Origin of the sequence: Geojedonia litorea (genome assembly GCF_042654525.1) — a bacterium.
GTDB classification, from domain to species: domain Bacteria; phylum Bacteroidota; class Bacteroidia; order Flavobacteriales; family Flavobacteriaceae; genus Geojedonia; species Geojedonia litorea.
This window is the reverse complement of the sequence record NZ_JBHSGP010000005.1, coordinates 230,685-333,957: the sequence shown is the minus strand read 5'-3', so window position 1 is coordinate 333,957 and position 103,273 is coordinate 230,685. Positions and strand designations below refer to the sequence as shown.

The following is a 103,273-nucleotide window of genomic DNA, read 5'->3' as shown; positions in this document are numbered from 1 at the left end:
ACCCCTTAAGCGGGTGCAAATATAAAACCCTTTTTTTATTCCCACAATACTTTACCAATCTTTTTTGAAAAAGTTTTTTCAAACCTATTATAACAACCAATAAAATATCACAATGAACTTTTACCAACACAGCATCTAACCGTTTTAGCGGCTGCAAATATACAACCCTTTTTTTCTTCCAAACAAAACTTTTTATCCCTTTTTTTAAAGTATTTTTTTGAATACTGAATTACAGCATTTTATACGTCTCATTTAATTCATTAAGCGTCATTAAAACCAAAATTAAATGATTGTTGAATTCGTACATATATATATTGTAGGAGTGTTATTATCGTACTATCTTTGTCAACTGAAATTTAGTACATAATATAAATGATTAATATTACCTTACCAGACGGAGCTGTTAAAACCTTTGACAAAGGAGTGACTCCAATGGATGTTGCAAAGCAAATAAGTGAAGGGTTTGCCAGAAATGTTATCTCCGCAAACTTTAACAATACTACTATTGAAACTTCAACACCATTAGTTAAAGATGGTTCTTTAATATTATACACTTGGAATGATGATGACGGCAAAAAAGCATTTTGGCATTCATCAGCCCATATTTTAGCTCAAGCTTTAGAAGAACTATATCCGGGAATTAAGCTATGGGTTGGACCAGCCATCGAAAATGGATTTTATTACGATGTAGACATGGGCGAGCATACCATATCTGAAAAAGATTTTAAAGCCATAGAGGATAAAATGTTGGAGATCGCTAGAGGAAAACATGATTTTAATATGAGATCTGTTTCTAAAGCAGAAGCGTTGTCCTATTATAATGGAGTAAATAATTATAAAGTAGATCTCATTGAAAATTTAGAAGACGGTACCATTACGTTTTGCGATCATTCTGCTTTTACTGATTTATGTAGAGGTGGCCATATCCCAAATACTAGCTTGGTAAAAGCTGTGAAGATAATGAGTGTGGCTGGAGCTTATTGGAAGGGGGATGAAAAAAATAAGCAACTTACAAGAGTTTATGGTATTTCTTTTCCGAAACAGAAAGAATTAACCGAGTATTTAGAACTATTAGAAGAAGCTAAAAAACGTGATCATCGTAAATTAGGCAAAGAGTTAGAATTATTTACATTCTCAACTAAAGTTGGACAAGGATTACCACTATGGCTGCCAAAAGGTGCTGCGTTAAGAGAACGATTAGAAAATTTTCTTAAGCAAGCGCAAAAAAAGGCGGGCTATGAAATGGTAGTAACTCCTCATATAGGTCAAAAAGAATTATATGTCACCTCTGGACATTATGCCAAATATGGAGCCGATAGTTTTCAGCCCATTTCTACACCAGCAGAGGGAGAAGAGTTTCTTCTAAAGCCAATGAACTGTCCGCATCACTGTGAAATTTATAATACCCGTCCATTTTCGTATAAAGAATTACCTAAACGCTACGCCGAATTTGGCACAGTTTATAGATACGAGCAAAGTGGTGAGCTTCATGGTTTAACTCGCGTTAGAGGATTTACTCAAGATGATGCGCATATTTTCTGTACTCCGGATCAACTAGACGCCGAATTTAAAAATGTTATTGATTTGGTTCTTTATGTATTTGGTTCACTAGGTTTTGAGAACTTCAAAACACAAGTATCAGTAAGAGATCCTGAAAATCCAGATAAATATATAGGAAGTGTTGAAAACTGGGAAAAAGCCGAGCAAGCAATTTTAAATGCGGCAATTGACAAAGGACTTGACTATGAAGTTGTAGAAGGTGAAGCAGCCTTTTATGGTCCAAAACTAGACTTCATGGTTAAAGATGCATTAGGAAGAAACTGGCAATTGGGTACTATTCAGGTTGATTATAATTTACCAGAGCGTTTTGAACTCACCTATAAAGGTAGTGACAATGAATTACATAGACCAGTAATGATTCACAGGGCACCATTTGGAAGTATGGAACGTTTTGTAGCTATTTTATTAGAACATACAGGTGGTAATTTCCCTTTATGGTTAATGCCCGAACAGGTCATTATTCTCTCAATTAGCGAGAAATATGAAAAATACGCCGAAAAAGTTTTAAATTTGTTAGAAAATAACGAAATTCGCGCCCTCGTTGACAACCGTAATGAAACTATTGGGAAGAAAATCCGTGAAGCGGAGATGAATAAAATCCCATATATGATTATAGTTGGGGAAAACGAGGAAAAGGATCAAAAAATAACTGTACGCCAACATGGTGGTGAAGATTTAGGGCTTTTAAGTGTTGAAGAATTCACAACAATTGTTGACCAACAGATTAAAAAAACATTGAAAACCTTTAAAAATTAAGTTTAACTAAAATATATAAGCCATAGCAATACGTAGAAACAGAAACTATTCTAAGCGAGTAGAAAAAGAGGATCAACACAAAATTAATTCGAAAATTAGAGCCGAAAAGGTCCGCCTTGTTGGTGATAATGTTGAAATGGGTGTATACCCAACTAAACAGGCTTTAGCCATTGCAGACGAGCAAGGGTTAGATCTTGTTGAGATTTCACCAAACGCAGAACCTCCTGTTTGTAAGGTAATGGATTATAAAAAGTTTCTTTATGAACAAAAGAAACGAGATAAAGCTTTAAAGGCAAAAGCTACTAAAGTAATTGTAAAAGAGATACGATTTGGCCCACAAACCGATGATCACGATTACGAATTTAAAAAGAAGCACGCCGAAAAGTTTTTAAAAGATGGAGCAAAGCTTAAAGCTTTTGTATTTTTTAAAGGTCGCTCTATTGTATTTAAAGAGCAAGGACAAATTTTATTATTAAAATTAGCTCAAGATCTTGAAGAATTTGGCAAAGTAGAACAAATGCCACGATTGGAAGGTAAACGTATGACCATGTTTATTGCTCCAAAAAAAGGAAAATAATTAAAAGCTGAAATAATTTCAGTTTAAAGATAATAAGCGAAACGTAAATTAAAACTAGGAGAAAATGCCTAAAATGAAAACTAAATCGAGTGCTAAAAAACGTTTTAAACTAACGGGCACTGGTAAGATTAAGAGAAAGCACGCTTTTAAGAGTCATATTTTGACTAAAAAATCTAAAAAGCGTAAGCTTGCTTTGACTCATGATACTTTAGTACATAAGTCAGACGAAGATAACGTTAAAACCATGTTACGTTTAAAGTAATATAAGTTTTAACCGGTTAAAACAAATTATAAACCCTGGAGTTAGGCAAAACAATTTAGCAAGTATCAAACTATTTGATCGCCTACTACAAAAAAACAATTTAAGAAATGCCAAGATCAGTAAATTCAGTTGCGAAAAGAGCCAGAAGAAAAAAGGTTCTTAAGCAAGCCAAAGGTTACTTCGGAAGACGTAAAAACGTCTGGACAGTAGCAAAAAATGCGGTTGAAAAAGCGATGCAATATTCGTACAGAGACCGTAGAAACAAAAAAAGAACATTTCGTGCTTTATGGATAATGCGTATTAACGCAGGTGCCAGACAACATGGAATGAGCTACTCAAAGTTAATGGGTAAATTAAAAGCTAACAATATCGAATTGAACCGTAAAGTTCTTGCCGATTTAGCGATGAACAACCCAGAAGCTTTTGAAGCTATTATAAACAAAGTAAAATAAGGCGTTGGCCTAAATAATAACAACAATTCGCTTATAAAAATCCGATTCTAATGAATCGGATTTTTTTTATGCGCATCTTTCAATTAATATATTTATCTTTCTTCTCAAATTTAAAAAACCTCCAATAATGAATCGTTTTTCTATTCTTTTGCCCCTATTCCTTTTTATTACTTTTAATTCATTCAGCCAAGATAAAGAAGCCAAGTGGGATGTTTCAAATCCAAGTGGCGATTGGGACTTTAAAACATTAGAGCTATCAACTACTGAAGGAACATGGATGAATTTGGATGTAAGTCCTGACGGAAAATCTATCGTTTTCGATATGCTTGGCGATATTTACAAATTAGACATCTCTGGCGGAAAAGCTCAAGTGTTACGAGAGGGTTTGCCCTTTGAAGTACAACCGCGTTTTAGTCCAGACGGTAAACAAATATCGTTTACAAGTGATGCCGGTGGTGGTGATAACATATGGGTTATGAATGCTGATGGCAGTGATGCCAAACAAGTTACAAAGGAAGATTTTAGGTTATTGAATAATGCAGTTTGGACGCCTGATGGTAATTACCTCATTGCTCGCAAACATTTTACTTCAGGACGATCTCTAGGTGCTGGTGAATTATGGATGTATCATAAAACTGGAGGCACTGGAATACAACTCACCAAAAAGAAAAACGACCAGCAGGACGTTAATGAACCAAGTCTTTCACCTGATGGCAAGTATCTCTATTACAGTGAAGATGTATATCCAGGTGGCTATTTTCAATACAATAAAGATCCTAACAGTCAAATTTATGTTATTAATAGGTATGACATGGTTACAGGTGACATAGAGCGATTAACCGGAGGTCCTGGAGGAGCTGCAAGACCACAGATTTCTCGTGATGGTAAGAAATTAGCCTTTGTAAAACGTGTAAGGGAAAAATCGGTTCTATATCTACATGACTTGGAAACAGGTGAAGAATGGCCAATTTATGATGAGTTGAATAAGGACCAACAAGAAGCATGGGCAATTTTTGGTGTCTATACTAACTTTAACTGGATGCCAAATAATGAAGAAATTGTGATTTGGACTGGCGGAAAAATCAACAAAATAAATATCAATTCTTCAAAAGTTACTAATATTCCATTTCAGGTGGACGCTAAAATTAAAATTGCAAAAGCCGTTGAGTTTGACACTCCTGTCGCTCCTGATACTTTCGAAGCAAAGGTAATTCGGCATGCTGTGACATCTCCAGATGAAAAAACCTTGGTCTTCAATGCGCTGGGTTATTTATACACTCAAAAACTGCCTAACGGAACGCCTAAACGCTTAACCAACGGCACCGATTTTGAATTTGAACCTGCATTCGCTCCTAATGGCAATGAAATTGTATATGTCACATGGAACGATGAAAACTTAGGAGCTATTTATAAAGTTTCAGTAAACGGAGGCACACCAACAAAGATTTCATCCAAAAAAGGAATTTATAGAAATCCTTCATTTGCCAATGATGGCCAGCAAATTGTTTATGTCAAAGAAAACGGAAATAACGAGCAAGGGAGAACGTTCGACAAAAAACCTGGAATCTACACCATGAACACCAACGGTTCAAACGTTAAGTTTGTCTCCAATGAAGGAGACTACCCTATTTATAGTGCCGATAATTCTCGAATCCTTTATCAAACTGGTGGAACGTTTTTTGGTAATTTAACTAAAGAATTAGTGAGCGTTGATTTAAATGGATTTGATGAACGAACATTGGTTAGCTCAAAATATGGAAACAGATTAGTGCCTAGCCCAGACGGTACGTGGTTAGCATTTGTGCATTTACATAAAGTATATATTGCTCCAATGCCTAAATCTGGACAAACTTTGGACATGACTGATAAAACTAAATTTGTTCCAGTATCTCAATTATCAAAAGATGCTGGTATTAATTTACACTGGTCGAAGGATAGCAAAACATTACATTGGACTTTGGGTAATACTTATTTTTCAGCTGAAGCAAAAGAAGACGCTAAAATTGTTGAGGAAGGAATCAAAATAAAATTAGAAGCAAAAACTGATAAGCCTGATGGTGTGATTGCCTTTAAAGGAGCACGACTTATAACCATGGAAGGCGATCAGGTTATAGAACAAGGAACAATTATTGTAAAAAATAATAGAATTGAAGCCATTGGAGCCACAGGAGATATTACTATTCCTTCCAATGCAAAAGTTTATGATGTCACTGGTAAAACCATTATGCCCGGAATTATCGATGCACATGCACATATTGGAGGTTTTCGTTATGGATTAACAACCCAAAAACACTGGCAATTTTACGCTAATCTAGCATATGGAGTTACTACAGCTCATGATCCATCTGCACACACTGAAACTGTTTTTGCATTGTCAGAATTATTAAAAAGCGGTGGTTTGGTAGGACCTCGACTCTACTCTACCGGATTTATTTTATATGGTGCTGATGGCGACTTTAAAGCTGTTATCAATAATTTGGACGATGCACGTTCATCAATTCGTCGTACAAAAGCTTTTGGTGCACTATCTGTTAAAAGTTACAATCAACCAAGGCGTGAGCAACGTCAGCAAGTTTTACAGGCTGCAAGGGAAGAAGGCATTTTTGTTGTTCCCGAAGGCGGTTCAACATTTTACCACAACCTAACCATGGTTATTGATGGTCATACTGGAGTTGAGCATAATATACCTGTTGCACCAGTTTATAAGGATGTTTTGGAACTTTGGGGAAGTAGTAACACTGGATATACACCAACGCTCATCGTTAATTATGGAGGCTTAAATGGCGAATATTATTTTTATCAAAACACCAATGTCTGGGAAAATGAAAAGCTACTAAAATACACGCCAAGAGGGATCATCGATTCTCGTTCAAGACATCGCACTATGGTTCCTGATGAAGAATATAAAAATGGACATATTCTTGTTTCTGAAACAACAAAAGCATTGAGTGATGCTGGTGTAAAAGTCAATTTAGGCGCTCATGGTCAATTACAAGGTCTAGGTGCACATTGGGAACTTTGGATGTTTCAGCAGGGTGGAATGACCAATCATGAAGCTCTAAAAACTGCAACCATTAATCCTGCCAATTATATAGGTGCTGGAAATGACATTGGTTCATTAAAAGCTGGAAAGTTAGCTGATTTAATTGTTATGGATAAAAATCCTTTGGAGGATATAAGAAACACCGAAAGTATTATTTATACCATGGTTAACGGACGTTTATACGATACTGAAACCATGAATGAAATAGGTAATCGACCTAAAGCACGCAGTAAGTTTTATTGGGAAAACAAAAAATATAATGAAGCATTCCCTTGGCATGAAGAAAGTCAAAGCTTTACAAGAGAAGCTTGTGGTTGTCATGTTGGTTCACATTAATTAATTCTTAAAATCACCATCCAAAATTAATATCTTGAGTGGTGAAATTTCATCTTTAGTTTATGGAATATGTCATCATTTGTCTAGTAGCGCTTTTAACCTCCATTCTAACCTTTTTTTCTGGTTTTGGTTTGGGTACTATATTGTTACCGGTATTTGCACTTTTTTTTCCTATAGAATTAGCCATTGCTCTCACAGGAGTCGTTCACTTCTTCAATAATATTTTCAAGCTAATATTAGTTGGGAAAAATGCGAGTAAATCGGTGTTAATTCGATTTGGGATTCCTGCTGTTCTTGCAGCATTTATAGGAGCAAATCTTCTTATAAATATTACTGAATTACAGCCTTTATTCACTTACACGCTAGGTTCAAAAACCTTTGAAGTTACACCGGTTAAATTAGTTATTGGAATTTTGCTGATAGTTTTCGCCATAATGGAATTAACACCATTTTTCAATAAGTTGAAATTTGGTAAAAAACAATTGCCAATTGGCGGTTTGTTAAGTGGATTTTTTGGTGGCTTATCCGGTCATCAGGGGGCTTTAAGGAGTGCCTTTTTAATTAACGCCGGTTTAACAAAGGAAACATTTATAGGCTCGGCGGTTGTGATTTCCTGTTTTGTAGATTTTTCAAGATTATCGGTTTATTCTACACAAATTTTTGAATCTGGTTTAGACCAAAATATAAGTTTAATATTGGCAGCTACATTATCTGCGATACTAGGTGCAATTATTGGAAATAAATTACTTAAAAAAGTAACTCTCAAATTTATACAGAAGTTAATTGCAATATTATTAATTGGAATTGCATTAACCTTGAGTTTAGGAATTATTTAAAACAAAATTATGTTTTTTGTTTTTTCTTTTTAGCAGCAGGAAATAAAACATTATTTAAAATAAGTCGATATCCAGGTGACCTTGGATGCAGGTCCAACTCGGTTTTTGGGTCTCCTACCTTATGTGTATAATCTTCAGGATCATGACCTCCATAAAATGTAAAAAATCCTTTACCGTTGATGCCATGTATATATTTAGCTTCACCATTGGTCTTATTTTCGCCCATCACCAGCACATTGGCTTTTATTTCATCACGTGCAAATGAGGTGGTTTGCCCCATAAATCCTTTAACCAAAGCAGTATGATTCTGTGTTAACATCGTGGGAATCGGATCCCATTTGGCTGAATACTCCATCAACGTAAAATAATCAGTTGTTTTAGGAATACGACGTCTTTGTGTCATATCAATTGAAGAGAATTCATAAACATTTGGATTACGCTCTAAAATAAAATCCTTAAAAGCGAAGGTTTTACTATAGTCAATTTTATTCTGATAACCAGGATCACTACCATCGCCATCAAACATAGGCTCGCATATATCAACTCCTTCAGCCGATAATGCAATGTCAAAACTATCTGTTGCGCTACACATGGCAAACATAAACCCACCTCCTACTACGTATTCCTTAATTTTTTTTGCAACTGCTAATTTTTCTTCAGACACCTTACTGTAACCCAATTTTTTAGCTAATGCTTCGGCAGATTTCTTTTCTTCTATATACCAATTTGCGGCTCTATACGCTCTATAAAATTTGCCGTATTGTCCAGTAAAATCTTCATGATGCAAGTGTAACCAATCATACAGTAACAGCGCATCATTCAAGACTTCTTCGTCATAGATAGTTTCGTAAGGTATTTCGGCATAAGTTAATACCATAGTTACGGCATCATCCCAAGGCTGTAGTCCATATGGTGTATATACAGCAATTTTAGGTGCTTTTTCTAATACCACAGCTTCCATATTTTGCGATGGACTACTAATGAGTTCTAATATTTCCTCGGCTTTGGAATTAGACAGCACTTCAAATGAAACACCTCGAATTTGGCATTCACGACGAATATCTTCGGCATCTGGTAATAAAAACGATCCGCCTCGATAATTAAGTAGCCATTTAACTTTAAGTTGTTTTTCCAAGGTCCAATAGGTTACTCCATAGGCTTTTAAATGATTCTGCTGGCCTTCAGCATCCATAGGAATTAAGATATAGGATGCAAAGGAATTAATTGATATAAATAGGAAACCAATAAGTAGTAGGACCTTCTTCATAGTTGAAAGATACTTAAAAATTATTCCCATTGAAATTGTTTTAAGGGAATTTTAAGGAATGTTTTTAATCACATTCCCACTCTACCCTTTTCCTGAAAGCAAACTTGCAATATTCTTAGTGCTAGGGAACTGCTCTAAAATAATTTTGATAAAAACCGTTATTGGAATCGCCATGATGAGCCCTGGTATGCCCCATAAAAAGCCCCAAAACATGAGCATCACCAATACGGTAATGATGTTTATGGAAAATGATTTCCCCATGAATATAGGTTCTAAAATGGCGCCGAATAGCACTTGAACTCCTGTTATCGAGAGCATAAACACCAATAAAGTACTGGTCGTTTCCATTTCAACAAAAGCAAATATAGAAAGTAAGATTACGGCAATAAATGATCCTACCATTTGAACAAAATTAATCACGAATGCAAAAAGACCCCAAAAAATCGGGAAGCTGACGTCAAAAAATACGCAAGCTAGTCCTGTTCCAATTCCTGTAAGTAAACTCACAAAAAACTTAACTTTTATAAAGGTGATCAAATCCTTCTCAATCTTCATAAAGGTTTTGATGGAAGCATGCTTTTGCTTTAAAATGGTAGTGTTTAATACTTTTTGAACATTAATGGATTCAGCTAACCATAGTACAACAAAGAAAGCGGTCATTAGAATAGTGGTTAAAAACTTTCTTATAAAATCTAAAACAGAACCTATGTTCTCTTTTCCCAATAGTTCAGAAATCAATTGACCGTCTTTTTTGATTTCCATGCCAAAGGTATCTTGTAAATACAGTTTTAAAGCATTTAGTTTTACTTGGGCTTCATCAAAAAATACGGTGTCAGAGTTTACAATTTGTCTACTCGCCAATTGTATCAATTCAATCCCTAAAAATAGTCCAAGCGCAATTAAAAGTATAACAATTATAATGCTAAAAACTCTTGGGACCTTACGTTTACCTAGCCAACGCATCAGGGGTAAAAATAAAAGCGCAATGAACATTGAAAATATTAAGGGAATGAAAATAAAGGATAATATTTTCAATAAATAGAATACCAAAGGTATCACTAGTATGAGTAGTAAAATGTTGGTAGTTCGCCTTTGATCTAACATAAAGAGTTCTTTTAAATAGCGATCAAAGTTAATGTAAAATGTATGATCATTTTGTTAAAAGCAACTTAAGATTTCAATTAGAACGGAACATCATTGTCCTCATCCTCTGGCACATCAAAAGCGTCAGTTGCTGATGGGAAGTTGTCAGGCTTAAATGTATCATCATTTGCTGCTGCATTCATTTTAGAATGGAACTCGTTTCCAAATGGGGTATCAAAATCATCTAGGTTATCAAACTTACCTAGATGACCAATGAATTTCAACCTAATATTATCTAATCCACCATTTCTATGTTTGGCAACAATAAACTCCGCCTGACCTTCGGTAGGCGAACGGTCTTCATCATCCCATTCTTCTATTTTGTAATACTCAGGTCTGTAAATAAAGCTCACAATATCGGCATCCTGCTCAATTGCTCCAGATTCACGTAAGTCAGATAATAACGGGCGTTTACTCCCGCCTCGCGTTTCAACAGCACGAGATAACTGCGATAATGCAATTACAGGAACACTAAGTTCCTTTGCCAAGGCTTTAAGATTACGAGAGATGGTTGAAATTTCCTGCTCACGATTTCCACCTTTTTGGCTTCCACCAGCCGTCATTAACTGTAAGTAGTCAATCACAATTAGTTTAATACCATATTGAGATGCTAAACGCCTTGCTTTTGCACGTAAGTCAAAAATGGAAAGTGATGGCGTGTCATCTATAAATAAGGGTGCTTTTTCTAGAGTCTTCACCTTCACGTTTAATTGTTCCCATTCGTGTTTTTCAAGCCTTCCTGTTCTCAATTTTTCAGAAGACAATCCTGTTTCACTAGAGATTAAACGTGTAATTAGTTGCACCGAAGACATCTCTAAAGAAAAGAACGCTACTGGTATATCTTGATTCACAGCTATGTTTCTAGCCATAGACAAGGTTAATGCCGTTTTACCCATACCCGGACGTGCAGCCACAATAATGAGGTCACTTTCTTGCCATCCAGAAGTCAATCGATCTAATTTTGTAAATCCGGAAGGAATACCACTCAAGCCTTCTTTATTGGATATATCTTCAATTTTCTTTTTTGCTTGAATTACCAAACTTTGAGCGGTCTCGGTAGATTTTTTGATATTACCTTGTGTGACTTCATATAATTTAGCCTCGGCATTATCTAATAAATCGAAAACATCTTTAGTTTCATCGTACGAATCTTCAATAATTTCATTAGAAATTTTAATCAAACTTCGTTGAATATACTTTTGTAAAATGATACGCGCATGAAACTCAATATGTGCAGATGAAGACACTCTTTGTGTCAAAGAAATAAGATAAAAATCACCTCCAACTAATTCTAGCTTGCTCTCTTTCTTTAATTGACTCGAAACCGTTAATAAGTCGACTGGTTCACTATTTTCGAATAATTTGAAAATGGCTTCAAAAATATGTTTATGGGCATCTTTGTAAAATGCATCAGGACTTAAAATGTCGATGACTTCATCAACACCTTTTTTATCTATCATCATCGCGCCCAATACAACTTCCTCTAAATCAATAGCTTGTGGAGGTATCTTGCCTTTTTCTAGGCTTATAATGGTACTCTTATCGACTTTATAGCCTTGTATTTGGTTGGGTTGCTTCATATCTGCGAATGTAAAAAAATTGTTAAGACGATTCGTCGATTTACAAATTTCAATCTTAACAAGTCTTCAACAATTTAACTGTTAATAACTTAAATATATTGTTAATAGTGATAAAAAAAACCGAAGTTATACACTTCAGTTTTTTTTAAAGCTTGATTCAATAAGGGCTAACCTTTATATACACCCATATGGGCATATTTATCCATACGTTTATTTACCAAATCTTTTGGTGATAAGTTTTTTAATTCGTCATAACTTTTTACAATAGCATCTCTAACAGTTGCAAAGGTCGTTTCACGATCAGAATGGGCTCCGCCTAGTGGTTCTTTTATAATATCATCAACTAATTTTAACTTCTTCATGTCTGGAGCAGTTAGCTTTAATGCCTCGGCAGCCTGCTCTTTATATTCCCAGCTTCGCCATAATATGGATGAACACGATTCTGGTGAAATAACCGAATACCATGTATTTTCAAGCATTAGAACTCTATCTCCTACGCCTATACCTAAAGCACCTCCAGATGCGCCTTCACCAATAATAACACAAATAATAGGCACTTTAAGGCGAGTCATTTCTAAAATATTTCTTGCAATGGCTTCTCCTTGTCCTCGTTCTTCAGCTTCAAGTCCAGGGTATGCGCCTGGAGTATCAATTAAAGTGACTACAGGGATGCCAAATTTTTCAGCCGACTTCATTAAGCGCAAGGCTTTACGATAGCCTTCTGGATTTGACATACCGAAATTTCTATATTGTCTGGTTTTGGTGTTATATCCTTTTTGCTGCCCAATAAACATATAGCTTTGGTCACCTATTTTTCCTAGACCACCAATCATGGCTTTATCATCCTTGACATTTCTATCACCATGGAGCTCCAGAAAAGAATCACCACAAATGGCTCTAATATGATCTAAAGTATAAGGTCTGTTTGGATGTCTGGACAACTGGACGCGCTGCCATGCTGTAAGGTTTTTGTAAATGCTTTTTTTGGTTTCAATTAGTTTTTTCTCGATCTTCTTACAGGTTTCGGTAACATCAACGTCACTTTCTTTACCTATAACTTGACATTTTTCTAATTGTTCCTGAAGTTCTTTAATTGGAAGTTCAAAATCTAAATATTCCATCGAAACTTAAGTTTAATTTTAGTTAGTGTACAAACCTACATATTTTTTTTCTTATAAAAAGCTGAATTAAGAATGAAAAATAAAATAAGTGAACCTTCAAATACGGGGTATCAAATTTACTATTTTATCTATAAACTATAAAACTTTGGGAGTGTTAGTTTTAGACACTACTTTACCTCCCCTTTTAGAATTTTTTAAAATGCCATCTAATAACACAGTAGATAAAATGAGTATCGCGCCAAGGTAAAATTGAACGCTCATCGTTTCAGTTTCTGGAAAAAGTATAAGGGCTAATAAAATACCATACACAGGTTCTAAATTATAGGATAATACCACAGTATAAGGACTCAAATAACGCATTACATTCACTGCACCAATAAAAGCATATGCAGTACATATGGATGCTAAAATAAAGAGATAAATCCAATCATTTAATGACAGCACAAAAAAGGAAGCATTAAAACCGTCCTTAAATATCAACAAGAAGATACTAATAAAAATTACACCGCTGAAAAACTCATAAAAAGAGATAACTGAAGCTCTGTAAGTTCTAACAAACATCCCATTTAAAACAGCAAAAAATGAAGAAAATAATGCTGATGCAATGCCTAGCAAGATTCCGTTAATATATTTAATTTCGCTTTGGGTAATTAGAAAAACACCTAGTATGACAATAATTCCAAAAATGATTTCATACCAAACAATGCGTCTTTTAAAAATCATAGGTTCTATAAATGAAGCGAAAAAAGCGCCAGTTGAAAACATCGCCAAGGTAATGGACACATTTGATTGATTAATGGCCTCAAAAAATGTAATCCAATGTAGAGCAATAATTATTCCCGCTACAAAGAATTTGAACTTGGTTTTCAAACTGATTTTGTAATCAATCTTGACTAGTTTAAGATAGAAGAACATTAGTATTCCTGCCATGAGCATTCTATACCAAACTAATGGGATTGAACCAATTGAAATGAGTTCACCTAAAATAGCTGTAAAACCTGCAATAAATACTAAAAGGTGAAGATGTAAATAGTTGTTGAGTTTAGCGTTTGGCATTGTATAGCAGATATATGGCTAAAATACCAAAAACTACATTAGGAAACCACACGGCAATTAGTGGTGAAAAATCGGATTGTTCTGCCATCACTCCAAAGACCTTGTCAAAAAACACATATATCATAGCAATAGTAATCCCAAAAGCAAGGTTGATTCCCATCCCTCCTCTTCGTTTTATAGAAGACACCGCTACTGCAATAATGGTTAATATATATACCGCAATTGGTAAACTCCACTTTTTATATTTAACCACTTCATAACGTCCAATATTTGATGAGCCTCTTTTCTTTTCCTTTTCTATAAAATTGTTGAGTTCCTTATACTGAAGAGTTTCAGCAATGTATTCAACAGGGGTAAGATCATCCAAATCAAATGCAAATGTGGTATCAATACGTCTTTGAATATCCAAAACATCACCGTCCTCACCAATTGTACGTTTTACATAGGTGGTTAATCTATAGGTTGAATCCTCTTCAATATATCTTATATTATTGGCCGATATTTTATATTTAAGCACATTGTCTTCAAAATGCTCTAAAGTGAAGTAATTCCCATTTTTGTTTTTGACATCAAAATTACTTACATAGATATAATCGTTTTCATTCAGCTGTCTAAAAACATCAGTGGTTTGGTTTATTTCTTTTTTGTTGCTTAAATATTTATATACAAATTGGTTAAACCCTTTACTGGCCATGGGTGCCAAATAAAGTCCCATCACTAAAGCGAGTGCAGCTATTATAGTAGCACCAATCATATAAGGTCTTAAGAAACGTGAAAATGAAACACCTGAACTTAAAAAAGCAACGATTTCAGTATTATTAGCTAGTTTGGATGTAAACCATATTACCGATAAAAACAAAAATATTGGAAACAGTAGATTGGCGAAATATATTGTGAAGTCTAAATAGTAGAGTGCAACTGCAGAGAAAGGCACTTCTTTTTCAAGGATACGTCCTATTTTTTCCGCCAAATTAACTGTAATTCCTATAGGAATAAACAGTAAAAGCATCATCAAAAATGTAAATAGATATCGCTTTAGTATGTACCAGTCTAATATTTTCATGTATTACAAACGCTTATCCATTTGTTTGACCATTTTGTCTTTCCAAGTCCTGAAATCTCCTGCTAATATATGTTTTCTTGCTTCTCTAACCAACCACAAATAAAACCCAAGATTATGTATGGTTGCTATCTGTGCACCTAGGCGTTCATTAACACTAAACAAATGACGTAAATAGGCTTTGGAATAATCGGTGTCTACCCAAGTCATATTAGATTCGTCTATTGGGGAAAAATCAGCTTCCCATTTTTTGTTTTTAATGTTTATAGTTCCATGAGCTGTGAACAGCATTCCATTTCTGGCATTTCTAGTTGGCATTACGCAATCAAACATATCAATCCCTAACGCAATATTTTCAAGAATATTGATTGGTGTACCTACACCCATGAGGTATCTCGGCTTATCTTCTGGTAAAATTTGACATACCACGTCGGTCATGGCGTACATTTCCTCTGCGGGTTCCCCAACCGACAAACCACCAATGGCATTTCCTTCTGCACCAGCATTGGCTATATATTCAGCCGATTCTTTTCTTAAATCTTTATACGTACTACCCTGAACTATTGGAAAAAAAGTTTGACTATAACCATATTTAAAAGGAAGCTTTTCTAAATGATTAATACATCTGTCTAACCAACGATGTGTCATGTGCATAGAACGTTTGGCATAATGATAATCGCACGGATAAGGGGTACATTCATCAAAAGCCATGATAATATCGGCGCCTATACTGCGCTGAATTTCCATAACATTTTCTGGGGTAAAGGTGTGATAACTTCCATCAATATGGGATTTGAATTTTACACCTTCTTCCTTTATTTTTCGATTAGCCGATAGTGAATACACTTGATAACCTCCAGAATCGGTCAAAATATTACGATCCCAATTCATAAATTTATGTAAGCCTCCTGCCTGTTCTAAAATTTGGGTTTGAGGTCTTAAATATAAATGGTAGGTGTTTCCTAATATGATATCAGGATTAATATCATCTTTAAGTTCGCGTTGATGTACACCTTTAACCGATCCTACAGTTCCTACAGGCATAAAAATTGGAGTTTCGATCGTACCGTGATCGGTAGTAATCGCTCCTGCCCTGGCTTTACTTTGAGAATCTTTTCCTTTTAATTCAAATTGCATAATCAAAAAATCATCAGTCGGCAAAGATAATTAACTAAACTGCATTGGATCTTAATAAATTCAAAATTGTTAGCAAAACATTATAAATCGTTGATAAATGAACCAAAAGTCTTTTTTTAAATCTATTTAAAACTCTACTTTTGTGGCTGAAAAAAATAATAGTCAACGCATGTCAAACACACAACAATTAGAAGCATTAGTTACACAGGTTCGTAGAGACATTTTACGAATGGTGCATAAAGTAAATTCTGGTCATCCGGGAGGTTCATTAGGTTGCACCGAATTTTTTGTGGCCCTATTTCAAGAAATAATGGATCGTAAAGAAGGATTTACAATGGATGGTATAAATGAAGATATCTTCTTTTTGTCTAACGGACACATCTCACCAGTTTTCTACAGTGTTTTGGCGCGTTCAGGTTACTTTTCGGTAGATGAGTTAAACACATTTCGATTAATAGATTCTAGACTTCAAGGTCATCCAACCACACATGAAGGTCTGCCTGGTGTTAGAGTGGCTTCTGGCTCACTTGGTCAGGGATTGTCGGTTGCTTTGGGAGCTGCACAAACTAAAAAATTAAATGGTGATTCACATTTAGTTTACAGTTTACATGGTGATGGTGAGTTGCAAGAAGGTCAAAACTGGGAAGCCATTATGTATGCTTCAGCTAAAAAAGTTGACAACATTATTGCTACGGTAGATTTAAACGGACAACAAATTGATGGTGCTACTGACGATGTATTACCTATGGGCAGTTTAAAAGCTAAATTTGAAGCTTTTGGATGGATTGTACTGGAAATAAATGAAGGCAATAACTTGGAAGCAATTTTAAAAGGAATGGCCGAAGCAAAATCTAAAACAGGTCAAGGAAAACCAGTTTGTGTGTTGTTAAAAACAGTGATGGGCAATGGTGTAGATTTTATGATGCATACGCATGCTTGGCATGGAAAAGCTCCAAACGACGAGCAATTGGCCGTTGGATTAGCTCAAAACGTTGAAACTTTAGGAGATTATTAATACTGCAATACAAAGAGATGAAAACATATACAAATACAGGAAATAAAGACACGCGATCAGGATTTGGAGCTGGTTTAACTGAATTAGGTAAAACCAATGAAAATGTTGTTGCGCTTTGTGCAGACTTAATAGGTTCTTTAAAAATGGATGATTTTAAAAAAAATCACCCAGAACGATTTTTTCAAGTAGGAATTGCCGAGGCGAATATGATTGGTATTGCAGCTGGAATGACCATAGGTGGAAAAATACCATTTACAGGAACATTTGCCAACTTTTCAACAGGCCGTGTTTATGACCAGATACGTCAAAGTGTAGCCTATTCTGATAAAAATGTAAAAATTTGTGCTTCACATGCAGGTTTAACACTTGGAGAAGACGGTGCTACCCACCAAATCCTGGAAGATATTGGTTTAATGAAAATGTTACCTGGTATGACGGTAATCAATACCTGTGATTATAACCAAACCAAAGCGGCAACTATCGCTATTGCTGATCATCACGGTCCTGTATATTTACGCTTCGGACGCCCTAGTGTTCCTAATTTTACTCCAGAAGATCAAACCTTTGAAATAGGCAAAGCAATTCAGCTCACTGAAGGAAACGATGTTACCATTGTAGCCACAGGACATTTAGTATGGGAAGCACTTGAAGCTGCCAAAGCACTAAATGATAAAGGAATTTCAGCTGAAGTGATTAATATTCACACCATTAAGCCTTTAGATGATAAAGCTATTTTAGATTCAGTAGCAAAAACAAAATGTATCGTTACTGCCGAAGAACACAATTATTTAGGAGGCCTAGGTGAAAGCGTGGCGCGTGTTCTTGCACAACATCAACCAACGCCTCAAGAGTTTGTCGCTACCAATGACACCTTTGGTGAATCTGGTACTCCAGCACAACTCATGGATAAATACGGTTTAAATAGTAATGCTATCATAAATGCAGTAGAAACTGTCTTAAAAAGAAAATAATATTAGTTTGGCAACGTTTTTGATTTAACAACTCAAATCTTAAAAAACTATTATTATGAAAAAATTGATTTTTAGCACTGTATTAATTGCAGTATTCAGCCTTACGGCAGTAGCACAAGACGGTACAGGTTTTGGTATTAAGGGCGGTTTAAACTATAACGCCAATGGTGATTATTTCGAATCGATAAGTGAAAATGCACAACATCCAGATCGAAATATTGGCTACCATTTAGGGGTCTTCGGAAAATTTGGAGACCGCTTCTATTTTAGACCAGAATTAGTTTATACAAGTACCAAGAGCGACTACAACAGTGATGATTTTAAAATGAAAAAGTTAGATGCCCCTATGTTAATTGGCATCAAAGTACTAGGACCTATTAATGTATTTGGCGGTCCAGCTTTTCAATATATTTTAGATACTGAATTTGATGGCGTCACAATCGACGATGTTGAAAACGAATTCACCGTTGGTCTTAATTTCGGAATTGGGCTTGACCTTAATAAGCTTGGCATTGATTTACGCTACGAACGTGGTTTTAATGATAATGAAGCTACCTTTATTAACAATAATATAGGTGGATCGTCAAGTAGGATAGACACTAGACCAGATCAACTTATATTAAGTTTCTCATTGAAATTGTAAAATTAATAAGCATTTAACACAAAAGCCCAACATATGTTGGGCTTTTGTGTTTTTAGCCGTTGATAACTTGTTAATACTCCGACACTTAAAACCACCATTAAATGGCTATAAATTGTTAATTTTCAAAAGCTATTATTCATTCTTTTATTTAAAACTTTTTTGATGATTTTAAAATTACCAACCAAATTCAATCCCAAATCTTTATTTTGCTCTTTACTTTTTTTTTCTACTCTATTTTCGTTTAGTCAAGGAACACTTGAAGTAACAGGTAATGGTAACATTATCCCAAGCGGTTCTTCGAACACAAGTACCTCCAATTTTACTAATTTTGGCAGTGTTGAAGTAGGCTCCAACAAAAGTAATGTCTTCGTACTTGACAATACTGCAGGAGGGGGAAGCCCAAACAGACGACTAAATAATATTCAAGTTACAATTTCAGGTTCGTTAGACTTTGCTCCGGTTAGTACTGGTCTTGGCACCTTAAAAGGAAGCGATACACCTGTCAATCATATTATAACGTTTACACCTACCTCTAGTGGTTTGAAATCTGCTACGGTTACAATTTCATTTTCGAATGGCACAAATTCTCCTTACACATTTGTGGTTCAGGGAACTGGAACAGAGCAACAACCGGAAATCAATGTGACGGGATTAGGAAATACAATTCCTGACAACGATACTACTCCTAGTGTGTCAGATGATACCTCTTTTGGTTCGGTTCCTGTTGGCTCATTGACCAACCATATTTTTACGATTGCAAATATTGGTAATACCTCAACGAACTTAATCGTTAGTAATAACGGGGCTGGAATTTCTATTTCTGGAGGTTCTGGATATTTCAGCATTAATTCTGAACCCGCTCAAAATAGCATCATTACGGGTGGAAATAGCCTTACATTTTCAATTGATTACAATCCTTTAGCTATAGGAACTCATACGGCAACCATAAGTATTGATAACAATGATAGCAATGAAAATCCATACAATTTTACGATTTCAGGAACCGCTTTTAACCCTACACCCGAAATACAGGTAATAGGCAATGGCATAGAGATTGTAAATGGTGATACAACTCCTTCAACTACTGATGACACCAATTTTGGCATTGTGAATATGGGTTCACAGCTTTCCAAAACTTTTACCATTAATAACACTGGAACCGAATTGTTAAACATTTCGGATATTTCTTTATCCAATACATTGGACTTTTCGTTTTCAGGAGCTCCATATAGCACTCCTATAGCGGGAGGATTTAGCACTACATTTACTATTGCTTATTCTGCAACATCAATAGGAACGCAAACTTCAACAGTAACAATTATCAATGATGATGCAAATGAAGATCCATATACGTTTACTATACAAGGAACTGGTGCCAATGTGACTTATACGCCTGTAACCAGTGGTCCTGATTGGACCGTCACCAACTTGACTCCAAATTTTGAACTGAACAATCCAAATACCATTATCTATGGACCTGACAATTACCTATGGATTACAGAACGAGTCGGTAAAAGAGTTGTAAAAATCGATCCCCTAGTTGGAGGCTCAAAAACCGCCATATTAGACCTTTCAGGCCTTGTTTATCAAACTGGAGGGCAAGATGGTCTCATGGGTATGGCAGTTCATCCCGATTTATATGCCAATATTAATACGACTACTAACAATTATGTCTATTTGGCCTATACCTATAATTCAAGTGGAAGAAAATTAAGAATTGCTCGATACACCTACAATTATAATAGTGGCAATGGTTTTCTTGATAGCGGAAGTGCCACCACTATACTTGAAGGCTTTGATGCTAGCAACGATCACAATTCCGGTAAGCTTCAGATTGGTCCTGACATGAAATTGTATTATACAGCAGGTGATCAAGGTTATAATCAATTTTCAAATGCATGTTTAGAAATTAGAGCACAGTACTTGCCTACAAGTGATGGGCAAACTCAAACTTCTATTGCAAATAAAGCTGAATATAAGGGAAAGATTTTGAGAATGAACCTTGATGGAAGTATCCCTTCAGACAATCCTGTTCTTGCAGGATTTAGAACCCATATTTATACTTATGGACATAGAAACCCGCAGGGTTTGGTTTTTGGAAATGACGGAAAATTATATTCTTCAGAGCATGGCCCAAAAGTAGATGATGAGTTGAATGTCATTATTGCTGGTAAAAATTATGGATGGCCAAATATTGCTGGATATTACGATAACCAAGCTTATGCTTACTGTAATTGGTCAAGTTCTTCAAATTGTAATTCAAGTAATTTTAGCGACCATAATTGTCCTAACGATGTAACTCCAATTAGCGAATTTGATGCTATAAATAACGCCTTACTTTCAAATTTTCAACCACCAATTGGAACGTATAACAGTTCGGCAAGTGTTGAACCATCAGGCGGATTTTTAGAGTGGCCAACAGTTGCACCGGCTAGTTTGGCCATTTATGAATCTGGACAGATTCCTGGTTGGGACAAATCTCTATTGATACCAACACTTAAACGAGGGACTATTTTTAGAGCAAAATTGAATTCATCAGGCGATGGACTTGAAAGTCAAGTTTATGAAGAATTTCACTCGTCAAACGATCGTTATAGAGACATAGCGGTTGGTCCTGATGGCATTACCTTTTATGTTATTACCGATTCTAGCGGAAGTACGTCTGGACCATCAGGTACAAATCCACAATCATTGCAAAACCCTGGTGTAGTTATGCGGATTCAATATAAGTGTTTAATTGGTACTTCATGTGATGATGGCAATGATTGCACGATTAACGATGAGTATGATTCGTTTTGCGATTGTGTTGGTGAACTTCAACCAGATACAGATAATGATGGTGTTTGTGATCCAATAGACCAATGTCCTGAATTTGATGATACATTAATTGGCACAGCCTGTGACGATGGAAATGATTGTACAATTAATGATGTTTATACTGTTGAATGTGATTGTGTAGGAACTTACATCGATAGCGATGGAGATGGCGTATGTGATGCCGATGATATCTGTCCTGGATTTGATGACACCATTGACGAAAATTTGAATGGAATACCAGATGGATGCGAATCTGAGTGTGACCCTTCTGTGGTTGGTTTTAACATCAATCCATTAACACATTCAGGTTCAGGTACAAGCAACACATCCTTAAACTTACCAGATTACAGTCAAGATGTTTCATTTACAATTACTGGGATCGACCAAGTGACTGGAGGAAAACCAAGCAAAAGATTTATTGACTTTGTAAATGTTACTTATGTAGATGGAAATAATGTGACACAATCTGCTGGCACATTTAGTGGTGCTAATGTAAACTCTGCAAATATTAGCATAACGGGTGTTGTAAAATCGATTACTGTCAATCTTTCTGATGCCTACGATAGTAACGCTTCAGTCAATATGAGTGTGAACCTTGGAATTGTATCCTATTGTGTACTCAATAATCCGCCTTCATCGAGTGCTAGAAGTAGTATAAAAGCAACTTCATCGTTTGGTGATGTATTTAGAGTTTATCCTAACCCCACATCTTCTCAATTATTTGTTGAACGAATAAATTCAGATTCTAAAGTAACTATTTCAATGTTCAGTATTGTTGGTCAATTAGTCAAGAAAGTTCAAATGCTAACTAACAGGCAAACAATTAGTGTTCAAGAATTTTCAAAAGGACTATATATACTTCAAATTACAGATGAAAATGGTGTAACAATGAAAACTGAACGAATAATCATAAAATAAGTATTATATATTAGTGGAGGCGCAATCACACAGCGCCTCTATTTAAAAAAAACAAGAATTAATCTTTAACGCTCTAATTACTATTATGACTACAAAATTACTCGTGATTCTAAACTCCAAAATAATAACTAATATCTGCATTTTACTTTTTGGAGTATCCGTTTTAGCGCAAGGCACTCTTGAGGTCACAGGTAACGGAAACAGCGTTTTAACTGGATCTACAAACTCTCCTGCGGTCAACAACAATACCGATTTTGGCGATGTGGAAATTGGCAGTAACAAACCCAGTACCTTTGTGATTGACAATACAGCCAGTGGTGGTAGTGCTGGCAACCAACTTAATGGTATCACCGTTACTATTACTGGCTCTTCAGATTTTACACCTTCAAACTCAAACCTCGGCAATCTTAAAGGAAATGACACTCCAATAAATCACATCATTACATTTACACCGAGCTCATCAGGTATAAAATCGGCAACTGTAACTATAACATTTACAAATGGAACAAATTCCCCTTTTACATTTACACTTCAAGGAAATGGCGTTGTAGCTACTCCCGAAATTGAAATTACCGATAATGGGAATACTATTATTAGCAATGGGGGGAATTTTAATTTTGGAACTATTCCCCCAAGCTCCATGTCATCCGAAACATTCACAATTAAAAATGTCTCTAATGCAACCACAACTTTAAACCTAACTGGGACCCCGATCGTTGACATTTCGGGTGACAGCGAATTTTCGGTTACCACACAACCCAGTGGAACTTCAATAATAGGGGGCAATAGTTTAACATTTATCGTAAAATATGATCCAACTTCTGTTGGAGGGCCTCACAACGCAGTTATTAGTATCGCCAATGATGATCCTGACGGTTCTGAAAATCCATATCTCATCAACTTACAAGGTTTATCAGATAATATCACTTATACACCAACCACAGATGGACCAGATTGGACGGTTACAAATCTTACTTCAAATTTAGAGCTTAATAATCCAAATACTATAATTTACGGACCCGATGGTCAACTATGGATTACCGAGCGTGTTGGGGAAAGAGTGGTAAAAATAGACCCACTTACCGGCGGTAGTAAGACCACAATGTTGGATTTAAATAGTGCTGTATACCGAACCGGTGGCCAAGACGGATTAATGGGAATGGCGGTGCACCCCGATTTATATACCGATGTGACTACCACAACCAACAATTATGTGTATCTGGCCTATACGTATTCAATTGACGGAACAAATAGTGGAAGACGTTTACGGATTGCACGTTATACCTACAACTATAATAGTGGCAATGGTTTTCTTGATAGCGGAAGTGCTGTAACCATTCTTGAAGGCTTTGAAGCCAGTAATGACCATAACTCAGGAAAATTAATTTTTGGACCTGATTTAAAACTCTATTATACTGTTGGAGATCAAGGACATAATCAATTCTCTAATGCCTGTTTCGAAATTAGAGCTCAATACCTTCCTACCAGTGGAGGGCAAACAACTTCAACTGGAGACAAATCTGAATATAAAGGAAAGATTTTACGGATGAACCTTGATGGAAGTATTCCTACCGACAATCCTGTGCTAGGCGGATTCCAAACCCATATTTATACCTATGGTCATAGAAATCCACAGGGCATTGTTTTTGGATCTAATGGTAAATTGTACTCGTCAGAGCATGGTGCAAAAGTTGACGATGAACTCAACATTATTGAAAGCGGCAAAAATTATGGTTGGCCACATATTGCTGGATATTATGACAATCAAGCTTATGGGTATTGCAACTGGTCTAGCTCTGGTGTATGTGGTTCTACAACCTTTAATGATCACAACTGTCCGCCAGATGTGACACCTATTCCAGAGTTTGATGCTTCCAACGATGCCCTTGTTGCTAGTTTTCAACCACCAATAGGTACTTATAACAGTACTGTAAGTACAGATCCTTCAGGAGGTTTTTTGACCTGGCCAACCGTTGCCCCATCGAGCATTGCTATTTATGAAGGCGGTCAAATTCCAGATTGGGGTGAATCACTTTTAATTCCGACATTGAAACGTGGCACTATATATAGGGCCAAATTGAATGTAGTAGGTGATGCTCTTGAAAGTCAAACCTATGAAGAGTTCCATTCCTCAAACGACCGCTATAGGGATGTTGTCATGGATCCAGATGGCATAACCATGTACGCTATTACAGACTCCAGCGGAAGCACATCTGGACCGTCTGGGACCAATCCACAAACATTGCAAAACCCGGGCGTGGTGATGAAAATTCAATATATTGGGGTAACATTGAACAACAAAACTCTGGCAATTACAAAATTAAATTTTTCATTAATTCCAAACCCAGCATCTAGTAGCTTTAAGTTGCACTTTAGCAACAACTCAAACCTTACTACTGTAAATGTTCAAATTATTGATGTACAGGGAAGGCTGGTAAAACAGTTAAATTCTGTATCAAGTAATGACCTGATATCTACTTCTTCACTAAATAACGGTTTGTACTTTGTTAAAATTGAAGACAAAAACCTTAATGCTATAGGTGTTAAAAAGCTTATCATCAAGCATTAATCCTTTTTATACGGTATAATATTTATTAAGAAACCCTGATTTTTAACAATAAAAATCAGGGCTTTTATCCTATTGTTCTAACTAACACCGTGCATTTCGTCGATTTTTTTTGCATTTCATAGATATTTGTTTTATGTTTGCTCTGCTATTATTAACAAGATTGCCCTCAATCTATATTTAACCGCTTATGAGGACTACAGCTCTTAAGAAGTATGTCGTATGCTTGGGATTCACCCTGTTGGCAAGTCTAAATCTTTCCGCACAGGAAATAGCTATTTTAGGTAATGGCATTTCTATTCCGGATAATGACACAACCCCTCAAACAGCAGATTTTACCGATTTTGGCAATACAACTTCAAGAATATTTGAAATTGATAATGTTGCATCAAGTGGGAATCCAACCTTAAACGTTTCATCAATCATCCTGTCAAATACTACAAATTTTTCAATAACAAGTAATCCTACACCTGTTGGATTCAAAAAAAATGATGCAAACGTACCTTTTACAATAACCCTAAACACATTAACAGCAGGCACTTATACCTCTACAGTAACTATTTCAAGCGATGCAACCAATGATGGTGCCGACAATAAATGGATTTTCACTATTAGAGCCGTTAGAGGTCCAGAAATCAACATTCAAAGCAACGCTACTACAATTGTAGATGGCGATACAACCCCATCCACTACTGACAATACCGATTTTGGCTCTACATTTATAGGAACTCCGGTAACAAAAACTTTTACCATACAAAATACAGGAAATGCCGCATTAAATTTAACTGGAGCATCACCTTATGTAGTGATATCAGGTGCAAATGCTTCAGATTTTTCGGTAACTGTAATCCCATCGTCATCCATAGCCGCATCAGGAAGTACAACATTTAATATTAGGTTTAATCCTGCAACGGCCGGTGTAAAAAACGCCACATTAAGTATTGCCAATAACGACAGTGATGAAAACCCTTATGATTTTAGTATAAGAGGTACTGCCGTGACTCCAGCTCCTGAAATAAAAATCATGGGTGGTACGGTGTTGACAGAAATAGTAGATGGTGATACTACTCCAGATAATATTGATGGTACAGACTACGGTTCAATTAGTGTCGGAACTACTCTTCAAAGAACGTTTACAATCGATAATACCGCTGGAACTGGTGCCTTAAACATTTCTAGTATTACCTTATCAAATACAACAGACTTTGCCATTACAGGAACTGCATATAGTACTCCAGTGAGTGCTGGGGGTACTACCACATTTAGCATTACATATACAGCTTCTGTAGGTTCACAAACCTGTACGGTTACTGTCAACAATGACGACTCTAATGAGGGCACTTATGATTTTGTAATTCAAGGTACTGGAGTACAACTGTTTTATGATAGTGATAACGATGGTATTTTTGACAATATTGATATTGATGATGATAACGATGGTATATTAGATTCAGTAGAAGAATCTGATTGTAGAAATTCACCAATATCCTATTCTGTAAACTACAAATTTTTAGAAGAAACCTTTGGAACAGGAAATAGAACAACTATAAATACATCTTATGATGCTACAACAACATACTGTTACGAAAACGGAACGGTAGGAACAAATACAGGTAGTTGCCCTTCATTAAGCTCTATTGACTTAAATGATGGTGAATACACGGTTTATCACAGAGCCGCCAATGGTGATGGGATTAATCAAACACCAAATAACGAAGTAGCAAGTTGGGCTGATGCTTACTGGTATACTGGTGGAGACCATACTGGAGATACCAACGGTAGAATGGCCATGTTTAACGCTTCTTACGATCCGGGTGTCTTTTATACAGCACATATTACTGGCGCCCTTCCTAATGTACCTATTACCTATAGTTTTTGGGTAATCAATTTAGATAGATCAGACGCCCCAGGAATTAACACTAGATTACGACCAGACATTCGTGTTGAGTTTCAAGATATGAGCGGTAATGTTTTAGCTTCTATAACCACAGGACCAATTGCGCCTACTACAGCCGGAAATGCTGCTGGTGATTGGTATCAATTTACTGCTGATCTTAATCTAGGTGTCAACGAGTTTCAAGTAATATTTATCAATAATGAAACTGGAGGTTTAGGAAATGATTTAGCATTAGATGATATTGAAATTAAACAAACCTTATGTGATTTTGACAACGATGGAATTGCTGATATTTTTGATTTAGACGACGACAATGATGGCATACCAGATATTGTTGAAATTGGACTTGGACATTTAAGCAATGGTACGGGTAAAATGGATGTAGCATGGGTTGATGCCAATGGAAATGGCATGCATGATAGTGCTGAAGGTCATACACCATTAGATTCTGATGGTGATGGTGTACCTAATTACCATGATTTGGATAGTGATAACGACAGTATTTTTGACGTTGACGAATCTGGTGCTGGAAATTCTGGCGACCCAAATTTTCAAAATGGAGATGGTGATATTAATGGTGACGGCGTTGGCGATGGAGTAGATTCAGAAGCTTTCCGTGAAAAAGATGTTTATGGTACTGGAATACCAGAATATTTTGGAGACGGTATTTTGGATATTTACGATTTTCATAGCGTTGCCAATACCTTTACTGATGCGTACGGCAACAATAGTCAAGGTACAGTTACAGGAACCGTTTATTATGTAAAAGATACCGATGGTGATGGTATCCCCGATTATATTGATTTGGATTCAAATAATGATGGAATTTACGATATTGCTGGAACTCTTTATGCCAGCCTAGATGCTAATAATGATGGTATAATAGACGACACAAACGATGCTGATGGTGATGGAATCGTTGACTTATTTGACACTAATGATGCCCAATTTGGCTCTCCTCGTGATTTAGAGCGCAAATTGCATTTATATTTTGATGGTCGCAACGATTATGCTGATGACCTACCTGTAATTAATGCTTGGGGTGAAGGAACTTTGATGTCTTGGATAAAAATCGATCCGACAGCGTCAGGAATTCAAACCATCGTCGGACAAGATGGTTTCTACATTCAACTTAATTCCGATAAAAGCATTACGGCTTATGCTAATGGATATTCACTTACTAATGGAGCGGCATTAACAACAAATCAATGGATTCATGTGGGAGCAACTTACAAAAACGGAAGCTTTGTACTCTATATTAATGGATTGGAAGCTTCAAGCAATACCTCCGTTAGTGGAGGATTACCTGCCGATACTTCAAGTTTCACTTTAGGTAGAAAGCCCGATACCAATAGTAACTATTTTAAAGGTTATCTAGATGAAGTTCGTGTGTTTAACAAATCACTATCTGCCAATGAATTTCAGAAAATGATATATCAAGAAATTGAATCTAATTCAGGTATTACTAGAGGTGCCATTATTCCTAGAAATGTAACAGATTTCGTTAATGAAACCACAATTACACCTTTGCCTTGGACAAATTTACAAAGGTATTTTAGAATGGATAATTACAAGGATGATATCATAGACGATTTGACCACTCCAACAATTGATGTAGGTTCAGGTGCTAAAATATATAACACAAAAATAATTGGTGTTCAATCTGCACCGCTACCTTTCGTAACGCAGCAAAGCGGTGACTTGGCTACCGCAGTTACTATAGCTGCCGATGGCGTAAATGGAAATGATGCAGTGACTTATGATTGGTCTATAGTCAAGGTTGAACATGATGGTGTATATTACGGTGCGAATCAAAAGCATATAGGTTTAATAATTAATGAATTGGATGCAGGCTCTAACCCTATTGAGTTTGGAGTTCAAAATAATTCTGAATTAAACGTAAGCTGGTATTTAAAGCTTGATGGATTTATTGATCTCGACTCTGAATCACAATTGGTACAAGGTCCTGAAAGTGTTCTAGATGTGACGAGTAAAGGGCGTATTGAAAAAGACCAGCAAGGCACAAGAGATCTTTATACTTATAATTATTGGTCATCACCAGTGGGAGTAATTAGTACAACTTCTAATAACACAAGTTATACTCTTCCTAATGTTTTTAAGGATGGCACAAATCCTGGATCGCCTGCAACCATTAACTTTTTAACTTCTGGTTATAATGGAGCTGCTGGACCTCCTATTTCAATTGCAGATTATTGGATTTGGAAATATGCCAATTCAGGATCTAACAGTTATTCGTCATGGCAACATGTTAGAAGTACAGGCTCTATTTTACCAGGTGAAGGATTTACGATGAAGGGTGTTGCAAATACAAGTGGAAACGTTAACCTAAAGCAAAATTATATCATCAACGGAAAACCCAATAATGGCAATATTAACCTTACGATAGCCGCAAATAACGATTATTTGGTTGGAAATCCATATCCATCGGCATTGGATGCCAATGAATTCATTTTGGATAATACAGGTACTTTAGATGGCGGTAGAAATGCCAGTGGTAATGTAATAAACGGTGCCTTATATTTCTGGGATCACTTTGGTGGAGGATCACATACACTCTCTGAATATGAAGGGGGTTATGCAACATACACCCTTATGGGAGGTGCAGCCGCGATAGCTAATGATGCCAGAATTAATGCCACTGGTAGTGTTGGTACCAAAATACCAGAACGCTATATACCTGTTGGGCAAGGGTTCTTTGTATCTGCAGTTTTAAATGCTAGTCTTGTTGGCTTAACCCAGCCCGTTGTTGGTGGCACTATTCAGTTTAAAAATAGTCAGCGTATCTTTAAAACAGAGGGAGCGACTGGGTCGAATACTGGGTCTGTATTTTTGAGATCAAATGGATCAGGAGATTCTAAATCTAAATCTTCAGCACAAAAAACATCTCAACAAGACATAGATCATCGCCCAAAAATATGGTTAATGTATGATTCTCCTAAAGGCTATCATAGACAGTTGCTAGTTGGAATGGATGAAAACGCCTCTAATGATTTTGATATGGGTTATGAAGCCCAATTGATTGAAAATAACAAAGAAGATATGTTTTGGGAATTCAATAGTAACAAATTTACTATACAAGCTGTAAATAACTTCGATGCAACTCAAGTTTTGCCACTCGGTATTAAAACCAGTAAAGTTGGAATTTCAAGAATAAAAATTGATCAATTAAAGAATATTCCTGATGTATCACAAATTTATATTCATGATAAACACACTAATTTATATCACAATTTAAGAACGTCAGATTTTGAAATTAACTTACCTATTGGAAATCACAGCAACCGTTTTGAAATTACGTTCAATAATGGAACCCCACCAGGTGAATCATTAGGTGTAGATGAACATGATCTTAATGGTGTTTCATTATATTATGCTAATGAATCTGAAAGTATCGTTTTACTTAATCCTGAATTGGAAAACATTAAGTCTATTGAATTGTTGAATATACTTGGTCAATCTATAAAATCATTCAAAATCCCACAGCAAAAGAAGTTTTCTGAATATAAAGTAAAACACTTAAGCCCTGGCACTTATGTTTTAAAAATACATACTGTAAGCGGTTCAGTATCTAAAAAGGTTTTAGTTAAATAGTATTAGCCCTAAATCTTAATCTTAACTAAAATGCAGTCCCGGAAAATTTTCCGGGACTTTTTTATTTGAAAATAGTAGCAACAAAATGTTTTATAGGGATTGATTATAAGTAAATTGATGCCTTTAACCTATATAAAACAGTTGAAATTAGTCTAATTTTTACACTTTATCGATTTTATTTGTATTTCGTGGATTTTTTATTCACTTTTGTTCAAACCTTTAGCCCCAACTAAATTTAACCCATTTATGAATTCTACACGACTTTCTTTAATGAATGGCAACCCTAGCCTAACAGCTATAGAACTTGCTGCCCTCAACGAATAAAGTTTTGAGTATTTATAAATACCAAAAACCTTAACCTTATGAACCTGGAAATTGAATTACTCAAAATTAAAATCGAATTTAAGATGTTTTTATTAACTGTTGAATATTATATCATTCAAGCGGAAATGTATATTCTCAAAAAATGGATGAAATCAGAACAAGAAGTCAAATCCATAGATTCTGAAACCTATGCATTAAAAATTCAAAGTGTAGATGAAGCAGTAACTAACAAAATTTAGACCTTATAAAAGCCTTTAACTTTAAATTAGTAAAACCTCGTCCTGAACAATCAGGACGTTTTTTATTGAAGGAGTTTATACAGATCTTCAAAAACAACATTGATTTGTTCCCCAGTAACCATATTTTTAAGGGTGAAGGTGTTCGATTTTAATTCGGCTTCACCAACCAAAACCACAAAATCTATGTTACGTTTATTAGCGTAATTAAGTTGTTTTTTCATTTTAGCGGCATCAGGGTACAATTCAACATTAATGCCTTCAGATCGCAATTGCTTAATAGCTTTCATACAACCCAATGCTTCAAATTCACCAAAATTAATGAACAAGGCTTTTACAGTAGTTGTTACCGTTTCTGGAAATAAATACAATTGCTCAAGAACCAAATAAATTCTATCCAATCCAAAGCTTATTCCTACACCACTAACATCTTTAAGCCCAAAAATACCTGTTAGATCATCATAACGGCCTCCGCCACCTATAGAACCCATATCCACTCCTTTTGGAGCAGATACTTCAAAAATGGCACCGGTATAGTAGTTTAAGCCACGTGCTAAAGTAACATCAAGTTGGAGTGTGGCCGTTTTTAATTGTAATTCGGAAATGGTTTTATCTATGAAATTTAATTCTTCAATCCCTTTTTTGCCCTCGCCAGAATCTGCCAAAATAGTTTTTAGCTGTTCTATTTGTGATTCGAAACTTCCTGAAAGATTAAACAAAGGTTGTAATTTATCAATACCGGTTTGTGTGATACCTTTACTTAACATTTCCGCTTTAACCTTCTCCTCACCTATTTTATCTAATTTGTCAAGTGCTACAGTGAAATCAATCAACTTGTCTTGCGCCCCAATAACTTCGGCAATACCTGATAGAATTTTTCTGTTATTAATTTTTATAGTGACGCCTTTTAAATTAAGTGCTGTAAAAACAGCATCGTACAATTGTACAAACTCCACTTCCTGCCACAGTGACTGACTTCCAACAACATCGGCATCACACTGGTAAAATTCCCTAAAACGACCTTTTTGAGGACGATCAGCGCGCCAAACAGGTTGAATTTGGTAGCGTTTAAAAGGAAATTCAATCTCATTTTGATGTTGAACCACGTACCGTGCAAAAGGCACCGTTAAGTCATATCGAAGTGCTTTTTCTGAAATAGATGACCCTAAACTGTTAGAATCTTTTTGTGAATACAAAGTATCATCTACTTTAGATAAAAAATCTCCAGAATTTAAAATTTTAAAAATCAAGCGGTCACCTTCGTCACCATACTTCCCCATTAAGGTTTCGGAGTTTTCAAAACTAGGTGTTTCAATAGGTTGAAATCCAAACAACTCGAACTGCTGTTTAATAGTATTAACTATATAATTTCGCTTTGCAACGTCTTGCGGATTAAAATCTCGTGTCCCTTTAGGAATGCTTGGTTTTTGTGCCATAGTTATTCCTCATGCATATGAGGATCATTTAGTGTTACATTGTAATTCATCACAAAAATATTATAATTTTTAGAGGCAGGCCTAAGATATTTTAAAATTATAGTAACTTTATTAGGCTTTGATAGTCTTATAGTAAATTATCACTAACATTTTAATACCGTTAAATGTTTTCATTAGCTAAAGAAAATATACGCATTGCATTCGATTCTATAAAAAGCCAGTTACTCCGTACTATTTTAACCGTTTTAATCATTGCCATTGGTATAATGGCCTTGGTTGCCATTTTAAGCTCGGTTTCCGCTTTAGAAAATACTATTTCCAGTGATTTTTCATCAATGGGTGCCAATACCTTTAATATTCAGCGCTATGAGTTTAACTCCCAGCGTCAAGGTGGTCGTGAGCGTCAGAAAATAAACCCTATCATTACCTACCGAAATGTTAAGGATTTTGAGGATCAATTTAAATTTCCTTTTACCAAGACTTCAGTATCGTTTATTGGAACTAGATCTGCAGAGGTTAAATTTGAAAACAAAAAAACCGACCCAGAAGTTAGCGTGCTTGGTGCGAACGAACATTTTATTCAAAACTCTGGTCTTGAAGTTGATGAAGGTCGTGAGCTCAACTATTTTGATATTGAAAATAGCACGAACGTATGTGTTATTGGAAGCGACTTAAAAAAGGCCTTGTTAGATGATGTCAATCCAATTAACAAAACTATAAGTGTACGAGGCTCTAAATTTAAAGTAATTGGTGTTTTAAAATCTAAAGGAGCAACTTTTGGAAACAATCAAGATTTAAGAGTGATAATTCCTATTCAAAAGGCGAGAACTATATTTACCAATCCTTTTATTAATTATAATTTGAGTGTTAAGGCAGAAAAAAAAGATATGCTAGCCAGTGCTCAAGACGAAGCTATTTTAACGTTTAGGTCTATTAGAGGTTTAAACCCTGTTGAAGAAAATAATTTTGGACTAGAACGCAGTGATGACCTCCTAAATAGAATAGGGTCTATCACACAATATCTATACATAGCCGCATGGGTGATTAGCATTATTACCATATTTGGTTCGTCAATAGCACTTATGAATATTTTATTCGTGTCTGTATCTGAACGTACAAGGGAGATTGGTGTTAGAAAAGCTTTGGGTGCCAAACGTAAAACCATAGCCTTTCAATTTTTTTTAGAAGCGATTATCATCGGTCAGCTTGGTGGAATATTAGGTATTATTTTGGGTGTACTTATAGGTTTAGGTGTTTCTGCAGCGGCTAAATTTCAGTTTGCAATACCATGGTTAGCTATGTTTAGTGCATTCACTATAGCGTTTATTGTTGCCATCATTTCAGGATTGCTACCGGCTGTAAAAGCGGCTAAACTAGATCCCATTGAATCGCTACGTTACGAATAAGCGTTTATGGAGTGACTAACTTTTCGAAATATTGAAACAAATCCCCTTTAGTAATTACTGCGCCTTGTTGAATCAATTTAAATTTATCGAGCGCTTTATCATCGGTATAAGCCTTTTTGGCACTGAAGAATTCTACATCATCTGATAAGAGGTTATTTCTAAACCAACCAAAGCCTTCATTGGTGGTGAGATCAATTGATGTGTTTTTTACTTTAAGAGCAATTAATCGCATTTCATTTTCAAGGCAATGAAATAAATGAATCTGATGAGCAGAAATATGTTCTAAATACATCACTTTAGATAAAACACCCTCCCAAACCAAATCACTAAAAACATCTAATTCTTGTTCTGCAACTTCAGGTTTTTCTTTTTTAATTTGATCCCATTCGTCAGCAGTAATAGACTGCGTAGCTAAAAAATTAATAAATTCTTTATGTAACTCTTCAAATTGTTCTTTAGTAAGTCTTGAATATTTCATAATTAATCAAAAAAAAATGCGCCCTTAAAATTAAGAGCGCAAATTTAACAATTAAATACGAGTTATTAGAATATGTAACGCAATCCAAATTGCATTTGCCATCTCGAAGCTAAACTAGAATCATAACCAAAGGTATCAGTCTGATCCGGATTAAAAGTATAGGTAGGATTACCAGAACCATCAACTGTCACACCTATAGGCTGTACGTTGTTAGGTTGTTGAATCAATCCCCATTCAGAGCTTAATAAGTTTCCAACATTTAAAATATCGATACTTAACTGAATAGTATTCGTCTTATCTTCAGAAACTTTAAAGTTATAATCTTGTAAGAATTTAAGATCCCATCTACCTCTCCAAGGTGCCAATGCGCCATAACGCTCTGCATACTGACCGCGACGGCCATTTAAATAATCATCTTGCTGAATAAAGGCTTCTAAAGCTGCACCTTGACCTGCTCCAGAGAAATTCATTTGGCTAATCTCACTAGAAGTTGGAATATAAATTAAATCGTTAATGCTTGAGCCATCACCGTTAATATCGCCACCATAGGTATAATTAAATCTTCCTCCTTGAGCATATTCAAAAAATGTTGACAATGTTGTTCCCCATCTATCATTTCCATAGTTCCATTTTTTACTTGCCACACCAATAAAACGATGTGTATCTCCATATTTCGAATAGCCTAAAACATCATTATTAACATTGCCTACTACAGGGTTTCCAGCAAAGGCATCGCTGGTGATTTCAGCTTCAATAGAATTAACATCTTTAGAGTTCAAATAACTATAGGCTAACATGGTATAAAGTCCATTATCAAATGTTTTTTGAGCTTTAACAGCTACATTCCAAATTCGACCTTTATCTGAATTGGTAAATACAAAAGGTCCTGCACCTAATCCAAAGCCATTGAGTTGATCATTTGATGTATAAATTGGCCTGTTATCAACACCATTTAAAGTCCCTGAAGGAGGTGTTAAACCCCAATGTTGTACATGTGGACCATTAAGATCTTTAGAATATGACACATCTCCAGTAAGGATAAGACCATTTTCTAATTTTTTATCTACACCAATATTGGTCCTCCACACTTGTGGGAATTGATAGCTCGGATCAACGGCTTGCAAAAAGAACACGTCAGGTGCAGCAATTTGATTACCTAACCATACAAATGGAAAACGTCCTGTAAAGGTACCTGTCCCACCTCTTATTTGAAAAGTATCGTCTCCCTTCACATCGTAATTAAATCCAACTCTTGGTGAAATTAGCCATTTATTGGTAGGCATTTGCGTATTATCTATAAATACGGTTTCTCCTGTATTTGGATTTTGGTAAGGTTGATCAGCGATTACAAATCCTCGATCTATTACATTTTGTGCTTTTTCGGCAGAGTCAAAAAATAATGGTTTATCAAAGCGTAATCCATAAGTTAATTTAAATTTTTCGGAGATATTCCATTCATCTTGGGCATAAAAGGATAATTGTCCAACATTGGTTTCAGCCAATGCCCATCCTCCTGGAGTACCTTCTGGCATGGTGTTATTGGCGTCAAAAACTTCTTGTGGTCTATTAAAATCATAGCTCGTAGCGTCAAAATCATTAATATCTACACCGCCAAACAAATCAAAACCATAGCTGGTTAAATTAAACGAGTTATCAAACGAAAATTTCTCAAAGGCGAATCCAATTGTGAAGGTGTGATCACCTTGATAAAAATTTAAATTGTCTGAAAATTGCAACACTTTTTGATCTAATCTATTGTGAATAGAGAATGGTTCGTGACCAGCAATAATATAAGGAGAACCATCTTTATAAATATTAATAGAAGGTGCTGGAGTAGAAAATGGATTTCTAAAGTCATTAAAATGTGTATATCCAAATTGGAATTTATTCGAGGCATTATCAGATAAAGTTGAATTTAATTCTATTTGAACAGATCTTAATTCATTATTGATTTCATACCCTGAATTTTGAAACTGTAACGTTGAAGCATTTGGGCCTCTAAAACCAATAGCAGTAGGGTGAGCTGGTTTTTCTTTAGCTGCATTCAAGAAATTATAAATGACTGCTAAACGATTGTTATCATTAATATTCCAATCTAATTTAAAAATTCCTTTAGTAGATTCAGAAGCATGTGTAAATCCTTCATAGGCCCCTGGGTCGTAACCTACGGCCAACAATGCATCTCTTACCATAATCAAATCACTTTCCAAAACTCGAGACTCATTTATAGCACCTGATCCTGAATTTGGAACCCAGCCATTAGTACCTAAATCTGTTCTATCATCTTTTTCAAAATTGGCAAAAAAGAATAATTTATTTTTAACAATTGGGCCACCAATACTTAACCCGTATTGCGTTTGTTCAAGTTTTGGCTTAACAATTTTATCTCCTTTTATTTTACCTCCAGTTAAACTTTCATCTCTGTAAAAGCCATAAACTGTTCCATGAAAATCATTGGTACCACTTTTGGTAACGGCATTTACAGAAGCTCCTGTAAAACCAGATTGCGTTACATCATAAGGTGCAGTAGTTACTTGGATTTGCTCGATAGCGTCTAATGACACAGGTTGAGCATCGGTTTGACCTCCGGGAGTTGCTGCATCCAATCCAAATGGATTATTGAATATAGCGCCATCTAATGAGAAATTATTGAACTGGTCATTTCTACCACCAAAAGATCCATTACTGGCCGTAGGTTCTAATCTCGTGAAATCTGAAGCAGATCTTGAAATTGTAGGTAATCTCGTTAACTCTCGTCTACCAACGCTTGTTTCTGCTCCGGTACGATCACTTCCAAAGGTTCCAGTACCACCAGAACCTGAAATAACTACAGTTTCTAGTTGTTCGCTATCAGGAACCATAGCAGTATCAATGTTTTCAGTCTTACCTAAAGTAAGAAAAACATTCTCTAAAACTTGTTCTTTGTAACCTACATAACTTATAGTTATGGTATAAGGACCTCCAACCCTTAAATTAAGAAGGTTGAAACGTCCGTCAAAATTTGTTGCGGCACCGTATTTAGTTCCTGTTGGTGTATGCACAGCAACCACATTTGCGCCAGGTAATGGCTGTTCAGATTCATCAAGAATCAGTCCTTTAATGTTCGAGGTCGTAACTTGAGCTGCGACCACTAGAGAACCAAACATCAAAAGTAATACTAGTAATTGTTTTTTCATTTGTATTGATTTAATTTGAATAAATTTATGTTAGTTTGCAATAAAGCAGCGTAAATATAAAATAAAAAGGCCGCTAAATATAGCGGCCTTTTTATTTTTTATTAACGATTTAGAATTAAGCTTCAGCTATAACTTCAAAAGTTAAATCCACTGTAACTTCTCTATGAAGTCTGATAACAGCTTCATATTGTCCTAAACGCTTAATATTCCCACCATTGATAGCAATATACTTTTTCTCAATGTTGTGACCTTCATTATTTAAAGCACTTGCTAAATCTATATTGGTTATAGAACCAAATAATTTATCTCCTGCTGTTGCACCAGCTCCTGCCTTAGCAGTAATCTTGATACTTAAAGCTTTAATTGCTTCAGCTGTTTTGCGAGCTTCATCAATTATCTTTTTCTCTTTAAAAGCTCTTTGCTTTAAAGTTTCTGCTAATACTTTTTTAGCTGAAGGCGTAGCCATTACAGCTTGCCCTTGAGGAATTAAAAAATTTCTACCATAACCGTTCTTAACTGTTACAATATCGTCTTTAAATCCTAAATTTTCAACGTCTTGTTTTAATATAAGTTCCATAGTTATTGGTATTTTATTTTAATAAATCGGCAACATATGGCATCAACGCAAGGTGACGCGCTCTCTTTACTGCTACAGATACTTTTCTTTGGTATTTTAACGAAGTTCCTGTTAAACGTCTTGGTAACAACTTACCTTGTTCGTTTACAAACTTTAATAAGAAATCTGGATCTTTATAATCGATATATTTAATACCAGATTTTTTAAAACGACAATATTTCTTCGTTTTATTAGTGTCAATATTTAATGGAGTAAGATATCTGATCTCTCCATCCTTTTTTCCTTTTGCTTGTTGTTCAATTGAAGACATAATTACGCTTTTTGTTTGTTTCTAGTTCTTCTCTTTTCAGCCCAAGCAACTGCATGCTTGTCTAATTTAACTGTTAAGTAACGCATAAAACGCTCATCACGTCTAAACTCTACTTCTAATGGATTGATAACTTCACCATCTACAGTGTACTCAAATAAGTGATAAAAACCACTTTTTTTGTTTTGAATTGGATACGCTAATTTTTTTAGGCCCCAATCTTCTTTGGCTATCATCTTCGCTCCTCTAGAAACAAGAAAGTCTTCGTATTTCTCTACTGTTTCCTTTATCTGGGTCTCAGATAAAACGGGATTTAAGATGAAAACAGTTTCATAATGATTCATATAAAATAAATTTACAATTAAAAATGGGTGCAAAAATAGCTATAAATTCCAATTCTAGCAATATTTTTACATTAAATTATTTGTAGTATAATAAATGTTAAATTTATGTTAAAATACACAGTTTAACGATGTTTTTTGGTTTTTATCCGAATTTTTTGTACTATTGTCGATATCTTAACCTAAAATATAATAATGTTATGACTTTAAACTGTGTAGTAGTTGATGATTCCGCAATACAACGATTATCAATTGTAAAGTTAATCGAGAGCCACGCCTCACTTAACCTCATTGCAGAATACAGTAGCGCCCTTGAAACCAAGAACGGACTTAATACCCATAAAGTAGACCTCATCTTTCTGGATATTGAAATGCCTGTTTTAAATGGTTTTGAACTGCTGGATGTACTCAACAATAAACCCCAAATTATTTTTGTTACTGGTAAAACAGAATACGCATTTAAAGCTTTTAATTATGATGCTACTGATTATTTACAAAAGCCTATTACAAGAGAACGTTTTAATACGGCCGTAGACAAAGCACTTGAGCAACATAAATTAAAGCTAGACTTTGACGAAACCGATGGTGAACATATTTTTGTCAAAAGTAATCTAAAAAAGCGTAAAGTTTACATCAAAGATATAAAATGGATCGAAGCTCTAGGTGATTATGTTAAATTAGTTACTGAAGAGAACAGTTTAGTGGTATTATCTACCATGAAAGCTTTTGAAGCCGAATTACCTGAAGGTAAATTTTTAAGAATTCATAAATCGTATATAGTTAACCTTGATAAAGTTGACCGATTTAATAGTAAAAACGTAGAAGTAGGCGCCTACGAAATTCCTTTAAGTAGGAATAAGAAAACACAGTTAGTAGATGCTTTAAATAACATTTAATCAATAATTATCGACATTTAAAACTACCCTAACTGACCTAAAATCTTTAACACTCAAGAAGCTATTGTTAATTTTAACAATAGCTTCTTTTGTTTTTGACAAGGACTGTTTAGATGGTATTTTAACCAAAATATTTTTATGAAATTGATTTCGAATTCGTGAAATAGGTGGGAATTCGGGCCCTAAAACATTATGTTTAAACACTTGTCGTAAGGATTTAGCATACCAATCGGCCCCTAAATTGACTTTCTGAAAATCTTTATGCTTAAAAGTAATTTTAATTAACCTGTAAATTGGAGGGTATTTGTAATTATGCCGATCATTCATTTGTTCTTCATACATCTGAATAAAATTATTAGTGGAGACCTGTTTCAATATTTGATGATAGGGATTATACGTTTGTATCAAAACCTTCCCTCTAACATCGGTTCGCCCTGCCCTACCCGATACTTGAACCATGAGCTGAAAGCTGCGCTCATGTGCTCTAAAATCAGGAAAATTGAGCATATTGTCAGCATTCATAATGCCAACCAACCTTACATTTCTAAAATCCAACCCCTTAGTAAGCATTTGCGTTCCTACAAGAATATCAACCTCTTCTTGTTCAAAGGCATTGATGATTTTATCATAACCGTATTTCCCGCGTGTGGTGTCCAAATCCATACGCGCTACTTTCGCTTCGGGAAATAGGGTTTTCACCTCTTCTTCAACTTGTTCGGTTCCAAAACCTTTACTATCTAATTCCAAACTGCTACAAGCCATACATTTGGTTTGCATAGCCATATGATAACCGCAATAATGACAGCGCAATTGATTTTTAAATTGATGAAATGTAAGACTAACATCACAATTAGAGCATTGTGGCGAATGTCCGCAGGTATTACATTCAACTATTGGTGAAAAGCCTCTTCTATTCTGAAATAATATGATTTGATGACCTTCTTTGAGTGTTTCGGTCATTTCTTCGATCAAACGATCACTAAAATGACCTGTCATGCGTTTACGTTTATGCTTGTCTTGAATATCTACCAATTCAATATCTGGCATTAAAACGTTGTTAAATCTGTGATTAAGTTCAACAAAGCCATATTTGCCCTGTTTGGCATTATAATAACTCTCCAAACTTGGCGTAGCAGATCCCAGCAAGGTTTTAGCATTAAATAAGTTTGCCAAAACAATAGCAGTGTCACGTGCATGATATCTTGGTGCAGGATCAAACTGTTTAAAGGAAGTTTCGTGTTCCTCATCAACAATAATTAATCCTAATTTCTGAAATGGTAACAACACCGAAGAACGCGCACCTAAAACAATCTGTGCTTTTGGCGAATTGTAAAGTACATTGTTCCATACTTCCACACGTTCATGGGATGAATATTTAGAATGGAACACTGCTACTTTTTCTCCAAAATACATTTGTAATCGGGAAACCAATTGCGTCGTTAATGCAATTTCAGGGAGTAAATACAATACTTGCTTTCCTTCTTGTAATGTATCTTCAATCAGTTTTACATAAATCTCTGTTTTACCTGAAGAAGTCACCCCATGTAACAAGGTAACATTCTGATCTTTAAATGTTTCCTTTATATCTTTTAAAGTATTATCCTGGTGTTCATTTAAGCGCTTTGAATCTTCATTTTCATCGCCATCATATAGAATCCTATCGGTTTGAATGTGGTATTCTTCCAAAACATCTTTATCAATTAACGCTTTGATAATAGCCGTATTCGCATCACTTTCTTCAACCAATTCCGTTACTTTTACAGGCTTTTTGGTTTGTGCTGATATTGAAAACAGCGTCATTACCACCTGGCGTTGCTTTGGGGCTCTATTCAAATCTTCCAATAAATCTTTCAGGGCAGCTTCTGAACTGTATTTTGAACTCAACTTTACATACCTAACCAATTTAGGCTTGTATTTTTCAAAGATTTCTTCTTCTACAGAAACAGCGTTTTTATCAATCAATCGTTTGATGACTGGGAGCACATTCTTCTTATCCAAAATATTTGCAACATCCTGTATTTTCAATGACGATTGATGATGTAAGGCTTCGTACACCAAAAACTCATCATCTTTAAGTGTTTCATCACCAATTACAAGGTCCTTATTTTTAAGAATAATGGTCTCGCTTTCTAATACAAAAGCACTGGGCAGCGCCGATCGCATAACTTCTCCCAAAGTGCACATATAATAACTGGCTATCCATTGCCAATGTTGCAACTGCATTTGAGTAACAATTGGAACATCATCCAAAATTTGATGGATATCTTTGGCTTCATAAATTTCCGGTGCAATTCGGTGTGAATGCTGCACAATTGCCGTATAAATTTTTGATTTACCAAACGGTACTGCGACACGCATCCCAGGTTTTAAAAAATCAAACTCGGCTTGAGTCACTTGATAAGTGAAACATTTTTCGAGTGGAATGGGCAGTATGACATCAATAAAGTAAAACATTAAAAACTCTTCTTTAAACGATTTAATGAAGCATTTAACTCGTAACCTAAAAGAATAATATTAGAGTTTAGCCACAAATAAAATAAGAGGATTAAAAGTGCGCCTATCGAGCCATAAAGTTCATTATATTTTGAAAAGTTTTCAATATAAATACCGAAGAGATACGATGTAAGAATAATGAGTAAGGTCGTAAACAGCGCACCTATTGAAAAAAAGCTCGAAGCTTTACCTTCTTTGGTTCCGAAATAATATAAAGTTGCCGTAGCCAAATACACCATCATAATGAAAAACATATATTTTGCTAAAGTTACCCAAACTATGCTCGAGCTATTTTGTGCATATCCTTTTTCCTGAAGACTTTCGAACAAATTATCGATCACATAAATTTCAAAATAACCAAATACCGCAACTGTTAATATGAGTAAAAATGCTAAAATTAAAGCAACTCCTAAAGCATATATATACTGTTTAAAGACATTTCTAGTGAGTTGTTCATGATAAGAGCTTTCAAAACCAGAAAACACAGCACTTACTCCATTAGCCATCAATAAAATAGACAACACAAAAACAGAAGACAACAATCCGCCTTGTGCATTATTATCACTTATGTTTTCAAAAATATTCTTAAAGAAAAAATCTGAAGTTTGAGGTGGCAGGAAAGACTCCAAAAACGCCAAAAATTCTCCTTGAAAATTCGCTACAGGGATATAAGGAATAACTATAAGTATAAACAATAAGAATGGAAATATCGCTGTAAAAAAACTAAAGGCAATGGCGCTTGCTCTAGTTGTTAAAGCACCTTTTGCAATACCTGTGACATAGAGTTCCAGCAAATCATAAAGAGAAAGGCCTTCCAAAGCAGGAAGTTTTATTCTTTTGAAGATGCGAACAACAAGATTAACAATTGGAATGGTCTCAAGTTTGTCTTCAATAGGTTTTGTCATACTAAACCGCTTTTAAACTCAAATCCATATTATAAACTGAATGTGTTAAGGCGCCTGACGAAATATAATCTACACCACAAAGCGCATACTCGCGAATGGTATGTTCATTAATCCCTCCTGAAGATTCAGTCAAACAAGTGTCACCAATCATTTTTACAGCCGTTTTGGTATCTTTATAGTTGAAGTTATCAATGAGAATCCTGTATATACCATCATTTTGTAAAATCTCTTCAATTTCCTGTAGATTTCTGGCCTCAACTATGATTTTTAAATCCCGATTAGTGTCCTTTAAATACTGCTTTGTTTTTTTGATGGCTTTGGTAATACCACCTGCAAAGTCAATGTGGTTGTCCTTTAACATAATCATGTCATACAAAGCAAAACGATGATTTTCGCCTCCACCAATCTTTACAGCCCATTTTTCTAAAGCACGAATCCCAGGTGTTGTTTTTCTGGTATCCAAAATTTTTGTTTTGGTACCTTCCAACAAATCCACAAAATATCTGGTTTTAGTAGCAATAGCACTCATACGCTGCATGGCGTTAAGCACCAAACGTTCAGCCTTTAAAATGGCTTGTGAAGGGCCTTCAACATAAAAAACTATGTCTCCAGGTCTTACCTGATGTCCATCATTGATAAACGTTTTGACTTTTAAACCTTTATCCACATGTTTGAAGACTTTTTTAGCAAATTCAACGCCTGCAATGATGCCGCTATCTTTCACCAACAGCTTGGCTTTACCCATAGCATCACTTGGTATACAAGCCAGAGAACTGTGGTCACCATCACCAACATCTTCCCTAATGGCATTTGCAATTATAAGGTCAATTTCGGTATTAAATTGGGCTTCTGAAATCATTTTATGCTATTTGATGTAAAAATAGGAATAGAAAATTAAAAAAAATGAAATTCTAAATTACAAATTCCAAAAAATCCTAACTTTGACCCTATGACCATTAAACTTCTTGCCATAGGTAAAACAGATAGTAAATCGCTTCAAACCTTGATTGATGATTACCAAAAACGTCTGGGATTTTATATAAAATTTGAATTTGAAATCATCCCTGATCTAAAAAAGGTCAAAAATTTAAGTGAAGACCAACAAAAACAAAAAGAAGGCGAATTGATTTTAAGCAAACTCAATGCCACGGACATCCTTGTTCTTTTAGATGAAAACGGAAAGCAAATGGATTCTGTTGGTTTTTCAAATTATCTACAAAAGCATATGAATTCCGGAATTAAACAATTGGTCTTTGTCATTGGCGGTCCCTACGGTTTTTCACAGGAAGTCTATAACAAAGCTCAAGGTAAACTCTCATTATCTAAAATGACATTTTCACATCAAATGGTACGGTTATTCGTCATAGAACAATTGTATAGAGGATTTACAATTTTACGCAATGAGCCTTATCACCATAGATAATTCGGAATTATTTATCAAAATCTCCAGAATCTACATCCTTGATAAATTTTATAAGACCGTTAAAAAAGTTTTTCTGGTCGTCATATTGTGACAAATGACTTCCTTTAGGACATAGTAAAAAGCGGCCATTTTGGACTTCACCAGACATCCACTCCATATATTTTGGATCCATCGTATCGTAAGTAGCTCCAATCACTAATGTAGGCACATTAATTTCTTTTAATCGATCCGAAACATCCCAACCTTTTAAGGAGGCACTGCCTGTAACACCAAATTCACTATACCCTTGCATAAAAATATAGATGTTGGGGTTTAAATGTTTAAATGCACGGTGGATGGATTCTGGCCAGTCTTCGAGTGGTATTCGTAATACATGTTCTGGATAATAATGCTGGGTGACTAATTCTGTGTATCTCGGATTTCCATAGTCTTCTGATTCTTCAAAGGCTTTAATTTCTTTATAAATTTCAGGTGGAAGTTGAGGCCCCAACACTTTGGCGGCATATTTTTCATATTCTGGAATACTAGCCATCATATTAGAAATAACTAACCCTTTTAAATTCTTTTGGTATTTTAAGGCATACTCCATGGCTAAAATACCACCCCAAGATTGACCATATAAATAAAAATTAGTTTCGTCCATATTTAGTGCTTTACGTACTTGTTCAACCTCTTCTACAAAATGCTCGGTAGTCCAAAGTGTTGAATCATTAGGTTGGTCACTATAATAAGAATCCAACTGATCGTAATACACATACTCAATCTCTTCATTTGGGAAATAGCCATCAAAACATTCAAAAAATTCATGGGTCCCTCCTGGACCACCATGAAGGAGTAGCACTTTCATTTTAGGATTGTTTCCAACACGTTTTGTCCAAACATTAAAGGTACCTTTTGAAGTTTCAATGGGAATCATCTTTATTCCACCGGTAAACTGATCGTCTGAATTGGAGTAATCAAAATAACCTGATTCTGTAGCCACTTGCGATTCTGACTGTTTCTCTGAATTGACACAACTTGCAACTAAAAAAATCAATGAAATAAGGGCGTAATGAAGTGTTTTCATAAGTTTAATTTAATTTTTCGTTTATAAAACTAATATTTTTTGGAATTTAAATTGAAGACATCGCTTGTTTTTTACCTTGAATTGCCTGCCTTCTGTTGGTTGCCATTTTTAAAGTGAGATCGTATTGAACAGCCGCTTCTTCTAATCGATTTTGGTTCAATAACCATTCGGCATACAATTCATGCGTTGGTTTTTGAATAACAGGTGGACCATAACTATAACTTAATTGACTTTCAATGGTAATTGATTCTTTTAGCCAATGCTCCGTTTCTTCAATATTGTTTTCTAGCCAAGAATTTAATGCTCTAAGTTGTGCAACCATCACCGAAGACTCATTAATGTTGCTTTGAGTTGGAATGCTTCTAGACGTACTCGAGCAAACGCTGTAACCGTCATTCATATAGTCTACCAACAAGGCTTCCTTTTTTATTTTTTGATCCATTGAATTAATGACTTCATTCAGTGTTTCCTTGTCTTTTGCAACAAATGCTTTATAACCTTCCAAAAACCGGTATTGGGACTGAACGGTAATATTTAAATCGGTAACGTCAACTTCAATATCAGCAATTGGGGAATTCCAATCGTTAGTTTCAATTAGATATGTTCCTTTTAAGAATACCATATGCACTCTACCTCTGGCTGAAGGCGTTTCATCGACATAGTTTTTAATATCTAAAACCATTTGCTTCGCTTTTTCGAATTCATTATTCTGCAAATAGCCATACTGTAACCAATGGAACGCATGATAACCTCTGGCATCATTACCAAGGTTTTTACGATCCATTCTATTTAAACTGGCCTGATAAGAATCAATATTAGAGTTTATAACCCTATCCCACATACCTAATGCAACATAAATATGTGACGGCATATGCAGGGCATGACTTGCATCAGGAGCCACCTTTGCATACGCATTAGCAGCATCAAAAGCCAATTTAGCATGTTCGGGGTCATCATAGGAATGAATTAAATAATGAAGTGCTCCAGGATGTTCTGGGTTGCTTTTTAAAACCTTTTTGGCAACTTCGGCGCCTAAACCATAAATGGAATCATTTCTACCTTCAGCAACTGAACCTAGCAGTGACAATGCATAAAATGCTGCTACCTCATTATTATCAGGGTATTTTTCATGAAGGCTTTTCATAAAATTCATATACGCCTTGTCTCTATCATTTTTTGAAGTTTTAGGCGTATAAAGCACTTTTACAGCTTCTAAAAAATCCATTTCAATTTCAGATAAATCCTTTAAATGCTTCATATTTTCAAGCTTTTGCACTACGGTAAAGCCTGCTTCATAATCTTGTTCGCTCCAAATACTGTGATTATAGGTCATGGCTTCGCCCCAATAAGCCATAGCCATTTTTGGATCTATCTCCTGTGCTTTCTTAAAAGCTTCCTTTGCGTCTTCATATTCAAAACTATGAAGTAATAAAAGTCCTTCCTCAAAGTGCGGTTGAGCTACTTTATTCCCATAAACTTTAAAATTTACAGTTCCTAAATTATTGGTCTTATTTTCTTGATGCTTACAGGAAACAAAGGCGACCATAAGCAGGATTAAAATTAGATTTTTCATATTAAAGATTTTTATGATAAAGGATTCAGACTTATTTATTCAAAAATGACGTTCTCTTTTAGATTAAACCATGATTCATAGTAGGGTTGGTGAATTTTCTCAATGGCATTTCGTTTTAATTTTAAAGAAGGCGTTGTTAGTCCATTGGCAACAGTCCATTCCTCCTTCATGACCACGATTTTTTCAATTTTTTCATGTTTTGCCAGATTTGGATTAACGTTGGAAACCGTCTGAAACAAACTTTTAGACAAGCTTTCTTTCGATTTGGATTTCCCAGATTCAGATAAGGTTACCAGAGCAATGGGTTGTGGAATACCAGTTCCTACTACACATATCTGCTCAATATCAGAATTTTTAGAAATGGATAGTTCAATTAATGACGGAGAAATATATTTACCCTTATCGGTTTTAAATTGATCTTTTACTCGCCCTGTAATGGTTAAAAATCCATCATGATCAAACTCACCAATATCTCCAGTCTTTAAGTAGCCTTCTTCATCAAACATTGATGCCGTTAATTCAGGGTTTTTATAATAGCCTTTCATCAAACACTTATTCTTAACGCATATCTCACCTTCTGGTGACAACTTTGCTTGAGCTTCAGACAGTGTTTTACCTACAGTTCCTATTTTATTGTCATTTGGTAAATTAAAATGAGATACGCAACAATCTTCGGTCATTCCATAACCTTGTAAAATAATAATATCAAGTTTTTTGAACCACTCAACCAAGCTATCAGCAATTGGAGCAGCTGCCGAAACAATAAAAATAGCACTTTTTAATCCTAATTTTTGTTTGAGTTTGTTTTTAACCATACTATTGACAATTGGTATCATTAATAAGGTGTTTAATTTCTTTTGAGGTATCGAGGTCAGGATTTTTTCTTTAAACTTTGCCCAAATTCTCGGAACAGCAAAAAAGAAATGAGGTTGGCAATGTTCTAAATCTTTAGCAAAAGTTGCCATGGAATCTGAAAAATAGATGGTTGAGCCCAATACATATCCATTGTTACAAATAGCGCGCTCGGCTACATGGGCAAGAGGCAAATAAGAAAATTGTCTTGATTTAGGTGGCATTTTAATTAAATTCACCAGAGCTTTACCGCTTACAGTAAAATTATTAACGGTGTGCATGACACCTTTAGGGTCTCCTGTTGTTCCTGAAGTGTATATAATAGTGTGTAAATCATCAGAGTTTGGTAACGGGATATCTTGTAAAGGTTGATGAGTATTTTGCAAATCTTCCCATAACTGTCCTTCTTTACCCCCATATAGACCAATACTAATTTTTGGAATATTAGGAATGCCATTTTTTTGAGATTCAAAATCATCCAATTTACCAATAATTACAGCTTTAGACTCACTATGCACAAGTATCTGTTCGATTGAGTTAGCATTTAAAGTTGGGTAAATTGGAATCGAAACACATCCTGCCATCATAATAGCTAAATCTGCAATAATCCATTGCGAACAGTTTTTTGAAAGTAATGCCACATGATCTCCACTATTTAAACCTAAACTTTTTAAAGCCGAGGCTAATTTTCTGGCTTCTTGTCCAGCTTCAGCATAGGTATGGGTTATAATTTTACCACTTATTGGTTGATGTAAAAATACTTGATTGGGTTCATGTGATTCCCAATAGAGAAAAGCTTCTATTGGAGATTTAAAATTTTGCATCTTGTTGGTTTATAGTTTTAAAGATAACAAAATAATCAGTCTAAATTGGCACATACACTAACAACAATGAGTGTATTATAAAAAATATTATAAATGGTAATACTAAATATCCCATGATGTCCCTGGCTTGTAATTTTACACCGACAGCCATAACTGGAAGTACAATTAAAAGGAAAAATGGTTGTAAAAGATTAGTTAAAGTTTCTCCATAAGCAACAGCCAATGAAGCTCTAGATATCATCGCATTAATTTCTGCCTCTGAAAGTCCAGCACCTAATTCTTGGATTGCATTAATAATGCTAGGACCCACAACGGCAAACTCCCCTCCAGCCGAAGGAATGGCAAAATTAATGATGCCTCCCGTTAAATAACAATAAAATGGATAGGAATCAATAGTAGCAACAGAAGCCATTAATTCAGCCAACCTTTCACCCAAACCTGTATAAAGCATGATCCCCATAATACCGGCATAAAAGGGATATTGAAATATTATCCCAGAAATATTACTACATGATCGCTTCATTGAAACCACATAACGCATAGGGGTTTTATGCAAAAACATACCAACAATTAAAAAAATAAAAATCATGATGTTAAGATTCAGATCAAACCCTTTCATTGTGAAATGATACGCAATGTAGGTTAACCCCATAAGTATAATTAGCAATTGAAGTAAGCTACTATTATTAAAGGTATCTGATAGTGCTTTAAAAGGTAATTTAAAACTATCCGCTTCTTGTTTAACCGTTAGCTCTTGATCTATACTTTTAGATTCTAACAAATTAGAAAGCTCTTTATTATTCGATGATTTTGGTGCTAATAAAAGTATGATTATAGGCGCAATTAGTACGTTTACAGAAATCATTATCAGATTTAATGATGAGCCTAAAGTCATTGAGGTGGGAATAATACCTGATATTACGCCACTTTCAATCAGAAAATTTTTGTCGGTGTTTAACAATAATGGAATTGAACTCGACAATCCTGTAACCCAACTCATACCTGAAAAATAAACAATAGCAATTAAAAATGGGTAATTTATACCTTTAACCCGTATTGCCAGTTCTCTTGCCAACACACATGTAATTACTTGCCAACCCCAACTCACCATTGACAGAAGCATTCCTATTAGTACAACAAAAAAATAAACATGATTAGGCTTATGGATGTATTTCGTTAACCTGTCAATGATATTTTTTGCCAAAGGTGATAGAGCAATACTGAAACCCGTAGTGAGTATTAACACCATCTGCATGCCAAAAGCAAGTAAATCGAAAAATCCATCGTACCAGCCTGAAATAATGTTTATTGGTGTTACATCTAGCCAAATAAACGTTACAAGAGCTGTAATAAAAGTTAAAATTATGGCAAACACGAAAGCGTTTGGCATATATTTTAAATAAATACGAGTGAATTTCTCTCCTAATTTGTTAATCATGGTTGGTTGATAATCATATAAATATAGACAAAACAGTAGTTGATTCCGTTTTTATTTCAAAGTAGTTGCTATTCCCGCTTCAACTAGCGGCTCCATAATTGAATATCCCAAGGCATTTGGATGCACGCCATCGGTTCCTAATTCTGTCTTCAAGCCATTTTTACTATTGACCATAGCCGAAAAATAATCAACATAAACTAAAGTATTTTCTTTGGCATACCACTGCATTAACTTGTTAAGTTTGATCACTTTCTCTGCCGGCTTTAATTCAATGACGTCTTGGCGGAAACGCAATAGCATTTGAGGCGTTGTTTGTCCACTAATTCCTCTATTAACATAGGGTTTCCCTTCAAAAAATTCAGGTCTAATATTTGACCAACCTTCAGTAATGGAGTTTCCCATAAAAACTACACGCTGTAATGTATCATAGGTAGATAATTTGGAATTTGCTTCTTGAAAGCGTTTTAAATTTGCCCAATCTTGAGAAAACGACATTTCAGTGCTAAAAAACAATAAAATCAAAAGGAGTAGATAGTCTTTCAAAGTAAAGGTTTTCGGTAACCGATGAATTTCAAATTAAATTACCACTTGACCAAGTTAAGTTATTTTTTTGGTTAAGTCAATAAGTAGTAATTTTGAGTCCTAATACTAATCCCATGCAACTGGTTTTCGCCACTAACAATCAGAATAAGCTAAAAGAGGTTCAATCTTTAATTCCTAATCACATAAGCCTATTAAGTTTAAGCGATATTGGTTGTTTTGAAGATATTCCCGAAACACAGCCCACAATTGAAGGAAACGCTATTCAAAAAGCTGAATACGTTAAAGCTAATTATGGCTATGATTGTTTTGCTGATGATACTGGTTTAGAGGTTGAGCATTTAAATGGTGCTCCAGGCGTTTTTTCAGCACGATATGCTGGGGAACAAAAAGACTCAAATGCAAACATGACCTTATTACTCCAAAATTTACAACACACAACCAATCGCGCGGCACAATTTAAAACGGTAATTGCTTTAAATCTTAATGGTAAAACCCAGACGTTTACAGGCATCTGTAAAGGTGAGATTACTGATAACAAGCATGGAAATGAAGGTTTTGGTTATGACCCCATTTTTCAACCTTTAGGTTATCAGCAGACCTTTGCCGAAATGACTATGGAAGTTAAAAACAAAATCAGTCATCGGGGAATAGCGTTAACTAAACTTGTTAAGTTCTTAACAAAATAAAGATGCCTTAAGAATAAACAAGGCATCTTTCATTAATATAAAACTGTTTATTCTAAACCTATGATTTTAAATATGCGACCTAATTCCTGATCGTTATTGTCTCTAAAAATACTCACTAGTTTTATGTTTTTAGTATTATTAGCATCATAGCACTCTCCCTCTCCAGTTTCAGGATTTGTTAAAACAAATGAATCATTAACTCTTGCACTTAATTGTAAGTTATTTGACGTCATAGCTTCAGGTCCATTTGGAAAATACATAGGGCCAAAACCAAAATCTAATACATCATAAGGTGCGATCACATTTATTTGCAAATGACCAATTTTTTTATCATCGCAAATATTAGAATACATAATATCTCCAGTGAACAGATTTGAAATCTCTACACCAGGTCGTTTTACATTTGCAGTAAATTGAGCCCTGTTTTCATCAAACACTTTTACATCAATCAGAGGTTCCGGAAAATCAACGTCGTTAAGATCATAAACTAATACAAGATAAGGGAATGCAACTATGCCTACGAAGTTAGAAAAAGCTCCGCCCCCTTCTACAAAAACGACACCGTTGCCATTAGAATTACTTGACCTACTGTTATAAAATTTTGATTCTTTTGATTTAGTTTTTAAATACGATGTAAAATCGCTGTTAGTGATTAAATCTGTTACAACTTTAGAATGGGAAAAACTAAGGTTAGGTTCTTGAATGGATTCAGTCTCACTTGTACTGCATCCAAAGAAAAATAATGCCATAAGTGACATTAGCATTACATGTTTTTTCATAATTGGCTGGTTTTAAATTAATTAAATAATAGCACCTAACATGTAAGAAAAATTAATGCAAAATTTAGGGAAGAAGCGCACAATCAAATATAGCTGCTTGATTAATAGCGCAGTAACTATTTCTTAAGTTACTAATTTCATGTGCTTTGAAAGAAAATTATTAATTATTTTCGACGAAAAGCTTAATTCACATGATAAATGCTATAAACTAATAACCCACAGATAATCAAACACTTGATTACTTTATTATAGTTTTAAACTTATAATGCAAATAAAAGCACTGGTAAAATTCTTTAAAGGAACTATTTCACATTTAAATTAAATAGATTTTCTGAAGTTTCTTTTTTGTTATTCCATTTTTGAACAAACGTCAAATTAATAATTTTCTCCAGAACAGAATTTTCTCTACAATATGATGAACCAATATTTGAATCATAGGTTTCAGCATCATTGAGAACAAAATTCTTGACTTTGGCAATTAAAGGTGTTTTGTGTGGCTCAGTAAATGAATATACGGTACCCCATGGTTGCTCAACAACTTTTACTTCCCCATTATAATCAAGGTTAAAATAGCCCATATGTTTCTGGAAACAACTATTATTATACTCCCCTTGTTGTGTGTCAGTCCAAAAACCCCAAGGTCCTTCCAATTCCAATGAAAATGAGGCTGTACCATTAGGGTGCATTTTTAAATTAGCATCAGACTTACGCGTAGAAATAACAAAAAACCCAGCATCATAACTAAAAATATAGAAATTAAAAACCGGGGTTTGTACTATTCTAAAGGCATTTGTTCCGCTATTACTCGCTCTCGAAGCTTCAAAAGCACTTTTATTAGCATCCGTATTAAAATAGTCACTCTGGGTGATCTCTTTAGCCATTAGCATCATAGCATCATCATTATATGATTCTAAAGTAGTTTCAGGTTCAAAAGGAGTACAGGTTAATACAATAAGTGCAAGAAGAGCTAAAATGATCGTAATATTTTTCATAATAGGGGCTTTTTTAAATTTTAATGTCATACATACTAGCTAAATCTTCATCATGAAAAAATTAATAACTATTTATTTGTTTTTTGTAATGCCAACTGTTATCACACACACAACACCCTCATAATAAAATTATTAGCTAAATTAAAAGTACTGTAATTTTAATATTTATCATTTACAAATTCCATAAATTCGATAAAATGCAGGTAATTTTTAACCAAATTATTTAATATCAAATAAATAACTATCTTTGCCGACTGAAACTCGAAACGGATTTGGGTTTCATATTCCTCAGGGTGAGGATGTGTTACGTGAAGTTTAGGTTTAAGTATGTCGATTCGCTTCTATTGTAACACTACAGAACATAATCGAATACTTATTTACACCGAATGAACACATTCAAAGAGTTAGGTCTTAATAACGACCTATTGCAGGCTATTACTGATTTAGGGTTTGAAACCCCAAGTGAAGTTCAAGACAAAGCCATTCCAATTTTATTAAACGAAGACACAGACCTTGTAGCATTAGCACAAACTGGAACAGGTAAAACAGCCGCTTTTGGTTTTCCAATGTTGCAAAAAATCAATGTTGAAAGCAGAACTACTCAAGGATTAATACTTTCACCAACCCGAGAACTTTGTTTACAGATTACTAATGAAATGAAACTTTACGGCAAACACCTAAAAGGTCTTAATGTCGTAGCCATTTATGGAGGAGCAAGTATTACTGAACAAGCCCGAGAAGTAAAACGTGGCGCTCAAATTATTGTAGCCACCCCTGGCCGTATGAAAGACATGATTAGCCGTAATTTGGTTGATATCTCTAAAATTGAATATTCAGTTTTAGATGAGGCCGATGAAATGCTTAATATGGGCTTTTTTGAAGACATTACAGATATATTGTCTCATACACCAAAAGACAAAAACACATGGCTATTTTCGGCTACAATGCCTAAAGAGGTATCTGTAATCGCTAAAAAATTCATGAATAATCCTATTGAAATTACCGTAGGAAACAAAAATGAAAGTACAAGCCAAGTCTCTCATGAATACTATTTAGTGAGTTCACGAGACCGTTATCAGGCCTTAAAGCGTTTAGCAGATGCTAATCCAGACATATTTTCGGTAATATTTTGCCGTACCAAACGCGATACTCAAAAAGTAGCAGAACAACTAATTGAAGATGGTTACAGTGCAGGAGCCCTTCATGGCGATTTAAGTCAAAACCAAAGAGATTTGGTTATGAAATCATTTAGAAACCAACAAATTCAAATGCTAGTAGCTACCGACGTAGCTGCTCGTGGTATTGATGTAGATGATATTACCCATGTTATCAATTATCAGCTCCCAGACGAAATTGAAACCTACACCCACCGAAGTGGCCGTACAGGTCGTGCCGGAAAAACTGGTGTATCAATGGTTATTGTTTCAAAAAGTGAAGTTAGAAAGATAAAAAGTATTGAACGCATTATTAAAAAAGACTTTGTAAAAAAGGAAATTCCTGATGGAATGGAAATTTGCGAAGTACAATTAATGTCATTGGCAAACAAGGTGCATAATACCGAAATCAACCATGAAATTGACAAGTATTTAAATAGTATTAATACGTTGTTTGAAGATACTTCCAAAGAAGAATTAATAAAGAAATTCTTTTCAGTTGAATTTACTCGTTTTTACAACTATTATCAAAAATCTAAGAACCTTAATGTAGAAGATTCTAGAAGTGGAGACAGAGATAGTGGTAAAGATTACAGCAGCAACGCTAATGATACACGATATTTCATCAATGTTGGCCGTAAAGATGGTTACGACTGGATGAAACTAAAAGACTTTTTAAAGGAAGTATTAAGTCTTGGAAGAGACGATGTATTTAAAGTAGATGTCAAAGAAAGCTTTTCGTTTTTTACAACTGATGCTGCATTAACCGATCAAGTCCTTGCATTTTTTACAGATTTTAAACACGATGGTCGTTTTGTGAATGTAGAAGTAAGCAGTGATAAAGGTGGTGGAAACCGTGGTGGTAAACGTAAATCTGGAGGAAGAAAAAGTTATGATAAACCAAGATCAGATAGACGTTCTAGTTCACGTAGTGGTGGTGGCAACCGAAGCGAACGCAGAGGCTCATCTGGCGAATCCAAACCAAGACGCTCTAACTCTCAATTTAGTGCATCTTCTTCTGGTTCCGATAGACCTAGACGCTCGAGAAGACGAAATTAAACTTATACAAAAGCCTTTAAAAAATATTTAAAGGCTTTTTAATTAAACGCTCTTGTTAATTTTAAGTCAAAGTTTAAACCAAAAACACGTATTTATTTTTTGTTTACTACTTTTATACCTTAATAAAATTCTATGAAAAGCACGTACGTATTCATTTTACTATGCTTTGTATCCATTTTTGGTTTTGCACAAGAAGTAACAACAGTAAAAGGAATTGTTATAAGTACTACAACTAATGAGCCTCTCGAGAGTGTGAATATAGTTAACCTTAATCAGGTAAAAGGAACTTCTACTGATGATAAAGGTGCTTTCGAAATAATAGCGAAGGCAAACGACACCTTACATTTTTCATATTTAGGTTACAAATCCATTAAAGTTAGGGTTACCAACGACTGGTTGAAATTTGGTGCAACACAAATTGAAATGACTGAATTGGCACTTGCATTAGAAGAAGTTGTAGTTAATCAATTACGATTAACAGGTTATTTAGAGGTTGATGTTAAACAGGTGCCTTTACAAAGTAATTACAGGTACAGTATTTCGGGACTTTCAAATAAAGGATATGAAGGCGGGGATCGATCGCCAAATGCAGTGAGTAAAGTATTGGGCGCCGTATTTAATCCAGCCGATTTTTTATATAACATGTTTGGCAAAAAACCAAATGAATTACGTAAGCTTAAACAAATGAAAAAAGACGATCAGATTAGAAATCAACTTGCTTCAAGATTTGATCGTGAAATGCTAATGGTATTGTTAGAAGTAGATCGTTACGATTTGGATGAAATCATCAACCAATGTAATTATTCAAGAGATTTTATTGAAACTGCGAACGACCTTCAGGTGTTAGATGCTATTAGTGAATGCTATGAAGAATACAAAGTATTGAGCCGTAGTAAATCGAATAGATTTTAAAAAACTCCCATTATTTCATAGAGTGCAAGGCTACCCTATTCCCTTCAGAATCAATAAATACCCCCATATAGCCATAATCTGGTGATATCTGTTTTTTGGCCTGTATAATCTTCCCTCCAGCAACCTCAATTCTTCCTAGTTCATCCTTTAAATCAACACAAGAAAAATATAATAACGCACCTTCCTTACTAGGGATATAGGTCTCTTGTTTTACCAAAGATCCAGGAGAACCATATACCTCTCCTCGACTAGGAAACCATCCCATTAATAATTCTCCAAAATCCACCACCTAGATTTCAATTTGAAAAACCGCTTCATAAAAGGCTTTGGCCCGTTCCATGTCACTCACAGGAATTTCAAACCAACCTACCATATTTGTTTTCATTTTTATTTAATTTAATGTTCCAAAACTTCTTTTAAACTTGTAAGTCCTTCATCAAAATCTTTTCCTACTGCTTTTTCGAAATTAAAAAAGAGCATAAAAATATTAAACGGAACAGGATTATTGCCTGAAAATCCCCATTCTACTTTCGTAGTATTATTTCCTAAATCATTAACTATTAAATACCCATTTGAGGTTGATTTCCATGGTTTTAGAAATCGTAATTCGGTATCAATTCTTTCATTGGGAACAATATTAATTATTTCTTGCTCTCCAGTACCAACATTTTTATTTCCTTCCCATTTAGAGATAAATCCAACTTCTCCATCAGTGCCCAAAAATTCTTGCTTCATGTCAGGATCTTTTTTCTTCCAAGGCGACCAGTCATTTTGCTTCTTGATGTGTTTCAAATATTCAAAAACATCTACCAGAGGCCGATTTATTTCAATACTTCTACTAACATCATAAGTTTTAGGGGCTACATAGGCTAGAATCGCGATTAAAATAGCAAGCCCGATAACGATATATAAAATGATCATCATAATTCGAGAGATTTTATTAGGCTATTAAAATTACGAAAAATTAAAGCAACTGATTATATCTATTCACTATTTCGTCATAGCTTTTCAAAGTTTTTTGGATCCAATCTAATTTCTTTACAAGCTGCTCATCCTCTGAAAGTTGCCATTGAATATCCGTTTGTTTCAATTTAGTAGTCACTTGTTGTAATATGATTGCTGCGCTTACTGAAATGTTTAGACTTTCAGTAAAACCAGACATAGGAATTTTCAAAAAACAATCTGCTGCGTTTAAAACTTCGTCCGACAATCCTTCTGTTTCACGACCGAAGAAAAAACATGATTTTTTAGTAACATCAAACTCATGTAACAGGCATTCGTTAGTATGTGGCGTGGTAGCAACGATTTGATACCCCTTACTTTTTAAGTCATCAATACATGATTTTACGGAATTGAATCGATGTAAATCTACCCACTTTTGAGCTCCCATCGCAATTTCCCTATCAATGCGTTTGGTATTTCGTTCTTCTATTATACGTACATCCTGAATACCAAAAACATCACAAGACCTAATCACCGCACTGGTGTTATGGAGTTGGTATACGTCCTCGGTGGCGACGGTGAAATGTCGTGTTCGTTGTGATAAAACATGATTGAAACGCTGCTTTCGGCTTTCAGTAAGAAACGATTCTAGATAGTTTAAAAGTTTTAATTCAATCATGCCTCTAAAATATAAAAAGAATGGCAGTACAATTAAATTTGTTTGACAAAAACACAAAACCTATTTTTAATGTATGAAAAAACATATTGTGGTACTTACGGGTGCTGGAATGAGTGCCGAAAGTGGACTAAAAACTTTTAGGGATGCTGATGGTCTTTGGGAAGGTCATAGTGTTACTGATGTAGCAACACCCGAAGCATTTGATAGAAATCCAGAATTAGTGTTGGAGTTTTACAATCAACGTCGAAGACAATTACTGGAAGTTGAACCCAATAGTGCCCATTATGAACTTGCCAATCTTGAAAACAAATTCAAGGTCACCATTATCACTCAAAATGTAGATGATTTACATGAACGGGCAGGAAGTTCCAATGTCATTCATTTACATGGTGAATTATTAAAAGCCCGTAACGTGGTTGATGAATATTCTGTGATGGATTGGAAAACCGATATAAATTTAGGAGACAGTTGCCCAAATGGCTATCAATTACGCCCACATATTGTTTGGTTTGGTGAAGCAGTACCTATGATTCCGAAAGCTATATCTATATGCGAAACTGCAGATGTACTGCTCATTATTGGCACCTCCATGCAAGTGTATCCTGCTGCTAGTTTGATGCACTATGTAAGGCCCGAAACCAAAATTTATTTTATAGACCCAAGACCAGCCATACAAAGTAGCAACCAAATCACAGTCATTACCGCAACTGCAACTCAAGGCATCCATAAAGCCATCAAACTTTTATAAAAACATTATCGTTTTAAGGTAAAATGGCCTCTGTATGTACTCACTTGTCCATTAATGTCAATAAGTTCGGCCAAAAACCAATAATCTGAAGTTTCCATAATTTGTCCATTAAAGGCTCCATTCCAGCCTTGACCTTTTGGATTAATTTGCTTTAATAGTTTGCCATACCTATCATAAATATAAACCGAAGATTGTTGCGAATATTCATTACCCAATCCTTCAAGGTTCCATGTATCATTAAACCCATCGTTATTTGGAGTAAAAAATTTTGGGAATCCCATTATAAATACTTCTAATGCTACAATACCACAGCCATTTCGGTCTTGAACATAGATGGTATGTTTACCGGCCCTGACATGATCAAAAAACGGTTCAGATTGGAATGCTCCAGGACTATTGAAATCCAAGGCAAACTCATAATCTCCAATGCCGAGATTAGTTGTATCAATCGTAATGGAATTGTTATCTGAAAGTTGAACTACGGTCACATCATTCAAATCTAGTGTTGCAATGGCCGATTCAACAACATTAAACGAAACAGGAAATGAATCACAACCGTAACTCGAAGTCGCAATTACGGTATAAGTTCCTCCAGAATTAACTGTTGCAGTTGGTAAATTACTCACGACCGAACCATTATCATCTTTCCATTCATAACTGTAATTACCATCAGGATTATAAGTGTAAAGTGTAATTGGCTGTTGATTTAAACAATAAATTGCATTTTGATCGACTTGAAAATTGGGTCGTGGCCGAACGATTAAAGTCAAATGCGGACCAATTCCAAAGCAATCCCCATTATCGTCACTTTCAACACGAACATAAATGGTCTGTGAATATGGTGTATCATTTCTATAAGTAGTTGCAGGTACAATTTCATTTTGTTCTAATTGAGCATCAGTTAAATTCCTATAGTAATGTACACTTAAATTCTGTCCCGATGGAAATTGTGCTATAAACTGGTTTGATGCCGTAGTCAAATCAAATTGATATTGACCATCATTAGTATCATCGTCATCACATTCCTCTATAGTTTGCATATATCCCGGTATAAACGAGGTTGTGGAAACTTGTAAGTTAAGGGTGGAAACTCTAAAACATCCATTTACATCTTCAACCCTAACATATACAGTGTTAGAAGTAGCGTTATTGAATGGTGACGGATTAACAGTATTTGTTTTTGAGTTGGCATCGGCATTTGACAAATAAAAAGTGATTTCGAAGTTCGAAGAATTGTTATTTGTAATTGAAGCATTAGCTTCGTTCAAATTGAAATCCGTAAATCCGTCCGGAACGCCATCTTCATCACAGTTTTTCAGAATAACCGAAGTGTTAATCACAGGCAGAGTATCAACTTGAATCAAAAATGACGTATCTGAATAACAAGAATTATCAAGTTTATTCTCAATCCGCACATAAATTGTTTGATTATTTTGAACCGTGTTCACAAACGCATTTGGGTTTGCTATTTGATTTGAGTATCCAGCATCGGTAAAATAATTCACTTGAAAATCAGTATTTGAGTTACCGTTCAATAGTATAGACTCGTTCAAAGTGAGATCAAATTCAGTAAAACCATTAGTATCATCACCATCCAAAGCAGAATCACAGGATTTTAGCATTGGTATTTCTGATGGCTGAACTGGGATTACTGTTTCATATACAACGACATCTACTGCCAATCTTGTTGCACTTTCACAACCAAATTCAGTTTGTGAAGCATAGTAGGTTTTAGAGATTAATGCTTCAGAAGAAGCTAAAGGTGTTCCTCCTGAAGCAGCCTCATACCATGAAATAGAATTTCCTGATGCTGTTAAATCACCAATGGTTGCATTATCAATATCACAAAACGTCTGTAAATTACTTCCAGTAGGCGCTGTAGTTTTTTGAACCGTTAGAGCCACGGCAGTGCGCGATGATGAGGTACAACCGTTTGAAATAGCATCAACATAATAAGTTGTTGTATCTGTTATCGAAGGCGTTGTAAATGAGCTACCTGTCGCAATTAAAGCGCCTCCAACCATACTATCATACCAATTAATGACCCCTAAATTAGCAGTCGCCATTAAAACTCCAGAACCACTATCACATATGGTAGCAGGGCTTACCGAAGTGATCGTTGGGATTTCATTAATAGTTGCAGTTACTGGTGTTCTGGCACCTTCTATACATCCATTAACCGAAGCTAGTGTATAATACGTTGTAGTAGAATTAATTGTAGGTGTTGTAAAAGTAGAACCGGTTGCTAATTGCATGCCACCCGTTGGCACATCAAACCAAATTACGTTTCCAGCGCTCGCATTTGCTCCCAAATTCACGCTACCGGGACCGCAATTTGAAGCTTCAGTTATAGTGTCGATTGAAGGAACTTTAATTTTTGTGCTTGCAGAGATATCAACAACAGGATCATTTGGCATACCTCCATATTCAACAATATAGCCTTGAGGAAAATAATCGCCTCCACCACCTTGATTGGGCAAATCGTTCCATGACCCAGGATTACCAACATTAAAAGTAACATGTACGTAATCTTCGCCTCCACAACAATTGTTAGGTTCGTTGGTATTCCAATTAGCAAAATTTGGAGTAGATCCGTTAATTCCACCATTCCAAAAGATGGTTCCGGCCTCGGGGCCAGTTACCCATCGCCATACACCTTCAACAGCCTCATCAGTACCGCCGAGCCAGCCTGCACCTCCCGCTTGTTCTCCAGATAATTGTGCCTCTTCAACTGAACTTATGGTCGCTAAATACCCTTGCAATCCATAATACGATCGCGCCGCTGCAGCCGTTCTAGCATTTGTCCAAGTAATTCCTGAAGCAGGAACATATTCATAATAATGCCCAGTAGAAGGCAAGTAGTTGGCGTCACCAATTGTGAAGGAAAAAAACTTTTCACCTGAAACGGATGCTGAAGAGCTACTAAACACAACATCTTTAACAGCTGCAATTAAATCGGTATATAGCATTGAAGCCCCTCCTACACCATTCATGGTAAGTTTTCCTGTAGTAGCATTCCAGGTAGTTTGAACGTTGGGATGACTGCCTGTTAATATTAATTGATCTAGACCACTCTCGTACCCAGTTGAAATCTGGATATTTAATTCATCGATTTCATTATCATCCGGGTCAACAATATCAAAATCACTAACTATTTTAATTTGACTTAACGGACAATAAAACTGGTCTCCAATAGCATTAAGATTTGGAGGCACATTATTTTGCGCGTAGGTAATCAATAGATTAAAAAGTCCTAGAGCGAGTAAAAATTTACCAATTTTAAAGTTCAATGGAGTTCTATTTAAAAAAATGAGATTTTAAAAATAGACAATTAATGTTTGATATTCGATGTCTAATCGATGAATTGAAGATTCTTCATCTAAATAGCACAGTTTTATATTTAAACTAACATATCTATAAAATTTAACCCTAAACTGCTATAAAACCAAAACTGTGATTTCAATTAGATAAAAAACAACCCATATAATAAGCCTAATCATTTTCAGTTAATTTAAAAAAATCGTTAACAGGCTTATTAAATACTGCTGAAAGTTTTAAAGCTAATACCGTTGAGGGTACATACCTATTAGCTTCAATAGAATTGATAGTTTGTCTTGAAACTCCTATTTTTTGTGCTAATTCATCCTGAGTAATGTCTAGAATAGCTCTTTCAATTTTAATTCGATTTTCCATTATCGAGTTCGTTTTAAAAGTTCAAAAAACATCACTTGAATCAATAGCATAAATAGTAACACCTGTACATAACCTATATCTTTAGGAGTTTCCTTTTCAACCAAAATTAAATCAACAACATAGTTAACAAGGGGTTGTAGCATTGTATATACCACACTTATAATAAATGCCAGAGCATAGGATTTAGACCTTAAAGTTTCAATCAATTCGTCTTCAATTTTTTCTCTAGAAAGCGATATTACAAGTAAGCCAATGAGCATTCCTTGCCTTAATAGTGGCCTTACCCAATCAGGGTTGTCTTGAGTGAATTTAATAATGGTAAGCCCAATAAAACTTAAGAGTACAACTGCTAAACCAATTGATTTATAAAGATGAGGTAATTGGACTTTATTTAAAAATCGCTCTAATTTGGTGCGTTCACAGGCTTCTAATTTATGTAATTTCATGACAAGTATATTTATTATTTAGACAAATTTTCTTTACTATATGACAAATATACTTTACATTATGTAAATAACAAAATATGACATCATTTTTTTAATTTGATAATCATTTTACTTTTTTAAATCGATTTGCTTTAAATTCTCAATTCTATTTCTAACAAGGAAATCATCAATTGTCTCAAAATGCTCTATGACACGTTGATCTTTAAACTCAAACACCTTTTGTGATAGACCTTGCAAAAAGTCCCTATCATGCGAAACTAGGATAAGTGTTCCGTCAAAATCAAGTAAGGCTTCTTTTAAAACGTCTTTAGATTTTAGGTCTAAATGGTTAGTTGGCTCATCAAGAATAAGCAAATTTACGGGCTCCAGTAATAATTTTACCATTGCCAACCGCGTCTTTTCACCACCAGACAACACACTGACTTTTTTATCAATATCGTCACCTTTGAACATAAATCGTCCAAGAATATTTTTGATTTGTGTTCGGATATCCCCTTCAGCAACTTCATCAACCGTTTGAAAAATGGTCAAGCCTTCATCGAGCAAAGCCGCCTGATTTTGGGCAAAATACCCCACTTTTACATTATGTCCGAGTTGGCAATGGCCTTGAAAATCTATTTCTCCCATGATGGCCTTGATCATGGTCGATTTCCCTTCACCATTACGTCCAACAAAAGAGACTTTTTCGCCTCTGGAAATGGACATATTCGCGTTTTTAAACACCACCTTATCATCGTAGGATTTTGATAAATCTTTAACAGTAACCGGATAATCACCTGAACGAATTGAAGGCGGAAAACGAAGCTTCAATGCCGAGGTATCTATCTCATCAACTTCAATAATTTCAAGTTTTTCCAACATACGCTCTCTTGAGTTGACTTGATTGGTTTTGGAGTAAGTGCCTTTAAAACGTTCGATAAATGCTGTGGTATCTGCAATAAACTTTTGCTGTTCCTGATAAGCTTTTAACTGATGTATGCGTCTATCTTCACGTAATTGAAGGTAATGCGAATAATTAGCTTTGTAATCATAGATTCTACCCATAGTCACTTCTATGGTTCTGTTTGTAATATTATCGATAAATGCCTTATCATGCGAAATGACCATTACGGCATTTGCCTTGTTGACCAAAAAATCTTCTAACCAAATCACAGACTCAATATCGATATGATTTGTAGGCTCATCTAAAAGAATTAAATCCGGTTTTTGTAATAAAATTTTTGCCAATTCAATACGCATTCTATAACCTCCGCTAAACTCACTTGTTAAACGTTCGAAATCACTACGCTTAAAACCTAAACCCACGAGTGCTTTTTCAACTTCGGCATCGTAGTTAATATCTTCTAAAGCGTAGTATTTTTCACCTAAATCAGATACATCTTGAATGATTTTCATGTAGTCATCAGAATCATAATCCGTTCTGGTTTCCAAGGCTTTGTTAAGGTGCTCAATTTCATCTCGCATCTCAAAAATATGGGTAAAGGCTTTGGAAGCTTCCTCAAAAACAGTACAATTATCTTCAGTTAGTAAATGCTGTGGTAAATAAGCAATAACCGTATCTTTAGGAAAACGAACTAGACCTTTAGTTGCTTTTTGCTCACCAGCAATAATTTTCATCATTGTTGATTTTCCGGCTCCATTTTTCCCCATTAAAGCTATTTTATCATTTGGATTGATGGTAAAGGACACATTACTGAATAAGGTTTGACCACCAAACTCTACTGCTAAATTATCAACTGAAATCATATACTTATTTTAAGGCTGCAAAGCTATGAAAAAGAAGTCTTTTGCAAACAAATAATGCGGAGATTACTTATTCTTTTCTTCTATCCATTTAGAAAGATATTTGGTGCTTTGCATGCGATGATGTAAAAGCATTTGCCCAGTAAAATTATTAAGTCGATTTTTATCCAAATGTTGGCTTATTTCGTCAATTTGCAAATGAAGATTTTTATGAAAAAAGTCTTTTTGAAAGCGTTCATTCATTATTTTGAATCCGTTTTTTTGCTTTTTCTCCCATAACGAAGCATTAGTATACAATTCAACGGCTTTCAGTGCGAAGTCTTCTGGATTGTCGGTAATAATCCCATTGGGTTCTATTGTTCCGAACATACCTTCGGCAGCAACAGAAGTCATGACACAAGGTGTCCCATTTTGCATGGCATCAATAAGTTTTCCTTTTAATCCGGCTCCAAATTGCAATGGTGCCAAACAAATTTTTGCTTCATTCATGACTCGATTTACATCATCAGCAAATCCTTTCACTAAAAATCCATTCTTTGGATCGTTTAATTGAGTGACTTTTTGTGACCCATAGGCACCATACATATGAAGTTGGGCATATGGTAATCGCTTTCTAATTAATGGCCAAATGGTTTCTTTTAGATATAGTACAGCATTGTAATTAGGTTGGTGCAAAAAATTACCGATGGAAATAAAGTCGATTCTTTTTTCAAAATCGTTTAGCGTTTTTAATTGTGATTCATTGATTTTATTGAGCATAAAAGGAATATACAACACTAAAGATTTAGGAACTTTAAAAACATTTTGTAATAATTCCATTTCAGCTTCAGAAATTATTAAGCTCAAATCACACCTGTAAATGGAGGCAATTTCACGTTTTGCTGTATCATTTAGCAAATAGGAATTATTGAAGGCTGCACCTTCTTTATAAGCCAGTGCTCTACCCTTTCTTAGGCCGTGTAAATCTTCGGTATCTAAAATTCTAATAGCGTTTGGACACTGTTGAGCCACACGCCAACCAAATTGCTCTTCAATAAGAAATCGGTCAAATAATACAACACTAGGTTTGAGATTGGTAATAAACTCATCAAAACTAGAATTGTTGAGTTCTATTACTACTTGAGAAACTCCCATCGCAGATAAATCAAAAGCGTTATCAGTTTTGGCGCAGGCGCTTGCAAAAGTAATGTGATAACTAGCTTCTATAAAGCTCGAAATTAATTGCATCATTCGAGACCCAGCCGCAGAGCTTTTTGGTTCAGGCCAAACAAAGCCTATGATAAGTAATTTTTTAGACATAGAAGATGGCACTCAAATTGTGATTAAAATCCATTTGAGTATGAAACTTATAACTGTTTTAAAAATAGACTCTACTCAACTTCAGATTCTATACTGTATTTGATGCGTACCATTTTAGCCCAAGTTACCACACTATTAATTTGATCTTCGGTTAGTCGAGCTTCCTTATGAGCCCAAGTATAGGATTCTAATGGCATGGTCTTGGCTTCAACCATTTCGATTAATTCTTCCAGTTTATGATCCTTTTTCTTGATGGAATATTCGTCCCATTTAGACACATCAAAATGTCCCTTACCATGCTTGATATGATCGGCTAACCAGTAATTTACCGGCGTAATGTTATTATACCAAGGATAGCGTGTCACACTACTATGGCAATCAAAGCAGCTTTCTTTTAAAATCATCTTAACATCATCTGGTGGAGCTGTTTCTGCTAAAAAAGGCTCGATTGAAGTCATTTCGCCTTCATTTTTTTCTGGGCCAAAAAATTGTGCAACGACAAATACAAAGAGCAAGAACACAAGAATTTTTTTGATAAGTTTCATTTTGATTAATTTTAGAATTTAAAAATAAGAAAATCCTTTGACTACAGAACAACTCTACGATAAATTAAGTGTCATGTCGGCCTTGCGTGAGCAGCGTCTACAAAATGCACAATTAATTGTCGATCAACCTGATCTTATTCCGAAGTTATTGGATATCGTGTTTTTGGTTGACGACGAGGTTTCATGTCGTGCCGCTTGGGTCTTAGAATTTGTATGCACAATAAATCTTGAACTCATTTACCCACATTTAAATCGCTATTTTAATGAACTACAACGCATTCATTTAGATTCTGCTGTGCGTCCAGTTGCTAAAATATGTGAACTATTAACCAAAGCTTACTATTCTAAAAAGGACCATTCTCTGCAAAGCATATTAACTAGACATCACAAAGAAAAAATAGTTGAATGTTGTTTTGATTGGCTGATTAATGATGAAAAAATTGCACCAAAGGCCTTTGCCATGACTTCCCTTTATTTAATTGGTCAAGATATAGATTGGATACATCCCGAATTGGAACAAATTCTAAAACGGGATTTTCATCAACAAAGTGCAGGCTTTAAAGCTCGTGCCAAACAAATTTTAAATAAGATTGGTAAGTATAGAAATTAAGTTAGTGCATTTTCAAATAGTTGGAAAAATCACAAAAAACGTAAATTCTAAATCGTCTATCCACAATCAAATTCTTATCTTTGCAACTTCAAAAAACACAATACATGTCGGTATCATCGCTCAATGCCATCTCACCAATTGATGGACGTTATAGATCTAAAGTTGAAACATTAGCACCTTATTTTTCAGAAGAAGCTCTAATTAAATATAGAGTTCGGGTTGAAGTTGAATATTTTATTTCGCTTTGCGAGCTTCCTTTACCTCAACTTTCAGGATTTAACAACTCTTTTTTTGAGGAATTAAGAGCGATTTATAAAAACTTTTCTTCAGAAGATGCTTTAAAAATTAAGGCCATTGAAAACATTACCAACCATGATGTAAAAGCTGTTGAGTATTTTATCAAGGAACAGTTTGATGCTCTTAATATTTCGGAATATAAGGAGTTTATACATTTTGGTTTAACTTCTCAAGATATTAATAATACGGCTATTCCTTTAAGCATTAAAGAGGCTCTCAATGACATTTATATCCCAGAGTATCACATTCTTCTAAACAAGCTTAAAGATTTAGCGACCGAATGGGCGAATATCCCAATGTTGGCAAGAACCCATGGTCAGCCAGCTTCTCCAACGCGCTTAGGTAAAGAAATAGAAGTATTTGTAGTGAGACTTGAAGAGCAATTTAATTTGCTTAATGATATCCCAAGTGCAGCTAAATTTGGTGGTGCAACTGGTAATTTCAACGCACATAAAGTGGCATATCCAGAGGTTGATTGGAAAGGTTTTGGTAGTGGTTTTGTTCAAGAAAAATTAGGCTTACACCATTCGTTCCCAACCACACAAATTGAGCACTATGATCATATGGCCGCGTTGTTTGATACTCTCAAACGCATTAATACCATTATTTTAGATTTAGATCGCGATTTCTGGACTTACGTTTCTATGGATTATTTTAAACAAAAAATAAAAAAAGGAGAAGTAGGAAGTAGTGCCATGCCCCACAAAGTAAACCCAATTGATTTTGAAAATTCTGAAGGAAATCTAGGCATAGCAAATGCGTTATTTGAACATTTATCTGCTAAATTACCTATATCAAGGTTGCAACGCGATTTGACCGATAGCACGGTTTTAAGAAATGTAGGTGTTCCTTTTGCTCATACTGTAATTGCTTTTAAATCTACTTTAAAAGGATTGAATAAATTACTTTTAAATGAACCCAAGTTTGCTGAAGACCTTGAACAAAATTGGGCAGTTGTAGCTGAAGCTATCCAAACTATATTACGTCGTGAAGGGTATCCAAACCCTTATGAAGCCTTAAAAGGATTGACTAGGACTAACGAAAAGATCACGCAACAATCTATTTCAAATTTTATTGATACTTTAGAAGTCTCCAATGGTATAAAAAATGAACTAAAAGCTATTACACCAAGTAACTATACAGGGATATAATAGTTTAAAACATGAATAGAAACACCATAGCACTTATTTATACAGGTATTTTAACCTTATGCTTTTTTGTGTTTGGTACAATAGATATTTTAGATTACTTCATTATTAAAATAATTTTGTTTCTTGCTTTAATTGCATTACTACTTTATTGTATTTACATATTGGTGGATAAAAACGAAAATCACCCTGAATGAACAAGGTGATTTTCTATTAACATTTTAAATAAGAATCAGTTATTTAAAAAAGTCCGCAAATTGACTTATTTGCGATTCGTCTATATTAGCAGTATCTATAGCAGAATACAATTTCATAATTTTTTTAGCACTCATGTCATCACCTAAAACTCTAATGATTGCAAAGCCTTTTTCGTTTGCATTTCCAAAAAGGATAAGTTCATCTATGCTGTCTTCTTCACCAATAAACTTAATAATGAACTTACCATCTGTAGAATTTCCTCCACGCATTAATTCTTCATATTTTTCATTCTCCAAAATATCCTTCACTTTGTTAAGCTCTAATTGATAGTCTTCTTTATTGTTATCAGAAATAACAAATGCAAGCATATTAAGCTTATTAATGGATTTATACGCATCCTTTTGTTCTTTTGTTAAATTAGTTTGATCAATATTGAGAAAACTTGTAGGGACATCAATTGATGTAAATCCTGGTTTTAACTCATTATCTACAAAATACATTTGTAATGACGCATTTTGGTTACAACTTAAAATAGTTGTAACCAAAACCATCATGATTAAAATTTTGATTGATGTAGTCATTATAACCTATTTATTATTCTTAACTTTTTTAAGTTGATCACCACCAGGAACATTCATTTTGTTGGTGAGCTTTGAGATTTGCCTTAAATCAATATCTCCTGTTAAGGACAATAATACTGTTTCTATCTCTCTTTTCTTTCCATTTATAGTGATGTCCTGTCCTTTGGTAACTTCTTTTAAACCATTCACAAACATTAAGAGTTCTTTTACGTGGTTGTCGTCTTTACCTTCTTTCACATAAAACTTTACAGTTTGCTCACCATCTTTAATTCGCATTAATTCTTGTAAGTTAGACGACTTTAAGTAGTTGTTAACCGTTGCATTCATTTCACTTGCAATTTTTTCATCTCCTGTGGTTAACACTTTTAATCCGGTAATTTTACCAACCATGTCTATTAGTTCTTGGGCTTCTGGATCATCTGTTTCGATTTGAAGATCCATAATCATCTTGAACATTTTTTGATTGACTATAACTGAAGTTACGCCGGCTTTATCTTCAAATTTATCGAAAACACTTTGTGCCATAGTGATCATTGGAACTAAAGCCATTACTAGTATTACTGCTAATTTTTTCATTTTTTATTGATTTTAATTATTTACTTGTTTTTAAAAATTTTGTCTGTTGTTGTTGAGAATTCGCTTAAATAATTCACTTGAGTTACGCCTTTTTCAAATTGTGTCCCAGCCATATTAAGAGCATTAAAACTTGTAGCTCCTTGATTAAACTTAGAGGAGACCAAACTCAATGCTTCCATAGTTTGATTGTAAGCTAAAAGCGCTTCTCGTTCTTCCTTTTGGGATGGACCACTAAATTGGGTAAAGACTGAAAGCATTAACACTGCTACTGCTGCGACAGAAATCCATTTGTACAAATTGTATTTTTTAGATTTTAATGGAACGTCTTTAGTAAACTGTTCTTGCTTTGTATTGCTGAAATACTGAAACATGATGCGATAAGACTCCAAATGCGGGGCAACATTATTACCAGCAAAATAGTCTCGTAATTTTTGCTCTTCCTTAATCGAAGTCTCGCCATTATCATACTTTTCCAGTAACTTTTCTATACTATTTAATACCATAACTATGCGTATTAGTTAATTTTTCTCTTATTGTTTTTCTAGCTCTTGAGAGTGCTACTCTAATTGCCGTTTCGTTCATATCTAAAACTTTGGCAATTTCTTCAAAGTCATACTCTTCTATATCTCTCAACTGTAATATTATTTTCTGTTGTTCGGGTAACTCTTCAATTATTTTTGCGACCCAATCTATACTATCATTATTTTCAACCTGCTTTTGTAATGATACATTATGATCTTGATAATTACTATGAACAATTTTAAGATTTTGGGCTTGTTTTGACTTTAATCGATCTAAACAAAAATTCTTTGTCATGGTCATCGAAAATGCTTCAACATTTCTATAATCTTCAATTCTCTGTTTGTTGTTCCATAATTTCAGTAATATCTCTTGCGTAGCATCTTCAGCTTCTTCGTTAGAAACTAACAGCCGCTTTGCTAAACGAAAGACCTTATCTTTAAAAGGCATTACTAATGTTACAAAATCAGACTCTGTCATTACTTGGTGGTTAGTATAATCAGTTTTTATGCTGCTTATATCCTTACGACGATTAACACTTATTTTTGTTACAAATTAATTTTTAAAATACAATATTGTATGTAAATTTAGAGTTTATTATCCGACAGAAACCCGAATCGTTGTGGTATTCTGAAAAAAATTGAAGAAAGAAATGATGAACTTATTTAAAAAAAGTACCCTACTTTGCCTTGCCCTTATTTCATTAACTAGTTGTTTTGAAGATAGAGATGATAATGTCGTTTTAGCCAGTGGGATTAATGATTTTGTATGGAAAGGCATGAACATATTTTATTTGTATAAAGATGAAATTCCAGATCTGGCTGATGACCGCTTTACTTCAGATGCCGATTATGGTAATTACTTGAACAGTTTTTCTTCACCAGAATCCCTTTTTGAAAGTTTGATTTTTGACCGTCAAGTCACTGATCGATTTAGTTTTATTGTAGATGATTATATTGCATTGGAACAGTCTTTTGCTGGAACTACTAAAAGTAATGGCTTGCGTTATTATTTTTTCTCTGATCCTCAAAATGCTTCAAAAGCAATTTTGGTTATAAGGCAAGTAGTTCCTGGAAGTCCTGGCGCAACTGCCAACTTAAAAAGAGGACAATTTATTACTCAAATCGATGGCACAGATTTAACACCTGAAAACATCAACTCGTTATTAAGCCCAGATTCGTTCACCTTACATTTTGCAAATCACAACGATAATGGAACTCCAGAAACTTCTGATGATAGTTTTACTTCAAATGGTACAACCGTAAGTCTTACCAAAACTGTATTTACAGAAAACCCCATTCATCAATCTTCTATTATTGATGTCAACGGTACAAAAATTGGCTATTTATTATATAATAGATTTAATTCTAATTTTAATCAACAATTAAACACTGCTTTTGGCACGTTTAAATCGAACGCCATACAAGACTTGGTAATTGATTTAAGATATAACCCAGGTGGTTCGGTAGACACTGCTCGTTTATTAGCTAGCATGGTAACTGGGCAATTTTCTGGTCAAGTATTTTCGAAGTTGGTTTTCAATAGCACTTTGGAAAGTGAAAACATAAATTATGAATTTGTACCAAGTTTCGATGGTACAGCAATCAACAGTTTAAATTTGGGTAAAGTTTATGTTCTAACAACGGCGTCATCTGCTTCGGCTAGCGAATTGTTGATCAATAGTTTAAAACCCTATATAACAGTCATTCAAATTGGTGAAACTACGGTTGGTAAAACCCAGGCCTCTATTACTATTTACGATTCTCCAAACTTTGATCAAAATAATATCAACCCTAATCATACGTATGCGATGCAACCATTGGTGGCCAATTCCATTAATGTGAATGATCAAGCTGTTCCAGGTACTGGATTGGTTCCTGACACTCCTTTGGAAGAGCGAGTATTAAATTTAGGAGTATTTGGAAATGTTAATGAACCACTATTAGCGGCTGCTATTGCCAATATAACTGGTTCTGGACGTTATCGTCCTCAAAGCCAAATAGATGCTATTCTTATGCATGTGCCAGAAGACGAATCCAAAATGCAGGATATGTTTATAGACTCTGATCATGCACCATTTATAACAAGACAACACTCATTTAATAACTAGCAAAAAAAGCCGCTCAAATTGAGCGGCTTTTTTAATCTTATAAGCTTAAGTTAAATCCAACACTTACATTTCGTCCTCTGGTACTATATCCAAATAACTCTTGATAATCTTCATTAAAAATGTTGTTCACATTGGCAAACAATTTTAATTTATTATTCAATACGTTATGGCTAACATAAAAATCCAATAAACTATAGCTTTCTAAAGTAACTTCATCATTCATAAACGTACTGTTGTTAAAAACTGAATCGGTTCTGTCATCATTAAATTGATATGCTAAACTTAAAAACGTTTTATCACAAACCTGATAATCCAATCGCGCATTCATTTTCAACTCCGGTATACGCAAGTTTAAATCTTCTTCCACTTTTGTATATGTAGCATTAGCATTGAACGTTAACTGTTTTGTAACTTTATAGTTTGCTGTAAATTCAAGTCCGCTAGCCGTAAAATCTGTATCAATGTTCTTATACTGGTAAACAAAACTTCCAAGATCTACAAAGTCGATAAAATTTGTTTCTTTTCTATTAAAATAAACCACGCTAAACGTCCCTTTGTCCTTGATATGCAATTCTGCTCCTGCTTCAATGGTTATGTTTTCTTCAGGTTTTAATTCTGAATTTCCATAGGTTGGTTCAAATAATTGGTACAACGAAGGTGTGATGTACGCTGTGCTATAACTCGCCAAACCTTTGATGTACCCAAAATTCATGTCTTTTTTAAAGGATGGATTTAAACTATACACCAAATGTGAACCATATTCCGAATGGTTATTAAATCGCGCCCCTGCATTGATATGCAATCCAAAATCGGAGACATAAACCACATTTGCATAAGGATCGATTATGTTAAACCTTGCGGTTTCAGGATCAATACTTTGCTCTAAACCATTAGCACCAAACGGAATCACAAAACTTTCCATTTCATTTTGCTGTGCATTAACACCCAAAACAGTGTAAAATTTGTCGTTAAAATTGTAGCGATTAAAGACATCAGCAATAAAACTATTGGCTTTATAAAGTGCAGGATAACTCGAAGCAATGTCGCGATCTATACTATTGTAGGCAGCATTTAAGGTAATGCTCCCATTATTATAGGCGAATTCTGGCGACACACCTAAACGGTATTGCTTGGTTTTTGAAATATCATCAGTATCAATTCCTGAAAAAGCATCATCAAAGTCTGCTTTAAACTTATCGAAGCTTGCGTAAGCATTCATTTTAAATGCTTCACTAATGGCAAAACCTAATTTTAAGTTGCCGTTGATGGCATTGTATGCATCAGATTCTGTTCCTTTGGAAATGGCTGATAAACCATCAGTATACTGATTTCCAAAACTTGCTAGGTAATTAAAGTTTTTCAAAGTTCCATTGACAGACACGGTATTTCTAAAATCTTCAATTGCATAATTTGTGTCATTTTGGGACTGATTGGTACCAAAAACACTTTGAAAATTGGCTGAAACAGCTTTGCTTGAAGCCTTTTTCAATTTTATATTAATCACTGCGGTTGCAGCGCCAGAACCATATAAGGTACTTGAAGCGCCTTTTAAAATCTCAATACTTTCAACTTGATCGGCATTGAGTAAACGCAAATCATAATCATTGGCAATTTGTGAAGCATCCGTAACCGCATTCCCATCAATCAACACTAAAACTTGGCGATTGCGTCCACCACGAATGTAATAGGCCAAATTTTGACCTGCATTGCTTTTGGTCCCGTTAATTTCAATACCAGCTGTAGAATTGATGATTTCTGCTATCGATTTGCCTTGTAAATGCTGTAATTCCATTTGAGTGATTTTAGTAATAACCTTACCTGAATGCTCACGTTTTAAATTGAATTTAGAATCCGTTATAACCACCTCATCTAACTGTTCGATTTTTGTAGAATCGGTTTGCTGCTGTGCAAAACCAAACCATGATGTAGCACAAAGCACACCAAAAACCATTGTTTTTTTGTTCATTTTTAATTTAATTGCTCGAGAATAGCATGACTATCATACCTCAACTTTTATCCCGAAAGTTTGACTTATTTGTTTTGAACATGGCAGGTCTCCTGACTTGTTTTATGTTATTGACCTTCCCAACAATAGTGTCAGTGGTTTTTGTAGTTAATAACATCTCGTAATGAGGTGCCGAAACCAGTTCGGCATAAACTTACAGTTGCGGGAACAGCTCTGGTTTCGCACCAGATTCCCTTTTAATCCCATCAAAAATGAGAACCAAAATTCGCTGCGAAATTAAACATTTTGTTTAATGATTGATGCAAAAGCCTAAATAATATTACTTTTGAAGTTGTAAAATTGAAGGATTTGAAAAAGCGTTTTCTACTTATATTGTTAATTGTAAGTGTTTCTTGCAAAACTGAAACCAAACAAGCTATTGATACTAAACAAGATGTAGTCAATTCAGAGTTTAAATATGCCAAAGGATTTTCAATCACCTCTACTGAAAATTTCAACATATTAACCATCAAAAATCCATGGCCAAATTCTGAAAAGACTTACAAATACGCATTAATACATCGAAACATGTTGCCTATTATTACCTTAAATGCTGAAGAATTTGATGGCATTATTGCCACACCTGTTGAAAAACTGGTGGTAACTTCAACCACACATATTCCTGCTTTGGAATTGTTGGGTATTGAGCAGACGCTCGTAGGCTTTCCAGGAACAGATTATATTTCTTCAGAACGAACAAGAACTTTAATTGACAATGGGAGTATTCGAGAGTTAGGTAAAAACGAAGGTATTAATACTGAAGTATTATTAGAACTTCAACCTGAAGTAGTCGTTGGTTTTGGCATTGACGGTAATAACAAAACTTTTGAAACTATTAAAAAGTCTGGTATTCCTGTAATTTATAATGGCGATTGGGTTGAAACCTCACCTTTGGCAAAAGCTGAATGGATTAAGTTTTTTGGGGTGTTATTTAATAAAGAAAAAGAAGCTGACTCTATTTTTAAAGCGATTGAAAAAGACTATTTGGATGCTAAAAAATTAGCTTCTACAGTTAAAAGCAAGCCTACCGTCTTAAGTGGCGCAATGCATAAGGATGTTTGGTATTTGCCAAGTGGCACAAGTCCTGAAGCACAACTTTTAAAAGATGCCAATGTAGATTATTTATGGCAAGAGGTGTCTAGCGAAGGTAGTTTAGCCTTGAGTTTTGAAGCTGTATTTACCAAAGCAAAAACTGCCAATCTTTGGATAAGTCCTTCGTACTATAATTCTTTAGATGCATTAGCGGAGGCTAACGAACATTATACACAATTTGATGCGTTTAAAAATAATAGCATCTATTCATTTGTGAATTCAACTGGAGCAACTGGTGGCGTTTCCTATTATGAAGAAGGCACCACACGACCAGATTTGGTATTAAAAGATTTAATAAAAATCTGCCATCCAGAATTATTAGATAATTACCAGCCGTATTTTTTTAAACCACTTAAGTAATTGCCAAACACAAAAACATACAAACTCCCATTTATACTTTTAAGTTTACTATTAGTAGTATGCTTTTTTGTGAATGTTAGTTTGGGCTCGATATCGATTCCTACCAAAGAAATTTTTAAAAGTTTAATTGGACCTATCGATAATGACTCTTGGTATTATATCATCCAAAACTACCGCTTACCTAAAGCATTTACAGCTATTTTGGTGGGTTCTGGATTGGGAATTTCGGGTCTGTTAATGCAAACCCTGTTTAGAAATCCTTTGGCAGGACCTTTTGTATTAGGTATCAGTTCTGGTGCTAGTTTGGGAGTTGCTATCGTTATTTTAGGCGCTGGTGTTTTTGGTGGTGTTTTCACAACGCTATTGCTTTCAAAGTGGAGTGTGGTCATTGCAGCAAGTTTGGGGAGTTTTTTAGTGTTATTGGCTGTATTGGCTGTGTCTTCCAAAGTACGAGACACCATGGCTATTTTAATTATTGGTCTAATGTTTGGCAGTATTACAGCTGCAGTGGTAAGTGTTCTTTCCTATTTTAGTTCAGCAGAAAAACTACAACAGTATATTTTTTGGGGCTTTGGAAGTTTAGGAAATCTGTCTTGGTATGAACTTATGATTTTCACCATCATTTATGGATTTGGATTAGTATTGAGTGTTGTTTCTATTAAAGCATTAAACACCCTCTTACTTGGTGAAAACTATGCAAAAAGCCTTGGCCTAAATATTAAAAAGAATCGATTAATCATTATCGTTGCAACCAGTTTATTAGCAGGTACCATTACCGCTTTTGCTGGACCAATTGCTTTTATTGGGTTAGCTATTCCGCATATGGTTAGACAAATTTTTACCACCTCCAATCATAAAATACTATTGCCAGCCGTATTTTTATTTGGTGCCATGGTGATGCTAATTTGTGATAGCATTGCCCAATTACCCACAAGTGATTATACTTTACCTATTAATGCTATTACATCGTTAATTGGTGCTCCGGTCGTAATTTGGCTATTAGTTAGAAAACGTAAAATGTTATTTTAAATGGAAGGTCAAAAGCAACATAATATTCTTCAGACTATAGATCTTTCTATTGGTTATTCTTCAAAGAAAGACGAAATCCTTGTAGGATCAAATATCAATATCGCTTTACATAAAGGAGAACTTGTAGGTTTGGTTGGCGCAAATGGCATTGGGAAATCTACTTTGTTACGTACCTTGACCAAGGTTCAAAATCCTTTAAGAGGTTCCGTAATTCTAAATAATAAAAATCTTTCAGAATATCAGTCATTAGAACTTGCCAAAGGATTGAGTTTAGTATTAACAGAACCTGTTGCATCAAAAAATTTAACCGTTTTTGAGTTGGTAGCACTCGGAAGACAGCCGTATACCAATTGGGTGGGCAACCTATCGGATAAAGATCTCGAAAGTGTGCATTTAGCCTTAACTCAAACCAATATCAACGATTTAAAACATAAAAAATGCTTTGAATTGAGCGATGGGCAGCTCCAAAAAGTAATGATTGCTCGTGCATTAGCGCAAGATACCGATGTGATTATTCTCGACGAGCCAACAACACATCTCGATATGTACCACAAAGCCTATATACTCAAATTGCTTCAAAAATTGGCTAAAGACACTCAAAAAACTATTTTATTTTCTACTCACGAAATCGATTTGGCCATTCAATTATGTGATACGATGATTGTGATGACAAAAGATGACGTTGTGACCGATTCACCTTGTAACCTTATCACAAAAGGAACATTTGAGACCCTTTTTCCGAAAGATTTGATTGCTTTTGATCAAAAAACGGGGAGCTTTAGAGTAAATAAATAAGCTTTTATTACTCGCTAAAATTTATTAACTTTAGTCAATTCATTTTCAGTCCTTTAATCCTACTTTTTTGATTTGATCTTCTTATGGCAATGGATTAATTTAATCATATTGTTGTCATGAAAACAAAATTAAGTCTTTTAGTATTTTCACTTTTAACACTAACTGTTGCATTAGTCTTTTATAATAAAGAAGAAGCGTTTGATTACACTAGTAAAGTTGGACTAAATGCCATCAGTTGCACTCCCGCAAAATTCCTTTTAACGGATATTGATACTACCAAACAAATAGCGCCATTATTTGAGAATCTTGGTACGCATAGTTATACGGTTAGCACCAAAAATGCTTTAGCACAACGATTCTTTAATCAAGGATTGCGCCTCACCTATGCCTTTAACCACGCTGAAGCACATCGCTCATTTATGGAAGCCGCACGATTGGATCCTAATTTAGCTATGGCCTTCTGGGGACAGGCATTTACTTTAGGCCCTAATATCAATGATCCTTTTCCTGATGATGAACGTAAAATAAAAAGTCATGAAGCAATTGAAAAAGCAATTCAGCTTTCTAAAAATGCCACTAAAAAGGAACAGGCACTTATAAATGCATTAACGAATAGGTATTCAACAGATCTCACAAAAGACATTTCTGAATTGAATCATGCCTACATGAAAGCCATGACTGATGTAGCTGCCAAATATCCAAATGATTCAGATATTCAAACTTTATTTGCTGACGCTGTGATGAATACAGTGCCTTGGAATTATTGGGATAAAGAAGGTAAGCCTTCTCCAAATATTTCAGAAGCAAAAGCGGCACTTGAGAAAGCTATGGCATTGAGTCCAGATAACCCTGGAGCTCATCATTACTACATTCATATGGTAGAGCTTCCAAAACCTGATTTAGCCATTCCCAGCGCCGACAAATTGGGAAGTTTAATGCCTGCGGCGGGTCATATTGTTCATATGCCGTCCCATATTTACATTCGTGTTGGACGCTATAAAGATGCGGTAAGAGTGAATCAACAAGCCATTTTAGCCGATGAAGATTATATTTCGCAGTGTTATTCGCAAGGTATGTATCCGTTAGGTTATTATCCACATAACATTCATTTTCTATGGTCGGCTGCAAGTTTACTTGGTGATAGTAAAACAGCTATAGATGCCGCTAAAAAAACAGCCGAAAAAGTACCTGTTGGAGAAATGCAAGAACTTCATTTTCTACAGAATTTTGCAGCCACACCTCTTTTGGCCTATACTCGTTTTGGTAAATGGAACGATATTTTAACCTATCCAAAACCAAATGATAACATCAAACATCTAAAACTCATTTGGCACTATGCAAGAGGCATTGCCTTTTTAAGAAAACATAATGTGAAAGAAGCTCAAGAAGAACTTGACGCCATTTCTGAACTGGTAAATGACCCAGACTTGGAAACTTTGGTAGCTACTGGTTTTGATAATGGAACAGCTATTGCGAGTTTAGCTTATGAAGTCGTTGCGGGTGAAATGGCTGCAGAAAAAGTCGATTTAGAAACAGCTATTGAGCATTTGGAAAAAGCCGTTGAACTGGAGGATAACTTAATCTATAATGAACCTTCCGCTTGGTATATTCCTCCAAGACAGAATTTAGGGGCTATTTTAATGAAAGCCAAAAAGTATGCAGCAGCCGAAAAGGTTTATAAGGAAGATTTAGAAGATTTAAGGCAAAATGGCTGGTCACTAATGGGCTTATACCAAAGTTTAAAAGCACAAGGAAAGTTGATTGAGGCCGAAAAAATTAAAACAGAATTTGAGACTGCTTGGCAAGAATCAGATGTTGAAATTCAAACGTCTATTCTTTAATTGGTATTTATTATTTTAAATTTAATTTGAGTTATAATTTCCTTCTAAAAAATTTATCTTTGATAAAATTCAATTGATAAATGAACGACAGTATTATTCTTATTCTCGCCATTCTTATTTCGGGAGGCATTGGTGCATATATTGGCATGACCATTTCTAAACTTAAAAGTAAAAGTGATAAAAGCACTTTAGAAGAACGTCAACATCAACTGACCAACACCATTCATGAACTCAAAGAGAATTTAAATAAGCTAGATATTGACCGTGATGCTATTAGAAAGGAAAAAGAACTATTGAGTTCTGAATTGACGCGATGTAATACTGAATTTGAAAATCTTCAAACACAAAACCTTAAACGCGATGAAGAAATAGCAAAACAGCAAGAACAATTACGTAAAGATTTTGAATTATTAGCCAATAGAATTCTTGATGAAAAATCCGAAAAATTTACTCTTCAGAATAAAGAAAATATTAAAAACATTTTAAGTCCACTACAAGAAAAAATACAAGGATTTGAAAAAAAGGTTGAAGATTCTCAAAAGGAAAGCATCAGTATGCATTCGGCTTTAAAAGAGCAATTATTGGGGCTTAAAGACCTCAACCAACAAATGACTAAAGAAGCTACTAACCTTACTAGGGCCTTAAAAGGTGATAGTAAAATGCAAGGAAACTGGGGCGAATTGGTATTGGAACGTGTGTTAGAAAAATCTGGATTAGAAAAAGACCGTGAGTATTTTGTACAACAAAGTTTTACCACTACAGATGGTTCTCGTGTATTACCTGATGTGGTGTTGCATCTTCCAGATAATAAAAAAATGGTTATTGACTCCAAAGTTTCTTTAACCGATTATGAGCGATATGTAAATGCAGATGAAGATGACCGTCCACAGTTTCTAAAAGCACATGTGAACTCTATTAGAAAGCATGTCGATCAGCTTTCAGACAAAAACTATCAAGATTTATATGATATAGAATCACCAGATTTTGTATTGATGTTCATCCCTATTGAACCTGCTTTTGCAGTAGCCATTAATGATGATAATAGCTTATATAATAAAGCATTTGAAAAAAATATTGTGATTGTAACACCCTCTACCCTATTGGCAACGCTGCGTACCATTGATACTATGTGGAATAACGAGAAGCAGCAGCAAAACGCCATAGAAATAGCCCGACAAGCTGGAGCGCTTTACGATAAGTTTGAAGGATTAGTTAACGATTTAACTGGTGTAGGTAAGAAAATTGACGATGCTAAAAAAGACTATTCTTCGGCTATGAACAAGTTAGTTGATGGAAAGGGTAATTTGATTACAAGTGTTGAAAAACTTAAAAAATTAGGTGCAAAAGCTAAAAAGGCCTTACCAGAACCTATTTTAAAACGTGCATTAAACGAAGATGATGAATAAGCCCACTTTATACAAAACCGTAGACGCAACACGTATATCTATATCAGAATTGATGCAGCCATCGCATTCCAACTTTAATGGTAAAATTCATGGAGGTTATATTTTGAACCTCATGGATCAAATAGCCTTTGCCTGCGCTTCAAAACATTCAGAAAATTATTGTGTAACCGCGGCAGTTGATACGGTGAATTTTCGCAAGCCTATTGAAATTGGCGAGCTTGTTACCATGAAAGCTTCTATTAACTATGTTGGAGGCACTTCAATGGTGGTTGGGATTCGTGTTGAGTCTCAAAATATCAGAACAGGTGAAGTGAAACATAGTAATTCTTCCTACTTCACTATGGTGGCAAAAGATTCGGATGGGAAATCGATTAAAGTTCCGGGGTTAATTTTAAAAAGTGACGTTCAAGTTAAACGATTTTTAAAAGCTATAAAACGAATTGAATCAAAAAAAACGAGACAAATTGAATTTGAAGGCAAAGAATTTTCTCGCGAAAATTACATGAATGTGTTAAGTGAGCACAATGTAAAACTAGAAATCGATTAGGTTTCTAGTTGATTTAAAATAAAAAAACCATCAGCAATTACTGATGGTTTTTTTCTATATTAAAATCTAATTTACTGTTTAACAAAGCGCTTGGTTTGAGTAGCTTTATCTGTTGAAATCTTAACTAAATATACGCCACTATTCCATTTAGAAATATTAATGGATGATTTCAGCGAATTCATTTCAACATCATAAATTACTTTCCCCAAAACATCAAATACAGTGAGCTTGGCATTTTCAAATCCGGCAGGTAAATACACATTCAAGAAGGATGTCGCAGGGTTTGGAGAAATGACAAAGTCTCTATTAGCTTGTAAATACGAAGCTTCTAATGTGTTTGAAATTTTGGATTGTGAAGTCGAACCAAAAGTACTTGAGAAACCAAATACTAAAAAAGATAAAATTAAAAGTAGTTTTATTTTCATAAGCGTAGGTTTAGTCTTTAGCTAATTTAATGATTTTTAGCATATAAAGCCAAGCCAATTAACTAAAAATTTAGATTGACAAACTTAAATACAAAAATAGATGTAATTCAAGTCAATTCTTTCGAAGCTTACAATAGAAACATTTAATCATTGAGGTCTTGAACAACTAAAAAACAGAATTAGCCTAAAATAACCGTTCTTTTAGTGAAATAAAATAATAAAGTTCTCATTAGTGATTTAGCAAACTTTTATATCAGGAATTTTTCGATCAATATTGATCTATATTTAAATAAAATGACTTAACTTAATCATTGCTGTTTAAAAAGAATACTTAAATCGAATATCTTGACAACTCTTAAGACTATACTATACTTTTCGATCTTTAATTACCCAGTAACAAAGGGTGAAATCTTTAAATTTTCAAGTAGTAATGATTTAAAGGTTATTGAACAAGAAATCGATATTCTTTTGAGTAGAAAAATCATTTTTAAAATAAAAGGTTTCTATTTAAAAGTAAATTCATTTGATTTAGTACAAAGAAGGATGGAAGCCAATAAGCGTGCAAATTCTATTATGCCAAAGGCTTTAAAAGTTAGCAAACTTATAGGCAAATTTCCATATGTAAAAGGTGTTGCGCTTTCTGGTGGTCTGTCAAAAGGGATTTTTCATGAAGACGATGATGTGGACTTTTTTATCGTCACAGCCGCCAATAGACTTTGGATTGCAAGAACTTTTTTAATCCTCTACAAAAAAATATTCTTACTGAATTCTAAAAAATATTTCTGCATTAATTACTTTAAGGGGATAGATGACCTTGAAATTACAGAAAAGAATAAGTTTACGGCCATGGAAATCGCTACTCTGATTCCTACTCGAGGAGAAAAAGTTTTTCAAGAATTTATTAGACTGAACCAATGGGTAAAATATTATTTCCCAAATAAGGGATTTGAGGAGAATTTTAAATTTGTAAAGAACATCCAAAAACCTATGATTACAAAATTGATTGAAGGCCTACTCGAAAATAAATTTGGAAATATATTAGATGATTTTTTAAGAAGTATAACGTTATATAGATGGCGGAGTAAGTTTAAATTCCTACCAGAAAAAGACTTTAAAGTAGCTATGAAATCGACAAAAAATGTCTCAAAACATCATCCACAAAACTTCCAAAAAAAAGTCATTGAATCGTTAAATGAGCATTATTTTAAAGTACAAGAAAAACATAAAATAACATTAGAACCAGAACATGCTTGACGTTGTTTTTTCCCATTCTTATTTTTATAAATTCGATCCAAAGCAATGGAAGAATAAAACTCCGTTTCCTCCCCTTGGAACACTATATGCTGCTTCATATTTAAGACAAAACTTTTATAATGTTGGATTATTTGACACTAATTTAATTGGCGATCTTAAAACCCTTGAACCTTATCTAAATCAACACCAGCCAAAAGTGTTTGCCATTTATGATGATGGCTTTAATTATTTAACCAAAATGTGTTTGACAAAAATGCGTGAAGCAGCTTTTCAAATGATTGTTATTGCCAAGAAATTAGGATGTGATATAATTGTTTGTAGTTCAGACGCCACAGACCATTACAAAAAGTATATGGATGCCGGAGCTGATTTTGTTATTCAAGGTGAAGGAGAACTCACTCTTAAGGAGTTAATTGATTGTTTATCTAAAGGTATTTCATTTTCTAACGTGCAAGGTATAGTTTATAAAAATAATGGAAGCATAGTTATTAATGGGAAACGTCCGGTGTTAAAAGAGTTAGATATGTTGCCATTACCTGCATGGGATTTAGTAGATATTTCAGCTTATAAAACGATTTGGAATTCCGGTGGAAAAGAATTTACACTTAACATTGTAACCACCAGGGGTTGTCCATTTAAGTGCAACTGGTGTGCTAAACCAATTTATGGAAATCGGTATAACTCACATTCACCAGCATATGTAGCAAACCATATTGACTATCTTCAAAACACCTATGGAGTAAGTCGATTTTGGATGTGCGATGATATCTTTGGCTTAAAACCCAATTGGGTTCAAGATTTTAATAGAGAGCTGAAAAAGAAAACCTTAAACATTTCATTTTATATGCAAAGTCGGGTTGACTTACTTTTAAAGGAAGATACTATAGATGCATTACACGACAGTGGATTGGAAGAAGTTTGGGTAGGAGCCGAAAGTGGATCGCAATATATTCTGGATGCCATGGATAAAGGGACAACAGTTGACCAAATTTTTAAAGCAACTAAATTGCTGAAAGAAAAACACATTAGAGTAGCATTTTTTATACAATTTGGGTATTTAGGGGAGTCCAAAGCAGATATTGAAAAAACAATAACTATGATCAAAGAACTTCAGCCCGACAATATAGGTATTTCAATTTCGTACCCACTCCCAGGAACAAAATTCTATGAAAAGGTCAAGGCAGATTTAAAATATAAAGCAAACTGGACCGATTCTGATGATCTTGCCATGATGTTCGATGGTACATTCCATTCAAAATATTACAAAAAATTGCATCGATACGTTCATCAAGAATATAGGAAAAGTCTAGCTTTAAGAAATTATAAAAAAGCTTTTTCCAGTCCTTTATCAATTAACAAATCTCAAATCAGGTCGATGTTACTTATCTTTTATTATTTTCTGTCGGCACTTTTATACCGATTCCAACTTAAAAATATGCAACCAGGCAATGTTCAATAGCTTTGATTTAGCGGCGAAAGACTACGATAGATCTTTCACTAATTCCAAAATTGGAAAATATCAACGAAAATTGGTTTATGATTATTTTTTAAGAACAATAGATAACAACAAAAAATTAGATATTTTAGAAGTCAACTGCGGTACAGGAGAAGATGCCATTTGGTTGGCAAAACAAGGGCATAAGGTGTTGGCAACCGACATATCAGAAGCAATGCTGCATACAGCCCAAAATAAAACTAACTTAAGCAACTTAAATTTTCAGTTGTTGAATCTCAATAATCTCGATAAAATTGAGTCCAGCAAAAAATATGATCTCATATTTTCCAATTTCGGAGGTTTAAACTGTATCTCTTCCGAAAAATTAATAAAATTCTTTTCAAATTCTCGAAATAAGCTTAATGAACAAGGCAAAATAGTATGCGTAATTATGCCAAAAAATTGCATTTGGGACAATATTTATCTTTTTTTCAAAGGAAAATGCAAATTATTATTTAGAAGAAACAATAACAATGCTGTTAACGTCAGTGTTCATGGCCATCTTGTTTCTACATGGTATTACAACCCTATGGAATTAGAATCTTTCGCTAATGATTATTTCGACGTAGAAAACTACGCTCCAATAGGGTTATTTGTTCCTCCATCATACCTAGAATCATTTTTCTCCAATAAAAAGTTTATTTTAGGAGTGTTAGCTTGGCTCGACAACCATATGAAATTTAAACGATTGTCAAAATTTGCAGACCATTTTATAATTACATTCAAAGCAAAATGAATATACTATTAACCCATGGGTATTACTTAAGTGAAGACAAAAAGGAAGGAAAAATCATGAAACCCTACCCGCCTTTGGGATTACTATACATTTCTTCATACCTAGAAAATAATGATTTAAAAAACCTAGTGTTTGATAGTACATTTAGCTCGCTAAAATTTCAGTTGGATCATATTGAAAAACACAAACCGAAAATTATTGGAATCTACACAAATTTAATGACAAAAACCAACGTCATTAGGCTTGTAAAACTCTTAAAAAAAGAAGCCATTTATGGCTCTCCAGTCATTATTCTTGGTGGACCGGATGTAACCTTTAATTGTGAGAATTATTTGAATACTGGGGCCGATTTTTTGGTTATTGGAGAAGGGGAAGAAACAATGTATGAACTGTGCAAGGCAATATTGTCATTAAGCGATTTTAGCAGGATTAATGGAATTGCTTATATGAAGGATGGCAACTTGATTAAAACTCCCGAACGTTCAAAAATGAAGGATTTGAAAAACTTGCCCATACCAAATAGAGAGGCAATTGATTTTAAACCCTATTTAAATACATGGAAAGTACATCACGGCAAAAGTTCCATGACGATTAGTACGCAACGAGGGTGCCCATATACCTGTAAATGGTGTAGCACTGCCGTATATGGGGTCAGTTATAGACGGCGACCAGCCAAACAAGTTGCTGAAGAAATAAGGCAAATTAAAAAAACCTACAATCCAGACGCCATATGGTTTGTGGACGATGTATTTACAGTTAGCCACAAGTGGATTGATGAGTTTTATAAGGAAATGAAAAAGCACAATGTTAAAGTTCCTTTTGAAATCATTACTAGAGCCGAACGCCTTAATAGCGAAATACTTAAAAAGCTTAAAGAAACCGGCTGTTTTAGAATTTGGATCGGGGCAGAAAGTGGATCTCAAAAGGTCATTGATGCCATGGACAGGCGGGTAAAAATTGAGACTGTTAAGCAGATGATTCAACTGACCAATTCTTACGGTATTGAAACAGGTACGTTTATCATGTTAGGCTATCCAGGAGAAACCGAAAAAGATATTAATCAAACCATTCAGTATCTCAAGGAAGCCAATCCCACACATTTTACTGTAACAATTGCATATCCCATTAATGGCACCACTTTGTTTAATGAAGTTCAAGATAAAATAGACATCCTTCCTGATTGGGAAACCTCAACCGATAGGGATATCGATTTTAAAAGAGCTTATTCAAGAAAGTTTTACGATTATGCTACAAAATTTGTAGTCAACAAAGTCAATCTTTTTAAGTTGACTTCAAATGCAAAAAAAAACAATTTAGTGCAATCACTTAAACTGAAAACAAAAGTAGCCATAGCTTATCAAATGATGCAAATTTACAAATAATGAATTTTCAATCTTTGTACAAATTAAATGATGTGGTCTGTTTAACTGAAAAGAAAGTGAAAGCCAATAATTTGTACATCGAAGTACGTAAAAATGAAAACAGGGTTCTTGAAGATAGTATTGTGGTCAAACTTCCCAATATCAATCCATCAAACCCACATGCCGAAGAATGGAAACTACGAAAAATAACAGCTATACGTTTTATTGATTACTTAAAATCAAAGCCACAAAACATCAGCATTTTAGATATAGGATGTGGTAATGGTTGGTTTACGCATTTAATGGCAGAAGTGCCAAACTGTAAAAACATTATAGGTTTGGATATTAACACTTTTGAGTTGGAACAAGCAGCAAGGGTCTTTAAAAAACACAATCTCAAGTTTATTTATGCAGATATCTTTAAGGTTCCATCAGAATTCAACACAAAATTTGATATCATTACTTTAAACGCAACTATTCAATACTTTAAAGATTTTAATGAAACCATATCACTATTAATTTCCTTTTTAAAAATTCATGGTGAACTTCATCTTTTGGACAGTCCATTTTATAAAAAATCAAAATTGAAATCGGCTAAACACAGAACTTTAAACTATTATACGCGTTTAGGATATCCAGAAATGGCCAATTATTACCATCATCATTGCTTTGATGACTTGGTAGATTTTGAAATCATATATGAACCAAAACGAGTAACTTGGAGAAGATTGATAGGTAAAAGAAAATCCCCTTTTTTGTGGGCAAAAAAGACCAAATGGTCATAAATATTAAAAATAAGCTGTTTATGATACCATATATATATTATCGCCAGCTTGGACCATATTGTTACTTTTTTGTGCTAAGAATGCAAAGTTGGAAGTTTTCAATTGCTTGAATATAAAATTCATAATGAACAAGCTAAATATAATCGCCTTAAATATCATAAGAAGTCTAGCAACGCCTATCTTCAATTTTTTGATTACCATAATTGGAGTAATGGCTTTAGGCAAATACCGATGGGGGGACTTTGTTCAAATTATTTTATGGATTTATTTATTTGTGTTTATATCCAATTTCGGAAATAGGGATTTTTTGATTAGATCCTTTAGCAAAAGCCCTTCTAAAATAGATAGTTTATTTTTTACCAATTTGAGTTCGAGGTCGATATTGTTGGTTTTAAGTTTAGTTTTTCTAATAATATTTCCGTTAAAAACCGCTCTACTAAGTGTATTGTTAGGCCTCTCGATTTTTCTCTACCAAAGCCTTGAAAGTCTTGTTATTTACTTTCAAAAATTCATTGTTCAAATTGTTGCTGAATCTGTTGGACTTCTCATCATTGTTGGAAGCATCTTATTTTACAACAATTTAGACACCAATTTGCTTCTGTTAATTTACTGCATATCGTTTTGGATAAAAACATTTCTCATTTTGTATGACCTAAACCTTAATTATAAAGCTTTTAAATTTCATTTTTCATACGCACAGATTAAAGAGAGTTTACCCTTTTTTCTAATTGGGTTTAGTGGTTGGTTGGCATCAAAGGCAGATATTTATATGGTAAACATCATGCTAACCAAAGAACAATTGACCGAGTATCAACTACTAATGACTGCTATTTTGTTTTTACAAGGAATTGCGGCATATATAATCTATCCTTTTACAAAACATATGTATAGGTTGCCACTTAAATTTTTTAACAGGGCAAAGCGAATATTAGGTTTGGTTAGTGTGCCTATAATTGTTTTATTTACGGTTATTACTTGGTTTGTTTATGAAGAAATTATTGAGTTAAACATACCTCAAAGTCACTATATTTTAGGGGCATTATTATCCTTACCTTATTACTTTTTTTTAATCGATATTATTGCATTATATAAAATTAATAAAGAGATTAGTGTGATGTATGTTAATTTTGGATCAGCTATTGTCAATATAGTTCTAACACTCCTATTGATTCCTATTTTTGAGGTTATGGGAGCCTTGGTAAGTGTATTGGTGATTCAATATTCGAAATTGTTTTTATATAAATCAAAATTGATTCGATGAAAATATGGCATCCAAATAATGTAGACTACGTCCCATTAAGTGCTTTGTCTAAATACTGTAATGATGGTTATTACGATATTATTGATGCCAATGAATCAATAAAATTGCAAGTGTTTTTAAAAAGTTATGAAGACCATTCAAGGTCGCAAAATTTAGAGCCTTTCAATCACACATTGTACCAAGACCTTCCGTATTCAATACACACCAAAGTATGGAAAGAGCGCCAGAAAGACCTCAAAATAATAGATGAACTATTACAAAATAAACCAAACTCAAATATTTTGGATGTGGGATCGTGGAATGGATGGCTTTCCAATCGCCTTTCTATAAATGGGCATAACGTTGTGGCAGTGAATATATTTACCGATGAAATCAACGGGTTAAAATCACAAAAAAATTATGACACGAAATTTATCTCACTTCACTTATTACCACATGAAATTTATAGAATAAAACATTCTTTTGATGTAATCATATTTAATCGGAATTGGGCCCATCTTCAAAACCGCGGCAAAATATTCAATGATGCCAAAAATAGATTGACTAAAAATGGGATAATTGTTTTTACGGGCTTAGCTATTTATAAAAATAGTACATCTATTCGCAAAACATTAAAAATAGCAGATGAAGAATTTAGAAATAAATATGGTATTCCTTTATATTTTTTCAATTCCAAAGGCTATCTCGATTATTCTGATTTACCGTTTTTTAGGTCACGTAAAATCAAATTATTTGAATATCATCCTTTAAGGAGTCTTATCAAGACCTTTTTTTCTAAAAAAGCGAAATTATACTACGGTATTTATCAAAAATAATAACGGGATGAAATCTTTAAAACAAATACTAATTAAAATCTGTCATAGGGTATATCCTCAAAAAAAGACTGATTTAATTTTGATAATGTCCCATATGCGGTCGGGAAGTTCGTTACTCGAGCATATTTTATCAACAAACGATCAAATTTTGGGAATTGGTGAACAAAATAGAATATATCGCAATAAAACTGATTTGGAACTTATAGAATATCGCGCTAGATGGGTCTTAAAAAAATTCCTTAAGCGGTATAAATATAGTGTTGATCAAATTTTACATAGTGAATATATTTCTGATAGGAGCATCTTAAAGGATAATTCCATCAAGTGTATATTTCTAATTCGTAAACCAATGGAAACTATTTCAAGTATCGAAAATCTTGGAGGATATCCTTATAATATTAATAATCGAGGAAAATTTAATTCCATTAACTATTATAACAAAAGAGTCAGTGAACTGATCCAAATAAGCCGACTAATACCAGCAAACTCACAATTTTTCTTAACTTATAACGAATTGATATCAAAACCAGATGAAACATTGCAATCACTTAGGGATTTCTTGGAGTTGAAAACACCGCTTACAAAAGAATACAAATTAAAACCAACAACAGGAAAAATGGGGGATCGATCAGAAAACATTAAAGCTGGAACAATTATTTTAACCAAAAGTAAAACCATAAAACTAGGCAAAGAAATTTGCAGCAAACTTGTAGCCAATTATAAAAAGGCCTATAACTATTTTAATTTTAAACAATTGTTAATTTGAAGCCAATGCAAGCAATGAAAGTCCTAATTTTCAATCCACGAAGTGCCAATTCAAAGCACCGAATTCCGAACTCTATCCTGCAAGTTGGTGCTTCAATAGATGGAAAATATGATTATGTTTTTGTTGATGGGAATTTGGAAAAAGATCCTTGGCAAAAGATAAAATCATACTTTAATTCTGTGGAATTCAAGTATTTCTGTTCTACGGTGATGCCTGGACCTCAACTTAAACAGGCCATACCATTTTCAAAAAAAATTAAAGTCCAATTCCCTGACACAATTGTAATATGGGGTGGATACTTTGCATCAAATCAGTACAATGTTTCAATTCGCTCCAGTTACGTTGATTATATTATTTATGGTCCAGGAGATACGGCATTTCCAGATTTATTGGACCTATTGGAATCAGGGCAATCTTCAAAATTAAATGATATAAAGAATCTTGTGTTTAAAGATGTGAATGGCAATGTTGTTAAAACTTCCAAGGAACCACTTGGCGATCAAGATATCTTGCCCAAGCTACCTTATGATAATTTGAATGCCTTCTACCCTTTAACAAACTATTTAGGCAAAACTTTTTTAGGTCAAAAAACATTCTCCTACCATTCGAGCTTTGGTTGCCCTTTCACTTGTTCATTCTGTGCCGTGGTTCCCATTTATAATGCCCGTTGGAAAGGTAAATCGGCATATAAAGTTTATGAAGATGTCTCTTATTTTAAGCAAAACTATGGTATTGATGCCATAGAATTTCATGATAATAATTTTTTTACCTCAAGAAAACGAGTAATTGAATTCTCAAAATTGATATTAAATGATGGCATTTCCTGGTGGGGAGAAGGGCGAATTGACACTATAAATCAGTATTCAGATGAGGAATTGAATTTGATGCGCAATGCAGGCTGCAAAATGATTTTTCTAGGTGCAGAAACAGGTAACGACGATATTCTAAAGCAAATGGATAAAGGCGGTACACAATCTGGCCAAATGATCAAAGACTTTGCGGTAAGAATGAAATCCATAGGAATCATTCCAGAAATGTCATTTGTACTAGGTTTGCCAGCTGAATCCAAGGAAAAGGTGATGCAACAAATTGATTGGGATATTAATTTTATCAAGGAAATAAAGACCTTAAATCCAGATACCGAAATCATCATTTATCTCTATAGTCCTGTACCAACAGAAGGATCAGAACTTTACCAACAAATCACTGATGCTGGTTTTTCATTTCCTAACCGGCTTGAAGATTGGATCTCTCCAAGTTGGGAAAATTTTGATTTGCGCAAGAATCCACTAACCCCTTGGTTGACACCTCCAATGGTTGATAAAATCAAAAACTTTGAAACAGTCTTAAATGGTTACTATCCTACCGTATCCGACTACAAAATACGTGGTATAAAGAAAAATATCATTAAAACTATCTCCTCCTTTCGATATAAGATGGGTATCTATGCTTTTCCATATGAGATAAAAATATTACAGAAACTCTGGAAGTACCGTCAGCCTGAAATTGAGGGGTTTTATATAGGGGAATGAAAACATTTCTAAAAAAAATATCAACGCCTTTTATGCAGTGGTGGTTTAAGACCTATTATTCCAAACCCCGATCTTATAGCTATAACAACATAAACCTTACCATTCATCCTGGTGTTTTTCCACCAAAATATACCTTTAGCACAAAAATTCTGTTGAAGCACCTTGAAACTTTAGACTTAAAGTCCAAAACATTATTGGAGTTGGGTTGCGGTAGTGGAATTATTTCATTGATTGCCAACAAGAAAGGTGCTATAGTGACATCTTCAGATATTAATGGCAATGCCCTAAACCAATTGGAAAAATCAGCGAATAAAAATAGCCTGAAGCTTCATATCTTAAAATCAGATCTTTTCAATAAAATAACTAAGATCCATTTTGACTATATCATCATCAACCCACCGTATTATCCAAAAAAACCCAAATCAATAGATGAAAGTGCTTGGTACTGTGGTGAAAATTATGAGTATTTCGTGAACCTCTTTCAACAACTGCCTTGTTATGTGAAATCAAAAAGTTACGTATTGATGATTCTTTCCGAAAATTGTGATATTGAAAAAATACAGACTATTGCCCACAGCAATAATCTAGATCTTAAAATCATTAAAATGAATACAAATTTTTGGGAAACCAACTATCTTTTTGAGATCATCGAAAAGTGATTTCTATTTACTCAAATACATTTTTCGTCTTGAATACAAATTATAAAACTCATCATCCTTTAAACTATCAATAAATAAGATACTTTCACCAGTACTTTTCATTTCAGGACCCAATTTTTTATTCACATTAGGAAACTTATTAAACGAAAATACTGGCTGCTTAATAGCAAAGCCTTCGAGTTGAGGGTTGAAGTTAAAATCGGTTACTTTATTCACGCCTAACATCACTTTCGTTGCATAGTTCACATAAGGCTCTTTATAAGCTTTAGCAATAAATGGTACCGTACGAGAAGCTCTTGGGTTGGCTTCAATAATGTATACCATATCATCTTTAATAGCGAACTGAATATTTATAAGTCCTACCGTATTTAAAGCCAATGCTATTTTCTTCGTATGATCTTTTATTTGTTGCATTACAAACTCACCCAAATTGAATGGTGGTAATGTCGCATTACTATCCCCTGAGTGGATACCACAAGGCTCAATATGCTCCATAATACCGATGATATAAACATTTTCTCCATCACATATAGCATCTGCTTCTGCTTCTATGGCACCATCTAGATAGTGGTCAAGAAGTAACTTGTTATCAGGCATTTTACGAAGTAACCCAACTACGTGCTCTTCAAGTTCCTTTCTATTAATGACAATTTTCATCCCTTGTCCGCCAAGTACGTACGATGGTCTAACCAAAATTGGAAAGTCTAGTCGATCTGCAATTGCTAAAGCCTCCTCGGCGTTGGTTGCAACGTCGAATTCGGGATAAGGAATATCATTATCCTTCAATAATTTTGAAAAACTTCCTCGATCTTCAGCTAAATCCAATGATTTGAACGTGGTTCCAATAATCTTGACACCATATCTATCCAACTTTTCGGCCAGTTTTAAAGCGGTTTGACCGCCCAACTGAACAATGACACCTTCTGGTTTTTCGTGTTGAATAATATCATATATATGTTCCCAGAATACCGGTTCGAAATAAAGCTTGTCTGATATATCAAAATCGGTTGAAACTGTTTCAGGGTTACAATTGATCATGATGGTTTCGTAACCACATTCTGAAGCCGCTAAAACACCATGAACACAGCAATAATCAAACTCAATTCCTTGTCCGATTCTATTTGGTCCCGAACCTAAAACAATAATTTTCTTTTTATCGCTAACTTCACTTTCATTATCAACATAACGATCTCCGTTTGCTGTTTCAATATCATTTTCAAAGGTTGAGTAATAATATGGCGTTTGCGCCTTGAATTCGGCTGCACAGGTATCAACCAGTTTATAAACACGTTTAATGTTAAGCTCGTCGCGCTTTTTATAAACTTGGCTTTCTAAGCACTTTAACATATGTGCTATTTGACGGTCACCATAGCCTTTTTGTTTGGCTTCAAGCAATAGGTCACGTTCAATAGTATCTATGGTATATCCGGAAATCTCTTTTTCAAGGTGATATAATTCTTCATATTGTTTCAAAAACCACATATCAATTTTAGTGATTTCATGAATCCTGCTTAACGGAATACCCATTTGAATGGCATCATATATCACAAATACACGGTCCCAACTCGCATGAGTTAGTTTGTCAATAATCTGATCATAGTTTTTATACCCTTTACCATCGGCGCCTAATCCATTACGCTTAATTTCTAATGATTGAGTGGCTTTATGCAGTGCTTCTTGAAATGAGCGTCCTATAGCCATTACCTCGCCAACAGCCTTCATTTGCAGTCCTAGAGTTCGGTCTGAACCTTCAAATTTATCGAAATTCCAACGTGGTATTTTAACCACAACGTAATCTAAAGTTGGCTCAAATAATGCTGAAGTCGATTTTGTAATCTGATTACTTAATTCATCTAAATTATAGCCTATAGCAAGCTTGGCTGCAATTTTTGCAATTGGGTACCCTGTAGCCTTACTAGCTAATGCTGATGAACGTGAAACACGAGGGTTAATCTCAATCGCTATAATATCTTCCTTATCATCAGGACTGACCGCAAACTGAACATTACAACCACCTGCAAAATCGCCAATACTTCGCATCATATGGATAGCCATATCACGCATTTTCTGGTATGTTTTATCACTTAAGGTCATCGCAGGTGCAATTGTGATAGAATCGCCTGTATGGATACCCATTGGATCCATATTCTCTATAGTACATATGATTACGACGTTATCATTTTTATCACGTAATAACTCTAACTCATACTCCTTCCATCCAATCAATGCTTTGTCTATCATTACTTCATGGATTGGAGAAACTTCCAGACCACGTGTCAACAACTCATCAAACTGGTCTTCAGTATGGACAAACGAAGCGCCCTCACCTCCTAAAGTGTAAGATGCCCTAATTACTAGTGGAAAACCAAATTCTTGGGCAATTTCTTTTCCTTTTAAATAAGAATTTGCTGTAGCTTGAGGAGCCATTGGGATTCCTATTTTTAGCATTAGCTCTCTAAACTCTTCTCTATCTTCTGTGATATTGATTGCATTAATATCAACACCAATAAGTTTTACATTAAAGTCGTTCCAAATTCCTTTCTCATCCGCTTCAATACACAAATTAAGTGCAGTTTGACCTCCCATTGTTGGCAATACGGCGTCGATTTGAGGGTGTTCCTTTAAAATCTTAATTATAGATTTTGTGGTTAACGGCAAAAGATAAACATGATCTGCCATTGTAGGGTCAGTCATGATAGTTGCTGGATTGGAATTAATGAGTATGGTTTCAATCCCGTCTTCCCGTAGAGAACGTAAGGCCTGACTCCCTGAATAATCAAATTCACAGGCTTGCCCAATAATGATAGGACCTGAACCAATAATAAGTATGGACTTTAAATTTTTGTTTTTTGGCATTATATCAACTTTAAGTTTTCAAAAATAGGTATCAAATAGGTATAAAAAAAGGCGTTACACCTAAGCAACACCTTTAAATATTAACAATTGTTAATCATTATTTCTTATGTCTTGATTCAGTAGACACAGACAATTTCTTTCTTCCTTTCGCTCTTCTGCGTGCAAGAACTTTTCTGCCATTAGCAGTAGCCATTCTTTCTCTGAAACCATGTTTGTTTCTTCTCTTTCTTTTTGATGGTTGAAACGTTCTTTTACTCATTGTCTTATATCTTTAAAAAATCTTTGTCTTTTTACTTCGAGATTGGATTTAGCTTTTCCAAAACTGCGTGCAAATATACAAAGACTTTTTACTTTCACAAACCTAATTTTAAAAATATTTTTAATACTTTTTATTACCTTTGCACACCTTATTTAAGTGCTATGTATAACAAAATTATAAAATTAATTATCGCCTTTCTTATTATAGGTTATGCGATTTTTCAATTTACAGAAGGAAATATTGGAAACGGTATTATGTACATTTTACTGTCATTAATATTCATCTTTCTTTACTTTAAAAATGAATTTATCCTTTTAGCATTCTTGCGTTTGCGAAAACAAGATTTCGCTGGAGCCACAAAATGGTTAAATAAAATAAAGAACCCTTCTACTGCATTAGTTAAAAAACAAGAAGGATATTATAACTTTCTTCACGGTATCATGGTTTCACAAACCAATATGAATGAAGCTGAAAAATATTTTAAACGAGCGGTTGATTTGGGGTTATCTATGGATCATGATTTGGCAATGGCAAAATTAAATTTAGCAGGAATTGCTTTTAGTAAAAGAAGGCCTCAAGAAGCTAAAAAATTATTAAGTGATGCTCAAAAACTTGACAAGCGTAATATGTTAGCCGAACAAATTAAAATGATGAAACAACAAATGAAAAAAGCTTCCATACCAAATCAACACTACGGTAACCGTAACATGAGACGTCGTTAAACTCAAAAAAAATCTTGTAAAGCACTGTATATCAGTGCTTTTTTATTGCTAAATTTGACGTTTTTGAAAGTTTATTCTTTCATAAACATGTGCTTCAACGAATAATTTTGCCGTTTATTGTCTTAATGGCTAAATTTAATGACCTAATTTTTACTAAATGTGTAAACATGAAACATTTGTTTACAATACTTTCGCTTGGATACGCACTTCTAGCCTTCCCTCAAGTTTCGAAAGTGTACTTTGATGATGCCCTAACCAAACATTTACCAACCTACAATCTTAATAGTAATTTAGCCATAAACAAGTTTGATTTTAAGAAAGCCGATTCTCTGTTTGAATCTCTAGTTAAAAACCACTTGAAAAATACGTACGTCCCAAACTTGAAATTAAATAAGGTTTCTGATGAGACCATCGAAACCGATAGCCTTAAAAATCCATTTATATTAATCACCAAAGCGTCTTGGAATCTTCAGGATAAGCGAGAAATTCAAGCCATAAATGACATGGCAGAACTATACAAAGGTCAAATAGATGTAATTGTGTTGTATTGGGATTCTAAGAAAATAGCGAAGTCGATAGAAAAGCAGTACAACGATCATGTATATTTCACTTATATTGATGAATCAGAAAATAAAAGTAGTCATATTATAAAAACCTTTAAACATTCGTTTGGTGTTCCTGCTTGCTTTTTCGTTACAGGAACCAAGCAATTAGTTGATATCAATAAAAAATTTGAGCTTTATCAAGAAATCTCCAATCCCAAATCTAAAGGAAGGGCGTCAACTTACAGAAATTTAGCCCTGCTTCTTTTTAAAAATGAAAAATCAAAAAATGGGACCATAACCACATTAGATGAAGACACCTCTCATTAAAGTAGCGGAGCCCATAGTCTAGACAGTGATTCCTTTACTTTATCAAATCCCGAGCGCTCCTGCCACTGCTTATAGTTTACAAGTTCAGCGTTTTTAATATCTAGCAGAAAGTGTGTTTTAAGCGTCTTACTTTGATCTTTATTATAGATAAGTGCATTAATCTCAAAATTGATATTAAAACTTCTATTGTCCATATTTGAAGTTCCTACGGTGCAAAACAAATCATCTACAACCATCGTTTTGGCGTGCACAAATCCTTTATGATATCTATACACTTTAACTCCAGCCTCTAAAAGCGGCTCTAAAAATGAATTGGTAGCGTATTTTGCTACCCACGAGTCTGATTCTTTTGGAATAATTATTCGCACATCAATATCACTTTTTGATGCCACCTGTAAGGCAGTGAATATTTGAGAATTAGGTATAAAATATGGTGTTGTAATATAGATATAATCTTCGGCAGTAGTGATTGCTGTAAATATAGCTTCCATAATAGTCGCTCTGTTAGAATCTGGACCACTTGCCGCAATTTGAATTGCAAGATTTTCCTTTACCTCTAGCTCTGGAAAAAATCGTGGTGTAATTTTAAGAGCTTCATCTGAAACAAAATCCCAAGTCGTGAGAAAATGGATTTGTAGGGATTTAACAGCATCACCCATAATTCTTAAATGTGTATCTCTCCAATATTCTGTTTTAGCTTCGCTATTAATATAGTTGTCAGCTATATTTATTCCTCCAACGTACGCAATTTTACCATCTATGATAGCAATTTTTCTATGATTTCTATAATTCATTTTCCCTGTAAAGCCAGAAAACAAAACCGGCATAAATGGATAAAATTGAACACCAGATTTTTTTAATTTCTTTTTAGAAGATGATGACAAGCTACTTCCAACATCATCAAAGGTTAATCTTACTTCTAAACCCTTGGATGCCTTTTCACAAATAATATCCAACACTTTGGTTCCAATTTGGTCATCTTTAATGATGTAATACTCCAAATGGATATGATGTTCTGCCGCTTTTAGATCTTTAAGTAACTGTTTAAACTTTACCTCTCCATTTTTTAAAATGGTCATCTGGTTATTTAGCGTTAAAGGTGCGTCTTCGCTGTTTTTTAAAAGTTTGACCAGTTTTATCTTTTCATCTAGCTTCGCATCAATTTTATCAAACTCTGCTTTTCCTAGTTCAAAATCCTCATTGACTTTTTTAATAATGGTACGATTTAAGATACCTTTTCTATTGAAAATTTTGGTTTTCCGGTATTCCTGACCAAAGAGATAGTAGACAAGAACGCCTAAAAAAGGAAAAAAAACCAAAACAATAATATAGGATACTGTTTTGGCCGGATTTATGTTTTTTAATAGAATGATTATAGCTGCAGAAATCGCAACCAAATAATTGATTACAACTAATATATTCCAGAGATTATCTCGAATAAAATCCACCATTAAGGTCCTGTTCTATAATACCCTTCTTTAGGAATTTCTAAAGTGTATTTTTTTCTGGATTTATTATTAAGATGCGGCTCTCTTAACCAAGGGTTATGGATTTTTAAAATTTTATAGTTAATTCCGAATTTTTTAGCAAAAGAGGCAAAGTCTGAAACTGCGGTATCAATTTCAACTTTAAACGTTGGAACATCTGTGTACAAATCCTTTTTGGTAAAATTAAAGCCATATTTTTGAGGATGGTTTAAAATTTCTTTTAAAGCAACAATCCTAAACATGTAGCGTCCTGTTTCTTCGCCCAATAACAAATCGTAATAGTTACTCACTTGTTGCTCTTTTAAGCGTCTCGAAATTCCAGCATTACCAGCGTTATATGCTGCTGCGGCTAAAGTCCATGATCCAAGATCTTTTTTTGATTTCAGTAAATATTTACATGCAACCTCTGTAGATTTTTCTAAATTGTAGCGCTCGTCTACATTAGAGTTAACCTCAAGACCATTCTCTTTTCCTGTTTCTGGCATAATTTGCCAAACCCCTCTTGCACCTGCAGGAGAAACTGCATTAGTTAAGCCACTTTCTATCACCGCTAAATATTTAAAATCATCAGGTATTCCATGTTTCTTCAAAATAGGTTCAATAATTGGAAAATACTTTTCGGCACGTTTAAACATTAATAATCCATTGGATTGCCAATAAGTGTTCACTAATAATTCCCTGTCCATACGCTCATAAACGTCAGGATCCTTTAATGGAAGTGCTTCGCCTGCAAAATCAAGTCGATCTGGCACTGATAGTGCGTAAACATTGTAATCGTTAATTAATTTTGGAGTGTCATCAATGTTTTCATCTGACGGTGCTTGTTGGGCTGCAAAAATAAATAGCCCAGACAAACAAACTAAACCCACAACTGCTAAAATATTTTTAATGGTTTTCATAATATTATTTTTTTATAAATGTATATAATTTAAGTAGATCTTTCAAAATTAGTTGAGTATAAGCTTTGGTAAATTTTCGTTAAACCACTTATACTTGCTAATGACCATAATATGGGTTCCCCCTTTCACAACGATGCAATTTCCGTGGCATGAATGTGGAAATACCATATCCTTTTCACCGTGAATGTAAACGGCATTAGGGTTTGGATGTTGTTGATCCCAAAAAATAATTTGTTCAATGGCCCAATCTAAATACTGTTTATCCCTTACCGATAAGTATTTTTTGTAAAGATCTAGACGTTTGACTACACTTTTACCAAAGGCAAATTTTGCAAAAAATTCAATGTTTGCTAGCCATTGTGTAGGTAAAACTTTGTATGCCCTAGTTACTTTTAATACCTTTAAACGTTTTGGCAGCTCGTGTTTTGACTTAATACTTGATACCACAATTAGTTTTCTCAAATTGATAAACTTGCTCATCTCTTGTACCAATATGCCGCCAAATGAAACACCTAAAAGCACTACGTTATCATGTTTTATGTTATTAGTCATGCGATATGCATAATCCTGTAAACTTTCATTTTTAATTGGGAGTACCCATTCTAGCCAATGAATCTCAAACTGCGCTTCTGGCAATTTAATATGCTCAAAAATAACTGGGCTTGCCGCCATTCCAGGCATAAAATACACATGAATTAGGTCCTTACTCATAGCTTTAATTAGGTTCTCTTAAGCATTTTATATTCCAATAAATACAGCAAATTTCAATAGTATTTACAGTAAATGTTTACATAATAAGCATTTACAAACTAACAACTTTTAGACATTCCGAAATTTTTTCGTACTTTTGCAAAAGCAAAGCTATAGATTTTAGTTTTTATCCTTACCAATTTTTGAATTTAATAATTTACACCATGATTGATGCAGCCGAACTTGTAGACAATGACTTTTTACGTCAATTTGAACTAAAAGTTGATGAACAACTTGCCAAAATTGAATATTCACTTCAAGACCGAAAGATTTTTTTAACAAAGCTCATCATTCCAGAATCTATTAATTCTGAAGATTTTGAACAAGAATTTTTAACCTTGGTTTTTGAAAATATTGGAGAGCGCAATATAAGTGTTGTACCTACAAGTCCTGAAATTGCAAAATTCATAAGGCGTCATAGAAAATACAAAAAATTATTGCCAGTTGGCATAAGAATATAAAATTAAAAATCCGAAACAAGTAGTTTCGGATTTTTTTTTATTTAATAGTCTAAAACGGTATTAGACACCTTTATATAAGGCGATTCATTTATAGCGACCAGGCTGATTTCGTTTTCAATATTAATAACATACGTCCCTAATGTGCTATTATCTCCAGAGGTAAGTGTAACCATTCCATCATTCAAATTCCATTTAAAATCAGAGGCACTAGAGACAACTTCTCCAGATTTATGGTTTTCGGTATGTGTTTTAATCCCTGAATTATCAGACTTAAATACTAATTTATCAACAGAGGTTGAATTTTCGGTCAAACTTGTTCTCTCCCAAATACCAATCAATACTTTAGCATCTATAGTCTCTTCTTTTGAACATGACGAAGCTATCAGTAAGAATACAAGGAAATAAATTGATTTTTTCATTAGGGGCTAATTACTTCGGAAAAGTATATTTTAATGTTTCAATATTTAAAAAAAATAGATAAATAGGCTAAAAAGCAGTTAAAATGAAACATTTGGGATGCTTCACTTAAACTACTAGGGCTTCTACAAACGCAAATCTGACCAGACCGTCTTCATCAATTTTGGTCAGTTCAACCTCGTGTAAAGTGTTTACCAATTCAGGATTCCATGGTGTTTTTACCTTTACGTAGTTTTCTGTAAAACCGTGGATGTAGCCTTCTTTATTCTCACTTTCAAATAAAACGACACTTTTTTTACCTATTTGACTTTCATAGAATGCCCTTCTTTTTTTTGCAGATAAACCTCGTAGCATCTTACTTCGTTTTGCTCTTACATTTTTTGGCACTACACCGTCCATAACAGCAGCCTCAGTATTATCACGCTCTGAATAAGTAAACACGTGCAAATACGAAATATCTAAACTATTCAAAAAATTATAGGTTTCTAAAAAATGTTCATCCGTTTCTCCAGGAAAACCAACAATAACATCAACGCCAATGCAGGCATTTGGCATGACTTCTTTTATTTTTGAAACACGATCAACATAGAGTTCCTTCATATAGCGGCGCTTCATTTTCTTCAAAATGTCATTGCTCCCGCTTTGTAATGGAATATGAAAATGTGGTACAAACGCTCTTGATTTTGAAACCAATTCAATAGTTTCATTTTTTAATAGATTGGGCTCAATAGATGAAATACGTAAACGTTCAATACCTTCAACTTTGTCAAGTTCCTTTACCAAATCTAGGAAGGTATGTTCATGTTTTTTATTACCAAACTCACCTTTACCATAATCACCAATGTTAACTCCCGTTAGAACAATCTCTTTTATATTTTGTTCAGAAATTTCTCTGGCATTGTTAAGCACGTTTTCCATGGTATCACTCCGTGAAATCCCTCGAGCCAAAGGAATTGTGCAATAGGTACATTTGTAATCGCAGCCATCCTGAACTTTTAAAAAGGCCCGTGTTCGATCTCCAATTGAATAACTACCAACATAAAAATCGGCATCATCTATATCACAAGAATGTACTTCACCTGCTCCTTTACTACGCTCCGGCTGGTTTAATAAATCATTAATGTAACTGGTTACATTAAATTTTTCAGTAGCACCAAGTACCAAATCAACACCATTAACATCGGCTAATTCATGTGGTTTTAATTGTGCATAACAACCTACGGCAACCACAAAAGCATCAGGATTTACCTTCTGCGATTGCTTTACTATGGATTTAAAGCGTTTATCTGCATTTTCAGTAACCGAGCAGGTGTTGATCACATAAATATCAGCAGATTGAGAAAAGTCTACACGATCAAAGCCTTCTTCTGTAAAACTTCTCGCAATTGTAGAGGTTTCCGAAAAATTAAGCTTACAACCTAAAGTGTAAAATGCGACTTTTTTTCTAGCGTTCATTCTTGTATTTTTACCAAGGCTGCAAATTTACAATTAAAAAATTATATGATAAAACATGTTTCAAAGCATTTAACCCTAACAGTATGCTATTTATCAATAAGTTACATGTTTATGACTTTCTTGTCCTGTGGTTCTGACTCTCATCTTGATAAAGATCATTCAGTTTTTAGATATAATGAACATGCTAATATCAACACTTTGGATCCTGCTTTTGCAAGAACTTTACAAGATAATTGGGTAGCTAATCAACTATTTAATGGGTTGGTTCAAACCGACGCTGACTTGAACATTATACC

Annotated in this window: 90 protein-coding genes and 1 riboswitch (1 of these 91 running past the window's edge); of the genes, 44 read left to right on the top strand and 46 right to left on the bottom strand. The window is 34.5% G+C overall.

Translation table 11 applies throughout. The features are described from left to right. The first annotated feature begins 372 nt into the window (after nt 1–372). The 6 genes from thrS (at nt 373) to ACFO5O_RS03425 (ending at nt 7,822) form a co-directional block, all read left to right on the top strand. Nucleotides 373–2,316, top strand: coding sequence for a threonine--tRNA ligase (gene thrS / locus ACFO5O_RS03450; RefSeq protein ID WP_387960984.1), 1,944 nt, complete (start codon nt 373–375; stop codon nt 2,314–2,316). Between the two features lie 28 nt (nt 2,317–2,344). Then, on the top strand, nt 2,345–2,893 hold the full coding sequence (gene infC / locus ACFO5O_RS03445) for a translation initiation factor IF-3 (RefSeq protein WP_119029237.1): 549 nt from the start codon (nt 2,345–2,347) through the stop codon (nt 2,891–2,893). A gap of 64 nt (nt 2,894–2,957) precedes the next feature. Further along, the gene (gene rpmI, locus ACFO5O_RS03440) at nt 2,958–3,155 is read left to right on the top strand and encodes a 50S ribosomal protein L35 (protein WP_102754533.1); all 198 of its coding nucleotides are present in this window, start codon (nt 2,958–2,960) and stop codon (nt 3,153–3,155) included. Nucleotides 3,156–3,262: 107 nt separating this feature from the next. After that, complete coding sequence (gene rplT / locus ACFO5O_RS03435) at nt 3,263–3,607, top strand: 50S ribosomal protein L20 (RefSeq protein ID WP_387960982.1); 345 nt, start codon at nt 3,263–3,265, stop codon at nt 3,605–3,607. A 127-nt stretch (nt 3,608–3,734) separates the two neighbouring features. Next, a complete protein-coding gene (locus tag ACFO5O_RS03430) occupies nt 3,735–6,986 on the top strand; it encodes an amidohydrolase family protein (RefSeq protein WP_387960980.1) in 3,252 nt (1,083 codons plus the stop codon). A gap of 62 nt (nt 6,987–7,048) precedes the next feature. Next, complete coding sequence (locus ACFO5O_RS03425; protein WP_387960978.1) at nt 7,049–7,822, top strand: TSUP family transporter; 774 nt, start codon at nt 7,049–7,051, stop codon at nt 7,820–7,822. 7 nt (nt 7,823–7,829) lie between these two features. Here the strand turns inward: ACFO5O_RS03425 and ACFO5O_RS03420 are convergent, their stop codons facing one another. The 7 genes from ACFO5O_RS03420 to tgt form a co-directional block, all read right to left on the bottom strand. Then, the gene (locus ACFO5O_RS03420) at nt 7,830–9,014 is read right to left on the bottom strand and encodes an asparagine synthetase B (protein WP_387961003.1); all 1,185 of its coding nucleotides are present in this window, start codon (nt 9,012–9,014) and stop codon (nt 7,830–7,832) included. 156 nt (nt 9,015–9,170) lie between these two features. Beyond that, a complete protein-coding gene (locus ACFO5O_RS03415) occupies nt 9,171–10,193 on the bottom strand; it encodes an AI-2E family transporter (RefSeq protein ID WP_387960976.1) in 1,023 nt (340 codons plus the stop codon). Nucleotides 10,194–10,270: 77 nt separating this feature from the next. After that, nucleotides 10,271–11,812: a replicative DNA helicase gene (dnaB, locus tag ACFO5O_RS03410; RefSeq protein ID WP_387960974.1), complete on the bottom strand. Its 1,542-nt coding sequence runs from the start codon at nt 11,810–11,812 to the stop codon at nt 10,271–10,273. A gap of 167 nt (nt 11,813–11,979) precedes the next feature. Further along, the gene (locus tag ACFO5O_RS03405) at nt 11,980–12,933 is read right to left on the bottom strand and encodes an acetyl-CoA carboxylase carboxyltransferase subunit alpha (RefSeq protein WP_387960972.1); all 954 of its coding nucleotides are present in this window, start codon (nt 12,931–12,933) and stop codon (nt 11,980–11,982) included. 135 nt (nt 12,934–13,068) lie between these two features. Then, the gene (locus ACFO5O_RS03400; RefSeq protein ID WP_387960970.1) at nt 13,069–13,989 is read right to left on the bottom strand and encodes a DMT family transporter; all 921 of its coding nucleotides are present in this window, start codon (nt 13,987–13,989) and stop codon (nt 13,069–13,071) included. Further along, complete coding sequence (locus ACFO5O_RS03395) at nt 13,976–15,052, bottom strand: LptF/LptG family permease (RefSeq protein WP_387960968.1); 1,077 nt, start codon at nt 15,050–15,052, stop codon at nt 13,976–13,978. Before ACFO5O_RS03395 ends, ACFO5O_RS03400 begins: the two co-directional genes overlap by 14 nt. Nucleotides 15,053–15,055: 3 nt before the next feature. Then, nucleotides 15,056–16,186 carry a tRNA guanosine(34) transglycosylase Tgt gene (gene tgt / locus ACFO5O_RS03390; protein WP_387960966.1) on the bottom strand — a complete coding sequence of 377 codons (1,131 nt, stop codon included), beginning with the start codon at nt 16,184–16,186 and terminating at the stop codon, nt 15,056–15,058. 169 nt (nt 16,187–16,355) lie between these two features. Between tgt and ACFO5O_RS03385 the strand changes: the two genes are divergently transcribed. From ACFO5O_RS03385 to ACFO5O_RS03355, 7 genes are all read left to right on the top strand, one after another. Continuing rightward, entirely contained in the window at nt 16,356–17,201 is an 846-nt protein-coding gene (locus tag ACFO5O_RS03385) for a transketolase (RefSeq protein WP_387960964.1), read from the top strand. Between the two features lie 17 nt (nt 17,202–17,218). Further along, a complete protein-coding gene (locus tag ACFO5O_RS03380) occupies nt 17,219–18,172 on the top strand; it encodes a transketolase family protein (protein ID WP_387960962.1) in 954 nt (317 codons plus the stop codon). 55 nt (nt 18,173–18,227) lie between these two features. Continuing rightward, complete coding sequence (locus ACFO5O_RS03375; protein WP_387960960.1) at nt 18,228–18,815, top strand: outer membrane beta-barrel protein; 588 nt, start codon at nt 18,228–18,230, stop codon at nt 18,813–18,815. Nucleotides 18,816–18,977: 162 nt separating this feature from the next. Next, complete coding sequence (locus ACFO5O_RS03370; RefSeq protein ID WP_387960958.1) at nt 18,978–22,550, top strand: PQQ-dependent sugar dehydrogenase; 3,573 nt, start codon at nt 18,978–18,980, stop codon at nt 22,548–22,550. Between the two features lie 85 nt (nt 22,551–22,635). Continuing rightward, the gene (locus ACFO5O_RS03365; RefSeq protein WP_387960956.1) at nt 22,636–25,119 is read left to right on the top strand and encodes a PQQ-dependent sugar dehydrogenase; all 2,484 of its coding nucleotides are present in this window, start codon (nt 22,636–22,638) and stop codon (nt 25,117–25,119) included. 187 nt (nt 25,120–25,306) lie between these two features. Next, nucleotides 25,307–30,625, top strand: coding sequence for a choice-of-anchor D domain-containing protein (locus ACFO5O_RS03360; RefSeq protein WP_387960954.1), 5,319 nt, complete (start codon nt 25,307–25,309; stop codon nt 30,623–30,625). Between the two features lie 362 nt (nt 30,626–30,987). Continuing rightward, nucleotides 30,988–31,188: a hypothetical protein gene (locus ACFO5O_RS03355; protein ID WP_387960952.1), complete on the top strand. Its 201-nt coding sequence runs from the start codon at nt 30,988–30,990 to the stop codon at nt 31,186–31,188. Nucleotides 31,189–31,250: 62 nt separating this feature from the next. Here ACFO5O_RS03355 and hisS read toward each other — a convergent pair whose 3' ends face one another. Continuing rightward, entirely contained in the window at nt 31,251–32,621 is a 1,371-nt protein-coding gene (gene hisS / locus ACFO5O_RS03350) for a histidine--tRNA ligase (RefSeq protein WP_387960951.1), read from the bottom strand. Between the two features lie 164 nt (nt 32,622–32,785). Here hisS and ACFO5O_RS03345 point away from each other — a divergent pair, with 164 nt between their 5' ends. Next, on the top strand, nt 32,786–34,027 hold the full coding sequence (locus tag ACFO5O_RS03345; protein WP_387960949.1) for an ABC transporter permease: 1,242 nt from the start codon (nt 32,786–32,788) through the stop codon (nt 34,025–34,027). A 4-nt stretch (nt 34,028–34,031) separates the two neighbouring features. Here the strand turns inward: ACFO5O_RS03345 and ACFO5O_RS03340 are convergent, their stop codons facing one another. From ACFO5O_RS03340 to rpsF, 5 genes are all read right to left on the bottom strand, one after another. Then, the gene (locus ACFO5O_RS03340; RefSeq protein ID WP_387960947.1) at nt 34,032–34,505 is read right to left on the bottom strand and encodes a DUF6495 family protein; all 474 of its coding nucleotides are present in this window, start codon (nt 34,503–34,505) and stop codon (nt 34,032–34,034) included. Nucleotides 34,506–34,570: 65 nt separating this feature from the next. After that, complete coding sequence (locus tag ACFO5O_RS03335; protein WP_387960946.1) at nt 34,571–37,681, bottom strand: TonB-dependent receptor; 3,111 nt, start codon at nt 37,679–37,681, stop codon at nt 34,571–34,573. 115 nt (nt 37,682–37,796) lie between these two features. Then, nucleotides 37,797–38,258, bottom strand: a complete 462-nt coding sequence (gene rplI / locus ACFO5O_RS03330; RefSeq protein WP_387960944.1) for a 50S ribosomal protein L9 — start codon at nt 38,256–38,258, stop codon at nt 37,797–37,799. A 13-nt stretch (nt 38,259–38,271) separates the two neighbouring features. Next, nucleotides 38,272–38,568: a 30S ribosomal protein S18 gene (gene rpsR / locus ACFO5O_RS03325; protein ID WP_387960942.1), complete on the bottom strand. Its 297-nt coding sequence runs from the start codon at nt 38,566–38,568 to the stop codon at nt 38,272–38,274. Nucleotides 38,569–38,570: 2 nt separating this feature from the next. Then, complete coding sequence (gene rpsF / locus ACFO5O_RS03320; RefSeq protein ID WP_387960940.1) at nt 38,571–38,909, bottom strand: 30S ribosomal protein S6; 339 nt, start codon at nt 38,907–38,909, stop codon at nt 38,571–38,573. A gap of 197 nt (nt 38,910–39,106) precedes the next feature. On the opposite strand from rpsF, the gene ACFO5O_RS03315 reads away from it, so the two are divergent. Beyond that, nucleotides 39,107–39,802 carry a LytR/AlgR family response regulator transcription factor gene (locus ACFO5O_RS03315; protein ID WP_119030662.1) on the top strand — a complete coding sequence of 232 codons (696 nt, stop codon included), beginning with the start codon at nt 39,107–39,109 and terminating at the stop codon, nt 39,800–39,802. Here the strand turns inward: ACFO5O_RS03315 and priA are convergent, their stop codons facing one another. Genes priA through nadC form a run of 3 tightly spaced genes read right to left on the bottom strand, consistent with a single transcriptional unit; the run spans nt 39,803 to nt 44,059 of the window. Next, nucleotides 39,803–42,256 carry a replication restart helicase PriA gene (priA, locus tag ACFO5O_RS03310; protein ID WP_387960938.1) on the bottom strand — a complete coding sequence of 818 codons (2,454 nt, stop codon included), beginning with the start codon at nt 42,254–42,256 and terminating at the stop codon, nt 39,803–39,805. Further along, nucleotides 42,256–43,200 (bottom strand): YihY/virulence factor BrkB family protein, encoded by a 945-nt coding sequence (locus tag ACFO5O_RS03305; protein ID WP_387960936.1) that lies wholly within the window; start codon nt 43,198–43,200, stop codon nt 42,256–42,258. The genes priA and ACFO5O_RS03305 overlap by 1 nt, the downstream gene beginning before the upstream one ends. Before the next feature lies 1 nt (nt 43,201). Next, the gene (nadC, locus tag ACFO5O_RS03300) at nt 43,202–44,059 is read right to left on the bottom strand and encodes a carboxylating nicotinate-nucleotide diphosphorylase (protein ID WP_387960934.1); all 858 of its coding nucleotides are present in this window, start codon (nt 44,057–44,059) and stop codon (nt 43,202–43,204) included. 90 nt (nt 44,060–44,149) lie between these two features. On the opposite strand from nadC, the gene rlmH reads away from it, so the two are divergent. Next, complete coding sequence (gene rlmH, locus ACFO5O_RS03295; RefSeq protein WP_387960932.1) at nt 44,150–44,623, top strand: 23S rRNA (pseudouridine(1915)-N(3))-methyltransferase RlmH; 474 nt, start codon at nt 44,150–44,152, stop codon at nt 44,621–44,623. A 7-nt stretch (nt 44,624–44,630) separates the two neighbouring features. On the opposite strand, the gene ACFO5O_RS03290 is transcribed toward rlmH, so the two are convergent. From ACFO5O_RS03290 to ACFO5O_RS03270, 5 genes are read right to left on the bottom strand one after another with little or no spacing between them, the layout of a single operon-like run. Then, entirely contained in the window at nt 44,631–45,689 is a 1,059-nt protein-coding gene (locus ACFO5O_RS03290) for a proline iminopeptidase-family hydrolase (protein WP_387960931.1), read from the bottom strand. A 46-nt stretch (nt 45,690–45,735) separates the two neighbouring features. After that, nucleotides 45,736–47,262 carry a tetratricopeptide repeat protein gene (locus ACFO5O_RS03285; RefSeq protein ID WP_387960929.1) on the bottom strand — a complete coding sequence of 509 codons (1,527 nt, stop codon included), beginning with the start codon at nt 47,260–47,262 and terminating at the stop codon, nt 45,736–45,738. A 35-nt stretch (nt 47,263–47,297) separates the two neighbouring features. Then, nucleotides 47,298–48,938 carry an AMP-binding protein gene (locus ACFO5O_RS03280; protein WP_387960928.1) on the bottom strand — a complete coding sequence of 547 codons (1,641 nt, stop codon included), beginning with the start codon at nt 48,936–48,938 and terminating at the stop codon, nt 47,298–47,300. A 40-nt stretch (nt 48,939–48,978) separates the two neighbouring features. Continuing rightward, nucleotides 48,979–50,376, bottom strand: a complete 1,398-nt coding sequence (locus ACFO5O_RS03275; RefSeq protein WP_387960926.1) for a short-chain fatty acid transporter — start codon at nt 50,374–50,376, stop codon at nt 48,979–48,981. Between the two features lie 51 nt (nt 50,377–50,427). After that, entirely contained in the window at nt 50,428–50,919 is a 492-nt protein-coding gene (locus ACFO5O_RS03270; protein WP_387960924.1) for an SGNH/GDSL hydrolase family protein, read from the bottom strand. Nucleotides 50,920–51,032: 113 nt separating this feature from the next. Between ACFO5O_RS03270 and ACFO5O_RS03265 the strand changes: the two genes are divergently transcribed. Continuing rightward, nucleotides 51,033–51,605, top strand: a complete 573-nt coding sequence (locus tag ACFO5O_RS03265) for a non-canonical purine NTP diphosphatase (RefSeq protein ID WP_387960922.1) — start codon at nt 51,033–51,035, stop codon at nt 51,603–51,605. A gap of 47 nt (nt 51,606–51,652) precedes the next feature. Here the strand turns inward: ACFO5O_RS03265 and ACFO5O_RS03260 are convergent, their stop codons facing one another. After that, nucleotides 51,653–52,384, bottom strand: a complete 732-nt coding sequence (locus ACFO5O_RS03260) for a hypothetical protein (RefSeq protein ID WP_387960920.1) — start codon at nt 52,382–52,384, stop codon at nt 51,653–51,655. A gap of 302 nt (nt 52,385–52,686) precedes the next feature. Continuing rightward, the gene (locus ACFO5O_RS03255) at nt 52,687–53,376 is read right to left on the bottom strand and encodes a hypothetical protein (protein WP_387960918.1); all 690 of its coding nucleotides are present in this window, start codon (nt 53,374–53,376) and stop codon (nt 52,687–52,689) included. Nucleotides 53,377–53,762: 386 nt separating this feature from the next. Between ACFO5O_RS03255 and ACFO5O_RS03250 the strand changes: the two genes are divergently transcribed. Beyond that, nucleotides 53,763–55,589 carry a DEAD/DEAH box helicase gene (locus ACFO5O_RS03250; protein WP_387960916.1) on the top strand — a complete coding sequence of 609 codons (1,827 nt, stop codon included), beginning with the start codon at nt 53,763–53,765 and terminating at the stop codon, nt 55,587–55,589. Nucleotides 55,590–55,721: 132 nt separating this feature from the next. Further along, the gene (locus ACFO5O_RS03245) at nt 55,722–56,501 is read left to right on the top strand and encodes a carboxypeptidase-like regulatory domain-containing protein (RefSeq protein WP_387960914.1); all 780 of its coding nucleotides are present in this window, start codon (nt 55,722–55,724) and stop codon (nt 56,499–56,501) included. Nucleotides 56,502–56,511: 10 nt separating this feature from the next. Here ACFO5O_RS03245 and ACFO5O_RS03240 read toward each other — a convergent pair whose 3' ends face one another. The 4 genes from ACFO5O_RS03240 to ACFO5O_RS03225 are packed head-to-tail and all read right to left on the bottom strand — an operon-like array spanning nt 56,512 to nt 58,122. Continuing rightward, complete coding sequence (locus tag ACFO5O_RS03240; protein ID WP_387960912.1) at nt 56,512–56,787, bottom strand: VOC family protein; 276 nt, start codon at nt 56,785–56,787, stop codon at nt 56,512–56,514. Nucleotides 56,788–56,790: 3 nt separating this feature from the next. Beyond that, nucleotides 56,791–56,886: a VOC family protein gene (locus ACFO5O_RS03235; RefSeq protein WP_387960910.1), complete on the bottom strand. Its 96-nt coding sequence runs from the start codon at nt 56,884–56,886 to the stop codon at nt 56,791–56,793. Nucleotides 56,887–56,897: 11 nt separating this feature from the next. Next, nucleotides 56,898–57,422: an SRPBCC family protein gene (locus ACFO5O_RS03230; protein ID WP_387961001.1), complete on the bottom strand. Its 525-nt coding sequence runs from the start codon at nt 57,420–57,422 to the stop codon at nt 56,898–56,900. Nucleotides 57,423–57,465: 43 nt separating this feature from the next. After that, the gene (locus ACFO5O_RS03225; RefSeq protein WP_387960908.1) at nt 57,466–58,122 is read right to left on the bottom strand and encodes a TrmH family RNA methyltransferase; all 657 of its coding nucleotides are present in this window, start codon (nt 58,120–58,122) and stop codon (nt 57,466–57,468) included. 73 nt (nt 58,123–58,195) lie between these two features. Here ACFO5O_RS03225 and ACFO5O_RS03220 point away from each other — a divergent pair, with 73 nt between their 5' ends. Further along, nucleotides 58,196–58,870: an SIR2 family NAD-dependent protein deacylase gene (locus ACFO5O_RS03220; RefSeq protein ID WP_387960906.1), complete on the top strand. Its 675-nt coding sequence runs from the start codon at nt 58,196–58,198 to the stop codon at nt 58,868–58,870. Nucleotides 58,871–58,875: 5 nt separating this feature from the next. Here the strand turns inward: ACFO5O_RS03220 and ACFO5O_RS03215 are convergent, their stop codons facing one another. The 6 genes from ACFO5O_RS03215 to ACFO5O_RS03190 all read right to left on the bottom strand — a co-directional run bounded on the left by ACFO5O_RS03215 (nt 58,876) and on the right by ACFO5O_RS03190 (nt 66,596). Continuing rightward, the gene (locus ACFO5O_RS03215; RefSeq protein ID WP_387960904.1) at nt 58,876–62,160 is read right to left on the bottom strand and encodes an Ig-like domain-containing protein; all 3,285 of its coding nucleotides are present in this window, start codon (nt 62,158–62,160) and stop codon (nt 58,876–58,878) included. Between the two features lie 202 nt (nt 62,161–62,362). Beyond that, the gene (locus tag ACFO5O_RS03210) at nt 62,363–62,563 is read right to left on the bottom strand and encodes a helix-turn-helix transcriptional regulator (protein WP_387960902.1); all 201 of its coding nucleotides are present in this window, start codon (nt 62,561–62,563) and stop codon (nt 62,363–62,365) included. After that, on the bottom strand, nt 62,563–63,009 hold the full coding sequence (locus tag ACFO5O_RS03205; RefSeq protein ID WP_387960900.1) for a hypothetical protein: 447 nt from the start codon (nt 63,007–63,009) through the stop codon (nt 62,563–62,565). The genes ACFO5O_RS03210 and ACFO5O_RS03205 overlap by 1 nt, the downstream gene beginning before the upstream one ends. Nucleotides 63,010–63,117: 108 nt before the next feature. Next, nucleotides 63,118–64,755, bottom strand: coding sequence for an ABC-F family ATP-binding cassette domain-containing protein (locus ACFO5O_RS03200; protein WP_387960898.1), 1,638 nt, complete (start codon nt 64,753–64,755; stop codon nt 63,118–63,120). 63 nt (nt 64,756–64,818) lie between these two features. Beyond that, on the bottom strand, nt 64,819–66,051 hold the full coding sequence (locus ACFO5O_RS03195) for a glycosyltransferase family 4 protein (RefSeq protein WP_387960896.1): 1,233 nt from the start codon (nt 66,049–66,051) through the stop codon (nt 64,819–64,821). Between the two features lie 71 nt (nt 66,052–66,122). After that, nucleotides 66,123–66,596: a heme-binding domain-containing protein gene (locus tag ACFO5O_RS03190; protein ID WP_387960894.1), complete on the bottom strand. Its 474-nt coding sequence runs from the start codon at nt 66,594–66,596 to the stop codon at nt 66,123–66,125. Between the two features lie 37 nt (nt 66,597–66,633). Between ACFO5O_RS03190 and ACFO5O_RS03185 the strand changes: the two genes are divergently transcribed. The 3 genes from ACFO5O_RS03185 (at nt 66,634) to ACFO5O_RS03175 (ending at nt 68,848) form a co-directional block, all read left to right on the top strand. Beyond that, a complete protein-coding gene (locus ACFO5O_RS03185) occupies nt 66,634–67,206 on the top strand; it encodes an adenylosuccinate lyase (RefSeq protein ID WP_387960892.1) in 573 nt (190 codons plus the stop codon). A gap of 104 nt (nt 67,207–67,310) precedes the next feature. Next, complete coding sequence (gene purB, locus ACFO5O_RS03180) at nt 67,311–68,654, top strand: adenylosuccinate lyase (protein ID WP_387960890.1); 1,344 nt, start codon at nt 67,311–67,313, stop codon at nt 68,652–68,654. A gap of 11 nt (nt 68,655–68,665) precedes the next feature. Continuing rightward, nucleotides 68,666–68,848 (top strand): hypothetical protein, encoded by a 183-nt coding sequence (locus tag ACFO5O_RS03175; RefSeq protein WP_387960888.1) that lies wholly within the window; start codon nt 68,666–68,668, stop codon nt 68,846–68,848. A 39-nt stretch (nt 68,849–68,887) separates the two neighbouring features. Here the strand turns inward: ACFO5O_RS03175 and ACFO5O_RS03170 are convergent, their stop codons facing one another. Genes ACFO5O_RS03170 through ACFO5O_RS03155 form a run of 4 tightly spaced genes read right to left on the bottom strand, consistent with a single transcriptional unit; the run spans nt 68,888 to nt 71,005 of the window. Beyond that, on the bottom strand, nt 68,888–69,430 hold the full coding sequence (locus ACFO5O_RS03170) for a DUF4252 domain-containing protein (RefSeq protein WP_387960886.1): 543 nt from the start codon (nt 69,428–69,430) through the stop codon (nt 68,888–68,890). Nucleotides 69,431–69,436: 6 nt separating this feature from the next. Further along, complete coding sequence (locus ACFO5O_RS03165; RefSeq protein ID WP_387960884.1) at nt 69,437–70,006, bottom strand: DUF4252 domain-containing protein; 570 nt, start codon at nt 70,004–70,006, stop codon at nt 69,437–69,439. A gap of 20 nt (nt 70,007–70,026) precedes the next feature. Beyond that, entirely contained in the window at nt 70,027–70,509 is a 483-nt protein-coding gene (locus ACFO5O_RS03160) for a hypothetical protein (RefSeq protein ID WP_387960882.1), read from the bottom strand. Then, nucleotides 70,496–71,005, bottom strand: coding sequence for an RNA polymerase sigma factor (locus ACFO5O_RS03155; RefSeq protein WP_387960880.1), 510 nt, complete (start codon nt 71,003–71,005; stop codon nt 70,496–70,498). Before ACFO5O_RS03155 ends, ACFO5O_RS03160 begins: the two co-directional genes overlap by 14 nt. Before the next feature lie 172 nt (nt 71,006–71,177). Between ACFO5O_RS03155 and ACFO5O_RS03150 the strand changes: the two genes are divergently transcribed. Beyond that, complete coding sequence (locus ACFO5O_RS03150) at nt 71,178–72,635, top strand: S41 family peptidase (protein WP_387960878.1); 1,458 nt, start codon at nt 71,178–71,180, stop codon at nt 72,633–72,635. A gap of 37 nt (nt 72,636–72,672) precedes the next feature. On the opposite strand, the gene ACFO5O_RS03145 is transcribed toward ACFO5O_RS03150, so the two are convergent. Further along, nucleotides 72,673–74,601: a TonB-dependent receptor plug domain-containing protein gene (locus ACFO5O_RS03145; RefSeq protein WP_387960876.1), complete on the bottom strand. Its 1,929-nt coding sequence runs from the start codon at nt 74,599–74,601 to the stop codon at nt 72,673–72,675. Nucleotides 74,602–74,666: 65 nt separating this feature from the next. Then, nucleotides 74,667–74,879: riboswitch (cobalamin riboswitch) on the bottom strand. Nucleotides 74,880–74,949: 70 nt separating this feature from the next. On the opposite strand from ACFO5O_RS03145, the gene ACFO5O_RS03140 reads away from it, so the two are divergent. The 6 genes from ACFO5O_RS03140 to ACFO5O_RS03115 all read left to right on the top strand — a co-directional run bounded on the left by ACFO5O_RS03140 (nt 74,950) and on the right by ACFO5O_RS03115 (nt 81,710). Further along, a complete protein-coding gene (locus ACFO5O_RS03140) occupies nt 74,950–76,092 on the top strand; it encodes an ABC transporter substrate-binding protein (protein WP_387960874.1) in 1,143 nt (380 codons plus the stop codon). Next, nucleotides 76,093–77,121 (top strand): FecCD family ABC transporter permease, encoded by a 1,029-nt coding sequence (locus ACFO5O_RS03135; protein WP_387960872.1) that lies wholly within the window; start codon nt 76,093–76,095, stop codon nt 77,119–77,121. Next, nucleotides 77,122–77,916, top strand: coding sequence for an ABC transporter ATP-binding protein (locus ACFO5O_RS03130; RefSeq protein ID WP_387960870.1), 795 nt, complete (start codon nt 77,122–77,124; stop codon nt 77,914–77,916). It begins immediately after the preceding gene. 116 nt (nt 77,917–78,032) lie between these two features. Next, on the top strand, nt 78,033–79,757 hold the full coding sequence (locus ACFO5O_RS03125; RefSeq protein ID WP_387960868.1) for a tetratricopeptide repeat protein: 1,725 nt from the start codon (nt 78,033–78,035) through the stop codon (nt 79,755–79,757). 80 nt (nt 79,758–79,837) lie between these two features. Continuing rightward, nucleotides 79,838–81,163, top strand: a complete 1,326-nt coding sequence (locus ACFO5O_RS03120) for a DNA recombination protein RmuC (RefSeq protein WP_387960866.1) — start codon at nt 79,838–79,840, stop codon at nt 81,161–81,163. After that, nucleotides 81,156–81,710 (top strand): acyl-CoA thioesterase, encoded by a 555-nt coding sequence (locus ACFO5O_RS03115; protein ID WP_387960999.1) that lies wholly within the window; start codon nt 81,156–81,158, stop codon nt 81,708–81,710. Before ACFO5O_RS03120 ends, ACFO5O_RS03115 begins: the two co-directional genes overlap by 8 nt. Before the next feature lie 71 nt (nt 81,711–81,781). On the opposite strand, the gene ACFO5O_RS03110 is transcribed toward ACFO5O_RS03115, so the two are convergent. After that, nucleotides 81,782–82,135, bottom strand: a complete 354-nt coding sequence (locus tag ACFO5O_RS03110; protein ID WP_387960864.1) for a T9SS type A sorting domain-containing protein — start codon at nt 82,133–82,135, stop codon at nt 81,782–81,784. Between the two features lie 345 nt (nt 82,136–82,480). Between ACFO5O_RS03110 and ACFO5O_RS03105 the strand changes: the two genes are divergently transcribed. From ACFO5O_RS03105 to ACFO5O_RS03060, 10 genes are all read left to right on the top strand, one after another. After that, nucleotides 82,481–83,389 carry a nucleotidyltransferase domain-containing protein gene (locus ACFO5O_RS03105; RefSeq protein WP_387960862.1) on the top strand — a complete coding sequence of 303 codons (909 nt, stop codon included), beginning with the start codon at nt 82,481–82,483 and terminating at the stop codon, nt 83,387–83,389. Next, nucleotides 83,382–84,848, top strand: a complete 1,467-nt coding sequence (locus ACFO5O_RS03100; protein WP_387960860.1) for a B12-binding domain-containing radical SAM protein — start codon at nt 83,382–83,384, stop codon at nt 84,846–84,848. Before ACFO5O_RS03105 ends, ACFO5O_RS03100 begins: the two co-directional genes overlap by 8 nt. Further along, on the top strand, nt 84,838–85,620 hold the full coding sequence (locus tag ACFO5O_RS03095; protein ID WP_387960858.1) for a methyltransferase domain-containing protein: 783 nt from the start codon (nt 84,838–84,840) through the stop codon (nt 85,618–85,620). Before ACFO5O_RS03100 ends, ACFO5O_RS03095 begins: the two co-directional genes overlap by 11 nt. Further along, nucleotides 85,617–87,002 (top strand): B12-binding domain-containing radical SAM protein, encoded by a 1,386-nt coding sequence (locus ACFO5O_RS03090; RefSeq protein WP_387960856.1) that lies wholly within the window; start codon nt 85,617–85,619, stop codon nt 87,000–87,002. Before ACFO5O_RS03095 ends, ACFO5O_RS03090 begins: the two co-directional genes overlap by 4 nt. After that, nucleotides 87,002–87,766, top strand: a complete 765-nt coding sequence (locus ACFO5O_RS03085) for a class I SAM-dependent methyltransferase (RefSeq protein WP_387960854.1) — start codon at nt 87,002–87,004, stop codon at nt 87,764–87,766. Before ACFO5O_RS03090 ends, ACFO5O_RS03085 begins: the two co-directional genes overlap by 1 nt. Nucleotides 87,767–87,890: 124 nt before the next feature. Further along, nucleotides 87,891–89,027 carry an MATE family efflux transporter gene (locus ACFO5O_RS03080; protein WP_387960852.1) on the top strand — a complete coding sequence of 379 codons (1,137 nt, stop codon included), beginning with the start codon at nt 87,891–87,893 and terminating at the stop codon, nt 89,025–89,027. Further along, nucleotides 89,024–89,842: a class I SAM-dependent methyltransferase gene (locus ACFO5O_RS03075; RefSeq protein ID WP_387960850.1), complete on the top strand. Its 819-nt coding sequence runs from the start codon at nt 89,024–89,026 to the stop codon at nt 89,840–89,842. Before ACFO5O_RS03080 ends, ACFO5O_RS03075 begins: the two co-directional genes overlap by 4 nt. 7 nt (nt 89,843–89,849) lie before the next feature. Next, a complete protein-coding gene (locus tag ACFO5O_RS03070; RefSeq protein ID WP_387960848.1) occupies nt 89,850–90,608 on the top strand; it encodes a sulfotransferase in 759 nt (252 codons plus the stop codon). Between the two features lie 14 nt (nt 90,609–90,622). Then, nucleotides 90,623–92,140: a B12-binding domain-containing radical SAM protein gene (locus tag ACFO5O_RS03065; protein ID WP_387960846.1), complete on the top strand. Its 1,518-nt coding sequence runs from the start codon at nt 90,623–90,625 to the stop codon at nt 92,138–92,140. After that, complete coding sequence (locus ACFO5O_RS03060; protein WP_387960844.1) at nt 92,137–92,799, top strand: methyltransferase; 663 nt, start codon at nt 92,137–92,139, stop codon at nt 92,797–92,799. Before ACFO5O_RS03065 ends, ACFO5O_RS03060 begins: the two co-directional genes overlap by 4 nt. 3 nt (nt 92,800–92,802) lie before the next feature. Here the strand turns inward: ACFO5O_RS03060 and carB are convergent, their stop codons facing one another. Next, on the bottom strand, nt 92,803–95,655 hold the full coding sequence (carB, locus tag ACFO5O_RS03055) for a carbamoyl-phosphate synthase large subunit (RefSeq protein ID WP_387960842.1): 2,853 nt from the start codon (nt 95,653–95,655) through the stop codon (nt 92,803–92,805). 97 nt (nt 95,656–95,752) lie between these two features. Further along, complete coding sequence (gene rpmH, locus ACFO5O_RS03050) at nt 95,753–95,914, bottom strand: 50S ribosomal protein L34 (protein ID WP_119029305.1); 162 nt, start codon at nt 95,912–95,914, stop codon at nt 95,753–95,755. A 161-nt stretch (nt 95,915–96,075) separates the two neighbouring features. Here rpmH and ACFO5O_RS03045 point away from each other — a divergent pair, with 161 nt between their 5' ends. Both ACFO5O_RS03045 and ACFO5O_RS03040 read left to right on the top strand, forming a co-directional pair. After that, complete coding sequence (locus tag ACFO5O_RS03045) at nt 96,076–96,636, top strand: tetratricopeptide repeat protein (protein ID WP_387960839.1); 561 nt, start codon at nt 96,076–96,078, stop codon at nt 96,634–96,636. 167 nt (nt 96,637–96,803) lie between these two features. Further along, on the top strand, nt 96,804–97,508 hold the full coding sequence (locus ACFO5O_RS03040) for a hypothetical protein (RefSeq protein WP_387960837.1): 705 nt from the start codon (nt 96,804–96,806) through the stop codon (nt 97,506–97,508). Here ACFO5O_RS03040 and cls read toward each other — a convergent pair. From cls to ACFO5O_RS03025, 3 genes are read right to left on the bottom strand one after another with little or no spacing between them, the layout of a single operon-like run. Then, nucleotides 97,505–98,959, bottom strand: a complete 1,455-nt coding sequence (gene cls / locus ACFO5O_RS03035; RefSeq protein WP_387960835.1) for a cardiolipin synthase — start codon at nt 98,957–98,959, stop codon at nt 97,505–97,507. The genes ACFO5O_RS03040 and cls overlap by 4 nt on opposite strands. Further along, complete coding sequence (locus tag ACFO5O_RS03030; RefSeq protein ID WP_387960833.1) at nt 98,959–99,894, bottom strand: lytic transglycosylase domain-containing protein; 936 nt, start codon at nt 99,892–99,894, stop codon at nt 98,959–98,961. Before ACFO5O_RS03030 ends, cls begins: the two co-directional genes overlap by 1 nt. Nucleotides 99,895–99,942: 48 nt before the next feature. Then, the gene (locus ACFO5O_RS03025) at nt 99,943–100,605 is read right to left on the bottom strand and encodes an alpha/beta hydrolase (protein ID WP_387960831.1); all 663 of its coding nucleotides are present in this window, start codon (nt 100,603–100,605) and stop codon (nt 99,943–99,945) included. A 203-nt stretch (nt 100,606–100,808) separates the two neighbouring features. Here ACFO5O_RS03025 and ACFO5O_RS03020 point away from each other — a divergent pair, with 203 nt between their 5' ends. Continuing rightward, complete coding sequence (locus tag ACFO5O_RS03020; RefSeq protein ID WP_387960997.1) at nt 100,809–101,105, top strand: GNAT family N-acetyltransferase; 297 nt, start codon at nt 100,809–100,811, stop codon at nt 101,103–101,105. Nucleotides 101,106–101,146: 41 nt separating this feature from the next. Here ACFO5O_RS03020 and ACFO5O_RS03015 read toward each other — a convergent pair whose 3' ends face one another. After that, a complete protein-coding gene (locus ACFO5O_RS03015) occupies nt 101,147–101,524 on the bottom strand; it encodes a hypothetical protein (protein ID WP_387960829.1) in 378 nt (125 codons plus the stop codon). A 106-nt stretch (nt 101,525–101,630) separates the two neighbouring features. Further along, nucleotides 101,631–102,977 (bottom strand): tRNA (N(6)-L-threonylcarbamoyladenosine(37)-C(2))-methylthiotransferase MtaB, encoded by a 1,347-nt coding sequence (gene mtaB / locus ACFO5O_RS03010; protein ID WP_387960827.1) that lies wholly within the window; start codon nt 102,975–102,977, stop codon nt 101,631–101,633. A 105-nt stretch (nt 102,978–103,082) separates the two neighbouring features. Between mtaB and ACFO5O_RS03005 the strand changes: the two genes are divergently transcribed. Further along, nucleotides 103,083–103,273: the start of an ABC transporter substrate-binding protein gene (locus tag ACFO5O_RS03005; protein WP_387960995.1), read on the top strand. 1,378 nt of this gene lie beyond the right edge of the window; the window shows 191 of its 1,569 coding nt (coding positions 1–191); it begins with the start codon at nt 103,083–103,085; its stop codon lies off the right edge, out of view.

Coding starts and splice junctions, on each gene's coding strand:
- thrS (WP_387960984.1), top strand. CDS start 373: ATGATTAATATTACCTTACCAGACGGAGCTGTTAAAACCTTTGACAAA.
- rpmI (WP_102754533.1), top strand. CDS start 2,958: ATGCCTAAAATGAAAACTAAATCGAGTGCTAAAAAACGTTTTAAACTA.
- rplT (WP_387960982.1), top strand. CDS start 3,263: ATGCCAAGATCAGTAAATTCAGTTGCGAAAAGAGCCAGAAGAAAAAAG.
- ACFO5O_RS03430 (WP_387960980.1), top strand. CDS start 3,735: ATGAATCGTTTTTCTATTCTTTTGCCCCTATTCCTTTTTATTACTTTT.
- ACFO5O_RS03425 (WP_387960978.1), top strand. CDS start 7,049: ATGGAATATGTCATCATTTGTCTAGTAGCGCTTTTAACCTCCATTCTA.
- ACFO5O_RS03420 (WP_387961003.1), bottom strand. CDS start 9,014: ATGGATGCTGAAGGCCAGCAGAATCATTTAAAAGCCTATGGAGTAACC.
- ACFO5O_RS03415 (WP_387960976.1), bottom strand. CDS start 10,193: ATGTTAGATCAAAGGCGAACTACCAACATTTTACTACTCATACTAGTG.
- dnaB (WP_387960974.1), bottom strand. CDS start 11,812: ATGAAGCAACCCAACCAAATACAAGGCTATAAAGTCGATAAGAGTACC.
- ACFO5O_RS03405 (WP_387960972.1), bottom strand. CDS start 12,933: ATGGAATATTTAGATTTTGAACTTCCAATTAAAGAACTTCAGGAACAA.
- ACFO5O_RS03400 (WP_387960970.1), bottom strand. CDS start 13,989: ATGCCAAACGCTAAACTCAACAACTATTTACATCTTCACCTTTTAGTA.
- ACFO5O_RS03395 (WP_387960968.1), bottom strand. CDS start 15,052: ATGAAAATATTAGACTGGTACATACTAAAGCGATATCTATTTACATTT.
- tgt (WP_387960966.1), bottom strand. CDS start 16,186: ATGCAATTTGAATTAAAAGGAAAAGATTCTCAAAGTAAAGCCAGGGCA.
- ACFO5O_RS03385 (WP_387960964.1), top strand. CDS start 16,356: ATGTCAAACACACAACAATTAGAAGCATTAGTTACACAGGTTCGTAGA.
- ACFO5O_RS03380 (WP_387960962.1), top strand. CDS start 17,219: ATGAAAACATATACAAATACAGGAAATAAAGACACGCGATCAGGATTT.
- ACFO5O_RS03375 (WP_387960960.1), top strand. CDS start 18,228: ATGAAAAAATTGATTTTTAGCACTGTATTAATTGCAGTATTCAGCCTT.
- ACFO5O_RS03370 (WP_387960958.1), top strand. CDS start 18,978: ATGATTTTAAAATTACCAACCAAATTCAATCCCAAATCTTTATTTTGC.
- ACFO5O_RS03365 (WP_387960956.1), top strand. CDS start 22,636: ATGACTACAAAATTACTCGTGATTCTAAACTCCAAAATAATAACTAAT.
- ACFO5O_RS03360 (WP_387960954.1), top strand. CDS start 25,307: ATGAGGACTACAGCTCTTAAGAAGTATGTCGTATGCTTGGGATTCACC.
- ACFO5O_RS03355 (WP_387960952.1), top strand. CDS start 30,988: ATGAACCTGGAAATTGAATTACTCAAAATTAAAATCGAATTTAAGATG.
- hisS (WP_387960951.1), bottom strand. CDS start 32,621: ATGGCACAAAAACCAAGCATTCCTAAAGGGACACGAGATTTTAATCCG.
- ACFO5O_RS03345 (WP_387960949.1), top strand. CDS start 32,786: ATGTTTTCATTAGCTAAAGAAAATATACGCATTGCATTCGATTCTATA.
- ACFO5O_RS03340 (WP_387960947.1), bottom strand. CDS start 34,505: ATGAAATATTCAAGACTTACTAAAGAACAATTTGAAGAGTTACATAAA.
- ACFO5O_RS03335 (WP_387960946.1), bottom strand. CDS start 37,681: ATGAAAAAACAATTACTAGTATTACTTTTGATGTTTGGTTCTCTAGTG.
- rplI (WP_387960944.1), bottom strand. CDS start 38,258: ATGGAACTTATATTAAAACAAGACGTTGAAAATTTAGGATTTAAAGAC.
- rpsR (WP_387960942.1), bottom strand. CDS start 38,568: ATGTCTTCAATTGAACAACAAGCAAAAGGAAAAAAGGATGGAGAGATC.
- rpsF (WP_387960940.1), bottom strand. CDS start 38,909: ATGAATCATTATGAAACTGTTTTCATCTTAAATCCCGTTTTATCTGAG.
- ACFO5O_RS03315 (WP_119030662.1), top strand. CDS start 39,107: ATGACTTTAAACTGTGTAGTAGTTGATGATTCCGCAATACAACGATTA.
- priA (WP_387960938.1), bottom strand. CDS start 42,256: ATGTTTTACTTTATTGATGTCATACTGCCCATTCCACTCGAAAAATGT.
- ACFO5O_RS03305 (WP_387960936.1), bottom strand. CDS start 43,200: ATGACAAAACCTATTGAAGACAAACTTGAGACCATTCCAATTGTTAAT.
- nadC (WP_387960934.1), bottom strand. CDS start 44,059: ATGATTTCAGAAGCCCAATTTAATACCGAAATTGACCTTATAATTGCA.
- rlmH (WP_387960932.1), top strand. CDS start 44,150: ATGACCATTAAACTTCTTGCCATAGGTAAAACAGATAGTAAATCGCTT.
- ACFO5O_RS03290 (WP_387960931.1), bottom strand. CDS start 45,689: ATGAAAACACTTCATTACGCCCTTATTTCATTGATTTTTTTAGTTGCA.
- ACFO5O_RS03285 (WP_387960929.1), bottom strand. CDS start 47,262: ATGAAAAATCTAATTTTAATCCTGCTTATGGTCGCCTTTGTTTCCTGT.
- ACFO5O_RS03280 (WP_387960928.1), bottom strand. CDS start 48,938: ATGCAAAATTTTAAATCTCCAATAGAAGCTTTTCTCTATTGGGAATCA.
- ACFO5O_RS03275 (WP_387960926.1), bottom strand. CDS start 50,376: ATGATTAACAAATTAGGAGAGAAATTCACTCGTATTTATTTAAAATAT.
- ACFO5O_RS03265 (WP_387960922.1), top strand. CDS start 51,033: ATGCAACTGGTTTTCGCCACTAACAATCAGAATAAGCTAAAAGAGGTT.
- ACFO5O_RS03260 (WP_387960920.1), bottom strand. CDS start 52,384: ATGAAAAAACATGTAATGCTAATGTCACTTATGGCATTATTTTTCTTT.
- ACFO5O_RS03255 (WP_387960918.1), bottom strand. CDS start 53,376: ATGAAAAATATTACGATCATTTTAGCTCTTCTTGCACTTATTGTATTA.
- ACFO5O_RS03250 (WP_387960916.1), top strand. CDS start 53,763: ATGAACACATTCAAAGAGTTAGGTCTTAATAACGACCTATTGCAGGCT.
- ACFO5O_RS03245 (WP_387960914.1), top strand. CDS start 55,722: ATGAAAAGCACGTACGTATTCATTTTACTATGCTTTGTATCCATTTTT.
- ACFO5O_RS03235 (WP_387960910.1), bottom strand. CDS start 56,886: ATGAAAACAAATATGGTAGGTTGGTTTGAAATTCCTGTGAGTGACATG.
- ACFO5O_RS03230 (WP_387961001.1), bottom strand. CDS start 57,422: ATGATCATTTTATATATCGTTATCGGGCTTGCTATTTTAATCGCGATT.
- ACFO5O_RS03225 (WP_387960908.1), bottom strand. CDS start 58,122: ATGATTGAATTAAAACTTTTAAACTATCTAGAATCGTTTCTTACTGAA.
- ACFO5O_RS03220 (WP_387960906.1), top strand. CDS start 58,196: ATGAAAAAACATATTGTGGTACTTACGGGTGCTGGAATGAGTGCCGAA.
- ACFO5O_RS03210 (WP_387960902.1), bottom strand. CDS start 62,563: ATGGAAAATCGAATTAAAATTGAAAGAGCTATTCTAGACATTACTCAG.
- ACFO5O_RS03205 (WP_387960900.1), bottom strand. CDS start 63,009: ATGAAATTACATAAATTAGAAGCCTGTGAACGCACCAAATTAGAGCGA.
- ACFO5O_RS03200 (WP_387960898.1), bottom strand. CDS start 64,755: ATGATTTCAGTTGATAATTTAGCAGTAGAGTTTGGTGGTCAAACCTTA.
- ACFO5O_RS03195 (WP_387960896.1), bottom strand. CDS start 66,051: ATGTCTAAAAAATTACTTATCATAGGCTTTGTTTGGCCTGAACCAAAA.
- ACFO5O_RS03190 (WP_387960894.1), bottom strand. CDS start 66,596: ATGAAACTTATCAAAAAAATTCTTGTGTTCTTGCTCTTTGTATTTGTC.
- purB (WP_387960890.1), top strand. CDS start 67,311: ATGTCGGTATCATCGCTCAATGCCATCTCACCAATTGATGGACGTTAT.
- ACFO5O_RS03175 (WP_387960888.1), top strand. CDS start 68,666: ATGAATAGAAACACCATAGCACTTATTTATACAGGTATTTTAACCTTA.
- ACFO5O_RS03170 (WP_387960886.1), bottom strand. CDS start 69,430: ATGACTACATCAATCAAAATTTTAATCATGATGGTTTTGGTTACAACT.
- ACFO5O_RS03165 (WP_387960884.1), bottom strand. CDS start 70,006: ATGAAAAAATTAGCAGTAATACTAGTAATGGCTTTAGTTCCAATGATC.
- ACFO5O_RS03160 (WP_387960882.1), bottom strand. CDS start 70,509: ATGGTATTAAATAGTATAGAAAAGTTACTGGAAAAGTATGATAATGGC.
- ACFO5O_RS03155 (WP_387960880.1), bottom strand. CDS start 71,005: ATGACAGAGTCTGATTTTGTAACATTAGTAATGCCTTTTAAAGATAAG.
- ACFO5O_RS03150 (WP_387960878.1), top strand. CDS start 71,178: ATGATGAACTTATTTAAAAAAAGTACCCTACTTTGCCTTGCCCTTATT.
- ACFO5O_RS03145 (WP_387960876.1), bottom strand. CDS start 74,601: ATGAACAAAAAAACAATGGTTTTTGGTGTGCTTTGTGCTACATCATGG.
- ACFO5O_RS03130 (WP_387960870.1), top strand. CDS start 77,122: ATGGAAGGTCAAAAGCAACATAATATTCTTCAGACTATAGATCTTTCT.
- ACFO5O_RS03125 (WP_387960868.1), top strand. CDS start 78,033: ATGAAAACAAAATTAAGTCTTTTAGTATTTTCACTTTTAACACTAACT.
- ACFO5O_RS03120 (WP_387960866.1), top strand. CDS start 79,838: ATGAACGACAGTATTATTCTTATTCTCGCCATTCTTATTTCGGGAGGC.
- ACFO5O_RS03115 (WP_387960999.1), top strand. CDS start 81,156: ATGAATAAGCCCACTTTATACAAAACCGTAGACGCAACACGTATATCT.
- ACFO5O_RS03110 (WP_387960864.1), bottom strand. CDS start 82,135: ATGAAAATAAAACTACTTTTAATTTTATCTTTTTTAGTATTTGGTTTC.
- ACFO5O_RS03100 (WP_387960860.1), top strand. CDS start 83,382: ATGCTTGACGTTGTTTTTTCCCATTCTTATTTTTATAAATTCGATCCA.
- ACFO5O_RS03095 (WP_387960858.1), top strand. CDS start 84,838: ATGTTCAATAGCTTTGATTTAGCGGCGAAAGACTACGATAGATCTTTC.
- ACFO5O_RS03090 (WP_387960856.1), top strand. CDS start 85,617: ATGAATATACTATTAACCCATGGGTATTACTTAAGTGAAGACAAAAAG.
- ACFO5O_RS03085 (WP_387960854.1), top strand. CDS start 87,002: ATGAATTTTCAATCTTTGTACAAATTAAATGATGTGGTCTGTTTAACT.
- ACFO5O_RS03080 (WP_387960852.1), top strand. CDS start 87,891: ATGAACAAGCTAAATATAATCGCCTTAAATATCATAAGAAGTCTAGCA.
- ACFO5O_RS03075 (WP_387960850.1), top strand. CDS start 89,024: ATGAAAATATGGCATCCAAATAATGTAGACTACGTCCCATTAAGTGCT.
- ACFO5O_RS03070 (WP_387960848.1), top strand. CDS start 89,850: ATGAAATCTTTAAAACAAATACTAATTAAAATCTGTCATAGGGTATAT.
- ACFO5O_RS03065 (WP_387960846.1), top strand. CDS start 90,623: ATGAAAGTCCTAATTTTCAATCCACGAAGTGCCAATTCAAAGCACCGA.
- ACFO5O_RS03060 (WP_387960844.1), top strand. CDS start 92,137: ATGAAAACATTTCTAAAAAAAATATCAACGCCTTTTATGCAGTGGTGG.
- carB (WP_387960842.1), bottom strand. CDS start 95,655: ATGCCAAAAAACAAAAATTTAAAGTCCATACTTATTATTGGTTCAGGT.
- rpmH (WP_119029305.1), bottom strand. CDS start 95,914: ATGAGTAAAAGAACGTTTCAACCATCAAAAAGAAAGAGAAGAAACAAA.
- ACFO5O_RS03045 (WP_387960839.1), top strand. CDS start 96,076: ATGTATAACAAAATTATAAAATTAATTATCGCCTTTCTTATTATAGGT.
- ACFO5O_RS03040 (WP_387960837.1), top strand. CDS start 96,804: ATGAAACATTTGTTTACAATACTTTCGCTTGGATACGCACTTCTAGCC.
- cls (WP_387960835.1), bottom strand. CDS start 98,959: ATGGTGGATTTTATTCGAGATAATCTCTGGAATATATTAGTTGTAATC.
- ACFO5O_RS03030 (WP_387960833.1), bottom strand. CDS start 99,894: ATGAAAACCATTAAAAATATTTTAGCAGTTGTGGGTTTAGTTTGTTTG.
- ACFO5O_RS03025 (WP_387960831.1), bottom strand. CDS start 100,605: ATGAGTAAGGACCTAATTCATGTGTATTTTATGCCTGGAATGGCGGCA.
- ACFO5O_RS03020 (WP_387960997.1), top strand. CDS start 100,809: ATGATTGATGCAGCCGAACTTGTAGACAATGACTTTTTACGTCAATTT.
- ACFO5O_RS03015 (WP_387960829.1), bottom strand. CDS start 101,524: ATGAAAAAATCAATTTATTTCCTTGTATTCTTACTGATAGCTTCGTCA.
- mtaB (WP_387960827.1), bottom strand. CDS start 102,977: ATGAACGCTAGAAAAAAAGTCGCATTTTACACTTTAGGTTGTAAGCTT.